Source organism: Vibrio crassostreae (assembly GCF_024347415.1).
GTDB classification, from domain to species: Bacteria; Pseudomonadota; Gammaproteobacteria; order Enterobacterales; family Vibrionaceae; genus Vibrio; species Vibrio crassostreae.
Map to the genome: position 1 here is coordinate 1,845,486 of NZ_AP025477.1, position 102,479 is coordinate 1,947,964.

Genomic DNA, 102,479 nt, shown 5'->3' on the forward strand with positions numbered 1-102,479 from the left:
AGTAAAAGGCTGAACTTAGGGAGAAAATAACATTAGTCCACATTTTTAGCAGGGTTGCTTATGTTGTATTTTGAGTTTCTATTTTTATTAGTCGTCCTTTATATCGGGTCTCGGTATGGCGGTATTGGCTTAGGTGTTGTCTCTGGTATTGGTTTGGTTATCGAGGTGTTTGTCTTCAAGATGCCACCAACGTCTCCACCTGTCACCGTCATGTTGATCATCCTCGCTGTTGTGACTTGTGCTTCGATTTTAGAAGCGGCTGGTGGCTTAAAATACATGCTGCAAGTGGCGGAAAGGGTGCTGAGAAAGAACCCGAAACGCGTCACCTTGATAGCCCCGTTTGTGACTTATTCGATGACTTTCCTATTGGGTACTGGCCACGCGGTGTATTCCATCATGCCTATCATCGGTGATGTGGCATTGAAGAACGGGATTCGTCCTGAGCGCCCAATGGCGGCGGCGTCTGTAGCGTCTCAACTGGCTATTACTGCCTCGCCAATTTCAGCTGCTGTGGTGTATTACCTCGCGCAGCTTTCTGATATTCAACATTCTATTACTCTGCTTTCTATTTTGATGGTGACGGTGCCTGCAACGCTGTTTGGTACGTTCTTACTTTCTTTGTATAGCTTGAAACGCGGTAAAGAGCTGAACGATGATCCTGAATACCAAGCGCGTCTAAAAGATCCTGAGTGGAAAAAGCGTATCGAAAGCACCACAGCGACGTCTTTGGATGAAGTGCTGCCAACTTCGGCTCGTAATGCGGTTTTGATTTTCCTACTGTCAATTGTCGTGATTGTTATCGTGGCGATGGTACCTGAGATCAGAACCATCGTAGACGGCGACAAGCCAATCAAGATGTCGGTGATCATTCAAATGATGATGCTCTGCTTCGGCGGTATAATCTTGCTGGCAACCAAAACTGACCCGCGAGATGTGCCAAACGGCGTGGTATTCAAATCGGGTATGGTGGCAGCGATTGCTATCTTTGGTATCGCATGGATGTCGGATACTTACTTCCAATACGCAATGCCTCAGTTTAAATCTGGCATCGTGGAAATGGTAACTAACTACCCATGGACGTTCGCACTGGCGCTATTCATCGTATCGGTTGTGGTGAACTCGCAAGCCGCGACGGCTCGTATGATGCTACCTGTTGGCCTTGGTTTAGGGTTGGATCCAGCGCTGCTTATCGGTTTGATGCCAGCAGTGTACGGCTACTTCTTCATCCCGAACTATCCATCAGATATTGCAACCGTGAACTTCGATGTGTCTGGTACCACTAAGATTGGTAAGTGGTACTTCAACCACTCATTCATGTCGGTCGGTTTAATCGGTGTAGTCGGCGCATGTTGTTTAGGCTACGCACTGGCTCAGATTTTTATCGCTTAATGAATTAGCTAAATAGCAAACAAAAACAGCGCCTGAATTGGCGCTGTTTTTGTATATGACGCTTGAAAAGGTATGTGAATTAAGTAAAAAGCAACTCAGGTCAAAATATTAGCTAATATTATTAGTTTTGTGTAGGTTAGTGGTGATATAACGCTATTTTTGTGAGACGAAGAGGCACTAATGATTACTAACTTTGAGCAATTAGAGCAAGACATGGCATCCACTCCATCGTTTGATGGTCAGTTAGCTAAACTGGTCCACCTCAAGAACAGCAATGGAATGAGCGTATCACTCATGGATATTGGAGCTACTTGGTTGAGTTGTTCTATACCAGTGAATGAAGAAGATCGAGAGGTGTTACTTCGCTCACCCAATATGGCTGAACATATGGAGCAGAGCTCTTATTTTGGGGCGATTGTTGGGCGTTTTGCAAACCGTATCGCTAAAGGCCAATTCGAACTTGAAGGGAAGCGCTACCAACTCGGAGTTAATAATGGTGAAAACTCATTACATGGTGGAGTAGAGGGCTTTGATAAAAAGCGTTGGAGCATTGTTGAACAAAGTGCACAAAAGGTAGTGTTTACTCTTCATACCAAAGATGGTGAACAAGGGTATCCGGGTAATCTTGCTGTCAAAGTTACCTACTCTCTAACGGATGACAACCAAGTATCTATTTCTTATGAAGCCACTACCGATAAGACTTGCCCCGTTAACTTAACCAATCATGCATACTTTAATTTGGCTGGTGAGGCTTCTGGTTCGAAAAGCTTGGATCATGTATTGCAGTTGAGTTCAGGCCATTACTTACCAACGGATCAAGGCTTAATCCCAACGGGAGAAATTAAGGCGGTTAAGGATACGAGTTTTGATTTTTCACAAGCAAAGCTCATTGGGCGAGATTTTCTGACTGAGTCGGACCAGAAAATGGCTGGTGGTTATGATCATGCCTTTGTTTTTCAGCAGGAAGTGACTGATGGGAAATCGACAGCAGCGATACTCATATCGCCTAATAAAGACCTTACAATGAGGGTGAAAACAACAAAACCAGCAGTACAATTTTATTCAGGAAACTTTTTGGCAGGGACACCCGGTAAGAGCAAACACTACGAACTGTATGACGGGCTTGCTCTGGAAACACAATACCTTCCAGATGGTCCTAATAAGCCCGAATGGGGTAGTAAGAGAGGTGTATTAAACCCGGAGGAAACCTACCAACATCAAACGGTTTATCAGTTTGAGTTTTAGGTGTTAATGGTGGGCTATGCGCCCACTTTGTCCTACTTGGTCGAGGAGGTACGGATAATCAATTCGCCTTCCACTTTTCGCTTGCTCGATAGCAAGGGTTGCTCCTCAATCAGCGCCATTAAGGATTCAACCGCTAGTTTACCCATATCTGAATAAGGCAACTCAACCGATGTTAATGCAGGGAAGCTTTCCGACGCGATCTGTTGATTGTCGTAGCCAACTACCGCGACATCTTGAGGGATCTTAAGCCCTAGTTCAGCCAGTGCTTGATAGCACCCCATCGCCATGTAATCACTACCACAAAAGATAGCTTCTGGTGGTTGAGCTGACTTAAACAAAGCTAATGTCTGCTGATGTGCTTCTTTTAAAGACCAACTAGCTTCAGCTAAGTAATCACTATTTGGGATAATGTCCGCATCAATTAGCGCCTGACGGTAGCCTTCGCTTCGCTGTTGACTTGCCAGCATCCAATTCTCGCCTGTGAGCATAGCAATGCGACGATAGCCTTGCTGCGTGAGGTGAGAAACGGCTTTGTAAGCACCAATCATATCGGCAGGCAAAATACTTGGTGTATCACTAAGGCTTTCATTGGTGCAATTTAAGAGCACTGTTGGTAGCGTCGTATTAACTCTTTGTTGTTCAAGGTCTCGAGTCATACTCGATGCATAAACCAAACCTGCGTAATCACCGCTGTTGATTTCCGCCTCAATTTTACTCGCTAGTACTTCATCGTGGCTGTAATTAAACGTCACTAAAATATAGTCATTCGCCCAAGCCTCTTCACGCGCAGCGTTAATAGCGTCAATGAAAGGGTCATAACTCGATAGTCCGTTGATAACCAAAGCGACTTTTTTAGGGCGACCTAGCGCATGAGCCACTTTTTTATTTCTGTAGCCCAATGATTCTGCGGTTTCAATCACCTTGTGTTTGGTGGCATCAGCAATCTTGACTGATGTTGAGCCGTTTAACACCAAGGATACGGTTGATTGTGACACGCCTGCTGCCGCCGCTATGTCACTCATGGTTACTTTCTTAGCCATTGTTCATCTTGTCGGTAATTCTCTTAACTAAAGATATTAGCTAAAGATTTCATTCGGGTCATCCTCTAAAGACTTTGATCACAAGTTTCTAACTGAGAAACCTGAAAGCTGTGATGGCTGCCACGTTTACTCCTAGAACATATAGCGGTTAGATTATTAATTAATATATTAGCTAATATTATTAGTTGATATGTTATTTTTAAGGTGAGTAAGATGCAAAAGTGGTCCGAAGATAAAGCGTGGCAATGGCAGAAAGAACATGGCTGGTTGCGTGGCTTTAACTATTTACCGAGAACAGCCGTGAATTGGAATGAAATGTGGCAGGCCGACTCATTTTCACCGGAAATAATCGAACAGGAGTTGGCGTGGGCGAGAGAGGTTGGCTACAACACGCTGCGTACCAATTTGCCTTTCATTGTGTGGCAGGTTGACCGTCAAGGACTGCATGAGCGAATTGAGCACTTCTTAGATATTTGTGAACGAAACCAGATCAAGGTGATGATGACCCCAATGGATGATTGTGGTTTTTCTGGTGACCACCCATATCTTGGTGAACAAAAGTCACCAGTGCCAGATCTCCACAATAGCCAAGCTGCGGCAAGCCCTGGTCGTAATGTTGTGATGGACAAGTCGCAATGGAGTGACGTTGAGACTTACATTCGCGACATCATCTCAACATACAAAAATGACCCGAGAATTGTCATTTGGGATCTCTACAACGAACCGACCAACCGCATGATCTTTACCAAGAATGGTGAACTTGCTTACGACGAGGCGATGGAAAGATTCAGCCATGAATTGATGGTAAAAGCCTTCGAGTGGGCGCGCGACGAAAGCCCATCACAACCTCTAACGGTAGGGGCATGGCACGCTCCGAGCATTTTGGAACGCAGTTTACCTATTTATGAACATCCAACAGACCGTAAAGCAATGGAGCTATCTGACATCATTACGTTCCATGCTTATTTGCCGATAGATCTATTCCGCGAAGCCGTTGAAATTATTGAAAAATACAACCGCCCAATGATGTGTACTGAGTGGCTAGCGCGTCACGCTGAATCACATCTTCATGAACAACTTCCTATTTTCCACAATAAATCAATTGGTTGCTATCAATGGGGCTTAGTCAAAGGTAAGACTCAAACGCATCTGCCTTGGCCTGAGATCAAACGCAATGACAGCAACTATGCAACTCGATGGTTCCACGATCTGCTTGATGAGCAAGGACAGCCATATGACCCAAGCGAAGTGCAATTAATCAAAAGACTCGCAGAAGTGGATTAATTGCCTGTGAGCCAGACGTAAGTACTGGCTCGTTAGCCAATCTATAATTAACTAAATTGAGACGTGAACTATGACTACTCTACAAAACAAATTAAACAATAAGGAGCTGATGTCCTACTTCGGCTACGGTGTAGGCCAGTGCTTTAGCTTTGGCCTCGTCGGCTCCTTTATTCTCTACTTTTATACCGATATCTTAGGTATATCGCCGATTGCTGCGAGTACGATATTTTTGATTGCTCGTGTGTGGGATGCTGTCAATGACCCTCTGATAGCGGGCTACATGGATACATTAGAATCTCGTTTTGGTAAGTTCCGTCCTTACATGTTGTTCACACCATTCCTTATCGTGTTGGTGACGATCGCTGCTTTCTACAATATTGATGCCGACACTTCAACGAAGGTTATGTATGCGGGTATCACTTATATTCTTTGGGGTACGCTATATACCATCTCAGATGTACCGTTTTGGTCGATGTCCTCTGTAATGACGGATGAGCCTCAAGAGCGCGCGAAAGCGGCAACATGTGCCATGCTAGGTGTTAATGCAGGCATTGGTGCAACGTTAGTAATTTTTCCTAAATTGAGCGCTTACTTCGCTGATGGCCGTGCGGACCAAGGATACTTGCCAGCTGTTATCGTATTGATGATCGCTGGTTTGTTATTCATGTTGAACGGCTTTTACAACACCAAAGAGCGAATCTCTACCGCCAGTTGTGAAAAGGTGACCTTAAAGCAGACTTTCCAAGCTGTACGCAAGAATAAACCTCTGTTCTTTATTCTTGCTGCCTTCTTCATGAATGTTTTCTTCAACCTAGTGAATGGCTTATACATATTCTTCTTTACGTACAATATGGGTGATGCGGGGCTTGTCTCGTTAATTGGTACCATTACTTTGGTCAGCGCGATTGCTTGTTTAGCCACGCCGGTGTTGACCAAGCGTTTTAAAAAGCGTGACATTTTTATCGCTCTTTGTGTACTCGAAATTATTGCTCGAATCGGTTTCTATATGACGGGTTATGATAGCCAAATAGCTGTGATGACGTGGCTTGCTGTGATCACTGGCATCTTCATGATGACTAACCCTCTTATTTCGGCAATGATCGCAGACACCGTGGAATACTCTTATTATCACAGTGGTAAACGTACAGCGGCGATCACCTTCTCAGGTCAGACATTTACAGGTAAATTATCCGTTGCGGTAGCAGGCGGTTTAACAGGTCTCATTCTGACAACTATTGGTTATGTTCCAAATGCGGAGCAAACAGAAACAGCATTGAATGGTATGTTCTTTTGTATTGCTTTACTGCCGGCTCTGGGGGCTTTGGTACGTATATTTATTATGTCTCGCTATACCTTTACTGAAGACCAACATGCAATTTTGCGCGAAAAACTTGAGCGTGGTGAGTTTGCAGAAGGTGTCGCAGAGCAACTAGTAACGACGCAAAAGGCGACGACTTAATCGGTTTAGCTAGAGTTATTGATTGAACTTGAAAAGAAGAGGTCAAGCCATGCGGCTTGACCTTTTTACATTTGTACTTAGAGCTAAAACCGTTTCATAAACTCAATGGGACGAACCGTTGAACGAATTAAGCCAAAGACTGAATCGCTTCTTCAATCGTTAGGAAGTGGATCTTCATCAAGCACACTTCGGCTTTCTGGAATTCATGATTTCGAATCAGTTTAGTCAAGCTTTCTACTGAATACTGCTCAGGTCGTTTTGCTAGAGACAATTGATTTGAGCTCGATTGAAGTGCGTAGCTATCACCTTCAGAATCGATGAGGTAATCATCTTCCCCCAAGATCATGTCTGAGCATTCTGCCTGAAAATCGTTCTCGGATGCGACGTAAATAAGCTCATCATCGCCGTCGAGTTTTACTAAAGATGGCCAACTGATCATTACTGCTCTTTCTATGTGCTGCTTACTGCTTTTAATAGTGGTGACGACAAGCAATTATGTAAAAGTTATCGTCATCTGCTTTGTACACTAATCGATTCTTGTCATCGATTCGTCTTGACCAAAAGCCAGACAGGTTGCCGACTAGTGGCTCCGGCTTTCCAATCCCTTCAAAGGGCGTTCTTTTGGCAGCTTCAATCAACTTGTTTAGTTTCTTGAGCGTTTTCTTGTCTTGGGTTTGCCAGTATAGGTAATCTTCCCAAGCATTATCTGTAAATACAATCTTTCGATCATTCGTCATTATTCAATTCTCGAACGGTTGTATTTCCGGTTTCGAGTTGAGCAATGGATTCAGCCAATCTTTCAGCGTTTTTAGGCGAGCTCATTAGGTACAAGGTTTCTTGCATTGAATTAAAATGATCAAGAGACATTACCACGGCATCTTCTGAATCTCGTCTGGTTATTACCGTAACATCAGAATCGTCTACTACTCTATCGAGCACAGACTTAAGGCTATTTCTGGCCTCAGTAAAAGAAACAATATTCATCACTTATTTACCCTGTTGTTTTTGGATATGTTTAATCTTTCAATATATACAGAATAGTTAATCATTCATGAGTTAACTATTGTACATGTTCCGCTTGTTGTACATGTTATATCAGAGATTAAACATGATCAACTTATGGTACATGTCACTCACTGTAAATCTGTAGAGTGCTACTGACTCAAAATGCTATTTACTTAAAGATCGGCCCAACGGCGCGAAGTAACCTTGAAGCGCTTGATAAATCTCTTTGCGATGCGCCATATCAGGATACACGGGGTACATATCAGGCTTGGTTGTGCCATCGACTAGATAAGCGTTCTTGATCTCTGAACAGGATTCAATCACCGACTCAAAAGCTCGAGCCATCATCTCCGTTGGCAATGAGAAGTAACGGGCAGAGGTCGCTTTGTCGGCTATGACACTTCGCGCCACGTAATCGTGTTTATCTAAGTTGTTGTCGCTGAGCAATGTGGCGTCAAACAGAGACATCAAACTTTCGTTTAATGGATGAGGTCTTACTTTTCTATCGTGTAACCAACAATCACTGGCGAACAAAATGTGTTTTCGAGGGCCTGAGGTATCACCAATTTCAAACGCCTTTTCAGCAATGTAGTGGTCAAACGCATGCCAGAACTCATGCGCTAACGCACCTGCCCCTGCGTTTTTAGCGAGGGCTAGTTCTCTTTGGTTTGGCGCGTAGTGTGCTTGTACACCCTTTCTGCCACCACTGCCGAACGCCAAACCTAATGTGCCACGCAAGCCAATTGCTTCTGGTGGCAAAGCCAAGATGTAAGCCAAATCTGCTAGCGAATCGAATATCAGATTCGCAGCGAGCTCTTTCTCTTCTTTTGTTACCCAAGCGCCCACACGAATACTGCCCATACCGAAGGTCTGTTTGATGTCCATGAAAGACACCTGATCGCCATGCCGATAATCTGGGCCTTTGCGAGTCTTGTATTTAAAGTGAGTTAACTTCAAAGGGGTCCTTGGAGAAAGAGGTTAGGTGGAAATTAAGTGGAGCGTTCTTATCGGATGCTGGGCATTAAACCATATTCTTAAAACACGCCGTTATGAACCGTATTTAAGAACGAAAGTTAGCACCTTTGTGAGTAAATTACCGAACAAAATGAGTTAGGTTGTGTTCGAAAGCTTCCCACGAGGTTGGGGTGCCTTCGTGAGTCAGCGGAAATAGAGACTTGTCTGGCTTGGCATAACTTAAGCGGTGAAGCCTTTGCGTGACATGGTAGCTGTCTAGCCCTGAAATCGTGACTAAATCTAGCGCTTCTAAATCAAGGTAGCCATCCGGCATCACGGCACGTTTGGGTGCTTGAATCGTAATGACCTCTCCAATCAACATTTGCGTTTGATTGCTTTCAATCGATATCTGTTCTTTCAAAACTAACCCTATTTTGAGACTGCTTTCTAAAACAAATGGAGCAGGTAATACATCATCGTAATAGGGCGTGAGACCAACTGCGTTAAATTCTGAGATTGATTTAGGATAACGAGCGGAAGTTTGATGGGCTTTTTGAACAAAGTCAGCACCGATACTATTGATGGTGAAGTGCTGAGTTTCTAAGATGTTCTCTAATGTATGGCGGCGACTTTCTGCAGGTCGGACGATGAAGCCAAGCAAAGGTGGATTCGACCCTAGGTGAACAACAGAGCTCACCACAGCAAGATTTTCTAGCCCTTGTTTATCGCAGGTACCAATAAGATTTGCGCTTTTGAATCCTGATAAGGAGTTGATTAAGCGAGCGCGTTCTCGCTGATCCATTGTTTGGATATCTTGTCTTGAAAGGGTCATGTCCTTCATATATTTCTCTTCTTCTCACTTTTGTTTTAGACGACTTGTTCACTAATCAAATGACATTTACGCAGAAGCATCTTCTATCGATCAGCAGAGTGCTTGGTTTGGTCGTGGGCAACCTGTCTCTTTTATCTCCGCTACAGCAAAATGAGCGTGTGTCTTTGCATAGATTTACGCATGTTGACGTCGCTTTACATCACGCAAGCTAAAGTAATGATGTCGTCTTTATGAGTGTTAAAAAATGAAAACAGTCCGCAATATCATCTGGGCAATGATTGCCACAATGTCAGCCTTTTGGTTTGCGATGGAACCGCAATTATTCGCTTCAAGCAACGTATTTGAATGGCGCTCGGCCATGATTCAGTACTCAGGTATTTTGTCTCTGATGTTAATGTCCATCACCATGATCTTGGCGACGCGTCTGCCTATGGTCGAGAATTGGCTTAAAGGTATGGATAAAGCGTATCGAGTACATAAATGGCTTGGCATCGGTGGTGTGGCGATGGGTGTCACACACTGGTTGTGGTACCAAATTCCTAAGTCACTCGTGATGTCTGGCGTATTGGATAAGCCAGTTCGACACAATGGTTCAGGGCCACAAGCGGTCTTGACTGGCTGGGAGTTGTGGGTCAATGAACTGCGCGATATTGCTCAAAGTATCGGTGAATGGGGCTTCTACTTATTACTCGTTCTACTTGTGGTGTCACTATGGGCGGCAGTGAAGTATAAACCGTTTAAATTGTCTCATCGCCTGATGTCGGTCGCGTACCTGTTTATCGCTTTTCACTCGGTGATACTGCTTAAACGAGCGTATTGGGGAGAGCCTATTTATTATCTAACCGTAGCATTTGCTTTGGTTGGATCTATCGCAGCGATTTACAGTTTGTTGGGTTTGGTAGGGCGTCGTAATCGTCATTCAGCGACCATTGCTTCGACTCGCTATTTTCCACAGGCTGAAGTGATGGAACTGGTGTTAAAACCGGAGGCATCTTGGCAAGGTCACAAAGCAGGGCAGTTTGCGTATCTGCGTTTCGGTAATGAAGATCCGCATCCGTTTACCATTGTTTCTGGCAGTGAAGATTCAGAACTGCGTTTCTTGATCAAAGAGTTGGGTGATTTTACTAATGGCCTTTATGATCGAGTGCAAGCGGGCGATGCGGTTACGGTTGAAGGGCCTTATGGTCGACTTGATTTTGACCTAAGTAAGCCTCAAATTTGGATTGCAGGTGGTGTCGGGATTGCTTCTTTCTTTGCTACGCTTGAAGCGCTCAAAACAGAGCAAGATCATCCGCGTATCGAACTGTTTTACTGTACTCGCGGTGTTGATAAGCAATTAATCGATGAGTTGTGGCACCTGGCACATGAGGTTGGAGTGAAGTTAACTGTGATAGACACTTTACATTCACCGCGACTGAACGCCGGAAGAATTGTCAACCAATGTGGTGACCTCAACGAATACGAGATGTATTTCTGCGGGCCAGAGTTGTTCTCTACATCGCTGAAAAAAGAATTAGACAGCTATCAATTTGATATTGAAAAGCACTATCACGAAGAGCTGTTTGTGATGCGCTAATCGTTGTCAGTTGATGAATTGAATGGGGAAGCATCTCTGGGTTGAGCTGTGGCTGAGAACTAACGGTTTAGAATTAATGTTTGATAACTGATATTTGATAGCCATAGCCATAGCCACAAGCTTCCGACCAAAAAGGTGCGAACTCATTCAATTTACTATTGCAGCGGTTTGCTATTGAGCGATACCATATACGGCTATTTCTTTGGTAAAGATGTAATTATGTCAGATGAAAAACTCGCACTCGAATGGATGCGCCAACAAGCTCATAAAGTTGACCCATACGTTATCGATCCATCGTTTGATGAATGCGTTGAGTTGCTTGATCCTGCTTTTAAGAAGGGCAAGAGTGTCGCGCAACTAAAGTATCTGTTATCAGAAGCGGACCGTAGAGCTGGCGCGGCAGAGCGTAAACATGCAGCCTTAAAGTATGCCAAAGAGAAAAGCCCAAATGCTGGTCAGATCCTGCGTCTGCAAAGCAAGCTTCAACAAGTTCAGCTTGCACTTAAATTAGCGACTGGCGACAACAACATGACCATATCTCAGTTCTGTGCAGAATACGATGTCTCCAAGCGCGACGGCAATACGGCATGGAATGAGAAACTGGTTGAGCAGGGTAAGAGGAAGTAGTCTTTTAAACGCTTTACTCTCCAATAAACTGTCACGTTAGTTAATGTCATACACTTTTCAAAAAACGACCTATTGTTACCAACAAACGCCTTTTCAAAGCCTGAAAAATCGCTGCTCAGGCTTTAATTTTTATAGCCACCCCGTTGCATTTTGTAGCGCCTTTCCTAATTATCGTGCTGGATTGTCTCTCTATTTTTCTGAGATCGCTAATGTGCGCAATACACTATTTTTCGCCCATTAATCAATTTCACTTGTGACAAAGTTATCAGAATCATGCATTTTCGGTAACGTTCCCGAAAATATCGATCTATCATCCACTCAGATACAAAAGTGAAGTAATCAACACGACTGATTTCTATTTCTTCTTCGATATAGAGCTTGTACATCAAAAGTATAAGCCGAAATGCGCTTACGAATTATTTTGGGAACGTTTGCAAGTAGTCCAAAACAATTAACGTGAGAACATAAGAATGAAACTACACACTTTAGCGGTTGCTGTAACAATGGGGCTAATGACTACATCGGTATTAGCAAGTGAAGACGTTGCAGCATTAGAGCAACGTATTAATGAATTAGAACAAAGAGTTGCACAAACGGAGCAGGTTTCTACCGAAGCCAATGAAAAGGCTTCTTCGTTTGAGTTTCACGGCTATGCACGCTCTGGATTATTGATCAACGACGACCTAAACGGCGCGACAGGTACTGGTCCTTACATGACAGCGGCGGGTGCGATTGGTGCACCAGTTGGACGACTTGGTGTGGAAGATGATCATTACGTTGAAGCTAACTTGATTCATAAGCGCTTTGCGGATGATGGCTCTAGTGCCTTGTTTCGTATCATGTTAGCCGACAGTACTGAAACAAATAACGAGTGGACAGCCAGTGAAAGCCAGTTGAATGTACGACAAGTGTATTCAGAACTGAACCGTCTAAGCATGTTCTCTGAATCCGAAGCGTTTTCTGAAGCAACGTTTTGGGCGGGTAAACGATTCGATCGCGACAACTTTGATATTCACTTTTTCGATTCGGATATTGTCTTCTTATCAGGTACTGGTGCTGGCGTTTACGATGTTCAGATGAGCGACAACTGGAAAGCGAATTTCTCAATTTATGGTCGAGATTTTGGTGAGATTGATAGCTCATCAACAGATGTAGAAAACTACATTGCAACCATGAATAACCGTATTGGTCAATGGCAAGTGATGTTGAGTGGCATGACCTCAGCAGACAACGATAGCCGCTTAAATGGCGCAGCTGAAAGCGGTGTACACGCAATGTTTGCGTACCATGGAGACAACTTCTTTGGTCTGAGCGAGGGTTTCTCTAAAACGGGTATGTTAATGGGTAGCGGCCTAGGCGCAGAGCTAAAAGGCATCGGTTCTAATGGTGATCTACTGGATGACGCAAAAGCCGTTCGCCTGTTTAGCTACGGTGTCACTCGCATTGGCGACAACTGGCGCTTAGCACCTGCATTAATGGCAGAGCATAGCCAAGACCGTTTGAAGAAGAATGACGAGTTCACATGGGCTTCTTTAAACGTTCGATTAGCTCAAGAGTTCACAGAGAACTTTGAGATGGTTTACGAAGGTTCATTGCAGTACATGGATTTAGACAACTCGACAGAGCAAGCGAGCGGCGGTTTCTACAAAGCAACAGTGGCACCAACACTGAAGCTTTCAACTAGCACTGGTTTCTTTGACCGACCAGAACTGCGTTTCGCTGTGAGCTATGTGGATTGGAGTGAAGACCTGAATGGTTACTCGATCAGCACTGAAGCAGATGCTGCAACGATGGGAGAGGGCGGCGAGGTTCTGTTTGCACTACAGATGGAAACTTGGTTCTAATTGCCTGATATATCGTTTAGATAGAGAGTGTTACTCATGATGTGATCGTCGCATCATCAAATGCCAACCTTATCGTTTCAACTCGAAGGTTGGCATTTTTTTATCTTGGGATAACTTGATCTGTGAATAAATTACTAGCAAGACTCTCGGTCAATAGTGGTGAAGGTCAACACCATCTTACTCATTTCAAAGCCTTTTTTCTCAATACGGTCGAGCAGCAGCTTGGCTCCATTTTCTCCCGCTTTATCAAACGCATAGTTAAACGTAGACAGCGTTGGTGTGCATACTGAAGCAAGTTCATCGTCACCCACGCCCAGTACCAATACATCTTTCCCTGGAACGAGCCCCGCTTCTTGAATGGCTCTGATCGCACCGATTGCGATACGGTCAGTTGCGCAGAACAGGCCATCGAGCTTGGTGTGCTCTTTTAGAGACTGCTTAGCCAGCTGGTAACCTGACTCTATGGTGAAGTCGCCTCGCGCGTGAAATTGCAGTGTGAGGTCGTTAAATTGAAGCGATTGAGCGAAGCCTTCCGATCTCATCTTATCAACCGCAATATCATCGCCTTGCACGCCGATGAATCCCATATGCTTACAAGCTTTCGCTATGAGGCGATTACCCGCTTCAAACCCTACGCGAGTGTCGTCGTGCACAATGCTTGGGATGTTAAACATTGAACCGTCTTGACCCACCAATACCACTGGCACAGCAGAACTTTGAATCGCTTTGACTAATTTGTTATCGAGGTGGGTCGCGTACAGGATGATACCTTCAACGCGTTTTTGGTTAAATATCTGAATATATTCAAGTTCTTTATGGTGTGTTTGGTGTGTGCTCGCTAATAAAACATGCTTGCCCGCTTGCTCTAAGACGGCGGTTAAACCATCGACACCCTGAGAGGTGGCGTGGGAAGAAACCCTAGGAACAATCACGCCAACCAGGTTGGTTTTTTGAGACTTTAAGTCTTTAGCGACTTGGTTTGGGAGATAGCCACACTCTTCAACCGCTTTACGCACCTTCACCTTGGTCGCGTCTTTTACGCCATACTCATCGTTGATTACTCTTGAGACCGTCGACTTGGAAACTCCAGCGAGACGAGCGACATCATGAAGACTAGCCATTATTCATTATCCAATTGTAATTTTAGTTTTGGGATTGTTTGCAAACAAAGCATCAAATTTACCTGTTGTTAGGAGATTTTAACCCTGTCTTCTTATCCTAGGGAGATAATTTGAAGATCATTCTCACAGTATTGAGCAGTTATCTTTGATCATTTGTTATTTCTAGGCAAAAATTTGTTTTGCAAACGTTCCCGAAAATTCAAAAGCTCAAATGATAATCCAATGGGGTATGTAATGAATTATCCAAAAATAGCAAAAGAGCTGCTTTCTCTATTAGGTGGTAAAAGTAATATCACCGCACTTGCACACTGTGCGACTCGTCTGCGTCTTGCGGTTGCAGACCAAGATAAAATTGATGAACAGGCGATTGATAACCTAGAAGGGGTTAAGGGCCAGTTTAAAGTGGCAGGTCAATATCAGATCATCTTTGGCTCAGGTATCGTAAACCAAGTTTATTCTGAGTTGGCTAAGTTGACTGAAATGACGGAAATGTCGACCAACGATGTGGCGTCTGCAGGTGCTGACAACCAAAATATCCTGCAACGCGCGGTGAAAGGTCTGTCTGATATTTTTGTACCAATCATTCCGGCAATTGTTGCTGGTGGTCTGTTGATGGGTATCTACAACCTATTGACGGCTCAAGGCTTGTTCATTGATGGCAAATCTTTAATTGACGCTAATCCGGGTTTGACCGACTTAGCAAACATGATCAATACATTTGCTAATGCTCCTTTTGTGTACTTACCTATTTTATTAGCATTTTCAGCGAGTAAGAAGTTTGGTGGTAACCCATATCTTGGCGCGGCTTTAGGCATGTTGATGGTTCACCCAGACTTGCTAAACGGCTGGGGTTTCGGTGGCGCATCAGTGTCGGGCAGCATTCCAGTTTGGAACATTCTAGGTTTCGAAATCGAGAAAGTGGGTTATCAAGGTTCAGTACTGCCCGTTCTTGTTTCTGCGTTTATTCTAGCGAAAGTTGAGCTTGGCCTACGTAAAGTTATTCCTTCGGTTCTTGATAACTTGCTAACGCCGCTACTGGCTATTTTCGTGACTGGCCTACTGACATTCACGGTTGTGGGTCCATTTACACGTGATATCGGTTTCCTACTGGGTGACGGTCTCAACTGGCTATACAACAGTGCTGGCTTCATCGGTGGTGCGGTGTTTGGTTTGATTTATGCACCATTCGTTATTACTGGTATGCACCATAGTTTTATTGCTATTGAAACTCAGCTGCTTGCGGATATCGCAACGACTGGCGGTACGTTCATCTTCCCTATCGCGGCGATGTCTAACGTGTCTCAAGGTGCAGCGGCACTGGCGGTTGGTTTCATGAGTAAAGATAAGAAAATGAAAGGTATCGCGATTCCTTCTGGTGTGACCGGTTTGCTTGGTATTACTGAACCTGCAATGTTCGGTGTGAACTTGAAGCTTCGCTACCCATTCATTGCTGCGGTTTGTGCTGCTGCGGTTTCAAGCGCATTTATCACCATGTTCAATGTGAAAGCACAAGCACTGGGTGCCGCGGGTATTCCTGGCATCATCTCAATATCGCCAGAAAAAATTGGCTACTACGTGGTAGGTATGATTATCGCGTTCGTAACTGCATTTGCGCTGACCGTTGTTTTAGGTTTGCGTGAGAGCAGCAAGCAAAACATTAAAGCAACAGCTTAACTTTTCTCCCTAGAAGTGAAGCCCCCCCTTTTCACTTCATTTCCTAAGCTTTGGGGGGCTAGCTAGGTGATTTGGCTTAGCTAGCCTTTTTATATTTTTACATGACAGCGTGAAGTGTCACCTTGCTTTCGGTTGTTATGATTTTCAGTTTTAAGGTAAGAAAGATGAATCAAGTTTGGGTAACTGGAGACGCCGTCGTCGACCTCATTCCGGAGACTGACGCGACATTATTGAAATGTCCGGGCGGTGCGCCTGCCAATGTCGCGGTAGCGATTTCTCGCCTTTTAGGCAAAAGCGCATTTTTCGGCCGAGTGGGTAACGATCCGTTTGGCACTTTTATGGAAGTGACTCTGCAAAAGGAAGGTGTGAATACCGAGCGTTTGGTGAAGGACCCTGAACAACGCACATCAACCGTGGTGGTTGATCTTGATGACCAAGGCGAGCGCAGCTTTACGTTTATGGTTAAGCCAAGTGCCGATCAGTTTATGTCTGTTGAAGACATTCCCGAATTTAAGAAAAATGAGTGGCTACACGTCTGCTCAATCTCTTTGGCTAATGAACCAAGCCGAAGCAGTACCTTTGAAGCGATCCGACGCATGAAAGCCGCGGGCGGTTACATCAGCTTCGATCCAAACCTTCGTGATGAAGTGTGGCAAAACCCATCTGAAATTAAGTCTGTGGTCATGAAAGCGGTTGAATTGGCTGATGTGGTTAAATTCTCAGAAGAAGAACTGGATTTCTTAACCGATTCAACTTCGATGGAACAAGGTTTGGCTAACATTGCAGATCTTAACAACACGCTTGTTTTGGTTACGCAGGGCGCGAAAGGCGTTTGGCGAGTATTTGAAAACCAAGGTGTGTTGATTTCAGGTCGCTCAGTGACGCCAGTGGATACGACAGGTGCAGGCGATGCTTTTGTTGGCGGTTTACTTGCAAAGCTTTCTCAACATGAAGAGTGGAATAATCAACAAGTCGTCGATTCTGCAATCCTGTGGGCGAATGGTTGCGGTGCATTGGCTACAACGCAAAAAGGCGCGATGACCGCACTTCCAACGCAAGAGGCTCTCACTCAGTTTATTCAAAAAGACGCTTCAAATACGAATTCCGTCGAGGAGAGTGTATGAGTTTGAACTCGAACTGGACGGTAGAGCAAAGATATCGTCGTATAGAAGAGATTGCACAAGACAGCATTGATGCGATGGTCAATCTTCGCAAACAAGATGCTGGCTATCCTAGCTACCATATTGCGCCTAAGTTTGGTCTGCTTAATGACCCGAATGGTCTGTGTTTCTTTAATGGTGAACACCATCTATTTTACCAATGGACGCCAGTTGGCCCAGTCCATGGTATGAAGTACTGGTACCACCTTTCTACCAAAGACTTCGTTCATTTCGAAGACCACGGCATTGGCTTGCACCCAGACCAAGATTACGATTCTCACGGTGTTTACTCTGGTGGTGCATTGGTTGAGAACGACAATGCACTGTTGTTCTTTACGGGTAACAAGCGCGATGAAAATTGGCTGCGAGTGCCAACTCAATGTTATGCCAAGATGTCTGCGGACGGCAAAATAGAAAAGCACGGCGTGGTTATCGAAAACGATCACTACACCGAACATTTCCGCGATCCAAAAGTGTGGAAGCAGGGCGACGATTACCTGATGGTTGTGGGTGCTCAAACGCCTCAAGAGACTGGCTCAATGGCGCTATATCGCAGCCGAGACCTGATGAATTGGCAGCACAAAGGTCCAATTCAAACTCGTTACAACAACCTTGGCTATATGTGGGAATGTCCAGATTTCTTTGAAATAGAGAATCAGTCGGTGATGCTGTTTTCTCCACAAGGTGTGTCTAACGAAAACCCATACGATTTCAAAAACATCTACTCGGTGGCTTATATTGTCGGTGACCGCCTAAATCTAGATTCGGTAGAACTGGAAAACCATCAAGATATTGCGCAGCCAGATTATGGCTTCGATTTCTATGCACCACAGACTTACTTAGATGATAAAGGTCGCCGCATTCTGGTTGCTTGGATTGGTCTGCCTGAGATTGATACACCATCTAATGAACATCAGTGGGCGGGCATGTTGTCGCTACCACGCGAGCTTCACATCCAAGATGGCTATCTGGTGCAATCGGCTTTACCTGAATTGAAAGCGCTGCAAGGCGAAGCTGTCGTGGTTGAGAGGGTTCTTGAACTGGATACAACCAGCTTCATGGTTCACCTTAAAACGGAAACGGACGAGTTTGAGTTAACGCTCGCTAATGCTGCGGGTGATAATATCGTGTTCAGTGCCTCGGAAACGGAGTTCATACTTGATCGCAGTAAGATGTCTCAACTCTACGCGGAAGAGTTTGGCTCGGTGAGAAAAGCTCCGAGGTTGAGCATTAAGCAAACCATCGAGGTTTATGTCGATAATTCAGTGATCGAAATCTTTATCAATGGCGGTAAGCACACAATGACCAGCCGTTTCTTCATTGATGACTTGAGTTCATTGTCGATGACTGGTGACGTGAACACCGTTTATCACTCGATGAGCCCAATTCAAGGGTTGGACGACTAACCTCCGCTTATCTCCATCAAGAAAGCCGCTGATCAATAGCGGCTTTTGTTTGGTCTGCGACATCACTATTGTGTTAGCTCTTTGACCTTGTCCATTCCCCTGAATCTCAAGTTCATTCAGAGCAAGCAACTAACGCTAAGGCCGAATGTTATTGAAACTGACCTTCTGCGTTCCATCGCCTTGATTCTCCAGCTTAACTACATCTCCTTGATAGTAATACGGTTCCATTGGCATTTCGCTGTTAGCTCCTCTAGCGTAGTAAAGGGTTGCTGGCTTAGCAGCAACTTGCTGAGCGTATAAATAGCCAATCAAAGCGTGCTCAAATTGATGGTAGCCATTGCCCCAATGAAAAGCCTTGGTGCGCTTAGGTTCAAGCCCTACGCCTCCGTATTGATGATCAACCCACACATCATGAAAGGTAGGTAAGGTGTATTGCAGGACTTCTGTCATTGAACCATCGATAAGCGATACCGTCATCGCAGCTTGGTCGAGCTCTGCCCATTCCCATGATGAAGCCCAGTTTGTGTTCGGTCTGCTTTGCCAGCCAGTAATCTCTTGTCCTTTCCATGCGCTCTGAAGCTGCTCACCAAAGTAGTTGGATACATTGGCAAAGTCTTTTTGATATTGCGCCTGAGCGAGAGTGTGTTTCATGCCACCCAAACCAAACTGCGACCATTCTGCATTTTCTAATGCATGACCGGTTAGGTAGGTCATCCAATACGCTTTGATAGTGTGCCCAAAATCGTTGTGATTGGCATTCGGCATCATCGCTGCTTTGTCGTGAATTGCACCGTAGAATCGATGTTCATCTTCAGAGTGATAGTGATCAATCATGGCTTGCGTGAGCCAGTGTAAGTCATCAAGCCATTTTGATTTAACAGGCTCTTGCAGTAGAGGGGCGACTAACAACATGTAACCGTTAATTTGATCAAGTTGTGCGACAAGCTCGCGTCGTTCTGCACTGCCATCCTCACCGTCAGAAAGTACCCATGCAAGACCGCTGTTGTCGCTAAGCCGATATTTATCAAAGATAAAAGATTGTTGGGCGATGAGTGCCTGTTCTACCTTTTTGTCTTGGGTCAGGTAGTAGTACATGGCAAGGCCGACCAACGCATACGCTTGATCTTGAGAGGTACGTTGCTGCCAATCCTGGCCTGCTTTTCCCTCTTTTGTGTAGCCAATGAAGCCGCCATTTTGCTTGTCTTCTAGCTGTTCAATAAGGTAGTAAGCCCCTTGCTTGGCTAGCTCTAATGCCTGCTTATCGCCTGTAAGATGATAAAGCGCGCCATAGGCATAGGTTTGACGCGATTTCATACGCGTGAACTCTTTGCCAAAGTGCGGCGTGATCCATCCTTTGTCTAACTCAGGACAAACGTTAGAAACATCGAGGAGTGTTCCATCATCACAGCGGAAAGTTGGGAAGTTGCCTATCGGTTCTCCCTGCGCGCTAGGCATTAACCAATAAGGTGCAAGCCCTTCTGAAGCATGATTGATCCAGTCTTCTCCAGACGGAAGGGGGACATTGGCAGATACAGCGAAACTGGTCACGCTGAGTAATGCGATGGTTGCTCGTAACATGATGTTTATCTTAATGATTTGAATTTATTTGAATATAAACAATCAGGTCTGCACATTGTGATTCGGCGATCACAATCGATCAAATTAAAGCACTTTAGAGGGGATGGTTCGCAAGCCATTGAGTTAATCGAATCTCATCTAGCATTATCCAGAATTCGAATAATTAGTAATGACTATAAGTCATTGGATGAATTTTGGTCGCGTTCGTATACTCGGTTCAAACAAAGGATGTTTTTTAAACAATTGAATGTTTCACCTTTACGAAGAGATATGCTCAACATGAAAAAACTTCTATTAGCTTCGCTACTCACTATCAGCACAATGCCTGTCCATTCTCAATCGTTTGATGATACCGACGACATCCTTGTTCGCGCATCACAGATTGAAAATCTTGAGTACAAAATGATGGTGCAGCGTGCCACTCAAACGGCTATTCACTATATGCCTGCCGTTACTCAGATTGATTTTTTGAAAGCAACCCGTCGTGATTTGAATGGCGACTACAATGACGTGGTTTACGTGAACGAACCTTTCGGCTCAGAAAAGGGGTTCCTCACTGCCAATGACACCACAGCTTATGCTTGGGCAACCACAACCTCTAAAAATGGCCCAGTCGTTATTGAAGTGCCTGCAGCAACAGACAAAGTGAATTACTTTGGCTCGGTTGTGAACCAGTGGGAGGTGCCGATCACGGACGTTGGCTTCAAAGGTGCTGATGAAGGTGAAGGGGGCAAATATCTCTTTTTACCGCCAGGTTACAACAACGAGTTTGGTTCGAAGCAAGCGCTAGAAAGCCAAGGTTATCTAGTATTTGAAACCGACACTTATCTGTATGGTTTTTCATTCAGACCATCGTTAACTAATGGTGCGACAGATTTAGATGCGGGTAACTACGCGAAGAAAATCAAAATCTATAATCTTGTTGATGCTGAAAACCCACCAAAGACGGACTACTTAGATGCAACGGAAGTCGCGTATGACAGTCTCCCGTATTACAACGAGACGTTCTTTCAAGACATCAATGACGTTATCCAAGAGAACCCGGTCAGAGCTCAAGACAAGGCGATGGCGTCATTGCTAAAGGATCTTGGTATCGAAAAAGGCAAAAAATTCGACCCAACAGATGAGCAGAAAAAAGCGATACGTGAAGGTGTATTGATGGCTTATGCACACATGCAATCGAAATTTGTAGAGCCAGAACAGACGGTGAGTGCGTTATGGAAAGATGAAAATGGTAAGCCTCTATCGCAATGGTCTTTCTGGAATTTTGGTCCTCAAGCTCAGCTTGGCTTTCCCTTTGTGGATGAAGATGAGGTGTTAGTCGATAAGCGAGCAGCGTCGTATTTCTACGTGACTTACTTGCCGAAGCAACTCGGCGGTTCAACCTTTTATCTAACGGGTTTGCGTGATTCAAAAGGTGAGATGTTAGATGGCAAAGCGACATACAAGCTTAATGTGCCAGCGGATACTCCAGTCGAGGATTTCTGGTCTGCCATTGTTTACAACATGGAAACCAAGAACTTCGTGAAAGGTGTCGACCGAGTTGGTCTCTCTTCTCGAAACGCGGACTCGATGAAAAAGAATCTAGATGGTTCTTACGATTTGTACTTCGGTCCAGAAGCACCAAAAGGACAAGAGGAAAACTGGGTTCCTACCGGTGGTGAAGATTACTTCTTACTGTTCCGACTTTACCGTCCAACATCGAAGACGTTCTTTAAAAACTGGATGCTAGAAGACATGGAAAAAATCAGTGGCTAACCAGCAATAAACGCTAACCCGTTTCTGGAAATAAATAGCCTAGAGCGTGACACCTAAGCGAAGAATATCAATTGGTGCGGCCTAGGCTATGTGAATCACTTTAGACAAGAGAAACTATTATGAAAAAATCGATTATTGCTACGTTGCTGATTACTTTAGGTTGTTCGTCTTTCGCATTTGCTGAGCCTAAATTTAGTGCACAAGTGCCAGAGAGCATCATCACGCCAAATAAGGTTGAGTCTACCTATCTAGGTGAACTGAATTATACCGATGGCGCGCCGACAGCCGAAACACACACCAAGGTTCAAGATTTCGTTCAAGTATCCAACGCCGTTCGTGTCTTTCTATCTGGTATCCCAGTTGCTTCAATACAAGGATTATTGTTGGGGCACGAAAGCATCGGCATGAAGCCGAATCAAACCATCGCAATTTCTGAAGATAATCTAGACGCGAATAGCCTTTGGTTAACAGCGAATACGACCACACCGTATATCACATCAGAAATTGATGTAAGAAATGGTCCGGTCATTTTGGATATTCCCACTCCAGTACTTGGTTTGCTCGACAATGCTGCATTTAAATATGTAGACAGAATTGGTGTTACTCACCCAGACAATGTCGCTAAATCAGGTAAGTACTTTATCCGTCATTCATCATGGAAAGGTGAAGTACCAGAGGGGTACATTGAGATTGTCAGTGAAGGCTACCAACACTGGTTATTACTTCGCCTTGTGAGCTCTCCAGAAGAGATGAAAGAAAGCATTGAAGCATTAAAAGCGACCACCAAGCTTTACCCGTATGGAGAAGAAGATAAGACAGAGTTCATGAACATTTCAGGTGTCGACTACAACACCATTCATGCAATGGACGCGACGTTTTATGATGAAATCAACGCATTGATTCAATATGAGCCTACGGCTATTTTTGATGCTGAATGGCTGTCGCTAGCCAAAGATATCGGGATAGAAAAAGGTCAGGAGTTTGCTCCTAATAAACGCATGCAGCAAATACTGTCGGAAGCGGCAAAAATAGCAACGGCTGAAGCGCGCTCAACCTACTTTCATCCTAAAGAGGAAATGTTCCGCTACGATGATAGACAATGGTTTACTCCGTTAGTCTCTGGCCATGAATTTAAAGACGCGAATGGCGTGATTGACTCTGACATGCGAGCCACCTTCCACTTCATGGCGACGGGTATTACCCCTGATATGGTGACAAAAACCGTAGGCAAAGGGTCGGATTACTTATTGGCGACACGTGATGCAAACAAGGAAGTACTGGATGGTAGTCAACATTACACGGTGACACTGCCGCCAAATGCGCCAGTAGAGAAGTTTTGGTCATTTATGATCTACGATAACCAGACGCGTTCTATGTTAGAAACGGATCAAAAGTCTGCGGGTATTGATGGTTTGAGTGACAGTATTCAGAAAAATGTCGATGGTTCTATAACCATACACTTTGCTCCCAATGCACCGAAAGGAATGGAAAATAATTGGGTTCAAACGACGGAAGGTAAGGGTTTTAATATCATCTTCCGCATGTATTCACCGACAGAAAAATGGTTTGATAATTCATGGAAGCCAAGTGACTTTATTAAAGTAAACAAGTGATTCTATCAAAGTAGAATAGAAATCTAATCTAGATTGGGTACCCCTTTAACTGGGGGTATCTTTTCATGTTATGGTTATTTCGTTCTAAACAATGTCATTGTTCAATCTAGCTAGAGGGCTTATGCAAAAAGATATTTCATATCAGTTGAATCGAGTCGACTTAAATCTACTGGTGGCCTTTGATACGTTGCTTAAAGAACGTAATGTCACCAATGCTGCTAAGGCGTTGTTTGTTTCGCAATCAGCCATGAGCCGAAGCTTGAAACGGTTGAGAGAAACGTTCGATGATCCTCTCTTTATTCGAACATCGACAGGCCTGACACCGACAGCAAAATCATTAGAGTTAGGCAAAGAATTGCAACACATTCTGCCACAGCTAAGTGCGTTGTTTCAGCGTAATCAATTTGATCCGCGAGAATGTAATGATACGTTTTCGATCTCCTTGCCTACTTTTCTGGGCAGTACCATTCTTCCTAATTTGGCTTTGGGACTATTTGACGAAGCTCCGGATGTGAACTTGATAGAAATGGCAGCGAAAAGTAACCCTTATGATTTACTTGATAAGGGGAAATTAGATTTTGCGATTCATTATTCGAGTTCGCTAGATCAAAAATACCAAGCGACAAAGTTAGGAACCATTTATCCCAAGCTGTTTGTTCGGAGGGACCATCCTCTAGTGGGGAGAAACGCTACGTTAGATGAAATCATGCGATACCCGGTGCTCGCGATGAATGTGGAAGAAGACCACAAACAAGCATTTAACACGCCTCTTCAGCAAATATTGTTAGAGCTTGAAAGCGATAAACGACCAAAACTTAGAAGTACTCAAACTCATGTGTTAATGGAGATTGCATCACGCTCAGATGCGGTGATTTTTGGTATGAACGCGCTGAGTTCACTACCGGATTTCGATAGTCGGTTTGTGGACATTTACGATTTCGTAGACAGTAAACAATATCACGTAGATCTCTATTTATTGCAGCATCAACGTACATTTACATCCGCTTCGCATCAGTGGATAGCGTCTAGATTTAGTGAGCTGTTGAACAACATACTGTGAGAAAACGCGCTCTAGTGAACCCCTTCTGGTTAATTAACTAATTCACTAGTTAGCCACTTAACAACGAATGAGTCTCGATGCACTATCGAGACTCATATTGATTTATCTAAACAGGCTTGCCCGCCTCATCCTCTTCTACTACATCGGTTTCTAGACTTGCTTCTGCTTGCCATTTTTGTATTGATGCGCTGTTAAGCACGCGTTGTTGGTACAGTGCTGCTTTTTCAGAAAGCTCAATGCCGTAAGTTTGTACTCGGATGGCGACAGGGGCAAACATCGCATCTGCAATCGACCATTCACCAAACAACCAACCCTCTGGGTATTTTTCCATTTGCGTGGACCATATTTGGTCGATACGAGCGATATCTTTAAGCGCGCCTTCACTAAGTGAGAGTGTTCTTCTTGCTCGGCAGTTCATCGGCATTTCATTTCTTACATCAGAAAAACCCGAATGCATTTCTGCAGCAATTGCTCTGGCTAGAGCGCGTTCTTCGCGTGATTCAGGCCATGCAGCACCGTCTAAATAGGTTTCGTTAATGTATTCGAGAATCGCCAATGAATCCCACACCGCGATATAACCATCGACCAGAGTTGGAACCTTAGCCGTTGGTGTCACTTTCGCTAACGTGTCGTAGAAATCAGAGGTGAAAAGCTTGAGTTTGATGACTTCGGCATTCAGGTTGTAATTATCGAAGATTAGCCAAGCGCGCAGTGACCAAGTAGAGTAGTTTTGGTTTCCAATATAAAGCTGCATAGATGCTTCCCTGTGTTGGGTGAATATGCTTTTGAGCTTAAGGGATTGTATTGCGGCGAACTAACGGATAATTTTGATGTATTACATTAATAAAAACGATGGGTGGTTAATTCAGCATGGATATTGATGCTCTGCGAGGCTTTCTCGCGTTCGTGGAAACCAGCAGCTTCACGCGTGCTGCGAAACAGATCAATCGCACCCAATCAGCGTTTAGTGCGCAGATGCGTAAACTGGAAGAGGAACTTAACGTGACTCTTTTCCAGAAAGAAGGGCGTAACTTAATACTCACTGAAGCGGGCTTGGCGCTGCGCTCTCATGCGGAGCAGCTGGTCGCACTCCACAATACCGCGCTAAAGCAAGTAAAGCGTTACGAAGACAAACAACCTCTACGACTCGGCTGCCCTGAAGATTACAACGACACCATTCTGCCGAAAGTGATTCGCCTGTTACAACAAGCAGAACCTACCTGTTCCATTCAAATATTTAGCCTACCGAGCATTACGCTGAGAGAGTGGTTGGATGATGGCAGACTCGATGCCGCAATTGTCACCCGAGCGCCCGACAGCGAAGAGGGTTATTGGCTTACACATGATGTGGGTGTTTGGATAAGCAGCCCTGACTATGCGTTTGATAATTCCAAGCCTGTGCCATTAGCTCTGTTCCAAACGGATTGTAAGTACCACGCAGCCGCGGTAAATGGCTTAGCTAAACAGGGCACGCCTTATCAACTGTTGGCTTGCAGCAATACCGCTTCGGCGCAGCGCGCGATAGTAAAAGCAGGCCTAGCGATTGGTGCAATGGGTAAGCTCAGCGTGACTCCGGATTTAAAAGTTCTTCAAGATATGCCGCCGTTACCTTCGGTGGATATTGTGTTGATCTTAGCGAGCAAGCATCATCCCGTGTTAGATAAAGAAGTGCTCAATCAACTTGTCGAGTTGGACTCTGATTAGCTTAGGCTCATCTTCCTACTAAAGGATTCCCAAGCTCTTCAGTTTTCGATAAATGGTATTACGGCTGATACCCAGTATTCGCGAAGTCTTACTGATGTTGCCTTGGTTGGCTTGATAAGTTTGCAACAAGGTTTCTTCAACGGTGCTTCTTAAATCAGCATTTGGCTTACCTTCGAGTATACGAGAAGCAGTAACCTGATGATGGCTATCTTGAGCTAAAGAGATAAGGTGTTGAGCAAGATGGTTCGGTACGTGCTCGAGTGTAAGTTGTGGTTCATCACTTGCTAGTAAAGCGGCGACTTTAAGTAGGTTGTCTAACTCGCGGATATTGCCCGGCCAGGAATAGGCGCACAATAAACTCATCAGGTACGGGCAAATTGACTGCTCAGCTTCGGCGTATTTACGATGAATATACTCGATTAAAGCATGCTTATCTTGTCGTTGTTGCAAGCTTGGCAAGGTAAAGGCCAAGCCATTGAGTCTATAATACAGGTCTTGCCTAAACTCACCTGTTGCGACTAACTGCTCGAGGTTTTTGTGAGTGGCAGCGATGATCTGGCAATCGACTTGGTAGCTTTGATTGGAACCAACTGGCACCACGGATTTGTCTTGCAGAACATGCAGCAGTCGGCACTGAGCTTCTAAAGGCATGTCGGCGATCTCATCTAGAAATAGAATGCCTTTATCCGCTTGACGGATCTTACCTTGGAATCCTTTGTGACTCGCGCCAGTAAAAGCCCCCGGTGCGTAGCCAAACAGTTCTGATTCGATCAGATCTTTCGGTAGTGCTCCACAATTCACCGCCACTAAGGGCGACGATTTACGTTGGCTTTGCTTGTGTAACGCCTTAACAAACTCACCCTTGCCGACACCTGTTTCTCCTAGGATTAATAGGCTAATGCCTTTGTCGATAACCTTATTGGCCTGCTGCCAAGCGTGTTCTATCTGTTGTTCACCATGGTGTAAATCACACGATGCGGAAATAGAGCGTATGCGCTTGGCTGTTGGGCGCTTTAGATGCTGTTTTTCAAACACAAAGGGTGCATCTATTGAAGTTCGGTTGAAGAGAGTATCGATACGCTCACCGACGATCGAGGTTTGATCCAACAGTTGAGAGGCGACCTGATTGTGCGCGACCACCTCTCCAGCTTCGTTGGCTATCACAATCCCTTGCCAACCGCTGTGCAGTAGCGATTTATCGCACGCGAGATCAATACGAGTCGTGCCTTGTGGGATATGGCTCAATAGCTGGTTCTCAATAAGCTGAACCATATTTTGAACGAGCAGCTGTACCGAACTGTCGTGTTGTTGCTGCTCACTGGTAATGTCCAAGACGCCAACCATGTTTCCTTGGTGATCAAATACTGGGCTCGCTGAACAGCTGATAAATCGATGCTGGTGGATGAAGTGCTGTTCACCAATGATAGTCACGGGTTTAGCTTCTACAATCGCCGTGCCGATGGCGTTGGTGCCTTTGAGTTGTTCCTGCCAACACGCACCAGAGCTGAGTGCAATCGAAGTCAGTTTTTCCCTAAACCGCTCTTGTCCCCAACTAGCCAGAATCACCCCTTCAATATCAGTCAAGATCAAACGACTGTCGGTACGTGCAAACATCTGGTTGAACAGAGGTAGAGCATTACGTTTGACTATTTGAATTAAGCTCGAAGATTGATGACGTCGCTGTTTAAGAATCGATTGTGGCAGGCGAATGTCTTCGGGAAGTCGTCTCTGTTTTAGACCCGCTTCTGTGCTGCGGTGCCAAGAAGACGAAAGCCAATCTGAGGTGTTTGCTTGTTGAAGGTGCATGACTGTTCCATGTCGTAACAGTGAGGGTGTACCAATTTGGAACAGTTGAACACTGGAGTGCTTTCCAGACGTCCGTTCAATGCCAACTCACTTTGGGTTGTAAACGTTTGGTAATCATAGTTTTACAATTTATTAACAACAAGTTTTGAAGTTCTGGCGTGTGATTTGCGTTGTTACTGTTGTGAAGAAAGCACGAAGTATCAGTGTTTTAAACAGAAAGCATAAACATGGTGGCACTCTTTTTTAGAGCTCTTTTCATGAGATCTGTTCTCAAGGGAAGCCGCCATGCTAGCTCGACAACATAAGCTCAATAACGAATGAACAACGACTAAAAATCTAAGAAGGATCTAACTATGATTTACGCACAGCCGGGTAGTGATAACGCAGTGGTGAACTTTAAAGCGCAATACGATAACTTTATCGGTGGCGAGTGGGTGAAGCCTGTCAGCGGCGAGTATTTTGATAACACTTCCCCAGTGAATGGTCAGGTGTATTGCCAAGTGGCACGTTCAACCGAGGCGGATATTAGCTTGGCACTTGATGCGGCGCATGCTGCTCGTGCTAGCTGGGCTTCGACCAGTGTGACTGAGCGCTCCAACATCCTACTTAAAATTGCTGACCGTATTGAAGCGAACCTAGAAGAAATCGCGGTCGCTGAAGCGTGGGAAAACGGCAAGCCTGTGCGTGAAACGTTAGCGGCGGACATTCCGTTGGTTGTCGATCACTTCCGTTACTTTGCTGGCTGTATTCGAGCGCAAGAAGGCAGCGCAGCAGAGCTAGATTCAAACACCGCAAGTTATCACTTCCCAGAACCTATTGGTGTGGTGGGGCAGATCATTCCTTGGAACTTCCCGATTTTAATGGCGGCTTGGAAATTGGCTCCCGCACTGGCTGCGGGCTGTTGTGTGGTGATGAAACCCGCCGAGCAAACACCGACATCGATTTTGGTGATGATGGAGAAGATCGCTGATCTTCTACCAGCAGGCGTAGTCAATATTGTGAATGGTTTTGGTAGCGAAGCAGGTCAAGCATTAGCAACCAGTGATCGTTTGGCGAAGTTGGCGTTTACTGGCTCAACAGAAGTCGGCCACCACATCTTGAAATGTGCCGCAGAAAGCCTAATTCCATCAACGGTTGAGCTTGGCGGTAAGTCTCCAAATATCTACTTCCCAGACATCTTTAACCATGAAGACGAATACCTTGATAAGTGTGTCGAAGGCATGCTGCTTGCGTTCTTCAACCAAGGTGAAGTGTGTACTTGTCCATCACGTGTGTTGATCCATGAATCGGTATACGACAAGTTCATCGCCAAGGTGGTCGAGCGTGCTCAAACGATTAAACAAGGTAACCCGCTAGATACCGATACTCAAGTTGGCGCACAAGCTTCTAAAGAGCAGTTTGATAAGATCTTGAGCTACCTAGAAATCGGTCGTCAAGAGGGTGCGAAAGTGCTCACTGGTGGTGAGATTGCGCAGCAACCAGATGACCTGGGTAATGGTTACTACATTCAGCCAACTATGCTCGAAGGCAACAATAAGATGCGCGTCTTCCAAGAAGAGATCTTTGGCCCAGTTATCGCGGTCACTACCTTTAAAGATGAAGCAGAAGCGCTAGAGATTGCTAACGATACAGAATATGGCTTGGGTGCAGGTGTATGGACGCGTGATGCAAACCTTGCTTACCGAATGGGCCGTAATATCGAAGCGGGCCGTATTTGGGTTAACTGTTACCATGCTTATCCAGCACACGCGGCGTTTGGTGGTTACAAGAAGTCTGGCATTGGGCGTGAGACACATAAGATGATGCTCGACCATTATCAAAACACCAAGAACCTGCTGATCAGCTACGATACTAATCCGTTAGGCTTTTTCTAAACTAGGCTTTTCTAAAATAGACATGTTCTAAAGATAGCGTTCTGAATTAGATAAAATTAACAACGCAGTCGGCTTGAATAAAAACAGAAACTAAAAGCAAAACGCCCAATTCATGTGAGTTGGGCGTTTTTATGTTTGAAGTATTCTAGCTTTTCGAAAAGAAGATCTCGGGCTTGTGGGTTGGGCCGTAGTTGCCTTCTAACTGGGTAAGCTCTAATCCTTGTTTGCCAATCAAAGAACCAACCATTTGGCGGTTGAACGGGTAGTTTTCAGCGTTGTTGATGAACTCTTCCACATCGACCCATTTAGCTTCTGCAATTTCATCAGTGTCTTGAATCGCGATATCTTGAGTTTGAGCGATAAGGTGACAAACAAAGTAGAGGTTCGATTTGCCAAACTGGTATGGGTGGCGCGTTGCCATGCCAACCACCGATACAAACTCCGCTTTGATACCCGTCTCTTCCAAGGTTTCTCGAACCACAGACTCTTCAATACCCTCGCCAAGTTCAATGTGGCCGCCAGGTAGTTTATAGCCTGTCATGCCATGCTCTTTTATCATCAGCACTTGATTGTGTCCGTTGGTGATCAGAGCTCCAGCTCCCAAAGTATGGGTCGGGATGAAAGGCACAAACTCGACGATTTGGGATTTGTGGATCAGCGTAATCTCGTCTTCTAGACAGTTGTGGAACACAAAGCCAAGTTCGGTCGCTACCGGAATGAGGTGCGAGAGCGAAATAGGTAAGCTAATCCAAATAATGCTTTTGTTATTTTGTTTTGAAAATTCGGTGATTTCACTAAGTTCGGCATGAAATGTATCAGCATCTTGAGGGGCGGTTGCCGGGGCAATGATGATGCCGTTAAATTTGTCGAGCGTAAATTCCACGGGTGATCCTTTATTATTTTTGATTTATTGGGCGTTGAGCATTGGCTGAGCTTATCGTATCTCCAGCGGAAAGGGCAGTAGTCGGTGGAAAGTGAGAGAAGGTTTTAAGCTAGAGGCGAGAAACAAAAACAGCGCTTGGAAGTCAAGCGCTGTCTAATAATAGATTCTATTGTATACCGACTTTAACGAATGTAGTTGGCATTAATACTTACGTACCAGTGCTGCAGTTTGCCATCGGCTTTCTTGATCCACAAATCGTTGGTGTAGCTCTCAATCTTGCCGTTAACTGTAAGGTTGAATGTGTTCTCGTCGAATTCGCCAAGCTTCACAAACTGGTCTGTCGTAATTAGAAACGGGTCCATGTCGTCCACACCAACCACATCTGAAATCACATAGTAGTGGTAGGTTAGCGGCTTGCTCGCATCATTCGGGTTGCTGCGATACGCCACAAGCTTGAATGGTTCCGTCAATGGAACGTCGAGCGTTTGCTTGTCCATTGTTGCTGGAATCGGGATAAACAGCCAAGCGGTAAACAGACCGCTCAATAAAACCATCAGGAAGAAAAGAGTCTTAATTGCTTTCATAGCAACCTTCAAAATAGGTGATGTTGAAGACGCTATGGTAACAGGTTTGATTTGCTGATTGTAAGAGTATGAATAAGTGAAGGCATCACCTGTCTGTTAGGAAGTTTGAACGAATTGACACACTGTTAATAACTCACTATCTACACTAGTGTGAGTGACCTTGCGACAGGTTGATCATCACAACACCGGCTGCCACTAGTAACATGCCAATCCAAACCATGGTATCGAGGTGCTGGCGGTAAACGAATGTAGAAATCAGACTCACGGTCACGATAGCTAAACCTGCCCATAAAGAGTGCACCACACCAACTGGCATTCCCTTCATCGCTTGGCTCAAAAATAGAAACGCTGCCAAGTGCCCTGAGATAACCAGTAAAGCTGGTACTGGTTTAGACAAACTAAACCCGTCAGTGGCTTTAAGTGCAACGTGAGAAAGTGCTTCAGCCATTACGCCCATCATCAAGAAAAACCAGCTCATATTCGTACCTTTGTCGTTGTATTGTTTGTGTTGGTATAGCAAGAGTGTTTGAAAGTGTTAATCGATGCCAATCGCGGATTAACTCATATTGCAGGCACAAAAAAGCCCACACCTCACGCTTTTGCAAGGTGTGGGCCAAATAGGTGTCGCTACTTGTTTAGGTAAGCCGCGTGGAACTCAATGTGCTCATCAATAAAGCTAGAGATGAAGAAGTAGCTGTGGTCGTAACCTGGCTGCATACGTAGCTCTAAATCGGCATTGGTTACCTTAGCCGCTTCGACTAGTTGCTCAGGTTTAAGCTGCTCAATCAGGAAGTTATCCGCTTCGCCTTGGTCTACCAACATTGGCAGCTTAGTGCCTTTGGTTTTTAGAAGCTCAGAGGCATCGTAGTGCTTCCACTCTTCAATATCTAAGCCCAAGTATTGGTTGAATGCTTTCTGTCCCCAAGGGCATTGCATTGGGTTCGTGATTGGGCTGAATGCCGAGATAGAGCGGTAGCTATCTTCGTTTTTAATGCCAATCGTTAGTGCACCATGTCCGCCCATGCTGTGACCAGAAATTGATTTCACTGATGTCACTGGGAAGAAAGACTCAATCAGCGCTGGTAGCTCTGTTACCACGTAATCGTACATGTGGTAATGGCTGTCCCATGGCGCTTGAGTAGCATTCACGTAGAAGCCTGCGCCTTGGCCTAAGTCGTAGTTTTCATCGTCGGCAACACCTTCGCCACGCGGGCTTGTGTCTGGGGCAACAATGGCAATGCCTTGCTCAGCCGCGGCTTTGAATGCGCCGGCTTTTTGCATGAAGTTTTCATCGGTACAGGTTAGGCCTGATAACCAATATAAAACAGGTACTGGGTTTTCTTTGCTTGCATTCGGTGGCAAGAAAATCGCGAAACGCATGTTGCAGTCAAGCGTTGCAGAAAAGTGGGTGTATTGTTTGTGCCAACCACCAGCAACCTTTGCTTGGCTAATGTTTTCGATTGTCATTTATTGTGCTCCGTTAGGTTGATGGTTTCGGAAATTATGTATTTGTTTTCTATAGCTTAAGCTAGAGGTTTTACCACCCACCGGGCAGGAGGTGGTGAAGACAGTTTCGCTCTGATGTTTAAGCCAGAACTGTGGTCTTGACACCTAGGTGCCGAGACCAAGGAGAATTATCTGTCCATGTGTAAAACAGTACGGATAGATTCACCTTTGTGCATTAGGTCGAATGCGTCGTTTACTTCGTCAAGGCTCATTGTGTGAGTAATGAACTCTTGAAGACCAAACTCACCTGCCATGTAACGGTTTACGATTTCTGGAAGCTCAGAGCGGCCTTTAACACCACCGAAAGCAGAACCACGCCATACACGACCAGTCACTAGTTGGAATGGACGAGTTGAGATCTCTTGACCTGCGCCTGCAACACCGATGATTACAGATTCGCCCCAACCTTTGTGACAACATTCAAGCGCTTGACGCATCACGTTTACGTTACCAATACATTCGAAAGAGTACTCAACACCACCGTCGGTCATCTCAACGATAACGTCTTGGATTGGCTTGTCGAAGTTCATTGGGTTGATGCAGTCTGTCGCGCCAAGCTGTTTTGCTAGCTCGAATTTGCTCTCATTGATATCAACACCGATGATGCGGTCAGCACCAGCCATGCGAGCACCAATGATTGCAGAAAGACCGATACCACCAAGGCCGAATACTGCAACGTTGTCGCCTTTTTCAACTTTAGCTGTGTTCAGTACCGCGCCCATACCTGTTGTAACGCCACAACCTAGAAGACAAACTTCTTCAAGTGGTGCTTCTTTGCTTACTTTTGCTAGTGAGATTTCTGGAAGTACTGTGTACTCAGAGAAAGTAGAACAACCCATGTAGTGGAAGATTGTCTCACCATTGATAGAGAAGCGGCTTGTACCGTCTGGCATTAGGCCTTTACCTTGCGTTTCACGAACCGCTTGGCATAGGTTAGTTTTACCAGACTTACAGAATTTACATTCGCCACATTCTGCTGTGTAAAGTGGGATAACGTGGTCGCCAACTTCGACACTTGTAACGCCTTCGCCGATCATCTCAACGATACCGCCACCTTCGTGACCAAGAATAGAAGGGAAGATACCTTCTGGATCGTCACCTGATAATGTGAATGCGTCAGTGTGACAAACACCAGTCGCAACGATACGAACAAGTACTTCGCCAGCTTTTGGCAGTTCAACGTCAACCGTTTCACGCTTTAGTGGCTCGCCCGCTTTCCAAGCAACCATAGCTTTTGATTGGATATGAGTTTGACCAGGTTTGATTTCGATAGTCATTGGATGCTTCCTTTATATGTCAGTACAGCGGATAACTGTGCAATTAAGTTCAACTCGTTAAGAGTAGTCGAGCTTAAATGTTTCCGCTCTCTCGTTTTGTTGGAGCTAGTATAGGTGTGACTCTAGTATTTGATAATCCCTCTAAATGGAAAATGATTATTACATATATGTAATAGTTGGTATGTTAAGAAGGGGGGATAGGGGACGTTCGTTACTCAGAGAACCTAAGGACACTGTAAACAGGAACTATGTAGGTAAGGTATTTATTAGAAATAAATACGACGTGAGATTTTCGCTTATTTTCTCGTGGTAAGTTCAAACATGTTCGTTTGCTGGTCATTTCCACTGTGTCATTGGCTTCTCATGTGGACGAGTTACACATCAAAGCCTCTTCGTTTTGAAAATATTCAGTAATTCACAGTAACTACTCAAGGCTTGATGGCAAAGTCCATGGAGGACCTATTCAAAGTATGGACTTTTACATATGAGTCGTAACGTTCAAGTGGGGTGCTCGGGTCACCTCACTCACGTTAATTGCATATTCGCTTTCTAACAACGATCAACGCTCATCGGGTTGATCACTGTTACCTAAGTCGGCTTTCTATTATGCTTTGTGCTTACTTGTCTAAACAAACACGTTGGAAGTCATTCCACTCACCCACACCTGGAGCGACTTCTATACAGCCTTCTTTTGTATCCATAACTGCTGTTAGCGTGGAGATAAAGTCAGAGCCATAAGCGGCATGCTGCGCAATCGGCTTCGTATTAAGTACATACTTAGCAGCCTCTACATTGCCTTCTGGTGTGTTATCAATGAACTGCTGAGCAAACTCTGCGCGCCACTCAGTGTAAGCGGTTGCAACCGTACGCTGTTTACTCTTCTCGCCAAGCCCCACAGACTCAGCGAATGCTTGCAATACGCCTGGACGCTCAGAGTGATTCGCATGACCGACACCTGCAGGACGTTTTATGACGTAGTTCTTACCGTCGAGCATCTCCACGCCCACCGTGTAACCAGTACTGTCCGCAAAGTTAAAGTGGGATGCCACGACAGTACGGTATTGGTCTAAAATCTTCTCTGCATCATCAACACTCTTGGCGTTTCGCACTAGGTAGTTTTGAAGTGTACCAAGCTCAATAGCGTTGTCTGCTTCATTGCCTATACCCTTAGAGTCGGTACCTTGGAAGTTAATTACAACCCCAATATCTTTACCTAGTGTTTGACCTGAACCATAGAATCCTGATGCCATCACCTGTACATAATCATCAGCTTGTAAAACCCAGTAATTACCACCAGATAACGAAGGCGTGTCGTTTACTTGACCTACAACACCAGTACCTGAAAAACTCACTGTTGTGCATCCGCTTAGCGCAGACTGGGCAGTCGAAGCTAATGCCGCATCAAGCTGTGATAGTGTGAACATGGTTTCTAACGAAATCCCGCCCACTTTGGCAAGCGCGTTAAGAACTTCGAAGTAGTCGGGATTAAGCTTTTGAGAGTTCCTTAAAACCTTCATTGAATCTCTCTCAAACTTGACCACATCGATGCCTGCTAGTTTGTAGACGTATTTCGCTTCCTTAATACCACGTCGTACTTCTTCACCGACCTGCTTTTCAAATAACTCAGCATAATCAGCCGATTTTACGCCACGAATATCAACAATAGGTAAACTTTCTTGCTGAACAAATGCTTGCGGCGCATAGTAAGGCTGATGGACATCCAAACCTGGTACTGGCTCAAGAGAAATCGCGTGAGCTGAACCTGAGAGTGCAAGTGCGGTAGAAAGGATTGCGCGTTTAGTCATTTTCATATTGTTTTCCTTTATGTATTTGATTCATCATTTGAGACAACTCATACCTCTATGTCTGGCTATTAAATTATCATTTCAAATTTCCGAAATTCAGATAGCATTACTCGAGTAATTCCAGAAAACGGACAATCGTAATGGCAGAAATAGAAACAGAAGGGTTTGAATTCTTCGGCGTTGAAGAGACGGTCTTTCGAAGAATGGTGATAGAGCGAATCGAGGCGCTCATGGTTCAAGAAGGGTTATCTAAGAATTCGCTGGCTAAAAAAGCAGATATTGGCCGCTCGGCGCTTTATGAGAAGATGGATAGAGAAGCGAAAAGTCACTTCACCATTTTGGACTTTTTCCGAATCGCCAAAGCGCTTGATGTCAGCTTGCTGCAGTTGTTCCCAATGACCCAATTAGAGCGACTACATGGAGGGCAATTGCCTCTTTCTGCCAGTACACTTAAATTTCTCGACCTCATGCTTGCAGCCCCCAAAGAGGACATTGAGTTTTTAGCCAATTTTTACGCATCACTGAAAAAGCGCGATCAGCTCAACGGGGAGCAATAGCTGAACACATATTCATAATCCATAAACTATCAGTCCGTCTTTTCCTAATTATGGAAAACCTTGGGCTATCTATGAATTGCTAATTTAGGGGAAGCTGTAGCTCCATTTTGTCTAAAAATGAGTTAGCAGGCTCTTTTATTTTGCATGCAGATGAATTATCAAAGACCAATTCATTGAGTTTCTTGGTTAAGATCTTTTAGGGTACGTCATAATAATTGCTTACTGAAAATCGCATGAATTGGAAATAAAACTACAATACTCTGAGCGTCGTATTTTACAGTTGTGGACTCAAACATGCTTTTATCTCTCCCACCACCAGTGATGCTATCACTCGCCATCGTGCTTGAAGTTGTCGCCACTTCTTTATTACCTAAAACGCAGCAATTTACTTCTTTACCGGCCACTGCCGCGGTATTGATTAGCTACGGTTGTGCCTTTTATCTGTTATCTCTCACAGTGCAAACCATGTCTTTGGGTGTGGCGTATGCGATTTGGTGTGGGGCTGGGATTGTATTGGTCGCGGCGTTGTCTTGGCTGGTCTATGGGCAAAAGCTAGACATCTACGCGATCATTGGCATCGCTTTGATTCTGTCTGGTGTGGTGATCATCAACCTGTTTTCTACGTCGGTGAGTCATTAGTTAGGCGTTTAATCTGCCTTTGGAATGGGGGGCGTTCTTGCAATTTCTGCTTACGATACCATTTTCGAGTTGGTAAAAAGTCGTTTCTTTAGAACCATGAGTTTACTAAATTAGCTCTTGCTCTTAACAGGAATGAACAATAAATTGGCGGGCCAATGTTCATATCGTATTGCGACCTTTATATCAAGAAATGTGCTTTAATGTATTGTAACTATTCGTTAAAATGAGATGAATATTATTGTGAGCTAATGTTGGGGTAAATGAAGTTCTCTAACGATGTACTCTAAATACGAGCTTAGCTTTAAAGAATATCGATAACATCGAAATTACAGGTCTGTCTCCCCATTCTCTGTAGTATTTATCTCAACCAATGAGTCATTGAGAGGGCATTTTGGGGTATAGCATAATCTTAGCTCCAGTTATATTGGTATTAACGGGGTTGTTATTTGGATTCAATATAAAAGTCTCAAATTCAGCCGTTGCCTTAATCAACTCGTTAGGAACAATTATAGGTGGTATTGGTGCCGCTATAGCAGCCTACATTTCATTTCGTTCAATGGGGCAGTGGAAAGAAGAGTTTAGACATTCAAAAGCATTCGAAAGTCTCAGTGAGCTTTCTGAAGCTCTAGATGAATTATTTGAGCAATTTCGAAAAGAAGCATTATCAGACCAGTCGGAAAACAAAGGTGTTTTTGAACAGCTTTCTTTAGTTGCCTCTATGGTACAACCGTTAAAAAAGAACTATCGACATCACTACAACAATGCTCAAGCTGCCTTAAGCGCATCCAATATACAAAAACTCGATAGACTCGAGATCAATTTAATAGCTGGCGAGCTTAATGAGATTTATTACAGTTATATTGAAAGTTACCAAGCAGGTAGGAAACTTGCTGAACAGAATGATCATTTAACTCTTTCGGAAATCCCCGGAATACGCCCTCATATGCAAAATATGTTTGCTCAACAATTGAAATTTTCGACTTTGCAAAGCGAGTGTATAACTTCATTACAGGATATGAAGTCGGCTCTGTAACTAATTGATGAATTAAGTAGCTGCTTATCTGTTACTAAGTCATTCACACCCCAACACCGCCACAAACGCTTCCAAATACTGTTCTATAGTCAGATCCGCAGAAACAGGCGGTAGCTCTACGGTAATACACGGTAGGTTTCTTTCTTGGCACCATGTACCGAATGAGCCTGGGGTTTCGTAGTCGACGTCTTCGACGATCGGTAGGTTGAATTGCTTGCCTAGCCAAATGGCGAGCTCTGATTGAGTTGGGTCGTCGATCATGGCGAGTGGCTCGTGGAAAGATATGACGAACTTAGGCTGGCGCTGCTCGATGAGGTCGATCAGTGATTGTACTTCAGGTTCTAGCTGGTCGGTTTGCCCCGTTTTTACTTTTACATCTCTGACTGGTGTATGTGAACTCCAGCGATAGACGGTGCCGTTTTCTGTCCAGTTTTGAGTCGGAAAAGCGCGGTTCAGATCGACTTGATTGGCGTTGGCGCGAGTGCCTAGCTGGTTGCCGTCTGGGTTCATCGACAAGATCACATCATGTCGTAAGTTGGCGGCAGGTAGGCTTCTTAGTGCGCAAGACAAACCCGCGATAGAAGCGGTTTCATCGCCGTGTGTGCCCGCTAAAATCAGCCCGCGAGATTCGCTTTCTACTTGCGCGGGGAAATAGAGCAAGGGTGCGCCCAATACCGACTTTCCATATAGTAGCGGCTTTATTGAAAATGCAGCTCTTTCCGTTCTTGGAATTAAACTCACCTTTATCTCCTGATTGATCAAGTACTATCAAGTATTAACGATTACACAAACCTACTTAAATAAACTAAAGCGTTAAAACTCGTCAACCGTCGCATTGTTAATTTTATTACTTGCTTCAAAGATAGGCTAGGAGAGCAAACAAACATGGATTTTAAAAAACATTCAACGGCTTTACTCATTTCATCTTTATTGACCCCTTTTATATCAGTGACTGCCGTTGCTGAAACCTTACCTGCTGGTGTTTCACTGGCGAAAGACCAACACTTAGTTCGTGCTAACGATGCAGAAGCTGCGACGCTTGACCCTGCAAAAGCAGAAGGCTTGCCGGAAATGCACATACTACGCGATCTGTTTGAAGGCTTAGTGATCCAAGATCGCGATGGCAATATCACCCCAGGAGTTGCGGAATCTTGGGAAACCGAAGACAACAAGACGTTTGTATTCCACCTACGTAAAGACGCGCAATGGTCGAATGGCGATCCGGTGACGGCCGATGATTTCGTGTATGCGATACGACGCGCGGTAGACCCTAAAACGGCATCGCCAAATGTGTGGTACCTAAAGCTCACCCAAATCAACAATATTGCTGATGTGGCAGAAGGTAAGAAGCCAATTGAAGAACTAGGTGTTTCGGCTGTTGATAAATACACGGTGAAGTTCGAACTCGATAGTAAAGTGCCTTATTTTGTGGCGATGACGGGCCACACATCCATGATGCCAGTGCACAAAGCAGCCCTAGAAAGTAGCGACAAGCCGTGGAGCGATCCTAAGCAATTTGTTGGTAATGGTGCATTCGTACTAGACGAGTGGGTGGTGAACGAGCGTATTGAATTGAAGAAAAATCCTAACTATTGGGACAGTTCAGATACGCACTTAACCGAAGTGACTTACATTCCATTTGAGAATCAGAATGCCTCGATCAACCGTTATGCGGTGGGCGAGGTCGATATTACTTCGGACGTGCCGACACATATGGCGCAGCAACTTAAAAGCAAATACCAAGATGCGTTTACCGCGGTGCCTTTGCTGTGTACTTACTATTACGCGTTTAATACCACACGAGCTCCGTTTGATGATGCTCGAGTACGTAAAGCGGTGTCTTATTCTATGATGCGTGACGTTATCACCAATGGCGTCACTCAGGTGGGTAACCTGCCTGCTTATACCTTTGCTCATGAATATACAGCAGGTTTTGATGCGACTCAGCCTGAATACAGCACATGGACACAAAAAGAGCGCGACCAAAAGGCGAAAGAGCTGTTGAAAGAAGCGGGATACGATGCGGCTAATCCACTAGATTTCAAGCTGCTCTACAACACCAGTGAGTCGAACAAGTCGATAGCTGTGGCGATCGCTTCCATGCTCAAGGGCAACCTAGGTGCGCAAGTTGAGCTAGAAAACCAAGAGTGGAAGTCTTACCTAGTATCGCGTCGCCAAGGTGATTTTGATGTGATGCGAGCGTCTTGGTGTGGTGACTACAATGAAGCATCGACCTTCTTGAGCCTACTGCGCTCTGAGTCTTCGGGTAACTTTGCTCGTTACAACAACGACAAGTACGACTCAGCAATGGACAGCGCATTGGCGGCAACCAGCGAACAAGAACGCCAAGGTTTCTATGATCAAGCCGAGCAGTTACTGGCTGAAGATATGCCTATCGCGCCAATCTACTACTACATGCAGGCTCGCCTAGTGCGACCAAGTGTTGGTGGATTTGCCAAAAACAACGTAGAAGGACGAATCTATTCTAAGGATCTTTATATCAAAGAATAGATAGATTAACTGCGAGATCTAATGTAGCGGTTCGGAGACATGATGGATCTAAGAAGTAGCGCATAAAGATCAAAAACAGAAGAAGAGGGACGTTGAACATAAACATATGATTAACGTCCCTTTATTATATCTATATTCTAGATAAGGTAATTTATAGGCAATTTTAACTGACTATAAATAAACGGTTAAGCTAGAAGTCGATACTAACCGTTATTATTTGTGATTTAGTCACGGAGAACCATCCTAAAGCTATTGATGTTTATAATATTTTAGGTTTTTGAAAAAGATAATTATCTATTTGTTGAGTTCTAAAGATCTATTTTTCTATTGAGTCTATTTGTATTTAAGTTGATATCGATCAATTGAAAAAGCCTAATTTATTTCTACGCTTAGTTATACAAACAGAGCAATGGAAGCTAGGAGAATAGTAATGAAACACTCGATAATTACACTATCCACCATGGCTGCACTTATGATCATTCCAGCCAGTGAAGCTCAAGCAAAAGATAAGATATTAGAGAGCAGTAAACTGCCATCAAATATAGTTATCGATGGCAACGTTGATGCGGTCTGGGATCAAGCCAAATCACTTACTCAAAAGGTAAATAAATTGCCTTATAAGCCAAATAATGGTTATGAAGGCATCAAGAAAACCAGTGTGGAAATGAAGTCGATGTATGACGATGAATACATTTACTTTTTGTTTAGTTATGCTGATCCGACCAAAAGTATTGACCGATTTCCTTGGATTAAGCAAGAGGATGGTTCATGGAAACAGTTAAAAAATAAAGATGACACCGGGCACGACAATACTTACTACGAAGATAAATTTGCAGTCTATTGGGACATCAATGCTGAAGGCTTTTCTGAGAAGGGGTGTAACGCTGCGTGTCACAGAGCTAAAAAGGGTCAAAATGCAGGGCGTGATGACAAGAATCCAGCGCGTAAATACACCAATCGCGAAGGCGAGTTTATTGATATGTGGCACTGGAAAGGTGTGAGAACCGCGGTTCATAATCAGCTTGATGACCAGTATGTTGATAGTAATACCGATCCAAAACAAAACAAAGGTTGGGGCCGTAAAGGAGACAGTAAAACTGGTGGTGGTTATGTTAATAACGTAAAAGACGATCAACCCGCATATGTGGCAGATAACTTGACCAATGAAACATTACTTATTTTAGATTCGGAGAAGAAACCATTTACTGCTGACTACAATCAGCTGGAACGAATCCCAGGGTTAACGGGTAAGCCATTTACAGGTTCCCGTGGTGATATCGAAGTCGGTGCTATTTGGAAAGATGGTATTTGGACTCTTGAAATGAAGCGGAAGCTTGTAACCACTGGTGAAAATTCAGAAACTCAAGATGTGCAATTTAACGATTTAAGTAAAAAGTATCCATTTGGTGTCGCGGTCTTTGATAATTCTCAGATTAATCATATATATCATCGAGGTGTGTTGAATCTCGAATTTAAATAAAAGTAACGCTGACAATTAGCTGAAATGATTTGAGTCAAAATAATCGGCTCAAATCATTTATTCATATAAAGAGTACTATTATGGTCAAAACGGTTACTCAATATTGCCCTTATTTTTTCTTGCTGACCATCTTTAACATATTCTTCATGTCGGTATCGACCGCTTCTGAACCAATGGTTCAGGTTCCAGTTGTTCACAATGCAAAATCGTTTTCTAGCCAAATTACCAATGAAGCGGAAATGCAGACCTTAATAAAGGAAAATAAGCGTTGTATACGATGCCATCAAAAAAAGCGTCTGCTTAAAAATATTGATGCCATCGCTTCTGTAGGCGCACATGCCAGTACCGAGTTTTACAACAACTGCACGGCTTGTCATGGCAGAAAAGGTTCTCACCCCAAAGATTCTGATCTAGTGAGTGTGATTCCATTCGATGATCATATCGACTTACCAATTTTCGAACAAAACCAAAAGTGTATCGCCTGTCATTCTCCTGAAAGCTTGAGGGTCAGTGAGTGGACTCACGATGTACATGCCACCAAATTGACATGTTCCAATTGTCATAATTTACATCGCGATTCAGACCCGATTATCGGTATCAGTAAGAAGTTCCGTATTGGGTTATGTGCAACCTGCCATGAAGCTATTCTGCGTGAGAAAGAGCTTAAGTCGCATCGGTAAGAAGGAGCCAGTTTTATGAGTACGACTAGATATTTAATTAGTGTGTTACTTGCTGGAGTATGCGCACTGGTGGTCGCTGAAGGTTTACCTAATCCAGATGAGCATAACCTTGCGAATATTCACCTAAAGGATGAAACATGTGCGGGTCAGTGCCATCTAGACGAAGAGCCTTCTGACGATCTTGAGTTTGAATATAACAGCTGCGTGGAGTGTCATGATGATTTTGGTCACCTCGAAGGGCGCCAGCATAATTTAAAGCACAAAGAGAGCGAAGAGATGGAGTGCGTCGAGTGCCACCTTCCTCATGAAGAGTTTGACCCTAAGGATAGCTGTATAGATTGCCACGATGAAGAAGACGAGGAATTATCGGACTTTTATTCAGTTAGGCTAGAGCGCTATTTAAATACGTTTAGCCTTAATTTCTAGAAACTCATCATATTAAAGGAGTAGAGCGAGCACTCTTACTTTAGATGTGATGGGTTTACTCTCTTCAACGTCTTTAAGCGGTGCGTGCTTCGTTAATATCTGCATATGCTAGAGCTGCTTTATTCCAAAGCTCGTTACATCAAAAAATAGATAAGTCTGATGCGAGCTCGGCTCTAAGACACAACGAAGCTAAGTCATAACGAAGTTAAGACATCACGCATAACAATAATAAATAGAAGAAAAGGGACGTTGATCATAAATATCTGATCAATGTCCTTTCGTCATTAATCTGTAACTGGAACCGCAAAAAACTGAAACCTGATTGAAGTATTTTTCACTTTTATTTCAATCAGGTGAAGCCATGTTACCCCCTCTACGCGCCCTTGTTGCGTTCGAAGCTGTTGCTCGTCTTGGTTCCATTGGCGCCGCTGCCCGAGAGCTTTGTGTCACTCAAGCTGCGGTGAGTCAGCAGCTCAAAAGTTTAGAAGCCTTTCTCGATACCACCCTGTTTGAACGCAGCTCTAAAGGCGTGAAGCTGACCTCTTCAGCTCAACATTATCAACCGATTGTGGCGGGCTCACTCGCTCACCTGAAATTGCAAACTCAAATCTTGTTCGGAGAAAAAGAAACCGACGTGTTGAGCCTGCGCGTTAATCACACCTTTTGTCATAACTGGCTGCTACCTCGCCTGCCTTCCTTTTATCAAAAATACCCGTTTATCAGGCTTGATATTCAGCTGGTGGACTGGCCATCAACCACACCTTGTCAGAATGTTGATATCGAACTGACCAATGGCAAGGTCGAAAGCGAAGACACCCATTGTGAGCGACTGTTTCAAGAACATTGGCAACTGGTGTGCAGCCCTCAATTCAAAGCCGACCATCAAGAATTACTTAGTAAGCCTGACTTCGCCGCTCTGCCGACGGTTCAGGTAAAAGGATACCGAGAGAACTGGTTGCAATGGCTCAGTCATAACCAATTTGAGATGACCTTACCGAAGGTGTTGCTCGAAGTGAGTAACTCTCTGCATGCCTTAGAAGCGGTCAAACATGGCATTGGGATGTTGTTAGTGCGTTCGCTTGCAGTTTCTGAATTACTCAAGAAAAACGACCTTGTACTGGCGAGTGATTCGTCGATGCCTGCCGAATCTGCCCACTATCTGATTACCAAACACAGTCGCAGCGCCAAGGTGAATTTTTTTTGTGATTGGCTTTATCACCAGATGGAAGACGGTGACCTGGAAGAAAGATTTTCTAATGGGTAGCCATAAAAAAAATGAAGGGCGCTCTTACTAACCTGTCACACAAACCCCTTAATTTAACCGCATACAAATAAGGACGAGGTCACCATGAGTGCTTTCTCACAACCAATGAAAAACCGCTTAAAGGTACTGCTATTTACTGCACCGTTGTTGGTGCCACTGTTTACTTTTTGGCTCGTACCATTTGGTTATTCGATTTACATCAGCTTCACCGATTGGGATTACATCTCGCCAGATTATTCGTTCATCGGTTTAGAAAATTACGAGTACATGGTCGAGGACTACGAGTTCATCCAAGCGATGCTCAACACGTTTTGGTTCTCAGTCGGTGTGGTGATTCCCACTATCATTCTTGGTCTTGTGTTTGCCATGCTGCTGCACAAAAACTTTAAGGGCAGCCAGTTTTATCGTGCGGTGATCTTCTCCCCTTGGATTACACCCACAGTTGCGGTGTCGATTGTGTGGTCTTGGGTATTTGAGACTAAATCGGGCTTGGCAAACCACTTGTTGGAGTCGGCAGGGTTTAGCGCGATTCCATGGTTAGAGAACGGAAATACAGCCTTGGTTGCGGTGATTATCGTGACAGTTTGGCAGGCGATTGGTTGGACGATGCTGTTTTACATCAGTGCGCTTAACAAGATTCCAGAATCACTGTATGAGGCATCTTTGATTGATGGTTGCAGCAGCTTAACGCGCTTTTTGAAGATAACGCTGCCGCTGATTTCACCAACCACATTCTTCTTGGTAGTGGTCAACATTATCACGGCAATGCAGGCGTTCGATCAGTTCCAGATTCTGACGCAAGGCGGACCGGGTGGTGAGACACGTACTTTGTTGTACTTGTTCTACCAACAAGCGTTTGAGCGCTACGAAATGGGACCTGCGGCCGCGACATCGTTAGTGATATTCCTGATTACTGGGTTGTTGGCACTTATTAATACCTACATCGGCAAGCGCTGGGTGTACTACTAGTCGATTTTTGAAAGGACAGAATTATGACCACGCAAGTATTGGATGCCAATCAAGTATTAAATCAGAGCGCAGCGAAAACCAAAGTTAGAGCTCAAGTCAAAGCGACGAAGTCAGAAGTTGCGTCAAAGAAAGCCTCAGCGGATCGCCGTTCGCTCCTTGCACTGGCTAAGCACCTGTTTTTGGCAACCTGTGGAACCATCATGGTGTTTCCGTTCTTATGGATGCTGTCTGGTTCGCTGAAAAGTAACGATGAGATCTTTGCTAACCCATTGGACTTGATTCCAGAGCAGTTTCGTTGGGAAACCTTTGTTGAAACCTTCCACAGCGCGCCGTTTGGCTTGTACATCTTCAACAGTTTTAGCGTGGCTTTGTTCACTACCTTGTTGGTGATTGTGAATTCCGCGATGTTTGCATACGCGTTGACTCAGCTGAGGTTTCGTTCAAAGACCGTGCTCTATTTCATCGTGATGGGCTGTTACATGCTGCCGGGTGCAGTCACTTACATTCCGTCTTACATCACCTTGGCAAAACTGGGCTTGTTGGATTCACACATGGGCTTGGTGGCGTCGAACGCGGCGTCGGTGTTCGGTGTGTTCTATCTACGCCAAGTGTTTATCAAGGTGCATCCGTCGCTGATTGAAGCGGCACGAATTGATGGTGCAGGTGAGCTCAAAATCTTATGGGCAATCATCTTACCGCAATGCCGAGCAGCAGTCGCAACACTGTTCCTCATCACTTTTATTACCAATTACAACAGCTACATGTGGCCAAGTCTGGTGATTACGACTCAGGATTTAAACCTGATCGCTACTGGTATTCGTCACTACTTTATTGCCGAAGGTAACTATGGGTTGAACTGGTCGCAAATTATGGCGGCGAGCACCATTGCAGTATTGCCTTTGTTAATTCTATTCGTCATTTGTCAAAAGACGATTCTTTCAGGTATCGCCGATAACGGCGTAAAAGAGTAAACGGAAATGAAATTAAAAACTCTCGCACTAGTGTGTGCTGGCGCAGCAAGCGCGTCTATGTTCTCTAGCAGTGTTCTTGCCGCAACCGAAGTTAACTTTTGGTATTCCGGTGGTACTAAACCACAGCAAATGATGACTAAGCTCATCGAAGAGTTCAACGCGAGCCAAGATGAGTATGTGGTGAAGCCTGCATTGCAAGGTAACTACACGGAAACCTACCAGAAGCTGCAAGCTGGTTTAGCGTCGAAAACGGCACCTGAACTTGTGCTGTTAGATTCAGGCCGTGCGGAAGCGATGCACGGGCGTGGTCTGAGCCGAGACCTAACGCCGTTCATGGATGAAGAGTTCAATTTTTCTGACTTCATCGGTGCGTTCAAAGATCAAGTGACGGCAGACGATGGCACCATCATCGGTCTACCTGCTTACGGTACAACTCAGGTGTTTTACTACAACAAGCAGGTGTTGGCAGATAACGGCTTTACTGAGCAAGATCTAAACACATGGCAAGGTGTGGCTAAGGTCGCGGAGAAAGTTACCCAACGTGATGAGAAAGGCAACGTGACGTTCTACGGCTGGGAGCCGATGTGGGGGCAAGACAACATGATTGACGCGGCGTTCTCTAATGGCGCGCAGATCATCAGTGACGATGGCAAAACTGTACTTATTGATTCTCCAGAGTGGGTTGAGGTATGGGACAGCTTCCGTAAGTGGATCCACGATGATCAAATCATGCGAATTCACTACGGTGGTCAAGGCTGGGAATACTGGTACAAAACCATTGATGACGTGATGAAAGACAACGCACTAGGCTACACCGGTTCATCGGGTGACCAAGGTGATTTGGACTTCACTAAGCTTTCGGCAACCACACAACCAGGTTGGGGCTTAAATCCTTCTGCGCCACAAGCGGGTGCGCTGGTTTACGTGATGCCAAAAGGCACAGACGAAGCAGCTGCAAAAGGCGCATTCGAGTTCGTTGAGTTTTACACCAATGCGAAAAACACGGCGGCATGGTCAATGTTCACGGGTTACATCCCAGTGCGTAACAGCGTTTCTGAAGTTCCAGAGTATCAAGCGTTCACTAAAGATAACCCGCAAGCTCTGATCCCGCTGAAGCAAGCGAACACGGCAACCAAAGATTTCCTTGACCCTACCAACGGTAAGATCATGGATGCGCTGAAGGTAGCTGCGGATCAGATTCAAATTCAAAACGTGCCTGCGGACAAAGCGCTAAAACAAGCAGCGAAGAAAGCACAACGTGCACTAGACCGAGCGAATCGTTCTTAATCTGTAAAGTGGATTAACACTATCTTTGCATACATAAAGGCCCATCTATTCGGGTGGGCCTCTTTTTGACCCAGTCCTTCAATTAGGACGAACTTGGTGAAGACAATGACCCAATTTCAAGGTGAGCTGCCGTTTGGCAGAGTACGTATCCCCTTTGATGTGCCAGCAGGTTTTCATTGCGTAACCATTACTGGTACGACGGTGAAAAAAGGTTTCTTGTACGCAGCGGCGTATGATGCCAACCAAGCATTTCGTGGCAAGGTACTGTTTGAGAAGGCTCATAAGTCGCTCATTATCCAGCCGCAGAACTCAGGGCTAGGCGCGATTGATGGCGCGATTCCATCGGGCGACTGGTTCTTAGAGCTTTACAACCTTGAAGGTGAGTTTCGCACCGAGCGCGCGATGCAGTATCAAGTCGATGTGCTTTGCTCTGATGAGCCAAAGAATGACGGAATTGAGAGTGAGCTAGAACTCAACTCAACGATCACAGTTGATCACGATATCGAGTTTGATTACAGCCACATGCTGAGTTCTGATTCTCGCTGGTATCGTGGCGATTTACACGCTCACACTCAGCTTTCTGATGGTCACAATACCTTAGCCGCGGCTAAAGACATTGTGGAATCACAAGGGCTCGATTTCTTCTTCTTCACGGAGCACAACATCTGCCAGCCTAAGCTGCCTGTTTCTAACCAGTGTTTATTTCTACCCGCATTGGAAGTCACGACCGATCTCGGGCACTTCAATGTGCATGGCCCAGTTAAGTCTTTGGACCTTAGAGACGTTGAGCACAGCAGCCAAGCGACTATGGAAGCGGGATTGGGTTTAGCCAGAAGTGGACACAGTTCCCTTGGCATTAATCATCCTATGATGAGGCCGTGGCACTGGCATTACGATCAAGTGGATCTCAGCCAAGTGTCTACGTTTGAAGTGTGTTGTGATCCAACTTGGTCGACCTCACCGAAAGCGACCGAAGAGGCGTTATTGGTTCTCAATGAAATGTGGAATTGTGGCCAGCGCATTACCGCGATTGGCGGCAGTGATTCACACCTTGAGCCCCATGAACGCAACCCAAACTCGGATGAGTCTTCTATCTATGGTGACCCATCAACTTTCGTATACAGCCATGGCTTAAGCGGCGAAGGCATCTTGTCTGGTCTGCGTAATGGGCAAGTGTATTTAGAGCGACGTTGCGGCTTGAAGTTTGATATCAACTTAGGTGATTTGCTACCGGGCAACGACTCTCAAGGCCAAGCGCTTACATACCGAATTGCTGTCTCTGACTCAGAAAACCCTTACTACGCCGAGTGCGTGGTGGATGGCAAAATTGTTGAGCGAATCGCTCTGAATGATGAGCTGCAAAGTATCCATATTGATGAAGGCTACCGTTGGTGTCGTGTCGATATTCGTCGTGGAGAGCTTTCTTCAGCAATAATCAACAGTACTCAACTTTCATCTAACGAGCATGAATTTGAAGGCTGCATCAATGCCGTATTCGACGGCAAACAACCAGAATTTAACCAACCCCTAGTGCGTACTTGGGGAGAACTAATGGAGCGAATGAGCCGTGATGAAGTTTAAGGCGATGTTATTTGATAAAGACGGCACATTGTTAGAGTTCCACAAGATGTGGCTTAACGTTTCTCGTGGTGCTTGTGAGCGTGTGAAATCTTACAGTGACCAGCATCAGGGTAATCAAACTGTCACACCTGCTGAGTTACTCTTGGCCATCGGCGTGGAAGGTGATGTGGTTGATAACTATGGATTATTAGCCTCAAACCCAGTGGAAGATACCGCAACAGCGTGGTTCAACATGCTGCAACCTAATGTCTCGCTCGCTGAGTTCACTAAGGTGACCAAAGCCGCTTTCAATGACGAAGTGGAAGAGAACCCAAGCTGGATTGAAGCCCTTCCGGGTGTGACTGAAAAGCTTGGCCTGTTTAAGCAGCAAGGCATGATTTTAGGCATCGCGACTGCGGATACCAAAGACTCAACGATCTACACACTGGAGCAATCGGGTTTGAGCGAGATGTTCGATTATGTCGGTTACTCCGATGGTGATATCGAACCTAAACCTGCGCCAGCACTGCTCAATGCATTCTGTGAACAATGCGGTATTGAGCCTCATGAGGTGATCATGTTTGGTGACACGGTTTCGGATATGGAATTTGGCCGCAATGCAGGCGCAAGCAATGTCGGTGTTCTGACGGGGACTGCACAACACAGCGAGTTAGAGCCAGTGGCGGATCTGGTTATCGCATCAGTCGCCCACTTTGAGCTCAACCAACTGCAAGAACGTGGCTAAAACGTCCACGACAGATTGCAAAGATAGTATTTAACGAATTGATTTAAGGACAGGTTATGGCTGAAGTCACACTGAGAGGGGTAGAAAAAACCTACCCAAATGGTTTTAAGGCTGTGCACGGTGTCGATCTGAATATTCGCGAAGGTGAGTTCATGGTGTTTGTTGGGCCGTCTGGCTGCGCAAAATCTACGACACTTCGCATGATCGCAGGCCTTGAAGATATCTCAGAAGGCGATGTCTACATTGGCGATAAGCGTGTAAACGAATTGCCACCTAAAGATCGTGGTATCTCGATGGTGTTTCAGAACTACGCGCTTTATCCGCACATGTCGGTGTATGAAAATATGGCTTTTGGCCCTAAGCAGCAGAAGCTGCCAAAGCATGAAATCAATGAGCGAATTGAAGATGCAGCCAAGACTCTCGATATCGAACATCTACTGAACAACAAGCCAGGTGAAATGTCCGGCGGTCAAAGGCAGCGTGTGGCTCTAGGTCGTGCGATGGTGCGTAAGCCGGATGTATTTTTGTTTGATGAGCCGTTGTCTAATTTAGACGCAAAGCTACGTGTGTCGACTCGTGTCAGTATTGCGCAGCTGCACAACAACCTGAAGCAAGAAGGGCAGAACGCCACCATGATCTACGTGACACACGATCAGGTGGAAGCCATGACTCTTGGTGACCGTATTTGTGTGTTGAATCAAGGTGAGATCATGCAGGTCGATACGCCAATGAATCTTTATCAATACCCTGCAAACAAGTTTGTCGCAGGCTTTATTGGTTCGCCAGCGATGAATCTTCTTAAGGTAAGGTTGGATGAGATTGATGGTGTGATGAACGTGGTTTCTGAAAGTGGTACTCGTTGGACACTTCCACAAGACAAGCAGACTATCGCTCGTGAAAAGATGGGTGAGTGGGTGTGGTTCGGTGTTCGCCCTGAGCACATTCAACTGGCTAATCACGATGCGCCGCTGGCGGAAGTGAATACTCAAACGCACTGGTTAGATGTTGTCGAGTCGATGGGTAATGAGTTGTATCTCTATTTCAAACTCGGTGCTGATAAGCTGGTGGCTCGTGTACCTTTCGATGCAGATCGAATTGCAAACAGCGGTGAAGAGACCGTACTTCACTTTAATACGCTACAGTGTCACTTGTTTGATTTGGAAACCGAAGAGACGCTCGATCCTAAGAGCTGATTCTGTTGCTCCTACGAGTTATTCTGTAAAAAGAAATCCCCATTCATTGACTAGACGAATGGGGATTTTAGTTACTAGGGGGTAGTAATTTTATCTTCTAACTTGTTTCAGGATTTAGATAGCCACCATAGTCGCGGCTTTCTTCATTGCTTCCTTGGTTGAACACTCAATTACGTTCGCGTTAGCAAAGCGGTGAGCGTCTTTCACTTGAATATCGTGAGCCAAGATAACCAGTCTTGCATTCGCTACATCTAGGTCAGTGATGCGGTTCTGAATACCGTTTTGACCTTGAGTTTCTACCTTGATCTTAAGGCCTGCTGCTAAGCCTGCTTTTTCCAGTGCTTTCGCTGCCATGAAGGTGTGTGCAACACCTGAAGGGCAACATGTTACTGCTACGATGTCGTACTCGCCTTCGCCTGCTACAGGTGCTGTTTGAGCTTGAACTGGCGCTGCTTCAACCATGTCATCTTCTGTTTCTACTGCGACTGGTTTCCAGAAGCCAACGATAACCGCTGTGGTTAGCGAGCCAAGTGCAATACCTACTACGTACATTGGAATGTTACTAGATACTGGCGCAGTGATTAGGCCGCCCCAAGGTGCGTGAAGTAGAACGTCTGTCATGAAGCCAAACACACAACCAACGATACCACCGGCAACGATTGAAGGAAGTACGCGCATTGGATCATTCGCTGCGAACGGGATAGCGCCTTCAGAGATACCGATAGAACCCATGATTGCTGCCGCTTTACCTGCTTCTTGCTCTTGTTTAGAGAACTTGTTTTTGAATAGGAAAGTCGCCAGAGCCATACCTAGAGGTGGTGTACAAATCGCGATGCCTACGCCGCCCATTAGCCAAGGTTGCGTGTCTACTTGAGTTTGAGCAAATAGGGTCGCGACTTTGTTGATAGGGCCGCCCATATCAAACGCTGTCATACCGCCAAGGATTGTGCCCAAAACCATCTTAGATGCACCAGCCATTGAAGCTAGGAACTCGTTCATTGAAGACATGAACAGTTTGATTGGCTCGCCGATGCCCCACAGTACGATGCCGGCAGAGATTAACGTACCTAGAAGCGGGTAGATGAAGTAAGCACCCAGCGCCGTCATGTTTGCAGAAAGCGGGATCTTCTTAAGTTGGAACACCACGCCACCGGCGATAAAGCCTGCCACGATACAACCAAGGAAGCCGCCGCCCATGTCAGCCATGATGCCAGAAGAGATCATCGCAGGAGCTAGTGCGGGTTTGTCTGCAATTGAGTAACCAATAAAGCCGCCAAGAATGATTGGGAAAAGAACAAGGCCCTTGATACCGATATTAGAGATGTCTGCCAGCAAACCTTCTGCTGGTACTGCACCTTTTCCTGATGCCATTACTGCTAAGGCCAATAGAACACCGCCAGCTACGATGAAAGGCAGCATGTGTGAGGTTCCGAAAAGCAGGTGGCCTTTCATGGTACTAAGGATTTTTTTAAAGTCGCTACTACTGTTTTTATTATTGGTATTCGTAGCTTGAGTTGTTAGGGTGCTCATAATTTTCTACGCCTTATGAATTAATTAAAATATTAAGGATCTGTTGTTCGTCTTTTGCGTTATGGATATCTTGAATAAATTCATCGCTGAATTTTCCAAATAGTTCTTGTAGTACATAAATATGATGGTCAGCACCGTTATCCGGAGAGGCAATCATAAAAAATACGGTTGGATTGATGCCGTCTTCATCGCCATACTCGATACCTTGACGCTTAACACCGACAGCAATGGCAGGCTCAGTTACAGCCTTGCTTTTTGAGTGTGGGTAAGCGATGCCGTCCATTGAGGTGATGCTTTGAGATTCACGAATTTCAATGTCTGCCAAGAAGGCTTCTTTACTGCTGATTCGGTTGTTCTCAAATAACATGCTTGCCAATTCTACAAACAGTTCTTTTTTATTATTCGCTTTAAGGTTGTTATTAATTAAGTTGACGTTAGTTAGCTGTGTGATCATTTATTAACTCATTCACTCTTGAAGTTCTTGAATTAAAATTAATGGATTAACCCGATTCGCGAAATAGCAAATAAAAGCCCTTCACTGTACATTTGTATCCAGCAAAATTAAGTGTGATTTGCATCATTCATCCAGTGTGAGATGGGTCATATTTGATGGCGTTTTGGATTAGGTTTTTGACACGCTAATAGCCTTCGTCACAAACAAAAATGCCCCGCAAAAGCAGGGCATGAACAGTGTGTACTGAGTTCTGAGGGAGTTAGCTGTAAGCGCGCGCTACGCGTCCAGCGCAATCCAGTTTGTAACTCTCAGCATAAGCCGGAACGAATACCGACTGGCCTTTCTCTATCACGCAGGTTTCACCACATTGATGAGTGAGCACCATAGACTCGTCGAGCGGCAATAGGATCTCGGCACCTTCGGTCGTGATCTGGCGTTGATGCGAATTTTGCACGATAGAGAACTTAAAATCCTCGACAGGGATTTGGTATTCCATCACATCACCTTGCTCAATCGGGCTGAGCAATAATCTATCCGCGGGCTTTTCGTTAAATCGTGTACAAGAAACCAGTTCATTCACGTCCATGTACTTAGGCGTTAACCCAGCACGCAGCACATTGTCTGAGTTCGCCATGATCTCTAAGCCTGTGCCCTTGATGTAAGCGTGAGGGGTTTCAGCATCCAGATACATGGCTTGCCCCGGTTTTAGGGTAATCACGTTCAATAGCAGCGGAGCGAACAAGCCGACATCACCTGGGTATTGAGCTTCAAGCTCTGAAATCAATTGGAATACACGTTTATCTGAAAGCTTAGCCTTCATCAGCAGCATGGTTAACGCCATGCCTTTTTGCTCGCCTTCCAGAGACAGCAAGCTTGCAAAGAAGCTGGCTAATCCATTGGGAGTTTGGTCGCCCGCGAGATCGTTCACCATCGAATGCAACTCTGGAATATCAAGGTAATGGAAGTGCTCAAGGATCTCGCTGATTGATCTAAAACCATTCATCGCCGTGTAGTCGGTTAAGGCATACACCAGTTCTGGCTTGTGATTGGCATCCTTGTAGTTACGGTTGCCCGCTGTCATCGGAATACCTTGCTGTTCTTCTAGTGCATATCCAGATTCCGCTTGTTGTTTGTTTGGGTGCACTTGAACAGACAGTGCTTTCTCCGCCGCTAAGACTTTGAAAAGGTAAGGCAGTTCGCCAAAGCGATTTGCCACTTTCTCGCTTAAAAACAGGTTCAGGTTCTTAGAAATAAGGTTCGCCAACGTGGTCTGTTGCCCGTTGTCGTTCACCATTGAGCAACCATTCGGGTGAGCGCCCATCCAGATCTCTGCTTGTGGCTCACCTGACTGGTTATCAATACCAAACAGTTGGCTAAACGAAGAAGGACTCCCCCATGCGTAGTTTTGAATGACGTTGGTCATAGGGTAGAAAAAGCGTTGTACGAACGAGTCGTTCGCTAAAGAAAAATCAGACATCGAAATCACCATGAAGGGAAACATGGCTTGAGCTCTATTCGTTCCTAAAAAACTATTAGCTACTAAAAACAGTAGGGTAGAGGGGCTCAAGCCATTGTAGTTGAAATGGCTTAAGCCGCTGCTGCTGTTAGCTTAGCTTTGCGTAGATTTTTAAGCGCGATACAAGTAACCGCAGTTACGCCCGCACCTGATGCCATGCACAGAAGCGCGAGCATTGGGTAGTTCATTGCGCCTAGTAGAGCGACAACTGGGCCACCGTGAGCAACGCTGTTGGTGATACCAAATGAGAACGCCATAACCGCGGCCGTCATTGAACCAAGTACGTTGGCAGGGATAACCGACATCGGGTCCTGAGCCGCGAAAGGAATCGCACCTTCAGAGATACCCACCAAGCCCATCGCGCCTGCTGCTTTACCTGCTTCAATTTCAGAAGATTCGAACAGGTCGAACTTACGGCCAAGTCTGGTTGCGATAGCCATACCGAGTGGAGCCACAGGGATTGCACACGCCATTGCACCCATGAACTGAGTTTGACCGCTGGCAATCATGCCGACCGAGAATAGGAACGCCACCTTGTTGAATGGACCGCCCATATCAAAGCCAGCCATGCCACCAAGGACAATACCAAGCAGAACCACGTTGCCTGCGCTCATGCTAGTAAGTAGGGCAGTAAGAGCATCCATTAGTCCCGCGATAGGCGCGCCAATTACGAAGATGAACAGACCCGCGATGAATAGAGAGCCAGTGATCGGAGCGATCATGATAGGCACAAGTGGTTGAAGGAACTTGTGGTAGTTAAACGAAGTAATCCATTTAACGAAGTAGCCCACTAATAGACCGGCGATGATTGCGCCAATGAAGCCTGTACCTGCGTCAGCGCCGTAGAAAGAGCCGTTGTTGGCAATCCAGCCGCCAATCAAGCCAGGGGTTAGAGCAGGGCGGTCAGCAATCGCGTAAGCAATGTAGCCAGCCAAGATTGGGATCATTAGAGTGAAGGCAACCACGCCCACCTCTAGGATTTGGTTCCACATGCTGCCAGCAGGAATTGCCATGCCAGATTCACTCGGCTCACCACCAATGGCTAGTGCTAGGGCAATCAAAAGACCGCCAGTCACCACGAATGGGATCATGTGAGATACGCCATTCATCAAGTAACGGTAAAGGTCTGAACGTGCTTGCGAGGCTTTCTCAGCAACAGATTGATTGGTAGGTGCTTGTTCAGCTTGGTAACTCGGTGCATTGAGAGCTTGCTTAATCAAGCCTTGCGCGTCTTTGATTGGTGCTTTTACGTTGGTGCTGATAACGCGTTTTCCGGAAAAGCGAGCCATGTCTACTTGCTTGTCACAAGCCACGACAATCGCGTCTGCACGTTCGATTTCTTCTTGAGTCGGGCTGTTTTTAACGCCGATAGAGCCGTTAGTTTCGACCTTCACATCGTAGCCAAGAGCCGCCGCGCCTTTCTCTAGCGCTTCAGCTGCCAAATAAGTGTGTGCAACGCCTGCTGGGCAGCCTGTCACACCAATGATGAAGCCTTGTTTCTCAACGTTGGTTTCCGCTTCCGAAGGCTCAGGTTTGCTAAGCAGTAGTTCTAATGCTTCTTGTTCAGATTGAGCATTCATGAAGCTTTCGATAAAGCCTTCTTCAATCAGTTTTGAAGAAAGCTCTGCCAGTACTTCGATGTGATGATTATCGCCACCATCGGGAGAGGCAATCATAAAGAACAGTTTTGATGGCTGACCGTCATCCGCGCCGTACTCGATACCCTGTTGATGGACACCGATAACAACCGCAGGTTTGATGACCGCAGCACTTTTCGCGTGTGGCAGAGCAATACCTTCTTCAAATCCGGTATTACCTTGTTCTTCACGAGCCTTAATGTCGGCAAGAAACTGTGCTTTGTCTGAAATTCTGCCTTGTGCATAAAGCACGTCTATCAGCTCTTTGAATACTTCTTCTTTTGAATCAGCGCTAAGCGAAAGCTTAATCAAATCTTGATTGATCAATGTTGTGATCATAATGAACCCCTACTTGTTTTTATTTTGTTAGAGGTATTCTGGAATCTACGGCTTGCCTTCTGTAGTGAAGAAAAAACGCATTTACTGGATGATTGTTGCGTTATAAGTGGAGTGTGATTTTGATCGTTTAGTGGCGCGTTTTTCGGCCTCTATTGACATAGGTTGAGCTTGCTTGAGGCTTTTATTTGCAAGGGGTTCGGCGTGTAGAGTTATCGAAGGAACAATGTGCTATATCAGGTTTTTGACTGGAGATTTATTTCCACTACTGGATTTTTGTAACCTAGATCTCAAATTGTGATTTTGCTCAATAGCGCTATGTTTCACTAAGGAGTATATCTATTCCCGTAGCGTTATTGCTGCTTTTAAGAGTTCGAATAAATGATATTTCATGACCTAATCTCGTCGGTATTAAATGAGCGAGAACCATTTCATAACATCTGGTTTGCGGGGGATTTTCACACGCCTTCAGCATGCAGTTATCAGGTGAACTTTCCACGCTTAGAGCTGGTGCTCGACGGAGAGTATGTCAATGAGATGGAGAGTCATGATCGTAAGATCACCAACGTTGTCGCGAAAGCGGGCGATGCGATTTTTATCCCACCGAACTGCTGGAACAAACCCAACTGGGATACTGACTGCTCGGTGTTGAGCATGCTATTTGGTCGTCGTCAGCTTGGTTTAAGTTTGGTGAGTAAGCGCAAAGGCGAGGAGAGTTTTTACGATATCCAAAAGCACAGTATTCAGACTCGTTCTGGGTTTGCGATTGATAATATCTTGGAGGCGCTTAGCTCGCTAGCGAGGGAGAGTAACAAGCAGCCGATGGATGAGTTATTGCTGCAAGCTCTACTGCAATACAGTAAAACCATGCTGGAAGCGCCCGTAGAAAAATCTCATAGCCGAGTACAGGATGTGTATCAGGGGATTTGTATCTACATTCAAGAGAACTTCCACCGCCAAATCACGCGAGACAGCATTGCCTCGCGCTTTAGTATTTCATCCAATCACTTGTCGCGAATGTTCCGTCAACAAGGCCACATGACGCTGGCAGAATACATCACCCGTGTTCGGGTCGATCGCGCTAAGTTTATGCTTAAGAAGTACAACTTCAAGCTCAATGAAGTGGCACTACGTTGTGGCTTTAAGGATGTGAATTACTTCTGTCGCGTGTTTAAGAATCGCACAGGAAGAACGCCGACCGAATATCGTGGCTCTAACTAGTTAAGCCATCTTTTTTAGTTGAGACCGTATTTTTGAGTGAGTAGCCTTAAAGCAGGCGAGATGATATGTACATGAGCAGAGCTTGTAGATCGACACTGCTTCGAGTCTTTTGCAGACGCTCATTAACCTGATCGTGAAGTAGGTTTCTGGTTAGATTAGTGGCCGCGACAATGTGTTCGCGTTGTGGCTTAGTTGGAAGCACTAAAGCGATAGCAACGTGCACCTCTCCAATGCGTGAAGCCCAATCAATCGGGTCGTCACTGACGATGACCGCAATCGAAAGATCTTGAGTCGATTCAAACATCACATGCGGCAAGGCGATACCCGGTGACACACACGTAGACGAGCGTTCTTCTCGTTTAATGAATGCCAGAATTAGTTCATCTGGGTCTTCTGGATAAACAAGGTGAGCTAGGCCTTTCAAGCATTCAAATTTGGTCAGTTGAGTTTGTGCTTTGGCATGGTGCCACTTGATGTCACAGGGCGGGCATATTTGCGGCATACGCTGGATTAGATCTTTCGAGAATTCATGGTTCACTTGTGAGCCAACCATGTCGTAATGCTCAGCAATTACATCTTTGAGAACGAAACAGGCCAGCTCCGCATCAATCCCAACCGCGGTTATCTGACACAAGTCACCACGAAGTAAACCTACTTGCAGCATCGCGACGGATTTGGATAGATCAGCGGTTCGATTTTGAGTGATGTTGATAATGCGGATGTTGCTTTTGAACTTCTTCGCTAATCGAGTAAGGGGCTGCGCGACATGTGAGTTTGCGGCAGGATCGTTAACGAAGAAGGTGATCTGATATTCGTTCATGAAAAGTTTAAGTTCGACAATGCTTAATAAAGACTTTATCGACACTCAACAACACCTCTTCCATGGGAATGAATAAGGTTTTAGCTGGGTCGAACCGGCTTGGTTGTTCAATATCGATATCAGATACGATTAATACTTTGTCTGCGAGAGTAATATCTTGGGCGGTCAGTAAGTTTTCAATACCCATAGCGCCTTGCGTCTCAACCTTGATTGAAACGTTGAACTTAGGGGCTGTTTTATTTAGAGCATCAGCTGCCATATAGGTGTGCGCAATGCCTGTAGGGCACGCAGTTACCGCTACAATTCTCATTATTATTCTCGGCTTATTCTCGTCCCTGTTACGTTACATAAGCTACCTTTCAGAAGCTATTTTGTAAAAGCCATCTTGCGTGGGAAATCCAGTATGGAAAGCTCGCATAGAGGAGGGGCGATATGTTTATGGGTTCTGTGGATTTTATGGATTGCCGTTTTTTATTCCAAGGTGAAAGTCACACTCTGAGTTCTTGGTTACAATAATCCAGTTAATGCACCTTTCGTCCTATATATTGAGTGCCTTCACACCGTTAATCTTTTCATCTTATTAACATCGAAATTTTTATTTAGGTCGGAAGAACCTAATTACTTCAGTCTGAAATCAGGCGAGGCAGAATAGACCATGGATATCACTAATATTATCGAGCCCGAGATTATCTGTTTGGAGCTACAAGCAGACTCAAAACAGGCAGTATTTGAAGAGCTTGTTGAGTTACTCGATCGCGCTGGTAAGCTCTCGAATAAAAGTGAATTCCTTGATGATATCTGGAAGCGTGAGGCGATTGGTAATACGGGGTTTGATGATGGTATTGCGATTCCACATGCGAAAAGCACTGCCGTTGCTAAACCTGCCGTTGCTGTAGGTATCAGCCGAACGGGGATTGACTATGGTGCCGATGGCGGTGAACTGTCTGATGTGTTTTTTATGCTCGCTTCGCCAGACAATAATGACGACCACCATATCGAGGTGCTGGCACAGATTTCAACCAAACTGATTGAAGATGACTTTGTTACAAAATTAAAGGCAGTCGAGTCAGTCGAAGAGGCTCAAGAGTTGTTTCTCGAAGCCAATTCCGACTCCTTTGATAGCTATGCCTCTAGCCATCAGGAAGTTTACGTTGAGCCACTCAGCCCTTGGGCGCAGTCTCTGAATCGCTTGAAAGAGCACTTATTGTATGGCACTTCGCACATGATTCCGTTCGTGGTTGCGGGCGGTGTGTTGTTGTCTTTGTCGGTGATGATATCCGGTCACGGCGCAGTTCCTGAGAGTGGCGTGTTAGCTGATATCGCACAGATGGGCATTGCGGGATTAACGTTGTTTACTGCGGTGCTGGGCGGTTACATTGCGTACTCGATGGCCGACAAACCGGGTTTAGCACCGGGCATGATTGGTTCTTGGGTTGCCGTTAACCAATATAACACCGGTTTTCTTGGGGCGATAGTGGTCGGCTTCTTTGCGGGCTTTGTGGTGAATCTACTTAAGAAGATCAAACTGCCAGACAGCATGATCTCGCTGAGCTCGATCTTCATCTATCCACTCGTCGGTACCTTCGTCACTTGTGGTGCGGTAATGTGGGTGATTGGATCTCCGATAGCTCAAGTGATGCTTGAGATGAACCAAATGCTCACGGGTATGGCTGGCTCCGGAAAAATGGTGCTCGGCAGTATTTTAGGCGCGATGACCGCCTTTGATATGGGAGGACCAATCAATAAGGTCGCTACACTGTTTGCTCAAACTCAGGTAAATACCCAACCTTGGTTGATGGGTGGCGTTGGCATTGCGATTTGTACGCCACCACTCGGTATGGCTCTGGCGACTTTTATATCGCCGAAGAAGTTTAAACGCGACGAACGCGAAGCGGGCAAAGCCGCAGGGATCATGGGAATGATCGGCATCAGTGAAGGTGCGATCCCATTTGCTGCTGCCGACCCTGCACGCGTTCTGCCTGCGGTTGTTGCTGGTGGCATTGTCGGTAACGTTGTTGGCTTTATGTTCCATGTAGTGAACCATGCACCATGGGGCGGCTGGATTGTGTTGCCAGTGGTGGATGGCAAGATTGGCTACATCATTGGCACACTAGCGGGTGCGCTAACCACGGCTTTAATTGTGATACTGCTGAAAAAAAATGTGGTCGAAGGCGAGGCGAGTTCCAACCAGTTTGCAGGTGGCTCGGTGACAGAAGAAGGGCAAGCGGATGTACTCGCAATCACTTCTTGTCCGTCAGGTGTTGCCCACACTTTCTTAGCTGCGAAGTCTCTGGAAAAAGCGGCACATCATCTCGGGGTTCGGATTAAGGTTGAGACACAAGGTGCTAACGGAATAGGCAATCGCATCACACAGAAAGACATTGAAAGGGCGAGGTTGGTGATCTTCGCTCACGATGTGGCGATCAAAGAAGTCGAGCGCTTTGCAAATGTGAAAACGTTAGATGTCAGCACCAAAGAGGCGATGCTCAATGCGCAGGCGTTGATCATGAGAAAGGTGTAACCCTTAAACACTAAAGTTAATCATCTATAAAGTTAACTAGCTCAAAACTAAAAAGACTCCGCTCTAGTGCTTTAGGCTAGCAGTGGAGTCTTTTTGTATGGCTTTCCAATTGATAAGTTCAGCTCTTAAAAAGGGTGGTACTTGAAGATGTCTTCAACCATTGAGTTGAGTAGCTCTGTGTCATCGCTGGTTTTTGCATAAGTGCGTAGCCCTGCAATTTGAACCTGAACATGTCGAGCAAGCTGAGTCGGTTCACGCTCTTTGCTGATCTCACCCAATTCTTGTGATTCTGCAATCAGCTTGGCGAACTCACCTTCCATGATCTTAAGAGATCTCTTCGCCTCTTCTAATAACTCTGCGTGTTCATCAGTCAGTTCTGCGACCGTTTTTGCCAGCATACACATGCCATTTGGCGAGCTTTGTTTTGATTCGACCACAGCACGTTTGACGAAACTTTCGAGCGCTTTGATTGGAGAGTCTGCTTCGCTGCGGAAACGGTTCAGATTGAGGATGCCAAGTTCGGTATAGCGAGCAAGCGTCTCTTTAAACAGACCTTCTTTGCTGCCAAATGTCGCGTAGATGCTACCCGGACGCATATCAATCACATCTTGCAGGTTACGCATAGAAGTTGCGTGAAAGCCCTTTTCCCAATACAGGTTCGTTGCTTTATCTACTACATCTTGTCTATCGAACTTCGCGGTCTTGGCCATAACATTTACTTCATTAATCTGAACATATGTTCAATATTTTATGCTGAACGCTCGTTCCAGTAAAGGTGTGTTTTGCTCAACTTAATTGTCTTCCTTGCATCTTGTTGGTGCATAAGGTGCTCGATTGAATGCAATTAATAGACAAGGTTTGGCAGTTTTTATTCTGGTCTCATTATCTAATGTCTAAGTAAGACTAGTCGTCGACGACTTCGACGGTTTTATGCTGCGCGCCGTAATAGGTGCCTTCATCGATAGTGTACATCAGCGTTTCTTCGCACTCTGGGCAATCGAACTCTTCATTGGGTTCGATTGCTGCTTCTTCTACCCATTCCCATCCAATGTGTTCTTCGCAAGTGGGACAGTCCATAAAAACCTCTAATTATGCTTCTACTTTAGTTGAATTCGTAACTTTTTGAGCCCGGCATTATACATAGTTGGCGCTGAATATATAGCGACAACTGAGCAGAAAAAGCGTGCGAATGTACCTCTTTAGGGTTATGAAAAACTGTCATTTTTCAGTCACTTGCGTCGGGAAAATGTTGTTGCACGCTTTTTGTGTTTTCTAACGCTGCATAGCTAACAAATTTATAAATAAACCAATGAATTTTGTAAGGTTAAATGCTAGCGTTATCGATTGTCGTCCGTTATGGCACGGTAATTGATTAAACTAAATATTATTATGATCTCGGTAAAGGTACACCGTTTTAGAAGTGTGTCTAATTACACGATAGATAAAGATTCGTCAGCTGCTAGGAAATAAAAATGAAGTTAACCGATATGTCTTTTAAGCAAAAAATCATCGCTTTGCTTATTTTACCGATCTTAGGGTTTCTCTGGCTCAGTGTTTCTGCGATATCCAAAGGCGTAGAAACAAAGAGTGAAATGGCATCATTAAATCAACTGACACGCCTTTCGGTTGTGTACAGTGAGTTAGTGCATGAGTTACAAAAAGAGCGAGGCATGACAGCTGGCTTTATTGGCTCTCAAGGAACCAAGTTTGTCAATGAATTAGCCGCGCAGAGAACCAATGCCGATAACCGACGTAATGAAAGAAACGATTACTGGCAGTCTGCTAATATCAATCTGCCACAGATTAGCCGTCTGAACACAGAGATAAGCCAAAGCCTTAATCAGATAACGACCATTCGAAATCGAGTGGATTCTCAATCGATTCCTCTGTCTGAGGCTTTGGGTTACTACACCCAACTGAATGCAAAGCTACTGAGTGTATCGGCGTTAATTGCTGAGCTGAGTTCTGATGCCACCATCACTACAGAAACCATCGCTTACTACAACTTCTTGCAAGGTAAAGAGCGAGCGGGTATCGAGCGTGCTGTCCTGAATAACACCTTTTCTAAAAATGAATTTGGCCCGGGTATGCTGGTGAAATTCATCTCTTTAGTGACAGAGCAAAATACCTACTTCTCGAACTATGAAGTGTTGAGCAACCCAGCGAACGTTCGCTTCTTTGAGCAACAGTTAAATGACCGCTCTGTGGCAGAAGTAGAAAAGCTTCGTAGCTTGGCTGAATCTAAGATGAGCGGCTTTGATGTTGACCCTGTGTACTGGTTCTCTCAATCTACTGCTCGTATTGTTCAGCTAAAGAAAACAGAAAACCACCTAGCTGAATCACTGATTGCGCTGACCGAGAAAAAGATGTCAGAGGCGCAGTCTGCGATGATGATGAGTATTGGTCTATTTGCTTTGATTACTTTGTTCGCAACCTTCGTGAGCGTTAAGGCGATCAGCGACCTGACGATGAGAGTGAAAGATCTGACAGTGATGTTGTCTAAAGTTCGTAATGACAACGATCTGACGGTTCGTGCTAAGTACGTTGGTAACAGCGAACTTGGCCAGATATCTTCGGCACTCAACGAAACGCTAGAGAAGTTTTCAAACGTTATCGACAATCTGTCTCAGTCGAGTCTGACCTTAGCTTCAGCCGCTGAAGAAACCTCGCAAACCTGTCACTACAACTCGAACACGCTGGTTCAACAACAAGATCAAATCGGTTTAGTTGCGACGGCGACAGAAGAGTTATCAGCAACGGTAAATGAAGTGGCCGCTAAAACTCAGCAGACAGCAAGCTCCGCTAAACTGGTCGATGAGCAGTCGCAAGAAGGTTTGAGTACGGTTCAAAACTCTTACCACTCTATCGAAAAACTGGCTTCTGAAATTAATGACCTAGCGGAAAAAATCACGCATCTACACGAGAGCAGCAATAACATTAACAGTGTGATTGATGTGATTAAGTCGGTAGCAGAACAAACCAACCTACTGGCATTGAACGCGGCAATTGAAGCGGCACGAGCGGGTGAGCAAGGCCGTGGATTCGCGGTAGTGGCTGATGAAGTTCGCACGCTAGCACAACGTACTCAGCAATCGACAGCTGAAATTGAAGGCTTTATCAGCTCGCTACAGTCTGATGTTCAAACGGCGTTTAATGTGATTGATAACAGCCAGAAGATGTCGTCTAAAGCAGTTGAGGATTCAAAAGAGGTCGAGCACACCTTACAAGGAATCTCCGCATCGGTAAGCGAAATATTCAGCATGACCGAACAGATCGCCACAGCAACGGAAGAGCAAGCGGTTGTGACCCAAGATATCGCGCAAAACGTGATGGCAGTAGAGCAGAAATCGACGGAGTCGACCACTGGCGCAACTCAAATTGCAGCAACAGCCAAAGAACAAGCTGAACTGGCGGCTTCATTGAAAGAGATTGCAAACACGTTTAAGAGCTAATCTTTCAGAGTTAGAAGTTTTCCATCTTATATAAAAATGTCCCGCCTAATGCGGGACATTTTTTTAGTGGGACATTTTTGGGTAAAGCGACTAAAGCGTTTGTCCGTTAACCGACAATTTCACATCAATGTTGCCACGAACCGCATTTGAATATGGGCAAACTTGGTGAGCGGTTTTTACCAGCGTAACAGCCTGTTCTTGAGCCAAGTCGAGCTCAATCGCTAATGAAACGGTTAAAGCAAAACCACCATTTTCATTTGGACCGATACCAACAGTTGCAGTTGTTGGCGCCGATGCAATCTTGATTTTCATTTCTTTCGCTACGTGAAGTAGAGCATTTGAGAAACACGCAGAGTAGCCCGCAGCAAACAGTTGCTCAGGGTTCGTTGCTTCACCTGAACCGCCCATTTCTTTCGGGTAGCTTAATGCAACAGAAAGCAAATTATCGTCAGTAGAAACTTGGCCGTTACGACCAGCAATTGCAGTAGCAGAAGTAGTGTAGAGTGTTGTCATTGTCTTAATCCTTAAAATGGTTGTGTAAAATTAAATTGTGCGCAACTTTATTTTGAGGTTAGCTTAATTGATAAAACTTACGTGTGCAAGTATATTGTGTGCAATTTAATTTATTGACGAGGTGATCGTGAGCGACCAAAATGAATATCTAAAGTTAGATAATCAGGTGTGCTTTGCACTTTACAGTGCTTCAAATGCAATGAGTCGAGCTTATCAACCTCTGCTGAAAGCGCTTGATCTTACTTATTTACAGTACATTGTGATGATGGTGCTTTGGGAGCAACAAGAGATAAATGTCAAAGCGTTAGGCGCTAAAACACATTTAGATTCAGGAACCTTGACTCCATTACTTAAGCGTTTAGAAGCAAAAGGTTATGTGCTTCGTAAACGTAGTGCTGAAGATGAACGAGTGCGAGTAATTACGCTAACTCCTGTAGGGACTGAACTCAAAGAGCGCGCGCAAACTGTCCCAGAAGAGATATTTTGTTTGTCTAAGATGAATGAAAACGAACTTAAATCGCTCAAAGCGCAATGTGAGCAGTTACTTGACAACTTAACTCAATAAGAACGTCTCTTTAATTCTCAGTAATCACGTTCAAATACTGAAAAAGCCAGTGAGTATCTACTGTTAATAGCAGATACTCACTGGCTTTTTGTGTTTTGATGTGAGTGTGAGGTACTTGTTTAGTCTTCACTCACAAACACATACATATCACCACGACAGCGGTTGATACTGTGCCTCTATCTAACCCATAAACCAAGACACGAAAATTAGCGCGCCAAAACCAAATGTTGCCATCAGTGCGGTATCGCCACCGGCTGCTGTGTAGCTGCCTTCGGTTTGTAGGTGAGGGAAGTCAGGTCTGCGAACCTTAACTACCATTGCGAGTGGTCCCCAAATAGCTAGGAACACCAGCACCATACCTGCATAGTCGAGCATGCTGACAAACTGGCTAGCGAACAGCTCTGCTAATACCAAAGGTAAGATGAAGGTCAACGCATAAGCCAACGCTTTGTTGTTGGTCACCGCGTCTTTGTTTTGGTCGTACAACGCCATAGAAACACCAAGGAAAGAAGTCACCAAGGCTAAAGCAGAGAACAAAGCAATCACCACTTTCAACCAAGCAGATTGTCCGCTAAACGCAGAGATCAGCTCTGAAATGTTGTGGAATTGGCTGATCGCGTCTGTGCCAAGGTTACCGATAATCGCGAATAACCAAGTGAGGTAGCACACTAGCGGAATCACTGAACCTAACAGAATCATATTGCGGATCTGCTTTTGAGTCGCTTCACGGTTGTAGATAACCAGTGACGGGATCACCACCATAGAGGCAAAGCTAGTAAAGATAACCGCGCTGTACTGCACCACGTCATTGGCCGTGTATTGGCTAGTTTGAGTTAGGTAATCTAGACGAATATTGCTGAACAGAGAGGCAATAACAATAAACAGCATCACCACCATCATGATGAATAGGCCACGGTTCAACTTGTCGATATAAGACTTACCCGCTACCACAATCACACCCATAAATAGGCTGAAAACCGTATAAGCAGCAGATGCAGAGATGTTTACGCCAACATCGAGCAGCAGCTTATGGATGATGTCACCGACACCCAAGATATAGGCGATGAGCATGCATACCAGCAGCAGATAAAAGAGTGCATTGATAAAGTGTTTACCTTTGCTGCCCAGAGTGAGGTAAGCAACACTGCTCATTCCACTGTTGTCTTTAGTTTTAGTACACGCTTCTGCCAGTAGGAGTGCAGAGTAAGTCGTGCCGATAAAGATAAGTAGCATCAGCACTGAACTGATCATGAAGCCAAATTGGGCCAACACCATTGGGATAGCCAACATGCCAGCCCCCAATGCAGTCCCTGAAAGGATTAGGGAACTGCCGAATAATTTCATATTCAAGAAAAACAACCTCTAGCGATCCAATTAATTTTTAGTCGGATTGTAAATAATTGTTTCCAAGACTAACAAATTACTCAGTAAAGTTAGGGATTAAATTCTAATTATTTTTGAATTTTTCTAAAAAAGTTAAGAAGGCATTTTTAGATGATATCTGTGCTCTTTTGATCTATTTGTTGGGTGATTGTATTTATCGTTTAGTTAACGTTCGTCCATTGTTGAATAATTTAGAAGTTAGCAAAATTCGGTTAGAAAGAAGTATGTTTATGAGCCAATTGTTTTCAATTCATCAAGTTTAATCCTCTCCTTTTCCTGAATCCCGTGCAGGCAATGTCGATGACTAACCGTTCTATGGTTAAAACCACACTCAGATCGTTTTATCAGTTTGAAGGTAAATAGGTAAAGAACGAGAAAAGTGTCTAAAATTCTGTTGACCTGACTACAACTTCATAGTTTATCTTTGCTACCGAAATGAGAGGGGAAGTGCATGTATCGTATATCTGAACTGGCCGAATTAGTTGGGCTGAGTCGTTCCACATTGTTGTATTACGGCAAGCTAGGTTTGATTGAGGCTCAACGCCAGAGCAATGGTTATCGTCTTTATTCTGAAAAGGATCTACAACGTGTTCGCTTGTTACAGCAATTGCAAGCGGGTGGGCTGACGCTCAAAGAGTGCCAAGCTTGTTTAGATGCAAAGATAGATCGCGGTTTACTGGAAAATCGCCTCAAGCAGTTGGACGAAGAGCTCGTTCAAAAGCAACGATCACGCGACCTACTAGCAGCAATGCTAGGTGAAGGTGGTCTAGACGAGTGGCATGAGTCGATGGATAAGCTTGCGCCAGATGCACACCTCGATTGGTTAATTAAGCAGGGCTTTGATGAGAAACAAGCGCTGCGATTGAAGTGGTTATCGAAAGACATGAATGAACATGATCAATACATGGCGGATTTTGGCGCTATCTTTGAGGACTTAGAGCGTTTAGGGCCAGGAACGGTTGAAGATACCTTAGCAGCATTGGCACAAGTTCCGGTTACACCTAAGCGCGTACTTGAGATTGGTTGTGGCAAAGGCATCGCGACCAAGGTGTTAGCGAAAGCCTTAGTTGAACATCAAACGGACGTGCAAATAACAGCGTTAGACAATGATCAACCGAGTTTGGATATTCTGAGTCAACAAGCACTAGAACTTGGTCTCGAAAGCAATATCAAAACGGTATGTGCAAGCATGATGGATCTACCGTTTGAAGCTAAGTCATTCGACCTGATCTGGTCAGAAGGTAGCGCTTACATCATGGGTGTTCAGAAAGCACTTAAGCAGTGGCGGAAGCTACTCATCGATGATGGCATCTTGGTCGTGAATGATTTGGTGTGGAACACCGAGAATCCAAACGAATCAATCAAAGTATTCTGGCAGAAAGAGTACCCAGATATGACCACGGTAGCTGAACGTATCAAGCATGCAAAGGCGGCGGGTTACCAAGTCTTGGATGACTTTGCGATGAGCGACGCCGGCTGGCTTGCCTATTATCAGCCTTTGCAAAAGCAAGTCGAGTCTTTGAAAGCAACGATGCTAAATTCAAAAGCGCTCGCAGATTGCGACAATGAAATTAAACAATTCTTCAGTAACAGCGAACTTGTGGAAGGTTCTCAAGGCTCAGCTAAGCGTGATTTTGATTATCACTTCTTTGTGTTGAAGAAAGTACAGTAAGTGAAGAACACCATGAAATTTAGACAATATGATTCAAGCGAGATCGAAACGATCACGCAACTTTTTACTCAAACCTTTACTGATTCAGAAGGCGAGAACGAGGGTAAAACAGTAGGTAAGCTTGCCAAGGATCTTTTAACGACCACAGATCCAACAGAGCTACTTTGTTTTGTCGCGGAAGATGATACTCGTGAATTAGGAAGCACAATTGTAGGCGCGATTATTTTTACTCCGCTTTCATTTGATGACGAAACTAAGGCTTACTTGCTCTCTCCAGTAGCGGTGAGCACTCAAGTTCAAAAGCGTGGGATCGGCCAAAAGCTGATCAACTTCGGCTTACAGACTCTAAAGGAACAGGGTGTCGAGCTTGCTGTGACATACGGTGATCCTAGTTACTATTCAAAAGTAGGTTTTGAGCAAATCACTACTGAGCAGATCCCAGCACCATTCGAGTTGAGCTACCCTCACGGTTGGATCGCTCAATCGCTGACTGGCGGTGAAATCAAAGTGGCGAGCGAACAGTCTAGCTGTGTTGAAGCTTTGGCTCATGCTGAATACTGGTAGTTGCTTAAAATAAAATCTTAGATGAATGAAAGCCCATCAGGTTTCACTTGATGGGCTTTCTTGTTATGAGCAAAAGATATTCGTCATGCTTCAATGTAAAACTTGAACATATGTTCAAAATAACACTTGAACGATCGTTCTAATTTGTTCTATATTGTTTTCACACTAACGGAGAACAGTAATTAATTGCTCCGTAATTGAATAACTTTAAAATCATAAATTGATAAGGATAAAACAATGAGCAACTTCAAAATTCACTCAATAGAATCAGCACCCGCGCAGAGCAAACCTATTCTTGAAGGCGCTAAAAAACAGATGGGGCGAGTTCCAGGCTTGTTTGGTGTGTTGGCTGAATCCCCAAACACGCTTAAAGCTTACACTCAGCTTCATCAGGCGTTTAGTGACTCATCTTTCGATGCTGAAGAGCTAACGGTGGTTTGGCAAACCATCAACGTTGAACACGAATGTCACTACTGCGTCCCAGCTCATACTGGCATTGCACACTCAATGAAGGTTGATCCGGCAATTACTGAAGCACTGTGTAATCGCACCGCAATGCCAACTGAGAAGTTGCAAGCACTGCATAACTTTACGCTGAGTATGGTACGCAACCGCGGTAATGTGCCAGCAAACGAAATGGAAGCATTCTTCGCAGCGGGTTACGGCCAACAGCAAGTTTTAGAAGTGATTCTTGGCCTGTCACAGAAAGTGATCAGTAACTACGTAAACCACGTTGCTAAAACGCCAGTAGACAAAGTATTTGAGCAGTTCGCTTGGCAAGGTTAATCGCTTTTAATTAAGCCAGGAATGATAATGATGAAAGCCCCACTCAGTTGAGTGGGGCTTTGTTGTATGGGTTGGATTATATTTTTTATTGCTTAGTTATCTGCACTTAATGCCGCTTTAAGTCGCACCAAAGCGTCCGCTAATACTTCTGCAGGACACCCTAGATTCAAACGAATAAACCCTGAACCTTCCTCGCCAAAGGCACATCCCATACTCGGTACAATGCCAGCATCAATGATCTTTTGTTCAAGCTCAGTATCACTTAATTTCATTGCACGGCAGTCTAACCATGCTAGGTACGTCGCTTCGGGCTTTGTGAAACGAATATGAGGCAACTCTGTCTTTAGGAATCCGCTCAGCGTTTCTATGTTGTCTTGTAGGTACTGTTTTAAGTCCGCTAACCAAGCTTGACACTCTTGATATGCAGTGGTCGCTGCGGACATTGATAGATTGTTGAAGCAATCCATGCCATGAGCATCTAAACGTCGAACAAACTGCTCCTTCAATTCTGCATTTGGAATGATGAAGTTCGAAATTCTTAATGATGATAAGCCAAAAGTTTTACTGGCCGCAGTTGCCACAATAAGTTTGTCGGTTAGCGAACTTGGTAGTTTCAATGTTGAATGGAATATGTTGGATGTTAGCGCTAGGTCGCTCCAAATCTCATCACTGATCAGCCATACATCGTGTTTTTGGCAAAGCTCGGCGACTTGCAGGATCTCTTGTTCGCTCCATACTCTGCCTGTTGGGTTGTGTGGGTTGCAGAAAATCAATGCTTTGGCGCCACTCGCAAAGCAGTCTTCCAAGTGAGCAAAATCAAGCTGGTAGTGACCATCAGATTCAATCAACGGGTTGTTCAATACTCTGCGGTCATTCAGTTCGATGATCTTACGAAATGAACCGTAACCTGGGCTTTGGATAACGATCTGGTCATTCACTTGCGTGAGCATTTGCAGCGCCATTGCGATACCCGGCAATACACCATGTATCGTGGTTATCCACTCTTTTTCGATGTCAGCGTTATGTTGGTTTTTAAACCAATCAATCACAGCTTGGTAATAGTCATCCTGACGTTCTGAGTACCCAAAAATACCATGAGCGATATCTTGAGCTAAACGGTCGAGAACTTGCTGAGGAGCTTGGAAATCGTAGTCAGACACCCACATTGGCAATAAGTCAGACCCTTCCAGTCCTAGCTTCTGCTCCATAAAGTCCCACTTTACCGACCCTGTATTTCGGCGGTTAATCGTATTGTCGAAAGAATTCATAGGATGTGAGCCTTACTTAGTGCTGTGAGCTAGAGAAGTTTCTACGGAGTCTTCTGACTGTTCAGGCTTTGCACGTGCAATACCAAACCCAGTGAAGCCATAAATCAGAGCGAAAACGACACCGGTGTAACATTGGATTGCCCAAGGTAGGTAATCTAGCGTCGCTACACCGAGCGTGCTTGCCATGTAAATACCTGCCGCAGTCCAAGGAACCAGTGGTTCGATGATTGTGCCTGCGTCTTCAATGGATCTAGATAGGTTTTTAGTGTCTAGCCCCATTTTACGGTAAGCGTTCTGGAACAGTTCACCAGGGATAAGAAGTGCTAATTTACCGTCAGAGGTCGTGAATACTACTGTGATGGTTGCAATCACTGTTGATGCGATAAGTTGTCCTGTTGAGTGAATCATATGCAAGAAACGACCTAGTACCACATTCAAAGCGCCGGTTAGGCTTAAAACACCTGCAAAAGAGAACGCACAGAAAACCAGTAGGATGGTGCTCATCATTGAGAACAGCCCACCACGGTTTAGCAGCTTAGACACATCAGGAATTAGTCCATCAATCGCTGTACCTTTCGCTTCAAACAGAGCGACATTGAAGCCGTCGACATAAGCTTGGAAACCTTGTTGTAGAGAGAAACCTTGTAGAACCATACCTAATACAATCGCAAGAGCAGACGCACCTAACATCAGTGGTAGAACAGGCTTTTTGGTGAGTGCGCCCCACAGAATCATCACTGGTGGGATGATCAAAAGGATATTGAAGTTGTATAGGCTATCCAGTCCCGCAAGAATTTGAGTGACCTTTTCTGGTTCACCTACGTTCGCGATATCTGCACTTTGGCCTGCAAAGAAGAAGACAACTGATGCAATCACAAACCCAGGCAGCGTTGTGTAAAGCATGTGCTGAATGTGTTCGTACAATGTGGTGCCTGAAACGACAGGCGCAAAGTTAGTTGAGTCTGAAAGAGGGGAGATCTTGTCGCCAAAATATGCGCCAGAAACAACAGCACCCGCGGCAGCTGCCAATGATACATCTAGACCGGCCGCAACGCCCATAAGTGCAACACCAACCGTGCCCGCAGATCCCCAAGAAGTACCAGTACATACAGAGACAACAACAGTAACGAAAAAGGCAGCAATAAGTATGTATTCAGCGCTGATGACTTTAAGCCCCCAGTAAACCATATAAGGGATTGTGCCACTGATCATCCAGCTTGCGATAAGACCGCCCACCGAAACCAATATCAAGATAACAGGCATCGCTTTTGCAAGTTTCTCAACAATCGCGTTGATGATGTCATCCCAGTTGTAGCCCATCTTCCAAGCAATGCATGCGGTGAAAGTCGCAGAAATGAGTAGCAGAACTTCAATGCGAAGTCCTAAAACACCGTATCCAATAGCAAGTAGCGCAAACATAACGGCGATGGGCGCTAATGCTAATCCGAACGATGGTAGAGGCTTTGAGTTATTCATATTTGTTGTCCTCAGGTGAATGTAGGGTTTGTTCGGAATGGATAATAAGCGTGCTCTGAAATCGAAAGTGCGACTTCAATGCTGTTTTCATGTAAGCGGTTACATGAGGTGTATACATGAGATTTTGGTCACGTTTCGTCTCATTTTAGTGCTTGATTGACTTAACCGTCTGCCTTTCAACCAGTGTCGCTTCGAATTTATGTTGCTTAGGAGGGGCGTATCCTGCGGCTTTAAGTTTTATGGCAAGGTTAGCCGCATAAGTCGACATCTCGTCGATAGGGTTGTGCATGGTGGTTAACCGAGGGTAAAGATAGCGAGCGAGCAAAACATCATCAAAGCCGATCACAGAAATATCGTTGGGAACCGAGATGCCTTGATCTTGCAAGCTCGTCATTAAGCCTGCAGCCATTACATCATTGAAGGTGACGGCGGCTGTGACCTCGGGGCATTGGTTTACTAAGATGTCACCCGCCGCTTCACCACCTGATTCACTAAAGTTTTGGTTGATGATCCAATTAGGCTGTATTTCGATATTGGCCGCTTTCATCGCTTCTTGGTAGCCCTGTAAACGGTCTGTTCGGTCTTGGATTGGAAGGTCGCTCGAGACATAGGCGATTTTTCGATGACCCAGCTCGATGAGGTGCTGTACTGATATTTGAGATCCGAGTTTATTATCTACCCATACAGAGCGATTTGATATTTGAGCAATCGTGCGGTTGAGTAAAACCATTGCAGGTAATTGAGCGGAGTAACGCAGTAACGTGGTGTCATCGAGCATCTTTGAATGAATGACCATTGCTTCACAACCTTGGCTGATAAGAAAGTCGAGGCCTTCTTTTTCTCGCTGAGCATTGTGTCCGCCACTTACCACGACCAATTGGTAACCATTGGTTCTAGCCACTTCTTCGACACTCTTCGCGACCAGAGCAAAAAATGGATCGGCAAGGTTGCCAGTCAGTAATCCAAGCGTATTGCTGCTTCTACTTGCCAAGGCTGTTGCGCGAGCATCTTTGTGGTAATTGAGCTCTTTTACTGCACGTTCTACGCGCTCTAGCGTGATAGGTTCAACGTAGCAGGTTCGGTTTAATACACGAGAAACCGTTGCTGTTGAAACCCCTGCAAGTGCTGCTACATCTTTTATTGTTGCCACGTTTAATTCTGCCAAGCATAGAAAGGCTGCGAGTGTAGCGAATCTCTAATGTTTAATATGTTAATAAGGTCAAAGCTATTAACTCTTGATTGAGAATATTAGTCGAATACTCAAAATATCTAACGTACGTGCTTAGCTATTATCTTCGCCAGCGTCACAATCCCTTCTTTCCACTCTTTGCTCTCCTCAATGTTAGCGACAGTGAAGCGCAAGCAGTGTTTGTATTGGTCATTGGTCCCAAACACTGTACCGGGTAAAATCCCCAACTTATGCTTTAAACAGTCTTGATAGACGGCATAGCTGTCGACCGACTCAGGCAGTGTTATCCAGTTGAGAAATGAGCCTTCCGGCTTTGATAGGTGGTAGTGTCCGACAAGGTGCGGGTAACTATCCAGAGCTTGAATTAACAAACTTTGGAACTGTTTTTGATTGGTTTGGTAGAGGCGTTTCATTTTGGATAAATGACTGCGATATTTACCGGTAGTGAGGAATTGACCCACCGCGGATTGCATGAGGTTTGAGCTGCCCATGTTGTCACATAAAAGGTACTTTTCGACCAAGGGCTGATAGCGCCCAGAAAGTAACCAACCGATTCGCAAGCGTGAGTCTAAAGTCTTGGATAGTGAGTTCACGTAGATGACACGGTCTTGGTCATCCAGCTCTTTCAAGCTCGCAATCGGTGTATCGAATGCCAAACTACCGAACACATCGTCTTCGATAATCGGCAAAGATCCGGTGATCTCCAGTAATGCTTTTCGATTCGCCAATGGCATCCGTGAACCGGTTGGATTGGTAAAGTTTGGCGTTAGCAGTAAGGTTTTCACTTCCCATTTGCCCAGCGCACTTTGTAGTGATGGGATATCAATACCGTGGCTAACGCTGCTGGGAATTTCAAGGGCTTGTAAGCCAAGCGACTCAAGTAAAAGTAGATTGCCGAAGTAACATGGCGACTCGACCGCCACTATGTCCCCCGGCTTGGTGAGCGCACGTAAAGCTAAACTGATCGCCTGTTGAGCTCCATGAGTAATCGCAATCTCTTTCGATCCCGCAGGCACACCAAGATCATGGGTGATCTTTAACAATTGCTTTACTAATTGCTCGTCTCCAGGAGGCAGTTGGTAATAACCGGGAAGCTGAGTTTGCAAACGACTGTGGCGACCGATCTCGGCGTACAAGCTACGAATCGCAGGGTTGTTGATATTGGGGTGTGCTGAGCCTGCCAATAGTTTTAGACGACCTTTTGGACGAGAGAGTACCGATTTGGTGACAGATAATAGATCAACTTTTTGAGGTTGGCTTGATGCATCCCAGCTAGTGGTGTTGGGTGCTTTCACGCGATAACCCGACTTGGGAACCGAATAAACCCAGCCCGTCGCTTCCAACTCTTGATAGGCGCGAATCACGGTGTTTTTGCTCACACCCAATTGTTCGCTTAATTGGCGTATCGAGGGAAGGCGATCGTCTGGGTGAAATAACCCTTTATCAATCTGAGCCTTAATATGTTGTTCGGTAGCGAGATATTTATTGCCGCTGACTTCTGCTTCCACGTTGTTCTCCCTCATAGCTCACACTCAATCTGTAACCATTTAAAGTGTTATATCTGTATCTTTATTAGTTATCTGTACCCAACTAAGGTAACAGCATTGATGAAGAGTTGACCAGAGGTTTGTAATGCTGATTAAAATGATTCCGTTTGTGTTTGTAATATTGTGGTCGTCAGGCTTTGTTGGCGCTCGTCTTGGCGTGGAATACGCAGAACCCGCAACATTACTTTCACTAAGGATGGTAGCCAACGTGGCGCTGTTCTTAGTTTTAATTGCAATCCTTAAGCGTCGTATCCCTCGTGGTCGAGCATTCTTCCACGCTGCTGTGGTCGGCATCTTGATTCATGGTTTCTACCTTGGTGGCACTTATCTGGCAATTGATATGGGTATGCCTGCCGGGTTGAGTTCTCTACTTGTTGGCTTACAACCGATTCTCACCGCATTAATTATGATCAGCTGTACTTCGCAGCGTTTTAATTTTGCACAGTGGTTGGGATTAGCGCTTGGTTTTGCGGGTATTAGTTTGGTGTTGATGGGCAATATTGAATGGCAGTCAGACGACCAAAAAGGCTTGGCAACGTTATTGTGTTTGGTTTCTTTGGTTGGTATTACCTGCGGGACTCTGTATCAGAAGCGCTTCTGTCAGGGCACTGATATGGTCGGCGGTGCGATGGTGCAATATTTGGCTTCTGCAGCGTTGTTTCTGCCGTTCGCAATGCGTTATGAAACTATGCAAGTGAACTGGACGGTAGAATTCACGTTGACTCTAATCTGGCTGGTGGTCGTTCTGTCTTGTGTTGCCATCCTATTGTTGCTTTACATGGTAGAGCACGGTGCATCTTCAAGTGTGGCTTCGGTCTTTTACTTGGTGCCACCGACGACAGCAATCCAAGCGTGGCTTATTTTCGGTGAGTCGTTCGACATCTATGGCGCGATGGGCTTTGCCTTGTCTGCTGCGGCGGTTTATTTGGTGGTGAGGAAGCCAGAATGGATTAAGGCTCGCAGGAGAACAGTGTTAGAGCGGTAGTGTGTATATCATAATTAACTCCACTTAACGTCAGTAACTAGAAACAAAAAAGAGCCTGAACATTCAGGCTCTTTCTGTATCAAATATTGGCTAGCGACTTTTGATTAGCGCTTCATCAAGCAAGCATATGCCGTAGTAAACGGTGCTTCTTGGTATTGCTTAAGGCCAGTTTCTTTGAATTTCATCATTAGAGGGTTGCGCTTGAGGCTCTCTTTGATGTCAGCAGGTGATACAACGGTTACATCTAGGCCGTCGATCAGTTGAATTGCTGCTTCTAGTTTGAAACCAAAGCCACCGCCAGCAAATTTGCCTTTAGTTTGGCGTTGACGAATTACAACTTTATCTACTTGGTAATCTTCCATTAACTTTGCAAAAGAGAATTGAAAGTCTTTCATATTCTGTGTGTCGTTTGCGTCGCTAATTGAAACTTTAGAAACTCGGCAATCAGGAATGTTAAATACACCATCTGATAGAGAAAGAAGACAGATGACTGCATCGTTACCTTTGATTTCAACACCACAAATTTTCATGTTCTTACCTACTTATTTTAGAGCCCTACATTATGGTGTTATTTCTCACACTTCTCCAGTATTTGCGCGTATCAGCGGAAAATAAGTCTAAATCAGAGAGTATTTTAGTCGCCGAAAGTTAACCTTTGAGTGAAAAAACATCACACGAATTCACGGTATCGTTTGCTATGAGATGAAGCTCACAAAAGCTTAGCGGGATTTCATATGTGTACTGTATATTGCGCGCGCATCCCTATTTGAAGTGTGGTTATTAATCCCAATGAATATCAATAATCTTTCGATTAAGAGTAAAATCGCGATCCCGCTGTTGGTGATTGTGATTGTTTTTTCTACCGTTACCGTGCTCAACGTTATCAGATCAAATGCTCAAGCTGCGATTAATAACGAGCTCAACAATGTGGTTCAGCCTGTGTTAGATAACCTAGAAGATGGTTACCGCGATATCTACCAAATCATCGCTTCGGCACAAGGTTTGTTACTTGCTAAAGACCAAACGGCGATTGAGTACCAAAAGTTTGAATTTAAAGACAACGCTTACAAAGCGGTTCCTCGTTTTCAAAGTGTCGAAACCTTGTATCAAGCGGGCGTGTTGGATCCATCTTCACGTGGTGAGCTATCGAAGCTGGTGAATGCGATGAGTAAGTGGGTGGCGCTGCATGAACCAATGTTTGCAGACCCTACGAACGCGCACCAATACAATATTGATTACTCACATGCATTAGATGCCGAGTTTGCGACTATTCGTAAGCAACTGCGTGATATCAGAACCTTGATTGAACTGAAGCAGAAAGAGCTTCGCCAGCAAGCCGATGACTCTATTGAATCAAGTAAGTTGATCATCGAAGTCGGTATGGCCGTTGCTGTATTCGCTGCAATCTTCGCGATGTGGTTGTCGAACCGTTTCATTATTCAACCCATTCAGGACGTTGAGAAAGCGATGAATGAAATCGCTTCGGGGGACGGTAATCTGTCTCAACGAATGAAGGTCGAAGGTAATGATGAGATTGCTCGTTTAAGCTCTGCTTTCAATCAGTTTGTTGGCAAGATCCACGTCACGGTCGAACAAGTTATTTTCACATCGAATGCGGTACGCGCTGAGATGGAAAACATCAAATCGTTAACCCAGAGTGTTGCTGAGTTCTCTTCAAATCAGCAGCGAGAAAGTGAAGTAGTCGCGGCGGCGGTTCATGAGATGCAAGCAACCAGTGAAGTGGTCAGTGGCAATGCATTAGATGCAGCAACCGCAAGTAACGTGGCGAACCATGAAGTGGAATCGGCAGATACCACGCTTGGCTTGACCGTGACTTCGATTGAACGCCTTGCGCAAGATATTGAGAACGCGGGTGGTGTAGTTCAAGAACTGGACACAGATGTGAAGAACATCGCCTCAATCCTTGGTGTGATCAAAGGTATTGCAGAACAAACTAACCTATTGGCATTAAATGCTGCGATTGAAGCAGCACGTGCCGGTGAACAAGGTCGTGGCTTTGCGGTTGTAGCTGATGAAGTTCGTGCGCTTGCAAGTAAAACTCAAGACAGCACTGGCGAAATTCAATCAATGATTGAACGCTTAGAAGTTGGTGCGAAACACGCGGTTGGTGTAATGACTGAAAGCAAAGTGAGTGGCGAGAAAACCATTGTTCAAGCAGGAACAGCGGCATCTTCATTGAGTGAGATTCGCAACTCAATCGGCAAGATGAACGACATGAACACACAAATCGCAACGGCGGCTTCGCAACAGTCTCAAGTGTCCGAAGAAGTGAATAAGAATGTTCAACGCATCGCTGAAAGCACCATGCAAATGGTTGAAATGGCGAGCAGCGCAGAAAATGCATGTATGGCATTGGCAGAACAGTGTGAGGCGCTAGATAGCCTAGTGTCTCAGTTTGAAGTTTAATTTTCAAAGTAGACAGACGAATATGAGCTGATACTGGTTGTTCGTTTGAATTCCATTAATCAGCGCTGAAGGTCAAAAAAGCCCGTGCTCAATGAGTACGGGCTTTCTTTTAGATACTAGGTCGGTTTTGAGATCTAATTAATCGTTCGGTATTAGCTGCTGCGACCGTCTTTGTATGTGTAACGGTAGTCAACTTTTACGTTCGCTTGGTAATGAACATCGCCGCTCATGTTAGTGATTTTTTTCACTTCCATGTTCGCGTCATCAATCTTGAACGAATCGTATTTAGTTGTTTGTTGGAACTGTGGCAGTTCTCTTGAAAGCTCAAAAGGTGTTTTTGCGCTTAACTCATCCATAAGGTTAGTTCCTGCATCGTATGCTTCCGCTTCAGTAACAAATGTATCAGATTTTAGCGTTGTTTCTTGAATCGTAGTTTTGGTTGCTGCGAACGCTGTTGTGCTGAGTACAAGAGTTGATGCAAGTATGATTAATTTTTTCATAGGAGTACCTTACTGTGTTGAAGTACCTGTGTTCCGGTACAGAACCAACATATCAATGAAGTGGTAGGAGGAGTGTCAGGGGGAAATACGATTTTGTTAGTGTTCGGTAAGGAGTTTTGAGAAATGTCAGGTATCGGTTGGCGTTATTTTAATCAGTTGTGGCTGGCGAAGATTTATGCGCAAAGCATATCAAGCAAGGTGACACTGATATCTATCTTCAATACACTGTATGGGTAACCAAAATTCAGCATAAGGTAAATGCATGGCCAATTGGGAAGGGGTAATTGAGTTTGTTGCAGTGGCAGAGCGTGAAAGCTTTACTGGTGCGGCGCAGAAACTCGCTACGTCGGTGGCTCAAATCAGTCGTAGGGTCGCAAACCTCGAAGAACGACTCGCAGTGAAACTGCTCAATCGAACGACCCGAAAGGTGTCTCTAACAGAGGCTGGGCAACTCTATTATCAGCAGTGTAAGTTGCTGGTCGAGGGCTTAGAAATTGCTGAGCTTGCGGTCACGCAGATGCAATCCACACCAAAAGGCTTACTGAAAGTCACCGCGCCCGTGACCTATGGCGAACGCCAACTCGCACCGATACTTCACCAATTCTTAAAGCTTCATCCGCAAGTCGAGCTAGAGCTAATGCTGACCAACCAAAAGCTCGACCTTATCGATTCTGGCGTTGATGTGGCGATTCGCCTTGGCCGCTTAGAAGATTCAAGCCTTGTGGCAAAGAAGCTCTCCCAACGACAACTCTACGTGTGTGCAAGCCCTGAATATATTGAGAGTTATGGCGAGCCGCATACGCTTTCTGAGTTAAGCCATCACCAATGCTTGGTCGGTGGCTTTGAGCACTGGCGCTTTAAAGAAAATGGTTGCCCTCGGTCGGTTCGTGTTAATGGGCGCATTAAGTGTAATAGTGGTTTAGCTTTATTGGATGCGGCAAAGCAGAGCATCGGCTTAGTGCAGCTACCGGAATACTACGTAAGCGAAGATCTTGATTCTGGTGAGTTGGTCGAAGTGTTATCCGATTACCGAGACGATAAAGAGGGGATCTGGGCGCTTTACCCGCAGAATCGTAACCTATCTTCAAAGGTTCGCCTGCTGGTGGATTTCCTGTCTGAGCAATTGGATTAGTTTATGATCTAAAGCCACCAACGAAAAAAAACGGGCTTTCGAATAGATATTCTGAAGCCCGTTTACTTTTAATGATGATAGCTTTGAACGTTGAGTAGCGTTCACTTACTCGACATTAGACAGTGAAGCGATCCACTAAATGATACAGCTCATTTGCACGACTGTTGAGGTTTTGGCTACCGATGCGGTTTTGATTTGCTAGTGCCGCCGATTGTGAGCTTTGGTCTGAAATCACTACAATGCGTTGAGATATCTCTTGGCCAACAATGTTCTGTTGCTCTGTTGCTGTCGCAATTAGTGAATTCATGTCCATGATGGTATCAATCGACTCTTGGATTTTCGCCAGTGCAGTGGCGGCCGCGTTTGCTTCTTCCACGGTTTGAGTACTACGATTTTGGCTTGAATCCATCGCTTTTACGGCGGCGTCTGAAGCAGCTTTTAGTTGCTCAATCATCTTGTGAATATCGCCTGTGCTCTCTTGAGTTCGGCTTGCTAGTTTACGTACCTCATCAGCTACCACTGCAAAACCACGACCTTGTTCACCTGCACGAGCAGCTTCAATCGCGGCATTCAATGCAAGTAGGTTAGTTTGTTCTGCAATGTCTTGGATAACCGCCAGGGAAGAGGAGATGTTCTGCACATCGCCTTCTAATCGTGATACTACGGTGTTGGCTTCTGAAACTTCGCTCGCTAGGCCTGCAACCGAATCTGCAGCTGCGTTTACGATCTGTTGTGCTTCTTTGGCATTGCCCTCTGCAAGTTTAGCGGAATCAGCGGCTTGGCTTGCGTTGCTAGAGATTTCTTGCGCCGTTGTGGTCATCTCAGTCATCGCCGTTGCAACTTGTTCTGTCTCTTCACGTTGTCCTGTAGCAATTTTGTCGACCTGAGCGGCGCGAGAAGACATGCTAGATGTCTCGGCTACGACTTGTTGACCGACATCACTGACGCTGCGAATGATGGTTTGCAGGCTGGCTACAAAGGCATTGAAGTTCTCGCTGAGCTTAGTGAACTCGGGTGCTTTGAAGGTTTCCATTCGAGCGGTTAAGTCAGCTTCACCACTTGCGAATGCGCTGATTGAACGGTCAAACTGTTCTAGCGGCTTCATGATGGTACGGTTAACTGCTACTGCGAACACGGCAACCACTAGGGCGATCAAGCCACAGAAAAGGGCGATAGCAGTCAGTGAACTTTGAAGTGCTGCATTCGAACTCTCTTTCATTTCTGCGATGACAGCATCAATGTCGTCAGTATAAAAACCGGTACCAAGCATCAAATCCCATTGTGGGATGAATATTGAATAGCTGAGTTTTGGTAGGGCTTCAGATTGACCAAGTTTAGGAAAGTAATAGGTGGTGAATTCGCCAAGCTTTGAGTTCTTGATGAGGTCACGAATGAGGTAATTGCCTTTTTTGTCTTGCAGGTCGTAGTAGTTTTTACCAATGCCATCCGTATTTTGTCCGACTACCACTCTCACACCTTTAGAGTCGTAACCAAAGATATAACCAGATTCTCCATACTCGAGTGTTCTTAAGGTTGGCAAGGCCTCTTCTAATGTTGCACCTCTTTCCAAGAACGGGCTGATAGAAGATTGAGCCATTTGCAGATACGCTTTGAGTTCCTTTTCTTTCATCGCCATCATATTGCTACGCGTCGATTCTACTTGTTGTGCGGTTAGCTCAGTGCTCTTCATATACGTCACACTCATCATCCCGATTGCCATCAACAGCAGTGGAATGAAAGAGAGAATATAAAGGCGGTTTTTGATGGTTAGGGTCATGTCACGTTTCCTGTGTGATTGTCTCATGCAATTTTCAACACATTATTAATGTGGTTTTAAAATGTAAATGGACTTGTTGTTGAATTGTTATCCAGAAATGATTTTGTTTTATAAACATGATGGCGGTTAGATTTTTTGGGTGAGAAGCCTTGCAACTAGAGGCTTAAGAGCGAAAAAGTGAGTTTGTATCGATGCTTTTGAATTCGACGCTGCTTTGTTAGAATGCGACGCTTTGTAGCACCCTGCTATGTCTATTCGTTAAGTGAGAAAGATTCATGAACAAAAGCCATGTGACTATTGGTTTAACTAACCCAAAGAGCCCGACAAACGTTGGCGCTGTTATGCGTGCGGCTGGTTGTTACCAAGTCGACGAAGTTAAATACACAGGGCAACGCTACGAAAAAGCCGCAAAATTTCACACCGATACCAAGAGTGCAGCGCGTACCATCCCGTTGACTGGTGTTGAGTCGTTTTTAGACAATCTTGATCCAGAAACTAAGATCGTGTGTGTAGAACTAGCAGAAGGTGCCACGCCACTGCCGCGTTTTAAACACCCAGAAAACGCTATCTATATCTTTGGCCCTGAAGATGGTTCGATTTCTCAAGATGTTGCCGATAGAGCGGATCATGTGGTGTACGTTCCAACGGTAGGTTGCATGAACTTGGCGGCAACAGTGAATGTGCTGCTTTACGATCGCCTTGCTAAATCTGATGAAATGGATGAGAGCAACGAGCTGATTAAGAAAAGCCGTGATAACCGTAATCATTTGCTAATCAAAGAAAAGTAAATCTCTGCTTCTAGTGTTATCTATCCCGTACGCAATCGGATATTATCTTGAGTTCATCACCAGATAATTGAAGGGTTAGATAACACCATGGAAGACAAGCAATTACTTGCCGCGCTACAACAACACCCTGTCCTCGATCTCTATCAGTTATTCCAAGAAGTTGGTCAAAATCGCTCTCTGTACATATTGTTAGAGAGGCTATCTTCCCTTAAAGAACATCATCAATTGAGCACACGTCTCAGTCCTTTTAAGCCTCACATCGAAGGGTTACTGGCTCAGTTCGATAGCACCACTCCGGACAGTGAAATCCTCAAGGCGGTTGCTCTTCAGTCTGAGATTCAGCAGCGAGGCCACAGCATGAGCCGTTACATCATGACATCAGATAATCATCGCCATTTTTCTCCGAATGCAGACTTAGTCATGTTTGGTGATTCGATCACTGAATGGGCTCCGTGGGCGGATATTTTCCGTGATGTTTCTATGGTCAATCGCGGCTTAGCGGGGGATACCACAACCGGCATGTTACGCCGCATTGATACCACGTTAAACGTGAAGCCAAAGCTGGTGTGTTTTATGGCAGGGATAAACGATTTAGCCCAAGGTTACGATGTCGAGCATATCTACCAGAACTACGTTGATATGCTTAAGGTGTGGCAAGAAAACGATATTCGCATCTTGGTGCAATCAACGCTTTATGTAGGGTCTAAACTGCAAAGCTTGAATCCCTCGGTGGAACAGTTCAATCGCAAAATAAGCGAGTACTGCACTCAACAAGGTATTGCGTTCTTAGATGTGAATTCAGTATTGTCACCTAACAAGCTTCTGTCGAATGAGCACTCATGTGATGACTTGCATTTGAATGCTAAAGCTTACCAAGCTTGGGCTGAGGTTCTTAAACCTACGATAGCTGAGCTACTAAAATAAACCCATGTAGATAGCTAAGTTGATAGATAGACAGTTTAGTTAATACAACAGAATCCAAGCCCTAAACCTGTTCGGTGAACCAAAGGACATCAATTTGAACCTGAGACAACTGGAAGTCTTTTACGCCATTATGCAGACCGGAACCGTATCTGGAGCTGCACGCAGCTTGCATGTGTCCCAGCCTAATGTGACGCGTATTTTGGCGCACACTGAGCAGCAGTTGGGGTTTGGCTTGTTCGAGCGTGTCAAAGGGCGATTGGTGCCAACGGTTGAAGCGAAAACCTTGTTACCGGAAGCGGAGAAGGTCTACCAACAACTGGGTCAATTTCGTTCTTTGACTAACAAAGTGAAGCAAGGCCATCAGCATTTGCGTATTGGCGCACCGCCGATTTTAGCGACCAAATTGCTGACTCCTGTGATCGCCCTGATGTCTCGCGAGCAAGAGCTCTCTTTTGAATTGCTGACTGCAAATCGTGACGAACTGTGTTCAGGGTTGCTAAAACATGAGCTCGATATCGCTATCGCATTTGGAGACGAAGCGCCGCCTGCGATACTGGCTGAGACGTTATTGACTGAATCACTCAAGGTTCTGGCTCCATCCAACACCGTTGAGCGGTTACCTACAGAATTAACCCTTGATGACCTGATCAATTATCCGTTGCCAATCATCGGGCTTGATAGTCGTGACCCACTGGGTTTGCTGCTGCATCAAAGCTTGATTGTGCGAGATGAGCATTATCATCATCCGATATCGGTACGCGGATACAGCGCTGCGGCGGAGCTGGTCAAGCATCAAGCAGGTTTTGCGATTGTTGATCCGTGGACGGCAGAGCAATATCAAAATGACGATGCGGTCTGTGTGTTGCCGCTTCAACCAGACATCCAATTTTCGGTATCGATACTTTGTGCAGAACATACCCCTCAGTCGATTTCCGTTAAGCAATTTATCGCTTCATTGAAGAGTCATACTCACCCTATAACTTAAGGTTATAGGCACTCGATAAATAGGTATTCGGCAGCCTTTAACTTCTTAATTAAAGTAATTCCATACAAGGACTTATTAATTAGGAATGCTCATGTCTATCGCTCAACCTTACCTTCTTTTTCTTGGGGATGTTACTGACCCATTGGCCGCAAAAACCGCTCGTGGTATTCACCAATGGCGACCAGAAATCTGCCTCGGCCAATTACGTTTAACAGAAGAGACCGTTTCTCTTGGTTTGATGGGTCTGACCTTGCAACAGGCACAAGCTCAAGGTGCGAAAACGTTAGTGATTGGCACTGCAAACCCGGGCGGCGTTATTCCTGACTCATGGCAACCTACGATATTAGCCGCTGCAGAAATGGGATTTGAGATTGCGTCGGGTATGCACCAGCGCTTGAGCGAATTTTCACCGCTTGCTGACATGCAGCAACGAGGATTGACTAACCTTCATGATGTACGCCATTTTGATGGTGATCTAAACGTTGGTAATGGCAAGCCTCGCCAAGGTAAGCGCTTGCTTACGGTCGGAACCGATTGCTCGGTAGGCAAAATGTTTTCTGCACTGGCGATAGAGAAATCGCTTAAAGAAGCGGGAACATCTGCTCAGTTTAAAGCGACAGGGCAGACAGGTATTTTGATTGAAGGCAGCGGTATTTCGATTGATGCTGTGGTGGCAGATTTTATCTCTGGCGCGGTGGAAGCGATCAGCCCCGATTTTACCGGTCACGAATGGGACATTATTGAAGGGCAGGGTTCCTTGTTCAACCCTTCTTTTGCAGGCGTGAGCTTGGGTTTATTGCATGGCGCACAAGCTGATGCTTTGGTGCTATGTCATGAAGTAGGACGACCACATATTCGCAACCTTCCGCATGCTAAACTACCAACGATTGAACAGACGATTGATGTTAACTTGCAGGCGGCACGACTGACAAATCCAGATGTGAAGTTGGTGGGTATTTGCCTGAACACATCGGCTATTAGCATTGAAGAGGCTGAGACATTGTGCCAAGAATGGACCACACTCTATCAAGTGCCCGTGACGGATCCGGTGCGATTTGGTGTACAACATATTACTGATCATTTGCGACATTCACTTTAACGACTTCATCATTTCTACGTTTCCATTTGTTAAAGCGAACATCAACCGAGTGAAATTATGAAGATTACAGCAGAACCAGTTACTATCGCGATGCAAACGCCTTTTCGCATATCTCGAGGCAGCCGAACAGAGTGTCATGTTGTTCGCGTTTACATTGAACATAATGGTAAACAAGCTCAAGGCGAGTGTACTCCTTACCCGCGTTATGGTGAGTCATCCGAGTCTGTGTTGGCGCAAATCCAACAAGCTTCGAGCTCTCTTGAAATGGCCTTTGAGCGTGGTATGACCGATCCTGAAGAGTTACGAGATCATCTTCAGTCTTCATTGACCGGAGGAGCTGCGCGTAATGCTATCGATTGTGCGCTTTGGGATTATCAAGCGCAGCAGAACGACCAGATCTTTCCGAATAGCTTGTTCGAGTTACCTAAGCAGATTGTTACCGCTATGACAGTCTCGATTGGCACACCAGAGGCGATGGCAATACAAGCTCGAGATTATGTGGCGAACGGTGCGAAACTTCTAAAAGTGAAGCTTGATGGTGAGCAAGTAGTAGAGCGTGTACGCGCTGTCCGAGAAGCGGATCCTGGGGTTAAAATTGTACTGGATGCCAATGAAGCATGGACTGGGCTGAACCTTGAAGAACTGTTCAATCAGCTGACTGAGTTTGATATCGCGATGATCGAGCAACCTTTACCACAACAGCATGATGCCTCACTGGCACACATCAAGCATCCAATTCCACTGTGTGCTGATGAAAGCTGCCATACCAGTTCCCAACTGTCTTCGTTGTTGGGCAAGTATGAAATGGTCAACATCAAGCTTGATAAAACCGGTGGTTTGACAGAAGCATTAGCACTTGCCGAAGAAGCGCAAAGGCTCGGTTTTACTTTGATGTCGGGCTGTATGCTTGGCACTTCACTGGCCATGCGTGCAGCGCTGCCTATCGCTGTGCAATCGGAAATCGTCGACCTAGATGGACCTGTATTACTTGGTCAAGACGTGTCGCCAGCACTGACTTATCAAGATGGGATGATCATTCTCTAAGTCGTTAAGTCTCGGCCAGTAGATTGACATGACATCAATGAAATCGCATAGGTGAAAGCCTATGCGATTTTTTGTATTGATAAACTAATCACGTTTCTGTCGGTACGGTCACTTTCTATTATCGCAAAACAGACCACGCAAGCTTTATAAAATAATTGTTATGATATCTTATGTGAAATGTTAATGATTACTCTTCATTTAATAGTTTTACTAAAGCTATTCGATGTAAGCCTAAGTAAGGCTCATGCCATAACTAATTGAATCATTAGCAGTTCCTGTTGACGATTTGATGAGAAGAAGGTGGGGCGAGTGAGCAGTCATGTCTCCAAGGTTGTAGAAGAAAAGGACAGTTTCGAGCGCCCGTTTTCGATCAAAATCCCACGTCGTAAGTGGTTTGGTTGGAAAGGTATTGAGCTGCGCTTGGTATTGGCATTGGCTATGTTATCAATGACCACTATCTTCCTTTCGGTTGTCTCCAGCTTTACCTTTGACGACTTAAATCAACGTCTTGTTGAGCTAAAGGAGAGTGAAATCCCCGCTTTAGATAACGCTGCACGCCTCAATGACATGGTGCGTGTGATTATCACAACCTCATCTCAGCTCAGTGATGCGGAATCGAATTTAGAACGCAAACAAGCGATGCTTAAAATTGAAGACGCCATTTCCGTCATGAATAGCGTAATGGTTCAATTCCCCGATTATCATTCCTATTTTAAAGATCTTATCGCCCAAGTTAACAATAGCCTCAGTCTGTTGTACCAAAGTGAGATTGAATCTGAACAGCTCAACCAAGAACTTCGTAATCTACTCGAAGGCTTTTACCCGCTATTGCAGCAAGCCAGTGATTCACTTGATAACCTACCTGAGTCAGCTAAAGAGCAGGTTCAATACACGCAATTAAAGTCCCTGTTGTACTACCAATTAGGCTTGGTAGAAAAACTGTATAACGACTCCAGTTTTAATGAACTGGATTACACCAGTTTACGATTAGAGCAGATTGGAGAAGAGTGGTGGCAGCTTTGGGTCAGTGGCGATTTAAGAAGTGCCTTTCCAGAACTGGATCATCAGCTCACCGTAATTTACAACCTAGCCTCAAGTGATAGCAGTTTGTACGGGCTTAAAAACAAAGCGCTCGACCATCTCTATCAAGAGCAGTATTTCTTACAAAACAGCCGTGAGCATTTGAATCAGTTAACGGTACAAATTGAACGTAACACCAGCCAAGTGAACCGCAATATTGATCAGTCGATTCAGCAGGCGCAACACTCTTTGCAATCGAACCAACGTTTATCACTTTTCCTTTCACTGTTCAGTGTGTTAGCTGCCGCGGCTATCTCTTGGTTCTATGTGCGCAAGAGTATTTTAGAAAGGCTATTACAGCTTAAAGACAACATGTTTGCGATTTCGACTGGCCACTTAGATACTGAAGTGGCGATTCGTGGCAAAGATGAAGTGACGCAAATGGCTAAGTACCTAAAGGTATTTCAGACCACGGCCAAAGTCGTCAAGCAAACCAACCGTAAATTGGAGGCCGAGGTGGAAGAACGTACCTTAGCCGAGGCCAAACTGCGTGTTACTCAAGACGAGCTTATTCAAGCTGGAAAACTGGCCGCGTTGGGGCAGTTAAGTGTGGGCATTACTCACGAGATCAACCAACCATTAACGGCCGTGAACAGTCATGTTCGAAGCGCGCAACTGTGGTTAGGTAAACAAAGGGCAGATAGGGCAGAAGAGAATCTGAAAAAGATCGAGATCTTACTAGATAAAGTGGCTGCGATTACACGTCACTTGAAGGCATTCTCGCGCAAGAGCGATGGCAAAATAGATAACGTTGAATTAGATAAGGTGATTGGTGATGCGATCGATCTCTTTGAAACGCGGCAGAGTAGAGTGCTGATTCAGTATTCCCCACAAAGCGACCAATTGGTGCGAGTCAACAGCATTCGCTTAGAGCAGGTGCTGGTGAATTTGATCAGCAATGCGTTGGATGCCGTTGAACATAGAGATCTGCCTCAGCTCGGCATCTCCACTCAAGAGTACCGGAACACCATTCAGATATCAGTTAAAGACAATGGATTAGGGATACCCGAAGAAGATATTCCTTACCTGTTTGATCCGTTTTATACCCGCAAGACCACAGGCAAAGGGCTCGGGCTCGGTTTGTCTATCGCATTCAACATAATTAAAGACTTTGGCGGCTCGATTCACGTGGAATCGGTTGAACACCAAGGCACCACCTTTATCGTCACTCTACCAAAAGGCACAGACTCATGACTTCAGAAAAACACATAGTTCTTATCGACGATGAAACAGACGTCGTTGAAGCCGTGAGCGAAATGTTGGAGCTCGAGGGTTTTCGTGTCACTAGCTTTACCGACCCAAACCTTGGTCTAAAGTCCCTGAACGCAAACAGTCAGTCGGTGGTGTTGTGTGATGTTCGGATGCCACAAGTGGATGGGCTTACGTTGTTGAGTTCAATCCAACATCGCGCAGCCAATGTTCAGGTGTTACTGATGAGCGGGCATGGTGATATTCCGATGGCGATAGAGGCGATGAAGTTGGGTGCGTTCGACTTTCTGGAGAAACCCCTCAATGCCAGTGAGTTGGTAGAAAAGCTCGACTTGGCGTTGGCACAGTGTCAGCACAACAGCCCTGCAACGTTAGACGACGATCAGGACTCAGATCTTCCGATTGAGTCTGTGGTTATTGGCCAATCGAAAGCGATGGATACCATACGTAAGCAAGTGCTTGCCTTAGCACATACTGGCGTCGACACCATTATCAACGGAGAAACGGGAACGGGCAAAGAGGTAATAGCTCGAGCTCTGCATCAATTCAGCCGTCGTAAAGCCAAACCGTTTGTCGCGATAAACTGTGGCGGCATGACAGAAAGCATTATCGAAAGTGAGTTGTTTGGTCATGAAGCGGGCTCGTTTACCAGTGCCAATAAGAAACGTATCGGCAAAATAGAACAAGCCAATGGCGGCACTCTGTTTCTTGATGAAATAGAAAGTATGCCAATTGCGGTGCAAATTAAACTGCTGCGCGTGATTCAAGAACGAATGATTGAGCGTGTAGGCGGTAATGAGTTGATACCCGTCGACATCGTTGTGGTCGCGGCCAGTAAAGCCGATCTCGCGAGCCTGAGTGAATCAGGTGAGTTCAGAGCTGATCTCTTCTATCGCCTCAATATTGCTAGCTTAAACCTTCCCGCATTGCGTCAACGCAAAGAAGACATTCAGGTGTTGTTCCGTCATTTTGTGATTCAAGCGAGCCACAAATACAAGACACGCCCATCAACGATTTACCCTGAGCAGATTCAGCAACTATGTCGACACGAATGGCCCGGTAACGTGCGTGAGCTGCGTAATGTCGCTGATCGTTTTGTGTTGGGTATCGTTGGTGATGGTTTCGATCTTCAGTCGCCAATTTGTGAAGTGTCTGGGGAAGATTTCGCCTTCGAAAAGCAGATGGAGCAGTACGAGAGAAATGTATTAACCGAAGCCTTGATAGAGAGCGCGGGCAATATCAATGAGGTCTCGAATAAGCTGAACTTACCGCGAAAAACGCTTTATCGAAAAATGAAGAAACATCAGTTGGATAAAGAGAGTTTTAAAGCCTAACTCATTAACTTGGTTCTTGAGGAGCAAACCTAAACCAAAAGACAAAGCAGAAGAAAAAGCACAAGACAACAATGACCCATTTATCATTTAGTCGAATGATTAACTGTTTCAAGTAATTGTAATAAAAGAGTTTTAACATTTGGCACAAAGCGTGCAATCCCTACATTGTGGCACCTGCCCACATGAGGTCATCTCACAGAAGGTAGAAATGACCGGATTAAGGAAATTAGAAAAATAATTGCTTGTTGCAAGGAGATACAAACATGAAGCAAATACTGAAAGGTTCGATTGCTCTGATACTCGGCGTTAGCTCAATGACAGCATGGGCGGCAACAGAGTCAGCAAACCTAGGACCTCGTCCCCTCTTTTTAGTCAACAATATGGATGAGAGCCCTTTGAAAACCAAGCTGCTCAGTTGTAGCGAAGGGCCTTTTCATCGTAGTGATTTTTCTATTGGGCACCGCGGAGCTGCAATGCAGTTTCCCGAGCACACCAAAGAATCTTACTTAGCGGCAATTCAGATGGGCGCGGGCGTTGTCGAGTGTGATGTAACCTTTACCAAAGATAAGGCGTTGGTATGCCGTCACTCGCAAAGTGATCTGCACACCACAACAGATGTCTTGGCACACCCTGATCTCGCTAAGAAATGTTCAGTTCCATTTAAACCTGCGAACCCTGCGACAGGTGAAGATGCTCAGGTTGAGTGTCGTACTTCCGATTTCACGTTAGCGGAGTTTAAGACGTTAAAAGGTAAAATGGATGGGGCGAACCCGAAAGCCACCACAGTCGAAGAGTACATGAATGGTACTCCAGGTTGGAGAACCGATCTATACAGCCAGAGTGGGACGCTGATGACACACGCAGAAAGTGCGGCACTGTTTAAAGAACACGGTGTAAAGGTGACACCTGAATTGAAATCGGCAGCGGTTGAAATGCCTTTCAATGGCTTTAGCCAAGAGATGTACGCGCAAAAGCTAGTGGATGAACTAAAAGAAGCGGGCTTTGCACCTTCAGAGACTTACTTGCAATCGTTCAACCTGGATGACGTGAAGTATTGGATCAAAGCAGCACCAAAATTCGGCAAACAGGCCGTGTATCTTGATGACCGTGTTTACGAGCAAGCGGACTTTGTTGCATCTGTTGAGAACATGAAAGAGCTGCACGATGCGGGTGTAAACATTATTGCGCCGCCTCTGTTTGCTCTGGTTGATCTAGATGAGAACAACGAACTGGTTGCGTCTAATTACGCCAAGCTTGCTAAAGGTGCAGACCTCGACATTATTGCATGGACTCTGGAGCGTTCAGGCCCACTCGCTCAAGGTGGTGGTTGGTACTACAAGAGCGTAAAAGATGGCATCAACAATGATGGCGACATGATGAAAATGCTCGATGTGTTGGCGCAAGGTGTTGGTGTGATGGGCGTATTCAGTGACTGGCCAGCAACAGTAACTTACTACGCAAACTGCATGGACAGCGACGCCTAAATTATCTGGATTATTGAAGAATAATAAGAGAAAAAGCAGTGAACCAAAGAGCCTTCGGGCTCTTTTTTTACCACTAAAATTGATGGGACAGAAATGACCCAAATGCAAGCTTATGGGTTGGACATGAATGACTCAAAATAGATTTCTGAATGTGGTTTTTTATTTAAGTTATTGAATTTAAGGGGATAAAAACATGGCACAAAGGCTGCAATAGTGAAGGTGACTTTCAACAATAAGTAAAAGTAAGGTTTGAATATGAAAATCAGTGTTAAAGGACTGTTAATCGCTAGCTCATTACTACTTCCTTCAATGGCTATGGCAAGCGACTGCTCTAGTCGTGGTGTGTTAGACGATCGATACTGTGATGAAAACCAAGATTTGGTCGCCGATTCACCGAAGAACCCAGATGAGTGGAATGACCCAAGCACGCTTGTGTTTACTTACACGCCAGTAGAAGACCCTGCTTTGTACAAAGATGCGTTTGCCGACTTCCAAGCTCACTTAAGCAAAATCACGGGTAAGCGAGTGATTTACTACACGGTGCACTCGAACTCTGCACAAGTAGAAGCGATGCGTTCTGGCCGTTTGCACGTAGCTGGTTTCTCTACTGGCCCAACTGGCTACGCGGTTAACCTAGCGGGCTACGTTCCAATTGCAGTGAAAGGCGATGAGTCTGGTTTCCAAGGCTACAACCTGATTACCATTGTACGCAAAGACAGTGGTATCAACACCATGGATGATCTAAAAGGCAAAAAGGTTGCACACACTTCTGCATCATCAAACTCTGGCAACCTAGCTCCTCGTGCGTTATTCCCAGCTAAAGGGTTAGTGCCAGATGAAGACTACAAAGTGCTTTACTCAGGTAAGCATGACCAATCGATTCTCGGTGTATTCAACGGAGACTATGATGCAGCACCTGTGGCATCTGACGTGTACGATCGTATGGTGGCAGCAGGTCGTGTTGATGATTCTGAGCTTAAGATCATCTACCGTAGCCCGCGCTTCCCAACGTCTGCGTTTGGTTACGCGTACAACCTAAAACCGGAGCTGGTTGAGAAGATCAACGAAGCTTTCTTTAGCTACCGCTTCACACCAGAGATGAGCGCATCATTCAAAGGTGCAGACCGCTTCTCACCAATCAGCTACAAAGAAGAGTGGGACGTGATTCGTGATATCGCCCACGCGACAGGTACGGCTTACACTAAAGCTGGCCTTAAGAAACTCGCGGAAAAAGATGCGGCTAAACGCGCGAAGAAAAAAGCAGCTGAGTTAGCGAAACAAGCAAACAACGGCTAATTCTTTTTCTATTAGAAGACTAAGTTCTCGAAAGACTTAGTTCTTTAAAAACACCTACTTCAACTAAATATCTATGCCCTCGCGGGTAGGGCATAGATCATTCTAAAATTCGCACAAGGAAATGCAGTATGGCCGTAGCAAGCTATGAAGGAATAAAGATAAACAACCTTTTCCACGAATATGTGGCAGGCAAGCCAATCCTTAAAGGCATTAATATTGATATCGATGAGCCAGGCATCATCGCGATCATTGGTCCATCTGGTACCGGTAAAAGTACGCTTCTGCGCTGTATCAACCGCCTCAATGATCCAAGCCAAGGCGAAATCATTTTTGATGGCGCAGACCTGACTCAATTAAAAGGCCAAGCGCTACGTAAACAACGTCGACACATCGGCATGGTGTTCCAAGAATATAACCTCGTGGAACGTTTAACGGTTATCGAGAACGTGTTAAGCGGCCGTTTGGGTTACATGACGGCTTGGAATGCGTGGCGTCGTAACTATTCTCCACAAGACTTAGCAAAAGCGTTCGAGTTACTTGAATTTGTAGGCCTACAAGACTTTGCAAACCAACGTGCCGACAGTTTGTCAGGCGGCCAAAGACAGCGTGTCGGTATCGCTCGCGCAGTCATGCAAGACCCATATATCTTATTAGCGGATGAACCAACGTCATCACTCGACCCGAAAACCGCGGTTGAGATCATGGAGCTGATGGAAACTTTCGCCGAGCAGAAGAACATCCCTGTGTTGGTTAACATCCACGATGTCAACTTAGCCAAGCGTTACGCCAAACGCATCATCGGCATGTGTAATGGCAAAGTACATTACGACGGCAGCCCTGAAGGCATTTCAGAGGAAGATCTAAAAATCATCTATGGGGGTGAATCATGGCTGGATTAACCCCAAGCTCATCGCCAAGTGCATCGTCAAACCAGTCGCCAGCGAAGCATGAAAACCCGTTCAAAACCTCATGGACTAACCGAGCAATCATCGCTGCGATAGTTGCGTATCTGTTTTACAGTTTCTCGACGTTAGGGCTGACTTTTGATCGTTTGGTCATCGGTTTTGGTGAGAGTGAGCGGTTACTATCAAGAATGTTTCCGCCAGATTTCTCGCGTACTAATCTACTGCTAAGCGGCTTAGCAGAGAGCTTACAGATAGCGATCATTTCGAGTTTCTTCGGCATCATCATTTCGCTGTTTCTTGGCTTACTTGCTGCAAGAAACATGATGCCTTCGATTGTATCGACACCTATTCGGGGCTTTATCGCACTGTGTCGCTCTTTTCATCCAGTGATCATCGCAATCTTGTTTGTGAAAGCGGTGGGTTTTGGTGCCCTGGCTGGGATTCTGACCTTGGTGTTCGCATCGATTGGTTTTATTGCCAAGCTGTTCGCAGAAGCGATTGAAGAGATCTCTTTCAAGCCTGTTGAAGCGATTAAAGCGACCGGCGCTAGCTTCATCAGTGTGATTCTGTATGCGGTAATGCCGCAGGTGTTTACTCGTTTTATTGGCTTCGCTAGCTACCAGTTGGACTCGAATTTACGTAACTCAACTATGGTGGGTATCGTTGGCGCGGGCGGCCTTGGTGGGACGTTATTCTCGGCATTCCAACGTTTCGACTACGACTTTGTCGCTGCTATTTTGATAACGATCATCGCGCTGATTCTTGTCGGTGAATTTCTTTCCAACATTGTTAGGAGAATCTTCTAATGACAACTGCATCTATTGATAGAGAGTGGCAGCGCTTTACACCCAACGAACGTGTGGCTCGATTTGCCGTTTACCTTAGCCTTGTATGCGCCATCGTGTGGTCTTGGCAGACGGTGGAAGTGATTCCTGAGTTCCTATATGACGCACCAGCTCAGTTTGCGGACATGTTTGAACGCATGGTGCCAATGGACTACGGCTTCTATCCCGAGTCGATCCACGCGGCGATGATTGAGACGCTGCACATCGCTACATTAGGTACCTTATTTACCTTGGTGTTTGCGATCCCTTTGGCGTTGTTAAACGCACCGAACATTACACCTAATAAAGCGTTGAACTGGGTTGCTCAATTCTTCCTTGTGTCTTCACGTTCAGTGAACTCACTAGTGTGGGCATTACTGTTTATCGCACTATTTGGCCCCGGTGTTCTCGCAGGTATCATGGCAATTGCAATTCGCAGTATCGGCTTTGTAGGGAAGCTGTTAGCGGAAGCCATTGCCGAAGTGAACATGGGGCCTATTGAAGCTTTACGCGCAACGGGCGCTTCGTGGATGAGTATTCTGCTGAAAGGGTATTGGCCGCAAGTGATGCCCGCATTCTACTCAATTGTACTGTTCCGTTGGGACATCAACGTGCGTGAATCTGCGGTATTGGGCTTAGTGGGCGCTGGTGGTATTGGCGTAGTGCTCAACGATGCGCAGAACCTTTTCGAGTGGCAAAAAGTGTCGATGGTATTGGTGAGTATTTTTGCTGTGGTTATCATTGCAGAAGCTGTAGTGATCCACATTCGCAACAAACTCATATAGACAATATGTTGTGTGAAAGTTAAGAGCTTATCTAGCATTTTGAAGCTCAAACGACCCTAGGTACTTCGGTCTACCTAGCGGTCGTTTTTTTATGTTGTTTGAATGGACAGAAAGCTTGTTTAGAAGGGGATGGTTAGCTTTTCGCTGTCTCACTTTTAAGCGTCAGCAGTAAATCCACAAATTCTGCAAACCCATAACCACCCGGTTGTGACATCACCTTGCTTGGATGATGATCTAGCTTATCCCAATAATGCTCAATGTTAGCCACGCCAACGGTGAGCGGTAGTGATTCGAACATCTGTTGATCATTCATTGAATCGCCGACATAACACGCTTGCTTGTGGGTTTGTTCAAGCGATAGGCCTTTACTAGAAAGGAAACGGAGCACGGCGTTTTTCTTCGAGTGCTCACCATACCAAGCATTGATATGAATCGAACTTGCTGTCGCGTGTGCGCCTAAAGCATGTATTCTTTCGAGTACCGCTTGCACTATTTCAGGGTCAACAGGCTGACGGTTTTGGCCGATATCAATCGCGACCTCACACAAGCGGTAAGATTGATCCAAAGTTAGGGATAGGTCTGGGTAACTCTGCAAGATCGATTCAACTTCTTGTTTGAGCTTGGCTTGATTATGGTGCACTTGTTCTAGCGGTGTTTCAGATGAGAGTTGTAATGCACCATCTTGTTTCTCTAATAAGAAGGCGCCGTTCTCTCCAAGCACGGCGTCTACAGGCCATAGTTGTGCAATATGATCACACCAACCAGCACAGGCTCCCGTTACTGCGACCACTTTAATTCCGTTATCTCTTAGCTTTTGTAACGCAATCAATGTTTCTGGAGGGAGTGAACCCTGCCAAGTGAGCGTATCATCAACATCGGTTAATACCCATTCGATGTGCTTCCAGTTATTGCCTAGTTGGTGTTCCATCCTCAAACTCACTTATTCGGATCTATTGTATTGCGTGGAGTGTTCAGTTCGTCGTTAAATGTCTTCCACTCAGTGCTACTAAGTGTTGTTAATTAACGCTTAACAGTGTTTAGAAAACACAGTGCTTAGCAAAATCACCGGCTTCATTGGCAGTCCAGTCGCCTTTCGGCTTTTCTTTCATATCTGTACACCAAGCTTCACTGCCCACTTCTGTACAAGCCATCAGTTGAGTCGCTAGAAATAGAATTAGCGCGATTTTTTTCATAATAAACATTCCTTTATTGTCTAAATTTCTACTTATCACTGTATCAAATACCGCTAGCGATTGTTATAGCAGCCAGCGACATAAGTTTGTTAAAACGATAGAGAGTTGGGCTTATTTCTAATATAGGAAGCGAAGGTCGGTGGTCGGAAAAATCAAGGAAATTGATGTATAGATCGAAAAAGCCAGCAACATTGAAGTGACCCCGTAAAGTTGGACATTTCTGTTAAGCGGCTTTCAAGGCCTGAGTTCGATATTCTATCGGAGTCAGGCCTTTTAGTTTCACTTTTATACGTTTGGTATTGTAGTACTCGATGTATTCTTTAATTTGCTCTATCAGAGCATCTGCATCTTCAAAGCTTTGGTTGTGATACATCTCTGTTTTGAGTAAAGCAAAAAAGTTTTCAGCAACCGCATTATCCAAGCAGTTACCTTTTCTCGACATGCTTTGCGTTAACCCACTCTCCGCTACCTTTTTCTGATACTGTCGATGGCGATATTGCCAACCTTGATCGCTGTGTATAATTGGCTTTGAGTTGGGTTTCAGCTTTGATATAGCCTCCGTCAGCATATCCGTGACAAGCGGCAAGCAGGCATTTTGGGCCACTCTATAAGCAACCACTTCCTGAGTAAACAAGTCGACAATGGGAGACAAGTATACTTTCTGCTCTTTGACTTTGAACTCCGTGACATCAGTTACCCACTTTTCGTCGGGTTGAGTCGCACTAAAATCTCTTTCAAGCACGTTGGGAGCTGCTGTTCCAGACTCTCCTCGGTATGAACGATACTTTTTAATCCTGACTGTCGATTTAAGGTTCAGCTGAGCCATAAGTCTTTGAACCGTTTTGTGATTAAGCACGACCCCCTGATTTTTTAGTTCCAAGTGAATACGGCGGTAGCCGTATCGACCCTTATGTTCATGATAAATTGACTTTATCAACCGCAGCTCACGTTCGTAGCTATTTGGGCGCTTGCTCGTTTGAGCCTGATAATAAAAGACACTTTTTGCCAGCTGTAGAGTGTGCAGTAAGTGCTTTAGTGGGTACTTGCCTTTAAGAGTTAGAGCTATGACCGCTTTTTCTTTGTTCGACGGTTTTTTTCCTGCTCCAACTCTTCCAACTTTTTTAGAACGGCATTCTCGGTTCGTAAGTAGACCAACTCCTCTTTTAGCTCCTCAAGCGTCATTTCATTATCAGGCTTAGTGGTACGTTGAGGTTGCTGTTTCATTGAGGGTCTTCCTTTCTGGCGCATTTTGAGCCCTTTGATACCCAGCTCATTAAATCGTTTGAGCCAGACAGAGAGTATCCCAGGGGATGAGAGGTTTAATACAGCGCTAGTGTGCGTGAGAGACCATTCATTCGTCCACATTAAATTCAATGCTTTTCGCTTTGTCTGAGCAGAGGCAGCATGCTTAGTTGGTAAAAATGAATCAGTACCATGGATGGCAAAGACTTGAGCCCAATACCGTATCTGTCTTGAAGAGATTGAATATTGTTTTGCTAAGCAGAGAGATGACGTGCCATCTAAATATTGCTTAGCAATGATACATTTTAGCTCTCGGCTATATTTGGACATAAAAAGACCCCCAATAATTGGTGTCCAACTATTGGGGGTCAGTTCACATGTGCTGGCTTTGAAATTCTTTTGCGCTGCTATTGTTTATTAGCGAACTTCTACTGTGGAGTTATACCAACTTCATCTCTTGGATGATGTCTGAAGCAATCTCTGGCTTCGTACTTGTTGGCTTCTCGTGTAGGTCGGCTTTCAATTGTCCCTTACGGTTACTTAGGCCTGCTTCAAGTTTCTTGAGTGCTGAAGCGATAGCTGGATACATAACGTCATCTGTAGCTTTTGCGTTTACACGTACACCTTCGTAGTTGGTGAACACTTCAACCTGATGTTGGCTGTGTTCTTTTGTAATGATGATGTCGCAGCTAATCAGTGATGGAAAATGGTTTGATATCTTTTCGAACTTACCTTCGATGTCTTTACGTGAGTCGTCGTTAATTGATACGTGATGTGTTTGAACGTTTATTTTCATAAATCATACCTTTCCAATGACTGTGTCATTTAAACGTAGCAAACATCGGATAGATTCACCAATAGAGAAAGTACACATGTGTGATTAACTTCAGTGTTATCAAATAATCTCCCCTTACTCCCTTGAAAGTCCGATTAACTGATCGCATATTATGTTTCGTGAATTTCAAACGTGTTTAAAAATCCCTCATCTTTGAAGTATTGCTCTAAGCCTTCTATAGGACTTAGGCTTTATCGCCTCAATCAAACATTCTTACGAATTCTTATTCTAGCCTGGTTTTATAAATCTCTTTCAACGCGGGATGAATTTAGGTTTTGGTTAAGGTTATTTCGAATGATAATAAGACAGCGAACTCGCTGCCTTTTCTCGTTTAAATAAAAGCTATTCCAACGTCAAAGATTACTCTTCAAATTGATAAGAAGAGGGCACCACAATCACGCCTTGTTTTGATATATGGAAGCGTTTGGCGTCGGCAAGGCTATCAACACCGATCTGGGTTCCGTCAGGCACTTTGACGTTCTTATCGATGATGCAGTTTTGTATGTGGCAGTTTTTTCCAATCTCAACATCTTCAAACAGAATACTATCAATCACAATCGCGGCATTGCTGACTTTCACTTTTGGGAAGAAGATAGAGTTTTGCGCCGAACCACCTTCAATCACAACACCATTGGCGATCATCGAGTTGATGAATATCCCTTGGTTACCTTCGACCGAAGCAATGGTTCGTGCGGGCGGCAGTTGTGGCTCATAAGTGCGAATAGCCCAATCCGGTTGGTATAAATCGATAGGCGAGGCCGGTTTCAACAGATCCATATTCGATTGGTAATAAGAGTCGATAGTACCAACATCTCTCCAGTAAGCATCTTGCGTCACACGTCCTTCCTCATCACCAAACTTATACGCGTAAACGCTGTTATTGCCGACTAACTTAGGAATGATGTCTTTGCCAAAATCATGGTTTGAGTCTGGATCTTCTGCGTCTGCCAATAATGCCTGTGTTAGTACTTCTTTATCAAAGATGTAAATCCCCATTGAAGCCATGCTTCGAGTTGGTCTACCGGGTACGCACGCGGGGTAACGTGGTTTCTCGGTAAAGTTATTGATTTGTAGAGACTCGTCTATTTCCATCACACCAAACTCTTTGGCTTCGTCAATCGAAACCTCCATGCACGCCACGGTCAGGTCAGCCTCGTTCTTTTTGTGCTGCTTGAGCATTGGCGCGTAATCCATGCGATAGATATGGTCGCCGGATAACACCACCACATGTTTGGCTTCACTACGAGAAAGCAGATACAAGTTTTGATAGATGGCATCGGCAGTGCCGCTGTACCAGCTATCACCGGTTCGCATTTGTGGGGGAACATTGGTGATGTATTCGCCGAGCTCGGGGTTAAGCACCGACCAACCATCTCTCAAATGTTTTTGCAATGAGTGTGATTTGTACTGAGTCAGCACCAAAATTTGGCGTAGCCCAGAGTGTAAGCAGTTCGCGAGAGTGAAATCGATGATTCGATATTTGCCACCAAAGGGAACCGCAGGTTTTGCGCGGTTATCGGTGAGGGGAGAAAGCCGAGAGCCAACACCGCCGGCCAGAACGATTGTTAGAGTGTCTTGCATGGTCAGAACCTCAATGTATTTATGATTATGAACATAGACTTGCAAGCACTAAGCCAAATGTAACTCATTGAATATTAAACAAGGAGGGGATATTTCTTGTTGGATTGCACTAAATTGATGCGTACGGGATGTTGGCTTGCTCTATTTTGATCCAAAGATATCTGAGCAAAGTGACTGGGTTGGATTAACAAAATGATGCACGGAAAAGTCGCATTACAAAACTGTCAATAAAATGAAGTAATAAAGTGATCGGGTCGATATAAATTTACATAAATAATCATAACTTTTCACAAATTGATTTCCATCAATAAAGTAGGGTTATTCTATGTTACCTTGCACGCAAAATAAGAAATGATTACTCATTCACCAATAATATGAAGCCCTCAAAAGGAAATTATAATGAAAAAAACAGTATGTGGTATTGCGGTTATTACAGCTCTTATGTCAACCAATGTTCTTGCTCATAAAGAAGGTGATTTCATCATCCGTGCAGGTGCAGCAACAGTATCTCCAAACGACAGCAGCGGTGACGTTCTTGATACAGCTGGAGTTAAATTCGGTGTCGATTCTAATACTCAACTTGGTTTGACCTTCGGTTACATGTTTACTGACAACATCAGTTTTGAAGTATTGGCAGCTAGCCCTTTCTCTCATAACATTTCAGCTACTGGCCTCGGAGACATAGCAGAGACTAAACACCTACCACCAACGTTTATGGTTCAGTACTACTTTGGTCAAGCGAACAGTGATTTCCGTCCTTACGTAGGTGCGGGTATCAACTACACTGTATTTTTCGATGAGTCACTAAACCAAGGAGCGAAAGATCTAGGCTTAAGTGACTTATCTCTTGATGATTCTTGGGGCTTAGCGGCAAACATTGGTATGGACTACATGATTAATGAAGACTGGTTCCTGAACGCATCAGTTTGGTATGCAGATATTGGTACTACAGCAAAATATAAGTTTAATGGTCAACAGTTCAAAACAGACGTTGATATCGACCCATGGGTATTCATGGTTGGTGGTGGTTACAACTTCTAATCCACATATTCAGTTTACAAAAGGCTCTCAAGCACCAGCCAGCTTGGGCGCTTTTTTCTTTTCATCGACAACCTCACGATGAACGTAAGCAAATCACGTATGAGTAAAAATTGATGTGGCGATTGCAATTATAGTTACCACTAAAACAAAAGCGCCACGACTTGTTAAGTCGTGGCGCTT

General features: G+C 45.0%; 92 protein-coding genes. 52 read left to right on the forward strand and 40 right to left on the reverse strand.

What is annotated here, in order from left to right; genetic code table 11:
* The first annotated feature begins 60 nt into the window (after positions 1-60).
* Positions 61-1,389 (forward strand): anaerobic C4-dicarboxylate transporter, encoded by a 1,329-nt coding sequence (locus tag OC193_RS23875; RefSeq protein WP_010432780.1) that lies wholly within the window; start codon positions 61-63, stop codon positions 1,387-1,389.
* Positions 1,390-1,569: 180 nt separating this feature from the next.
* Entirely contained in the window at positions 1,570-2,634 is a 1,065-nt protein-coding gene (gene galM / locus OC193_RS23880; protein WP_048663838.1) for a galactose-1-epimerase, read from the forward strand.
* Between the two features lie 32 nt (positions 2,635-2,666).
* On the opposite strand, the gene OC193_RS23885 is transcribed toward galM, so the two are convergent.
* The gene (locus OC193_RS23885; protein WP_048663837.1) at positions 2,667-3,674 is read right to left on the reverse strand and encodes a LacI family DNA-binding transcriptional regulator; all 1,008 of its coding nucleotides are present in this window, start codon (positions 3,672-3,674) and stop codon (positions 2,667-2,669) included.
* Positions 3,675-3,887: 213 nt separating this feature from the next.
* On the opposite strand from OC193_RS23885, the gene OC193_RS23890 reads away from it, so the two are divergent.
* Together OC193_RS23890 and OC193_RS23895 are read left to right on the forward strand one after the other, a co-directional pair.
* Positions 3,888-4,958 (forward strand): cellulase family glycosylhydrolase, encoded by a 1,071-nt coding sequence (locus tag OC193_RS23890; protein WP_048663836.1) that lies wholly within the window; start codon positions 3,888-3,890, stop codon positions 4,956-4,958.
* A 70-nt stretch (positions 4,959-5,028) separates the two neighbouring features.
* Positions 5,029-6,417 (forward strand): MFS transporter, encoded by a 1,389-nt coding sequence (locus OC193_RS23895; protein ID WP_123283731.1) that lies wholly within the window; start codon positions 5,029-5,031, stop codon positions 6,415-6,417.
* Between the two features lie 127 nt (positions 6,418-6,544).
* On the opposite strand, the gene OC193_RS23900 is transcribed toward OC193_RS23895, so the two are convergent.
* The 5 genes from OC193_RS23900 to OC193_RS23920 form a co-directional block, all read right to left on the reverse strand.
* Entirely contained in the window at positions 6,545-6,856 is a 312-nt protein-coding gene (locus tag OC193_RS23900) for a DUF4144 domain-containing protein (protein ID WP_048663834.1), read from the reverse strand.
* A 31-nt stretch (positions 6,857-6,887) separates the two neighbouring features.
* Positions 6,888-7,154, reverse strand: coding sequence for a Txe/YoeB family addiction module toxin (locus OC193_RS23905; RefSeq protein WP_017069754.1), 267 nt, complete (start codon positions 7,152-7,154; stop codon positions 6,888-6,890).
* On the reverse strand, positions 7,144-7,401 hold the full coding sequence (locus OC193_RS23910; RefSeq protein ID WP_017069755.1) for a type II toxin-antitoxin system Phd/YefM family antitoxin: 258 nt from the start codon (positions 7,399-7,401) through the stop codon (positions 7,144-7,146). The genes OC193_RS23905 and OC193_RS23910 overlap by 11 nt, the downstream gene beginning before the upstream one ends.
* A 186-nt stretch (positions 7,402-7,587) precedes the next feature.
* Entirely contained in the window at positions 7,588-8,379 is a 792-nt protein-coding gene (locus OC193_RS23915; RefSeq protein WP_048663833.1) for a CLCA_X family protein, read from the reverse strand.
* Between the two features lie 136 nt (positions 8,380-8,515).
* Positions 8,516-9,217 carry a flavin reductase family protein gene (locus OC193_RS23920; protein ID WP_048663832.1) on the reverse strand — a complete coding sequence of 234 codons (702 nt, stop codon included), beginning with the start codon at positions 9,215-9,217 and terminating at the stop codon, positions 8,516-8,518.
* Positions 9,218-9,452: 235 nt separating this feature from the next.
* Between OC193_RS23920 and OC193_RS23925 the strand changes: the two genes are divergently transcribed.
* The 3 genes from OC193_RS23925 (at position 9,453) to OC193_RS23935 (ending at position 13,255) form a co-directional block, all read left to right on the forward strand.
* Positions 9,453-10,784, forward strand: a complete 1,332-nt coding sequence (locus tag OC193_RS23925; protein ID WP_048663831.1) for a ferredoxin reductase family protein — start codon at positions 9,453-9,455, stop codon at positions 10,782-10,784.
* Between the two features lie 219 nt (positions 10,785-11,003).
* Entirely contained in the window at positions 11,004-11,411 is a 408-nt protein-coding gene (locus tag OC193_RS23930) for a hypothetical protein (RefSeq protein ID WP_017054885.1), read from the forward strand.
* A gap of 470 nt (positions 11,412-11,881) precedes the next feature.
* Positions 11,882-13,255, forward strand: coding sequence for a carbohydrate porin (locus tag OC193_RS23935; RefSeq protein WP_048663830.1), 1,374 nt, complete (start codon positions 11,882-11,884; stop codon positions 13,253-13,255).
* A 134-nt stretch (positions 13,256-13,389) separates the two neighbouring features.
* Here OC193_RS23935 and OC193_RS23940 read toward each other — a convergent pair whose 3' ends face one another.
* A complete protein-coding gene (locus tag OC193_RS23940; protein ID WP_048663829.1) occupies positions 13,390-14,376 on the reverse strand; it encodes a LacI family DNA-binding transcriptional regulator in 987 nt (328 codons plus the stop codon).
* Positions 14,377-14,610: 234 nt separating this feature from the next.
* Between OC193_RS23940 and OC193_RS23945 the strand changes: the two genes are divergently transcribed.
* From OC193_RS23945 to OC193_RS23955, 3 genes are all read left to right on the forward strand, one after another.
* The gene (locus OC193_RS23945) at positions 14,611-16,050 is read left to right on the forward strand and encodes a sucrose-specific PTS transporter subunit IIBC (RefSeq protein ID WP_048663828.1); all 1,440 of its coding nucleotides are present in this window, start codon (positions 14,611-14,613) and stop codon (positions 16,048-16,050) included.
* Positions 16,051-16,214: 164 nt separating this feature from the next.
* Complete coding sequence (locus tag OC193_RS23950; RefSeq protein WP_048663827.1) at positions 16,215-17,174, forward strand: aminoimidazole riboside kinase; 960 nt, start codon at positions 16,215-16,217, stop codon at positions 17,172-17,174.
* A complete protein-coding gene (locus OC193_RS23955) occupies positions 17,171-18,616 on the forward strand; it encodes a sucrose-6-phosphate hydrolase (RefSeq protein WP_048663826.1) in 1,446 nt (481 codons plus the stop codon). Before OC193_RS23950 ends, OC193_RS23955 begins: the two co-directional genes overlap by 4 nt.
* 135 nt (positions 18,617-18,751) lie before the next feature.
* Here OC193_RS23955 and OC193_RS23960 read toward each other — a convergent pair whose 3' ends face one another.
* Complete coding sequence (locus OC193_RS23960; protein WP_048663825.1) at positions 18,752-20,194, reverse strand: AGE family epimerase/isomerase; 1,443 nt, start codon at positions 20,192-20,194, stop codon at positions 18,752-18,754.
* A gap of 279 nt (positions 20,195-20,473) precedes the next feature.
* On the opposite strand from OC193_RS23960, the gene OC193_RS23965 reads away from it, so the two are divergent.
* The 3 genes from OC193_RS23965 (at position 20,474) to OC193_RS23975 (ending at position 24,625) form a co-directional block, all read left to right on the forward strand.
* Complete coding sequence (locus tag OC193_RS23965) at positions 20,474-21,952, forward strand: DUF1214 domain-containing protein (RefSeq protein WP_048663977.1); 1,479 nt, start codon at positions 20,474-20,476, stop codon at positions 21,950-21,952.
* 119 nt (positions 21,953-22,071) lie between these two features.
* Positions 22,072-23,565 carry a DUF1254 domain-containing protein gene (locus OC193_RS23970; RefSeq protein WP_048663822.1) on the forward strand — a complete coding sequence of 498 codons (1,494 nt, stop codon included), beginning with the start codon at positions 22,072-22,074 and terminating at the stop codon, positions 23,563-23,565.
* A gap of 121 nt (positions 23,566-23,686) precedes the next feature.
* Positions 23,687-24,625, forward strand: coding sequence for a LysR family transcriptional regulator (locus OC193_RS23975; protein WP_048658969.1), 939 nt, complete (start codon positions 23,687-23,689; stop codon positions 24,623-24,625).
* 106 nt (positions 24,626-24,731) lie between these two features.
* Here OC193_RS23975 and OC193_RS23980 read toward each other — a convergent pair whose 3' ends face one another.
* Positions 24,732-25,379 carry a glutathione S-transferase family protein gene (locus OC193_RS23980; RefSeq protein WP_048658970.1) on the reverse strand — a complete coding sequence of 216 codons (648 nt, stop codon included), beginning with the start codon at positions 25,377-25,379 and terminating at the stop codon, positions 24,732-24,734.
* 116 nt (positions 25,380-25,495) lie between these two features.
* On the opposite strand from OC193_RS23980, the gene OC193_RS23985 reads away from it, so the two are divergent.
* On the forward strand, positions 25,496-26,329 hold the full coding sequence (locus tag OC193_RS23985; protein ID WP_048658971.1) for a LysR family transcriptional regulator: 834 nt from the start codon (positions 25,496-25,498) through the stop codon (positions 26,327-26,329).
* Positions 26,330-26,347: 18 nt separating this feature from the next.
* Here the strand turns inward: OC193_RS23985 and OC193_RS23990 are convergent, their stop codons facing one another.
* Positions 26,348-28,135 carry a sigma-54-dependent Fis family transcriptional regulator gene (locus OC193_RS23990; RefSeq protein WP_048663820.1) on the reverse strand — a complete coding sequence of 596 codons (1,788 nt, stop codon included), beginning with the start codon at positions 28,133-28,135 and terminating at the stop codon, positions 26,348-26,350.
* Positions 28,136-28,488: 353 nt separating this feature from the next.
* Here OC193_RS23990 and exaC point away from each other — a divergent pair, with 353 nt between their 5' ends.
* Entirely contained in the window at positions 28,489-30,009 is a 1,521-nt protein-coding gene (gene exaC / locus OC193_RS23995) for an acetaldehyde dehydrogenase ExaC (RefSeq protein ID WP_048663818.1), read from the forward strand.
* 145 nt (positions 30,010-30,154) lie between these two features.
* Here exaC and OC193_RS24000 read toward each other — a convergent pair whose 3' ends face one another.
* From OC193_RS24000 to OC193_RS24025, 6 genes are all read right to left on the reverse strand, one after another.
* Entirely contained in the window at positions 30,155-30,892 is a 738-nt protein-coding gene (locus tag OC193_RS24000) for an NUDIX hydrolase (RefSeq protein ID WP_048663817.1), read from the reverse strand.
* Positions 30,893-31,074: 182 nt separating this feature from the next.
* Positions 31,075-31,476 carry a hypothetical protein gene (locus OC193_RS24005; protein WP_048663815.1) on the reverse strand — a complete coding sequence of 134 codons (402 nt, stop codon included), beginning with the start codon at positions 31,474-31,476 and terminating at the stop codon, positions 31,075-31,077.
* A gap of 145 nt (positions 31,477-31,621) precedes the next feature.
* Entirely contained in the window at positions 31,622-31,954 is a 333-nt protein-coding gene (locus tag OC193_RS24010) for a DMT family transporter (protein WP_048658977.1), read from the reverse strand.
* A 149-nt stretch (positions 31,955-32,103) separates the two neighbouring features.
* Positions 32,104-32,943, reverse strand: coding sequence for an S-formylglutathione hydrolase (gene fghA / locus OC193_RS24015; RefSeq protein WP_048658978.1), 840 nt, complete (start codon positions 32,941-32,943; stop codon positions 32,104-32,106).
* A gap of 167 nt (positions 32,944-33,110) precedes the next feature.
* Positions 33,111-34,259 (reverse strand): S-(hydroxymethyl)glutathione dehydrogenase/class III alcohol dehydrogenase, encoded by a 1,149-nt coding sequence (locus OC193_RS24020; RefSeq protein WP_008218064.1) that lies wholly within the window; start codon positions 34,257-34,259, stop codon positions 33,111-33,113.
* 617 nt (positions 34,260-34,876) lie between these two features.
* Positions 34,877-36,070, reverse strand: coding sequence for a C45 family autoproteolytic acyltransferase/hydolase (locus OC193_RS24025; RefSeq protein WP_048658981.1), 1,194 nt, complete (start codon positions 36,068-36,070; stop codon positions 34,877-34,879).
* Between the two features lie 134 nt (positions 36,071-36,204).
* Here OC193_RS24025 and OC193_RS24030 point away from each other — a divergent pair, with 134 nt between their 5' ends.
* From OC193_RS24030 to OC193_RS24040, 3 genes are all read left to right on the forward strand, one after another.
* A complete protein-coding gene (locus OC193_RS24030; RefSeq protein WP_048663813.1) occupies positions 36,205-36,621 on the forward strand; it encodes a helix-turn-helix domain-containing protein in 417 nt (138 codons plus the stop codon).
* A 294-nt stretch (positions 36,622-36,915) separates the two neighbouring features.
* The gene (locus OC193_RS24035; protein WP_048658983.1) at positions 36,916-37,260 is read left to right on the forward strand and encodes a DMT family transporter; all 345 of its coding nucleotides are present in this window, start codon (positions 36,916-36,918) and stop codon (positions 37,258-37,260) included.
* A 391-nt stretch (positions 37,261-37,651) separates the two neighbouring features.
* Positions 37,652-38,293, forward strand: a complete 642-nt coding sequence (locus OC193_RS24040) for a hypothetical protein (RefSeq protein WP_048658984.1) — start codon at positions 37,652-37,654, stop codon at positions 38,291-38,293.
* 39 nt (positions 38,294-38,332) lie between these two features.
* Here the strand turns inward: OC193_RS24040 and mpaA are convergent, their stop codons facing one another.
* Positions 38,333-39,034, reverse strand: a complete 702-nt coding sequence (gene mpaA, locus OC193_RS24045) for a murein tripeptide amidase MpaA (RefSeq protein ID WP_080967409.1) — start codon at positions 39,032-39,034, stop codon at positions 38,333-38,335.
* Positions 39,035-39,178: 144 nt separating this feature from the next.
* Between mpaA and OC193_RS24050 the strand changes: the two genes are divergently transcribed.
* From OC193_RS24050 to OC193_RS24100, 11 genes are all read left to right on the forward strand, one after another.
* Positions 39,179-40,804 carry an ABC transporter substrate-binding protein gene (locus OC193_RS24050; protein WP_048663812.1) on the forward strand — a complete coding sequence of 542 codons (1,626 nt, stop codon included), beginning with the start codon at positions 39,179-39,181 and terminating at the stop codon, positions 40,802-40,804.
* Between the two features lie 472 nt (positions 40,805-41,276).
* Positions 41,277-42,284, forward strand: coding sequence for an ethylbenzene dehydrogenase-related protein (locus OC193_RS24055; RefSeq protein ID WP_230852420.1), 1,008 nt, complete (start codon positions 41,277-41,279; stop codon positions 42,282-42,284).
* An 80-nt stretch (positions 42,285-42,364) separates the two neighbouring features.
* Positions 42,365-42,964: a cytochrome c gene (locus tag OC193_RS24060; RefSeq protein ID WP_048658987.1), complete on the forward strand. Its 600-nt coding sequence runs from the start codon at positions 42,365-42,367 to the stop codon at positions 42,962-42,964.
* A 15-nt stretch (positions 42,965-42,979) separates the two neighbouring features.
* Positions 42,980-43,390 (forward strand): cytochrome c3 family protein, encoded by a 411-nt coding sequence (locus OC193_RS24065; protein WP_048663811.1) that lies wholly within the window; start codon positions 42,980-42,982, stop codon positions 43,388-43,390.
* A 361-nt stretch (positions 43,391-43,751) separates the two neighbouring features.
* Positions 43,752-44,654: a LysR substrate-binding domain-containing protein gene (locus tag OC193_RS24070; RefSeq protein WP_048663810.1), complete on the forward strand. Its 903-nt coding sequence runs from the start codon at positions 43,752-43,754 to the stop codon at positions 44,652-44,654.
* 84 nt (positions 44,655-44,738) lie between these two features.
* Positions 44,739-45,623: a carbohydrate ABC transporter permease gene (locus OC193_RS24075; RefSeq protein ID WP_048663809.1), complete on the forward strand. Its 885-nt coding sequence runs from the start codon at positions 44,739-44,741 to the stop codon at positions 45,621-45,623.
* 23 nt (positions 45,624-45,646) lie between these two features.
* A complete protein-coding gene (locus tag OC193_RS24080; RefSeq protein WP_048663808.1) occupies positions 45,647-46,594 on the forward strand; it encodes a carbohydrate ABC transporter permease in 948 nt (315 codons plus the stop codon).
* A 6-nt stretch (positions 46,595-46,600) separates the two neighbouring features.
* Positions 46,601-47,881, forward strand: a complete 1,281-nt coding sequence (locus OC193_RS24085; RefSeq protein ID WP_048663807.1) for an extracellular solute-binding protein — start codon at positions 46,601-46,603, stop codon at positions 47,879-47,881.
* Between the two features lie 105 nt (positions 47,882-47,986).
* Positions 47,987-49,462, forward strand: a complete 1,476-nt coding sequence (locus OC193_RS24090; RefSeq protein ID WP_048663806.1) for a CehA/McbA family metallohydrolase — start codon at positions 47,987-47,989, stop codon at positions 49,460-49,462.
* Complete coding sequence (locus OC193_RS24095; protein WP_017631635.1) at positions 49,452-50,186, forward strand: HAD family hydrolase; 735 nt, start codon at positions 49,452-49,454, stop codon at positions 50,184-50,186. The genes OC193_RS24090 and OC193_RS24095 overlap by 11 nt, the downstream gene beginning before the upstream one ends.
* 56 nt (positions 50,187-50,242) lie before the next feature.
* The gene (locus OC193_RS24100) at positions 50,243-51,379 is read left to right on the forward strand and encodes an ABC transporter ATP-binding protein (RefSeq protein ID WP_048663805.1); all 1,137 of its coding nucleotides are present in this window, start codon (positions 50,243-50,245) and stop codon (positions 51,377-51,379) included.
* 114 nt (positions 51,380-51,493) lie between these two features.
* Here OC193_RS24100 and OC193_RS24105 read toward each other — a convergent pair whose 3' ends face one another.
* The 4 genes from OC193_RS24105 to OC193_RS24120 all read right to left on the reverse strand — a co-directional run bounded on the left by OC193_RS24105 (position 51,494) and on the right by OC193_RS24120 (position 56,855).
* Positions 51,494-52,909, reverse strand: a complete 1,416-nt coding sequence (locus OC193_RS24105; RefSeq protein WP_048663804.1) for a fructose-specific PTS transporter subunit EIIC — start codon at positions 52,907-52,909, stop codon at positions 51,494-51,496.
* A gap of 13 nt (positions 52,910-52,922) precedes the next feature.
* On the reverse strand, positions 52,923-53,363 hold the full coding sequence (locus tag OC193_RS24110; protein WP_048663803.1) for a PTS sugar transporter subunit IIA: 441 nt from the start codon (positions 53,361-53,363) through the stop codon (positions 52,923-52,925).
* A 259-nt stretch (positions 53,364-53,622) separates the two neighbouring features.
* Positions 53,623-54,840: a mannose-6-phosphate isomerase, class I gene (manA, locus tag OC193_RS24115; RefSeq protein WP_048663975.1), complete on the reverse strand. Its 1,218-nt coding sequence runs from the start codon at positions 54,838-54,840 to the stop codon at positions 53,623-53,625.
* Positions 54,841-54,950: 110 nt separating this feature from the next.
* The gene (locus OC193_RS24120; protein WP_048663802.1) at positions 54,951-56,855 is read right to left on the reverse strand and encodes a PTS fructose transporter subunit IIABC; all 1,905 of its coding nucleotides are present in this window, start codon (positions 56,853-56,855) and stop codon (positions 54,951-54,953) included.
* Between the two features lie 378 nt (positions 56,856-57,233).
* On the opposite strand from OC193_RS24120, the gene OC193_RS24125 reads away from it, so the two are divergent.
* Positions 57,234-58,073 (forward strand): helix-turn-helix transcriptional regulator, encoded by an 840-nt coding sequence (locus OC193_RS24125; RefSeq protein ID WP_048663800.1) that lies wholly within the window; start codon positions 57,234-57,236, stop codon positions 58,071-58,073.
* A gap of 46 nt (positions 58,074-58,119) precedes the next feature.
* Here the strand turns inward: OC193_RS24125 and OC193_RS24130 are convergent, their stop codons facing one another.
* Together OC193_RS24130 and OC193_RS24135 are read right to left on the reverse strand one after the other, a co-directional pair.
* Positions 58,120-58,893, reverse strand: coding sequence for a PTS sugar transporter subunit IIA (locus OC193_RS24130; RefSeq protein ID WP_048658994.1), 774 nt, complete (start codon positions 58,891-58,893; stop codon positions 58,120-58,122).
* A 7-nt stretch (positions 58,894-58,900) separates the two neighbouring features.
* Positions 58,901-59,203, reverse strand: coding sequence for a PTS fructose transporter subunit IIB (locus OC193_RS24135; protein ID WP_017069788.1), 303 nt, complete (start codon positions 59,201-59,203; stop codon positions 58,901-58,903).
* Between the two features lie 345 nt (positions 59,204-59,548).
* On the opposite strand from OC193_RS24135, the gene OC193_RS24140 reads away from it, so the two are divergent.
* Positions 59,549-61,414, forward strand: a complete 1,866-nt coding sequence (locus tag OC193_RS24140; RefSeq protein WP_048663799.1) for a fructose-specific PTS transporter subunit EIIC — start codon at positions 59,549-59,551, stop codon at positions 61,412-61,414.
* A gap of 125 nt (positions 61,415-61,539) precedes the next feature.
* Here OC193_RS24140 and OC193_RS24145 read toward each other — a convergent pair whose 3' ends face one another.
* On the reverse strand, positions 61,540-62,124 hold the full coding sequence (locus OC193_RS24145; protein ID WP_048663798.1) for a TetR/AcrR family transcriptional regulator: 585 nt from the start codon (positions 62,122-62,124) through the stop codon (positions 61,540-61,542).
* Between the two features lie 193 nt (positions 62,125-62,317).
* A complete protein-coding gene (locus tag OC193_RS24150) occupies positions 62,318-62,491 on the reverse strand; it encodes a hypothetical protein (RefSeq protein WP_165887214.1) in 174 nt (57 codons plus the stop codon).
* A gap of 395 nt (positions 62,492-62,886) precedes the next feature.
* On the opposite strand from OC193_RS24150, the gene OC193_RS24155 reads away from it, so the two are divergent.
* Positions 62,887-64,866, forward strand: a complete 1,980-nt coding sequence (locus OC193_RS24155) for a methyl-accepting chemotaxis protein (RefSeq protein WP_048663797.1) — start codon at positions 62,887-62,889, stop codon at positions 64,864-64,866.
* A gap of 90 nt (positions 64,867-64,956) precedes the next feature.
* Here OC193_RS24155 and OC193_RS24160 read toward each other — a convergent pair whose 3' ends face one another.
* The gene (locus OC193_RS24160) at positions 64,957-65,379 is read right to left on the reverse strand and encodes an organic hydroperoxide resistance protein (RefSeq protein ID WP_048663796.1); all 423 of its coding nucleotides are present in this window, start codon (positions 65,377-65,379) and stop codon (positions 64,957-64,959) included.
* Between the two features lie 127 nt (positions 65,380-65,506).
* Between OC193_RS24160 and OC193_RS24165 the strand changes: the two genes are divergently transcribed.
* A complete protein-coding gene (locus OC193_RS24165) occupies positions 65,507-65,944 on the forward strand; it encodes a MarR family winged helix-turn-helix transcriptional regulator (RefSeq protein ID WP_048663795.1) in 438 nt (145 codons plus the stop codon).
* Between the two features lie 180 nt (positions 65,945-66,124).
* Here the strand turns inward: OC193_RS24165 and OC193_RS24170 are convergent, their stop codons facing one another.
* A complete protein-coding gene (locus OC193_RS24170) occupies positions 66,125-67,288 on the reverse strand; it encodes an amino acid permease (protein WP_048659000.1) in 1,164 nt (387 codons plus the stop codon).
* 490 nt (positions 67,289-67,778) lie between these two features.
* On the opposite strand from OC193_RS24170, the gene OC193_RS24175 reads away from it, so the two are divergent.
* From OC193_RS24175 to OC193_RS24185, 3 genes are all read left to right on the forward strand, one after another.
* Positions 67,779-68,999 carry a MerR family transcriptional regulator gene (locus OC193_RS24175; protein ID WP_048663793.1) on the forward strand — a complete coding sequence of 407 codons (1,221 nt, stop codon included), beginning with the start codon at positions 67,779-67,781 and terminating at the stop codon, positions 68,997-68,999.
* Complete coding sequence (locus OC193_RS24180) at positions 69,000-69,563, forward strand: GNAT family N-acetyltransferase (RefSeq protein ID WP_053083653.1); 564 nt, start codon at positions 69,000-69,002, stop codon at positions 69,561-69,563. It abuts the gene before it with no gap.
* 237 nt (positions 69,564-69,800) lie between these two features.
* Positions 69,801-70,349 carry a carboxymuconolactone decarboxylase family protein gene (locus OC193_RS24185; protein ID WP_048663792.1) on the forward strand — a complete coding sequence of 183 codons (549 nt, stop codon included), beginning with the start codon at positions 69,801-69,803 and terminating at the stop codon, positions 70,347-70,349.
* A gap of 92 nt (positions 70,350-70,441) precedes the next feature.
* Here OC193_RS24185 and OC193_RS24190 read toward each other — a convergent pair whose 3' ends face one another.
* The 4 genes from OC193_RS24190 to OC193_RS24205 all read right to left on the reverse strand — a co-directional run bounded on the left by OC193_RS24190 (position 70,442) and on the right by OC193_RS24205 (position 75,790).
* Positions 70,442-71,617, reverse strand: a complete 1,176-nt coding sequence (locus OC193_RS24190; RefSeq protein WP_048663791.1) for a MalY/PatB family protein — start codon at positions 71,615-71,617, stop codon at positions 70,442-70,444.
* A gap of 12 nt (positions 71,618-71,629) precedes the next feature.
* Positions 71,630-73,093: a Na+/H+ antiporter NhaC gene (gene nhaC / locus OC193_RS24195; protein WP_048663790.1), complete on the reverse strand. Its 1,464-nt coding sequence runs from the start codon at positions 73,091-73,093 to the stop codon at positions 71,630-71,632.
* Positions 73,094-73,238: 145 nt separating this feature from the next.
* Positions 73,239-74,243 (reverse strand): LacI family DNA-binding transcriptional regulator, encoded by a 1,005-nt coding sequence (locus OC193_RS24200; protein WP_048663973.1) that lies wholly within the window; start codon positions 74,241-74,243, stop codon positions 73,239-73,241.
* Positions 74,244-74,362: 119 nt separating this feature from the next.
* Positions 74,363-75,790: an aminotransferase-like domain-containing protein gene (locus OC193_RS24205; RefSeq protein WP_048663789.1), complete on the reverse strand. Its 1,428-nt coding sequence runs from the start codon at positions 75,788-75,790 to the stop codon at positions 74,363-74,365.
* Between the two features lie 124 nt (positions 75,791-75,914).
* Between OC193_RS24205 and OC193_RS24210 the strand changes: the two genes are divergently transcribed.
* Complete coding sequence (locus tag OC193_RS24210; protein ID WP_048663788.1) at positions 75,915-76,814, forward strand: DMT family transporter; 900 nt, start codon at positions 75,915-75,917, stop codon at positions 76,812-76,814.
* Positions 76,815-76,918: 104 nt separating this feature from the next.
* Here OC193_RS24210 and OC193_RS24215 read toward each other — a convergent pair whose 3' ends face one another.
* A complete protein-coding gene (locus OC193_RS24215; RefSeq protein WP_017069797.1) occupies positions 76,919-77,344 on the reverse strand; it encodes a DUF3010 family protein in 426 nt (141 codons plus the stop codon).
* Between the two features lie 259 nt (positions 77,345-77,603).
* Here OC193_RS24215 and OC193_RS24220 point away from each other — a divergent pair, with 259 nt between their 5' ends.
* Positions 77,604-79,241: a methyl-accepting chemotaxis protein gene (locus tag OC193_RS24220; protein WP_048663787.1), complete on the forward strand. Its 1,638-nt coding sequence runs from the start codon at positions 77,604-77,606 to the stop codon at positions 79,239-79,241.
* Between the two features lie 152 nt (positions 79,242-79,393).
* Here the strand turns inward: OC193_RS24220 and OC193_RS24225 are convergent, their stop codons facing one another.
* Positions 79,394-79,741 (reverse strand): DUF3316 domain-containing protein, encoded by a 348-nt coding sequence (locus OC193_RS24225; RefSeq protein WP_048659007.1) that lies wholly within the window; start codon positions 79,739-79,741, stop codon positions 79,394-79,396.
* Positions 79,742-80,003: 262 nt separating this feature from the next.
* Here OC193_RS24225 and OC193_RS24230 point away from each other — a divergent pair, with 262 nt between their 5' ends.
* A complete protein-coding gene (locus OC193_RS24230; RefSeq protein ID WP_048663786.1) occupies positions 80,004-80,873 on the forward strand; it encodes a LysR family transcriptional regulator in 870 nt (289 codons plus the stop codon).
* Positions 80,874-80,988: 115 nt separating this feature from the next.
* On the opposite strand, the gene OC193_RS24235 is transcribed toward OC193_RS24230, so the two are convergent.
* Positions 80,989-82,650, reverse strand: a complete 1,662-nt coding sequence (locus OC193_RS24235; protein WP_048663785.1) for a methyl-accepting chemotaxis protein — start codon at positions 82,648-82,650, stop codon at positions 80,989-80,991.
* Positions 82,651-82,925: 275 nt separating this feature from the next.
* Between OC193_RS24235 and OC193_RS24240 the strand changes: the two genes are divergently transcribed.
* The 12 genes from OC193_RS24240 (at position 82,926) to phnE (OC193_RS24295) (ending at position 96,407) form a co-directional block, all read left to right on the forward strand.
* Positions 82,926-83,438 carry an RNA methyltransferase gene (locus tag OC193_RS24240; protein WP_017061674.1) on the forward strand — a complete coding sequence of 171 codons (513 nt, stop codon included), beginning with the start codon at positions 82,926-82,928 and terminating at the stop codon, positions 83,436-83,438.
* Between the two features lie 87 nt (positions 83,439-83,525).
* On the forward strand, positions 83,526-84,362 hold the full coding sequence (locus tag OC193_RS24245) for an SGNH/GDSL hydrolase family protein (RefSeq protein WP_048663784.1): 837 nt from the start codon (positions 83,526-83,528) through the stop codon (positions 84,360-84,362).
* Positions 84,363-84,456: 94 nt separating this feature from the next.
* Complete coding sequence (locus OC193_RS24250) at positions 84,457-85,347, forward strand: LysR family transcriptional regulator (RefSeq protein ID WP_048663783.1); 891 nt, start codon at positions 84,457-84,459, stop codon at positions 85,345-85,347.
* A gap of 91 nt (positions 85,348-85,438) precedes the next feature.
* Complete coding sequence (gene dgcN / locus OC193_RS24255) at positions 85,439-86,446, forward strand: N-acetyltransferase DgcN (protein ID WP_048663782.1); 1,008 nt, start codon at positions 85,439-85,441, stop codon at positions 86,444-86,446.
* A gap of 57 nt (positions 86,447-86,503) precedes the next feature.
* Positions 86,504-87,490 carry an N-acetyl-D-Glu racemase DgcA gene (dgcA, locus tag OC193_RS24260; protein ID WP_048663781.1) on the forward strand — a complete coding sequence of 329 codons (987 nt, stop codon included), beginning with the start codon at positions 86,504-86,506 and terminating at the stop codon, positions 87,488-87,490.
* 300 nt (positions 87,491-87,790) lie between these two features.
* Positions 87,791-89,764: an ATP-binding protein gene (locus OC193_RS24265; protein ID WP_048663780.1), complete on the forward strand. Its 1,974-nt coding sequence runs from the start codon at positions 87,791-87,793 to the stop codon at positions 89,762-89,764.
* Positions 89,761-91,113 carry a sigma-54-dependent transcriptional regulator gene (locus tag OC193_RS24270; protein ID WP_048663779.1) on the forward strand — a complete coding sequence of 451 codons (1,353 nt, stop codon included), beginning with the start codon at positions 89,761-89,763 and terminating at the stop codon, positions 91,111-91,113. The genes OC193_RS24265 and OC193_RS24270 overlap by 4 nt, the downstream gene beginning before the upstream one ends.
* 263 nt (positions 91,114-91,376) lie before the next feature.
* A complete protein-coding gene (locus OC193_RS24275) occupies positions 91,377-92,597 on the forward strand; it encodes a glycerophosphodiester phosphodiesterase family protein (protein WP_048663778.1) in 1,221 nt (406 codons plus the stop codon).
* A gap of 255 nt (positions 92,598-92,852) precedes the next feature.
* Entirely contained in the window at positions 92,853-93,893 is a 1,041-nt protein-coding gene (gene phnD, locus OC193_RS24280) for a phosphate/phosphite/phosphonate ABC transporter substrate-binding protein (protein ID WP_048663777.1), read from the forward strand.
* Positions 93,894-94,021: 128 nt separating this feature from the next.
* Complete coding sequence (gene phnC / locus OC193_RS24285) at positions 94,022-94,792, forward strand: phosphonate ABC transporter ATP-binding protein (RefSeq protein WP_048663776.1); 771 nt, start codon at positions 94,022-94,024, stop codon at positions 94,790-94,792.
* A complete protein-coding gene (phnE, locus tag OC193_RS24290; RefSeq protein WP_048663775.1) occupies positions 94,780-95,604 on the forward strand; it encodes a phosphonate ABC transporter, permease protein PhnE in 825 nt (274 codons plus the stop codon). Before phnC ends, phnE (OC193_RS24290) begins: the two co-directional genes overlap by 13 nt.
* Positions 95,604-96,407, forward strand: coding sequence for a phosphonate ABC transporter, permease protein PhnE (phnE, locus tag OC193_RS24295; RefSeq protein ID WP_048663773.1), 804 nt, complete (start codon positions 95,604-95,606; stop codon positions 96,405-96,407). The genes phnE (OC193_RS24290) and phnE (OC193_RS24295) overlap by 1 nt, the downstream gene beginning before the upstream one ends.
* 133 nt (positions 96,408-96,540) lie before the next feature.
* On the opposite strand, the gene OC193_RS24300 is transcribed toward phnE (OC193_RS24295), so the two are convergent.
* From OC193_RS24300 to glgC, 6 genes are all read right to left on the reverse strand, one after another.
* Entirely contained in the window at positions 96,541-97,335 is a 795-nt protein-coding gene (locus OC193_RS24300) for an HAD-IIB family hydrolase (RefSeq protein ID WP_048663772.1), read from the reverse strand.
* A gap of 109 nt (positions 97,336-97,444) precedes the next feature.
* On the reverse strand, positions 97,445-97,600 hold the full coding sequence (locus tag OC193_RS24305) for a DUF3012 domain-containing protein (protein WP_004732998.1): 156 nt from the start codon (positions 97,598-97,600) through the stop codon (positions 97,445-97,447).
* Between the two features lie 223 nt (positions 97,601-97,823).
* On the reverse strand, positions 97,824-98,666 hold the full coding sequence (locus OC193_RS24310; RefSeq protein ID WP_123961588.1) for an IS3 family transposase: 843 nt from the start codon (positions 98,664-98,666) through the stop codon (positions 97,824-97,826).
* On the reverse strand, positions 98,663-99,172 hold the full coding sequence (locus OC193_RS24315) for a helix-turn-helix domain-containing protein (protein WP_048662683.1): 510 nt from the start codon (positions 99,170-99,172) through the stop codon (positions 98,663-98,665). Before OC193_RS24315 ends, OC193_RS24310 begins: the two co-directional genes overlap by 4 nt.
* Positions 99,173-99,281: 109 nt before the next feature.
* A complete protein-coding gene (gene hpf, locus OC193_RS24320; protein WP_048659022.1) occupies positions 99,282-99,638 on the reverse strand; it encodes a ribosome hibernation-promoting factor, HPF/YfiA family in 357 nt (118 codons plus the stop codon).
* A gap of 399 nt (positions 99,639-100,037) precedes the next feature.
* On the reverse strand, positions 100,038-101,258 hold the full coding sequence (gene glgC / locus OC193_RS24325; RefSeq protein WP_048659023.1) for a glucose-1-phosphate adenylyltransferase: 1,221 nt from the start codon (positions 101,256-101,258) through the stop codon (positions 100,038-100,040).
* 399 nt (positions 101,259-101,657) lie between these two features.
* On the opposite strand from glgC, the gene ompW reads away from it, so the two are divergent.
* Positions 101,658-102,299 carry an outer membrane protein OmpW gene (gene ompW, locus OC193_RS24330; RefSeq protein WP_048663771.1) on the forward strand — a complete coding sequence of 214 codons (642 nt, stop codon included), beginning with the start codon at positions 101,658-101,660 and terminating at the stop codon, positions 102,297-102,299.
* Positions 102,300-102,479 lie beyond the last annotated feature (180 nt).

What these genes read in the sequence shown, in the direction of transcription:
- OC193_RS23875 (WP_010432780.1), top strand. Translation starts at nt 61, where the DNA reads ATGTTGTATTTTGAGTTTCTATTTTTATTAGTCGTCCTTTATATCGGG.
- galM (WP_048663838.1), top strand. Translation starts at nt 1,570, where the DNA reads ATGATTACTAACTTTGAGCAATTAGAGCAAGACATGGCATCCACTCCA.
- OC193_RS23885 (WP_048663837.1), bottom strand. Translation starts at nt 3,674, where the DNA reads ATGGCTAAGAAAGTAACCATGAGTGACATAGCGGCGGCAGCAGGCGTG.
- OC193_RS23890 (WP_048663836.1), top strand. Translation starts at nt 3,888, where the DNA reads ATGCAAAAGTGGTCCGAAGATAAAGCGTGGCAATGGCAGAAAGAACAT.
- OC193_RS23895 (WP_123283731.1), top strand. Translation starts at nt 5,029, where the DNA reads ATGACTACTCTACAAAACAAATTAAACAATAAGGAGCTGATGTCCTAC.
- OC193_RS23900 (WP_048663834.1), bottom strand. Translation starts at nt 6,856, where the DNA reads ATGATCAGTTGGCCATCTTTAGTAAAACTCGACGGCGATGATGAGCTT.
- OC193_RS23905 (WP_017069754.1), bottom strand. Translation starts at nt 7,154, where the DNA reads ATGACGAATGATCGAAAGATTGTATTTACAGATAATGCTTGGGAAGAT.
- OC193_RS23910 (WP_017069755.1), bottom strand. Translation starts at nt 7,401, where the DNA reads ATGAATATTGTTTCTTTTACTGAGGCCAGAAATAGCCTTAAGTCTGTG.
- OC193_RS23920 (WP_048663832.1), bottom strand. Translation starts at nt 9,217, where the DNA reads ATGAAGGACATGACCCTTTCAAGACAAGATATCCAAACAATGGATCAG.
- OC193_RS23925 (WP_048663831.1), top strand. Translation starts at nt 9,453, where the DNA reads ATGAAAACAGTCCGCAATATCATCTGGGCAATGATTGCCACAATGTCA.
- OC193_RS23930 (WP_017054885.1), top strand. Translation starts at nt 11,004, where the DNA reads ATGTCAGATGAAAAACTCGCACTCGAATGGATGCGCCAACAAGCTCAT.
- OC193_RS23935 (WP_048663830.1), top strand. Translation starts at nt 11,882, where the DNA reads ATGAAACTACACACTTTAGCGGTTGCTGTAACAATGGGGCTAATGACT.
- OC193_RS23940 (WP_048663829.1), bottom strand. Translation starts at nt 14,376, where the DNA reads ATGGCTAGTCTTCATGATGTCGCTCGTCTCGCTGGAGTTTCCAAGTCG.
- OC193_RS23945 (WP_048663828.1), top strand. Translation starts at nt 14,611, where the DNA reads ATGAATTATCCAAAAATAGCAAAAGAGCTGCTTTCTCTATTAGGTGGT.
- OC193_RS23950 (WP_048663827.1), top strand. Translation starts at nt 16,215, where the DNA reads ATGAATCAAGTTTGGGTAACTGGAGACGCCGTCGTCGACCTCATTCCG.
- OC193_RS23955 (WP_048663826.1), top strand. Translation starts at nt 17,171, where the DNA reads ATGAGTTTGAACTCGAACTGGACGGTAGAGCAAAGATATCGTCGTATA.
- OC193_RS23960 (WP_048663825.1), bottom strand. Translation starts at nt 20,194, where the DNA reads ATGTTACGAGCAACCATCGCATTACTCAGCGTGACCAGTTTCGCTGTA.
- OC193_RS23965 (WP_048663977.1), top strand. Translation starts at nt 20,474, where the DNA reads ATGAAAAAACTTCTATTAGCTTCGCTACTCACTATCAGCACAATGCCT.
- OC193_RS23970 (WP_048663822.1), top strand. Translation starts at nt 22,072, where the DNA reads ATGAAAAAATCGATTATTGCTACGTTGCTGATTACTTTAGGTTGTTCG.
- OC193_RS23975 (WP_048658969.1), top strand. Translation starts at nt 23,687, where the DNA reads ATGCAAAAAGATATTTCATATCAGTTGAATCGAGTCGACTTAAATCTA.
- OC193_RS23980 (WP_048658970.1), bottom strand. Translation starts at nt 25,379, where the DNA reads ATGCAGCTTTATATTGGAAACCAAAACTACTCTACTTGGTCACTGCGC.
- OC193_RS23985 (WP_048658971.1), top strand. Translation starts at nt 25,496, where the DNA reads ATGGATATTGATGCTCTGCGAGGCTTTCTCGCGTTCGTGGAAACCAGC.
- OC193_RS23990 (WP_048663820.1), bottom strand. Translation starts at nt 28,135, where the DNA reads ATGCACCTTCAACAAGCAAACACCTCAGATTGGCTTTCGTCTTCTTGG.
- exaC (WP_048663818.1), top strand. Translation starts at nt 28,489, where the DNA reads ATGATTTACGCACAGCCGGGTAGTGATAACGCAGTGGTGAACTTTAAA.
- OC193_RS24005 (WP_048663815.1), bottom strand. Translation starts at nt 31,476, where the DNA reads ATGAAAGCAATTAAGACTCTTTTCTTCCTGATGGTTTTATTGAGCGGT.
- OC193_RS24010 (WP_048658977.1), bottom strand. Translation starts at nt 31,954, where the DNA reads ATGAGCTGGTTTTTCTTGATGATGGGCGTAATGGCTGAAGCACTTTCT.
- fghA (WP_048658978.1), bottom strand. Translation starts at nt 32,943, where the DNA reads ATGACAATCGAAAACATTAGCCAAGCAAAGGTTGCTGGTGGTTGGCAC.
- OC193_RS24020 (WP_008218064.1), bottom strand. Translation starts at nt 34,259, where the DNA reads ATGACTATCGAAATCAAACCTGGTCAAACTCATATCCAATCAAAAGCT.
- OC193_RS24025 (WP_048658981.1), bottom strand. Translation starts at nt 36,070, where the DNA reads ATGAAAATGACTAAACGCGCAATCCTTTCTACCGCACTTGCACTCTCA.
- OC193_RS24030 (WP_048663813.1), top strand. Translation starts at nt 36,205, where the DNA reads ATGGCAGAAATAGAAACAGAAGGGTTTGAATTCTTCGGCGTTGAAGAG.
- OC193_RS24035 (WP_048658983.1), top strand. Translation starts at nt 36,916, where the DNA reads ATGCTTTTATCTCTCCCACCACCAGTGATGCTATCACTCGCCATCGTG.
- OC193_RS24050 (WP_048663812.1), top strand. Translation starts at nt 39,179, where the DNA reads ATGGATTTTAAAAAACATTCAACGGCTTTACTCATTTCATCTTTATTG.
- OC193_RS24055 (WP_230852420.1), top strand. Translation starts at nt 41,277, where the DNA reads ATGATCATTCCAGCCAGTGAAGCTCAAGCAAAAGATAAGATATTAGAG.
- OC193_RS24060 (WP_048658987.1), top strand. Translation starts at nt 42,365, where the DNA reads ATGGTCAAAACGGTTACTCAATATTGCCCTTATTTTTTCTTGCTGACC.
- OC193_RS24065 (WP_048663811.1), top strand. Translation starts at nt 42,980, where the DNA reads ATGAGTACGACTAGATATTTAATTAGTGTGTTACTTGCTGGAGTATGC.
- OC193_RS24070 (WP_048663810.1), top strand. Translation starts at nt 43,752, where the DNA reads ATGTTACCCCCTCTACGCGCCCTTGTTGCGTTCGAAGCTGTTGCTCGT.
- OC193_RS24075 (WP_048663809.1), top strand. Translation starts at nt 44,739, where the DNA reads ATGAGTGCTTTCTCACAACCAATGAAAAACCGCTTAAAGGTACTGCTA.
- OC193_RS24080 (WP_048663808.1), top strand. Translation starts at nt 45,647, where the DNA reads ATGACCACGCAAGTATTGGATGCCAATCAAGTATTAAATCAGAGCGCA.
- OC193_RS24085 (WP_048663807.1), top strand. Translation starts at nt 46,601, where the DNA reads ATGAAATTAAAAACTCTCGCACTAGTGTGTGCTGGCGCAGCAAGCGCG.
- OC193_RS24090 (WP_048663806.1), top strand. Translation starts at nt 47,987, where the DNA reads ATGACCCAATTTCAAGGTGAGCTGCCGTTTGGCAGAGTACGTATCCCC.
- OC193_RS24095 (WP_017631635.1), top strand. Translation starts at nt 49,452, where the DNA reads ATGAAGTTTAAGGCGATGTTATTTGATAAAGACGGCACATTGTTAGAG.
- OC193_RS24100 (WP_048663805.1), top strand. Translation starts at nt 50,243, where the DNA reads ATGGCTGAAGTCACACTGAGAGGGGTAGAAAAAACCTACCCAAATGGT.
- OC193_RS24105 (WP_048663804.1), bottom strand. Translation starts at nt 52,909, where the DNA reads ATGAGCACCCTAACAACTCAAGCTACGAATACCAATAATAAAAACAGT.
- OC193_RS24110 (WP_048663803.1), bottom strand. Translation starts at nt 53,363, where the DNA reads ATGATCACACAGCTAACTAACGTCAACTTAATTAATAACAACCTTAAA.
- manA (WP_048663975.1), bottom strand. Translation starts at nt 54,840, where the DNA reads ATGTCTGATTTTTCTTTAGCGAACGACTCGTTCGTACAACGCTTTTTC.
- OC193_RS24120 (WP_048663802.1), bottom strand. Translation starts at nt 56,855, where the DNA reads ATGATCACAACATTGATCAATCAAGATTTGATTAAGCTTTCGCTTAGC.
- OC193_RS24125 (WP_048663800.1), top strand. Translation starts at nt 57,234, where the DNA reads ATGATATTTCATGACCTAATCTCGTCGGTATTAAATGAGCGAGAACCA.
- OC193_RS24130 (WP_048658994.1), bottom strand. Translation starts at nt 58,893, where the DNA reads ATGAACGAATATCAGATCACCTTCTTCGTTAACGATCCTGCCGCAAAC.
- OC193_RS24135 (WP_017069788.1), bottom strand. Translation starts at nt 59,203, where the DNA reads ATGAGAATTGTAGCGGTAACTGCGTGCCCTACAGGCATTGCGCACACC.
- OC193_RS24140 (WP_048663799.1), top strand. Translation starts at nt 59,549, where the DNA reads ATGGATATCACTAATATTATCGAGCCCGAGATTATCTGTTTGGAGCTA.
- OC193_RS24145 (WP_048663798.1), bottom strand. Translation starts at nt 62,124, where the DNA reads ATGGCCAAGACCGCGAAGTTCGATAGACAAGATGTAGTAGATAAAGCA.
- OC193_RS24150 (WP_165887214.1), bottom strand. Translation starts at nt 62,491, where the DNA reads ATGGACTGTCCCACTTGCGAAGAACACATTGGATGGGAATGGGTAGAA.
- OC193_RS24155 (WP_048663797.1), top strand. Translation starts at nt 62,887, where the DNA reads ATGAAGTTAACCGATATGTCTTTTAAGCAAAAAATCATCGCTTTGCTT.
- OC193_RS24160 (WP_048663796.1), bottom strand. Translation starts at nt 65,379, where the DNA reads ATGACAACACTCTACACTACTTCTGCTACTGCAATTGCTGGTCGTAAC.
- OC193_RS24170 (WP_048659000.1), bottom strand. Translation starts at nt 67,288, where the DNA reads ATGAAATTATTCGGCAGTTCCCTAATCCTTTCAGGGACTGCATTGGGG.
- OC193_RS24175 (WP_048663793.1), top strand. Translation starts at nt 67,779, where the DNA reads ATGTATCGTATATCTGAACTGGCCGAATTAGTTGGGCTGAGTCGTTCC.
- OC193_RS24185 (WP_048663792.1), top strand. Translation starts at nt 69,801, where the DNA reads ATGAGCAACTTCAAAATTCACTCAATAGAATCAGCACCCGCGCAGAGC.
- OC193_RS24190 (WP_048663791.1), bottom strand. Translation starts at nt 71,617, where the DNA reads ATGAATTCTTTCGACAATACGATTAACCGCCGAAATACAGGGTCGGTA.
- nhaC (WP_048663790.1), bottom strand. Translation starts at nt 73,093, where the DNA reads ATGAATAACTCAAAGCCTCTACCATCGTTCGGATTAGCATTAGCGCCC.
- OC193_RS24210 (WP_048663788.1), top strand. Translation starts at nt 75,915, where the DNA reads ATGCTGATTAAAATGATTCCGTTTGTGTTTGTAATATTGTGGTCGTCA.
- OC193_RS24215 (WP_017069797.1), bottom strand. Translation starts at nt 77,344, where the DNA reads ATGAAAATTTGTGGTGTTGAAATCAAAGGTAACGATGCAGTCATCTGT.
- OC193_RS24220 (WP_048663787.1), top strand. Translation starts at nt 77,604, where the DNA reads ATGAATATCAATAATCTTTCGATTAAGAGTAAAATCGCGATCCCGCTG.
- OC193_RS24225 (WP_048659007.1), bottom strand. Translation starts at nt 79,741, where the DNA reads ATGAAAAAATTAATCATACTTGCATCAACTCTTGTACTCAGCACAACA.
- OC193_RS24230 (WP_048663786.1), top strand. Translation starts at nt 80,004, where the DNA reads ATGGCCAATTGGGAAGGGGTAATTGAGTTTGTTGCAGTGGCAGAGCGT.
- OC193_RS24235 (WP_048663785.1), bottom strand. Translation starts at nt 82,650, where the DNA reads ATGACCCTAACCATCAAAAACCGCCTTTATATTCTCTCTTTCATTCCA.
- OC193_RS24240 (WP_017061674.1), top strand. Translation starts at nt 82,926, where the DNA reads ATGAACAAAAGCCATGTGACTATTGGTTTAACTAACCCAAAGAGCCCG.
- OC193_RS24245 (WP_048663784.1), top strand. Translation starts at nt 83,526, where the DNA reads ATGGAAGACAAGCAATTACTTGCCGCGCTACAACAACACCCTGTCCTC.
- dgcN (WP_048663782.1), top strand. Translation starts at nt 85,439, where the DNA reads ATGTCTATCGCTCAACCTTACCTTCTTTTTCTTGGGGATGTTACTGAC.
- dgcA (WP_048663781.1), top strand. Translation starts at nt 86,504, where the DNA reads ATGAAGATTACAGCAGAACCAGTTACTATCGCGATGCAAACGCCTTTT.
- OC193_RS24270 (WP_048663779.1), top strand. Translation starts at nt 89,761, where the DNA reads ATGACTTCAGAAAAACACATAGTTCTTATCGACGATGAAACAGACGTC.
- OC193_RS24275 (WP_048663778.1), top strand. Translation starts at nt 91,377, where the DNA reads ATGAAGCAAATACTGAAAGGTTCGATTGCTCTGATACTCGGCGTTAGC.
- phnD (WP_048663777.1), top strand. Translation starts at nt 92,853, where the DNA reads ATGAAAATCAGTGTTAAAGGACTGTTAATCGCTAGCTCATTACTACTT.
- phnC (WP_048663776.1), top strand. Translation starts at nt 94,022, where the DNA reads ATGGCCGTAGCAAGCTATGAAGGAATAAAGATAAACAACCTTTTCCAC.
- phnE (WP_048663775.1), top strand. Translation starts at nt 94,780, where the DNA reads ATGGCTGGATTAACCCCAAGCTCATCGCCAAGTGCATCGTCAAACCAG.
- phnE (WP_048663773.1), top strand. Translation starts at nt 95,604, where the DNA reads ATGACAACTGCATCTATTGATAGAGAGTGGCAGCGCTTTACACCCAAC.
- OC193_RS24300 (WP_048663772.1), bottom strand. Translation starts at nt 97,335, where the DNA reads ATGGAACACCAACTAGGCAATAACTGGAAGCACATCGAATGGGTATTA.
- OC193_RS24305 (WP_004732998.1), bottom strand. Translation starts at nt 97,600, where the DNA reads ATGAAAAAAATCGCGCTAATTCTATTTCTAGCGACTCAACTGATGGCT.
- OC193_RS24315 (WP_048662683.1), bottom strand. Translation starts at nt 99,172, where the DNA reads ATGTCCAAATATAGCCGAGAGCTAAAATGTATCATTGCTAAGCAATAT.
- hpf (WP_048659022.1), bottom strand. Translation starts at nt 99,638, where the DNA reads ATGAAAATAAACGTTCAAACACATCACGTATCAATTAACGACGACTCA.
- glgC (WP_048659023.1), bottom strand. Translation starts at nt 101,258, where the DNA reads ATGCAAGACACTCTAACAATCGTTCTGGCCGGCGGTGTTGGCTCTCGG.
- ompW (WP_048663771.1), top strand. Translation starts at nt 101,658, where the DNA reads ATGAAAAAAACAGTATGTGGTATTGCGGTTATTACAGCTCTTATGTCA.